Source organism: Dermacoccus barathri (genome assembly GCF_015070805.1).
Taxonomy (GTDB): domain Bacteria; phylum Actinomycetota; class Actinomycetes; order Actinomycetales; family Dermatophilaceae; genus Dermacoccus; species Dermacoccus abyssi.
This window is the reverse complement of the sequence record NZ_JADCTK010000002.1, coordinates 1-115,343: the sequence shown is the minus strand read 5'-3', so window position 1 is coordinate 115,343 and position 115,343 is coordinate 1. Positions and strand designations below refer to the sequence as shown.

At 68.0% G+C, this 115,343-nt stretch carries 104 protein-coding genes, 1 rRNA gene and 1 riboswitch (1 of these 106 running past the window's edge); of the genes, 30 read left to right on the top strand and 75 right to left on the bottom strand.

Annotated elements, in window-relative coordinates:
- The 3 genes in view from IM689_RS03600 to IM689_RS03590 are tightly spaced (each overlapping or abutting the next) and all read left to right on the top strand, a layout consistent with a single transcriptional unit that may run on beyond the window.
- Positions 1 to 2,014: the 3' portion of a glycosyltransferase gene (locus IM689_RS03600; protein WP_193642938.1), read on the top strand. Its footprint begins 95 nt before the window's first position; only the last 2,014 of its 2,109 coding nucleotides appear in the window; the start codon falls outside the window, past its left edge; the stop codon is at positions 2,012 to 2,014.
- Positions 2,011 to 2,934 carry a glycosyltransferase family 2 protein gene (locus tag IM689_RS03595; protein ID WP_193642937.1) on the top strand — a complete coding sequence of 308 codons (924 nt, stop codon included), beginning with the start codon at positions 2,011 to 2,013 and terminating at the stop codon, positions 2,932 to 2,934. The genes IM689_RS03600 and IM689_RS03595 overlap by 4 nt, the downstream gene beginning before the upstream one ends.
- Positions 2,931 to 4,808, top strand: a complete 1,878-nt coding sequence (locus tag IM689_RS03590) for an ABC transporter ATP-binding protein (protein ID WP_193642936.1) — start codon at positions 2,931 to 2,933, stop codon at positions 4,806 to 4,808. The genes IM689_RS03595 and IM689_RS03590 overlap by 4 nt, the downstream gene beginning before the upstream one ends.
- A 2-nt stretch (positions 4,809 to 4,810) precedes the next feature.
- Here IM689_RS03590 and IM689_RS03585 read toward each other — a convergent pair whose 3' ends face one another.
- The 10 genes from IM689_RS03585 to rfbA all read right to left on the bottom strand — a co-directional run bounded on the left by IM689_RS03585 (position 4,811) and on the right by rfbA (position 14,263).
- Entirely contained in the window at positions 4,811 to 6,415 is a 1,605-nt protein-coding gene (locus IM689_RS03585; protein WP_193642935.1) for a glycosyltransferase WbsX family protein, read from the bottom strand.
- A gap of 216 nt (positions 6,416 to 6,631) precedes the next feature.
- Positions 6,632 to 7,639: a CgeB family protein gene (locus IM689_RS03580; RefSeq protein ID WP_193642934.1), complete on the bottom strand. Its 1,008-nt coding sequence runs from the start codon at positions 7,637 to 7,639 to the stop codon at positions 6,632 to 6,634.
- The gene (locus tag IM689_RS03575; protein WP_193642933.1) at positions 7,636 to 8,181 is read right to left on the bottom strand and encodes an acyltransferase; all 546 of its coding nucleotides are present in this window, start codon (positions 8,179 to 8,181) and stop codon (positions 7,636 to 7,638) included. Before IM689_RS03575 ends, IM689_RS03580 begins: the two co-directional genes overlap by 4 nt.
- Positions 8,178 to 9,080 (bottom strand): glycosyltransferase family 2 protein, encoded by a 903-nt coding sequence (locus tag IM689_RS03570; protein WP_193642932.1) that lies wholly within the window; start codon positions 9,078 to 9,080, stop codon positions 8,178 to 8,180. Before IM689_RS03570 ends, IM689_RS03575 begins: the two co-directional genes overlap by 4 nt.
- On the bottom strand, positions 9,077 to 10,363 hold the full coding sequence (locus tag IM689_RS03565; RefSeq protein ID WP_193642931.1) for an O-antigen ligase family protein: 1,287 nt from the start codon (positions 10,361 to 10,363) through the stop codon (positions 9,077 to 9,079). The genes IM689_RS03570 and IM689_RS03565 overlap by 4 nt, the downstream gene beginning before the upstream one ends.
- A 92-nt stretch (positions 10,364 to 10,455) precedes the next feature.
- Positions 10,456 to 10,728, bottom strand: a complete 273-nt coding sequence (locus IM689_RS03560; RefSeq protein ID WP_193642930.1) for a PqqD family protein — start codon at positions 10,726 to 10,728, stop codon at positions 10,456 to 10,458.
- Positions 10,725 to 11,633 (bottom strand): nucleotidyltransferase family protein, encoded by a 909-nt coding sequence (locus tag IM689_RS03555; protein ID WP_193642929.1) that lies wholly within the window; start codon positions 11,631 to 11,633, stop codon positions 10,725 to 10,727. The genes IM689_RS03560 and IM689_RS03555 overlap by 4 nt, the downstream gene beginning before the upstream one ends.
- Before the next feature lie 11 nt (positions 11,634 to 11,644).
- The gene (locus IM689_RS03550) at positions 11,645 to 12,700 is read right to left on the bottom strand and encodes an NAD-dependent epimerase/dehydratase family protein (RefSeq protein ID WP_193642928.1); all 1,056 of its coding nucleotides are present in this window, start codon (positions 12,698 to 12,700) and stop codon (positions 11,645 to 11,647) included.
- A 70-nt stretch (positions 12,701 to 12,770) separates the two neighbouring features.
- Positions 12,771 to 13,373 (bottom strand): dTDP-4-dehydrorhamnose 3,5-epimerase family protein, encoded by a 603-nt coding sequence (locus tag IM689_RS03545; protein ID WP_193642927.1) that lies wholly within the window; start codon positions 13,371 to 13,373, stop codon positions 12,771 to 12,773.
- A gap of 2 nt (positions 13,374 to 13,375) precedes the next feature.
- Positions 13,376 to 14,263 (bottom strand): glucose-1-phosphate thymidylyltransferase RfbA, encoded by an 888-nt coding sequence (gene rfbA, locus IM689_RS03540; RefSeq protein WP_047312156.1) that lies wholly within the window; start codon positions 14,261 to 14,263, stop codon positions 13,376 to 13,378.
- A gap of 76 nt (positions 14,264 to 14,339) precedes the next feature.
- On the opposite strand from rfbA, the gene rfbB reads away from it, so the two are divergent.
- The 3 genes from rfbB to IM689_RS03525 all read left to right on the top strand — a co-directional run bounded on the left by rfbB (position 14,340) and on the right by IM689_RS03525 (position 17,142).
- Complete coding sequence (gene rfbB, locus IM689_RS03535) at positions 14,340 to 15,347, top strand: dTDP-glucose 4,6-dehydratase (protein WP_193642926.1); 1,008 nt, start codon at positions 14,340 to 14,342, stop codon at positions 15,345 to 15,347.
- Complete coding sequence (gene rfbD / locus IM689_RS03530; protein WP_193642925.1) at positions 15,344 to 16,189, top strand: dTDP-4-dehydrorhamnose reductase; 846 nt, start codon at positions 15,344 to 15,346, stop codon at positions 16,187 to 16,189. The genes rfbB and rfbD overlap by 4 nt, the downstream gene beginning before the upstream one ends.
- Before the next feature lie 434 nt (positions 16,190 to 16,623).
- Complete coding sequence (locus IM689_RS03525; protein ID WP_193642924.1) at positions 16,624 to 17,142, top strand: hypothetical protein; 519 nt, start codon at positions 16,624 to 16,626, stop codon at positions 17,140 to 17,142.
- Positions 17,143 to 17,268: 126 nt separating this feature from the next.
- Here the strand turns inward: IM689_RS03525 and IM689_RS03520 are convergent, their stop codons facing one another.
- Positions 17,269 to 18,492: an NADP-dependent isocitrate dehydrogenase gene (locus tag IM689_RS03520; protein ID WP_193642923.1), complete on the bottom strand. Its 1,224-nt coding sequence runs from the start codon at positions 18,490 to 18,492 to the stop codon at positions 17,269 to 17,271.
- Between the two features lie 298 nt (positions 18,493 to 18,790).
- Between IM689_RS03520 and IM689_RS03515 the strand changes: the two genes are divergently transcribed.
- Genes IM689_RS03515 through IM689_RS03500 form a run of 4 tightly spaced genes read left to right on the top strand, consistent with a single transcriptional unit; the run spans position 18,791 to position 23,947 of the window.
- Entirely contained in the window at positions 18,791 to 20,263 is a 1,473-nt protein-coding gene (locus IM689_RS03515; protein WP_193642922.1) for a polysaccharide biosynthesis tyrosine autokinase, read from the top strand.
- A complete protein-coding gene (locus tag IM689_RS03510) occupies positions 20,260 to 22,197 on the top strand; it encodes a nucleoside-diphosphate sugar epimerase/dehydratase (protein ID WP_193642921.1) in 1,938 nt (645 codons plus the stop codon). The genes IM689_RS03515 and IM689_RS03510 overlap by 4 nt, the downstream gene beginning before the upstream one ends.
- Positions 22,194 to 23,330, top strand: a complete 1,137-nt coding sequence (locus IM689_RS03505; protein ID WP_193642920.1) for a DegT/DnrJ/EryC1/StrS family aminotransferase — start codon at positions 22,194 to 22,196, stop codon at positions 23,328 to 23,330. Before IM689_RS03510 ends, IM689_RS03505 begins: the two co-directional genes overlap by 4 nt.
- Positions 23,330 to 23,947: a sugar transferase gene (locus IM689_RS03500; RefSeq protein ID WP_227484455.1), complete on the top strand. Its 618-nt coding sequence runs from the start codon at positions 23,330 to 23,332 to the stop codon at positions 23,945 to 23,947. Before IM689_RS03505 ends, IM689_RS03500 begins: the two co-directional genes overlap by 1 nt.
- Before the next feature lie 1,287 nt (positions 23,948 to 25,234).
- Here IM689_RS03500 and IM689_RS03495 read toward each other — a convergent pair.
- Genes IM689_RS03495 through IM689_RS03485 form a run of 3 tightly spaced genes read right to left on the bottom strand, consistent with a single transcriptional unit; the run spans position 25,235 to position 28,687 of the window.
- Entirely contained in the window at positions 25,235 to 26,425 is a 1,191-nt protein-coding gene (locus tag IM689_RS03495; RefSeq protein ID WP_193642919.1) for a lipopolysaccharide biosynthesis protein, read from the bottom strand.
- Positions 26,426 to 26,456: 31 nt separating this feature from the next.
- Entirely contained in the window at positions 26,457 to 27,500 is a 1,044-nt protein-coding gene (locus tag IM689_RS14970) for a glycosyltransferase (protein WP_193642918.1), read from the bottom strand.
- Positions 27,497 to 28,687, bottom strand: a complete 1,191-nt coding sequence (locus tag IM689_RS03485; protein WP_193642917.1) for a glycosyltransferase family 4 protein — start codon at positions 28,685 to 28,687, stop codon at positions 27,497 to 27,499. The genes IM689_RS14970 and IM689_RS03485 overlap by 4 nt, the downstream gene beginning before the upstream one ends.
- Before the next feature lie 109 nt (positions 28,688 to 28,796).
- On the opposite strand from IM689_RS03485, the gene IM689_RS03480 reads away from it, so the two are divergent.
- A complete protein-coding gene (locus tag IM689_RS03480) occupies positions 28,797 to 29,429 on the top strand; it encodes a NeuD/PglB/VioB family sugar acetyltransferase (protein WP_193642916.1) in 633 nt (210 codons plus the stop codon).
- On the opposite strand, the gene IM689_RS03475 is transcribed toward IM689_RS03480, so the two are convergent.
- The 6 genes from IM689_RS03475 to IM689_RS03450 all read right to left on the bottom strand — a co-directional run bounded on the left by IM689_RS03475 (position 29,417) and on the right by IM689_RS03450 (position 34,563).
- Positions 29,417 to 30,238: an arsenate reductase/protein-tyrosine-phosphatase family protein gene (locus IM689_RS03475; protein WP_193642915.1), complete on the bottom strand. Its 822-nt coding sequence runs from the start codon at positions 30,236 to 30,238 to the stop codon at positions 29,417 to 29,419. The two genes, IM689_RS03480 and IM689_RS03475, sit on opposite strands and share 13 nt — an antisense overlap.
- Positions 30,235 to 31,080 (bottom strand): HAD-IIA family hydrolase, encoded by an 846-nt coding sequence (locus IM689_RS03470; protein WP_193642914.1) that lies wholly within the window; start codon positions 31,078 to 31,080, stop codon positions 30,235 to 30,237. Before IM689_RS03470 ends, IM689_RS03475 begins: the two co-directional genes overlap by 4 nt.
- A 72-nt stretch (positions 31,081 to 31,152) precedes the next feature.
- Positions 31,153 to 31,947, bottom strand: coding sequence for an exodeoxyribonuclease III (locus tag IM689_RS03465; RefSeq protein WP_193642913.1), 795 nt, complete (start codon positions 31,945 to 31,947; stop codon positions 31,153 to 31,155).
- A gap of 85 nt (positions 31,948 to 32,032) precedes the next feature.
- A complete protein-coding gene (locus IM689_RS03460) occupies positions 32,033 to 33,370 on the bottom strand; it encodes a UDP-glucose dehydrogenase family protein (RefSeq protein ID WP_193642912.1) in 1,338 nt (445 codons plus the stop codon).
- A gap of 75 nt (positions 33,371 to 33,445) precedes the next feature.
- Complete coding sequence (locus IM689_RS03455; protein WP_193642911.1) at positions 33,446 to 33,709, bottom strand: DUF3017 domain-containing protein; 264 nt, start codon at positions 33,707 to 33,709, stop codon at positions 33,446 to 33,448.
- The gene (locus tag IM689_RS03450; protein ID WP_193642910.1) at positions 33,706 to 34,563 is read right to left on the bottom strand and encodes a bifunctional methylenetetrahydrofolate dehydrogenase/methenyltetrahydrofolate cyclohydrolase; all 858 of its coding nucleotides are present in this window, start codon (positions 34,561 to 34,563) and stop codon (positions 33,706 to 33,708) included. The genes IM689_RS03455 and IM689_RS03450 overlap by 4 nt, the downstream gene beginning before the upstream one ends.
- Positions 34,564 to 34,664: 101 nt before the next feature.
- Between IM689_RS03450 and IM689_RS03445 the strand changes: the two genes are divergently transcribed.
- Positions 34,665 to 35,366, top strand: a complete 702-nt coding sequence (locus IM689_RS03445; protein ID WP_193642909.1) for an SGNH/GDSL hydrolase family protein — start codon at positions 34,665 to 34,667, stop codon at positions 35,364 to 35,366.
- On the opposite strand, the gene IM689_RS03440 is transcribed toward IM689_RS03445, so the two are convergent.
- From IM689_RS03440 to purN, 3 genes are all read right to left on the bottom strand, one after another.
- A complete protein-coding gene (locus IM689_RS03440) occupies positions 35,344 to 36,315 on the bottom strand; it encodes a DMT family transporter (RefSeq protein WP_193642908.1) in 972 nt (323 codons plus the stop codon). The two genes, IM689_RS03445 and IM689_RS03440, sit on opposite strands and share 23 nt — an antisense overlap.
- 99 nt (positions 36,316 to 36,414) lie before the next feature.
- A complete protein-coding gene (gene purH, locus IM689_RS03435) occupies positions 36,415 to 38,025 on the bottom strand; it encodes a bifunctional phosphoribosylaminoimidazolecarboxamide formyltransferase/IMP cyclohydrolase (protein WP_193642907.1) in 1,611 nt (536 codons plus the stop codon).
- Entirely contained in the window at positions 38,018 to 38,683 is a 666-nt protein-coding gene (gene purN, locus IM689_RS03430; RefSeq protein ID WP_319803788.1) for a phosphoribosylglycinamide formyltransferase, read from the bottom strand. Before purN ends, purH begins: the two co-directional genes overlap by 8 nt.
- A gap of 410 nt (positions 38,684 to 39,093) precedes the next feature.
- Between purN and IM689_RS03425 the strand changes: the two genes are divergently transcribed.
- Entirely contained in the window at positions 39,094 to 39,738 is a 645-nt protein-coding gene (locus IM689_RS03425) for an endonuclease domain-containing protein (RefSeq protein ID WP_193642906.1), read from the top strand.
- Between the two features lie 68 nt (positions 39,739 to 39,806).
- Here IM689_RS03425 and IM689_RS03420 read toward each other — a convergent pair whose 3' ends face one another.
- From IM689_RS03420 to pcrA, 8 genes are all read right to left on the bottom strand, one after another.
- Positions 39,807 to 40,193 carry a hypothetical protein gene (locus IM689_RS03420; RefSeq protein ID WP_129664725.1) on the bottom strand — a complete coding sequence of 129 codons (387 nt, stop codon included), beginning with the start codon at positions 40,191 to 40,193 and terminating at the stop codon, positions 39,807 to 39,809.
- A 52-nt stretch (positions 40,194 to 40,245) separates the two neighbouring features.
- A complete protein-coding gene (locus IM689_RS03415) occupies positions 40,246 to 41,379 on the bottom strand; it encodes a cell division protein PerM (protein ID WP_193642905.1) in 1,134 nt (377 codons plus the stop codon).
- A gap of 404 nt (positions 41,380 to 41,783) precedes the next feature.
- Positions 41,784 to 42,455 (bottom strand): DUF4352 domain-containing protein, encoded by a 672-nt coding sequence (locus tag IM689_RS03410; protein ID WP_187037668.1) that lies wholly within the window; start codon positions 42,453 to 42,455, stop codon positions 41,784 to 41,786.
- 78 nt (positions 42,456 to 42,533) lie between these two features.
- The gene (locus tag IM689_RS03405) at positions 42,534 to 43,223 is read right to left on the bottom strand and encodes a DUF4352 domain-containing protein (RefSeq protein WP_187037666.1); all 690 of its coding nucleotides are present in this window, start codon (positions 43,221 to 43,223) and stop codon (positions 42,534 to 42,536) included.
- A gap of 217 nt (positions 43,224 to 43,440) precedes the next feature.
- On the bottom strand, positions 43,441 to 44,340 hold the full coding sequence (gene sucD / locus IM689_RS03400; RefSeq protein ID WP_047311806.1) for a succinate--CoA ligase subunit alpha: 900 nt from the start codon (positions 44,338 to 44,340) through the stop codon (positions 43,441 to 43,443).
- 16 nt (positions 44,341 to 44,356) lie between these two features.
- Positions 44,357 to 45,541 (bottom strand): ADP-forming succinate--CoA ligase subunit beta, encoded by a 1,185-nt coding sequence (gene sucC, locus IM689_RS03395; protein ID WP_047311805.1) that lies wholly within the window; start codon positions 45,539 to 45,541, stop codon positions 44,357 to 44,359.
- A gap of 101 nt (positions 45,542 to 45,642) precedes the next feature.
- Positions 45,643 to 46,074 (bottom strand): cobalamin B12-binding domain-containing protein, encoded by a 432-nt coding sequence (locus IM689_RS03390; RefSeq protein ID WP_193642904.1) that lies wholly within the window; start codon positions 46,072 to 46,074, stop codon positions 45,643 to 45,645.
- Between the two features lie 134 nt (positions 46,075 to 46,208).
- Positions 46,209 to 48,845: a DNA helicase PcrA gene (gene pcrA, locus IM689_RS03385; RefSeq protein ID WP_193642903.1), complete on the bottom strand. Its 2,637-nt coding sequence runs from the start codon at positions 48,843 to 48,845 to the stop codon at positions 46,209 to 46,211.
- A 147-nt stretch (positions 48,846 to 48,992) separates the two neighbouring features.
- Here pcrA and IM689_RS03380 point away from each other — a divergent pair, with 147 nt between their 5' ends.
- The gene (locus IM689_RS03380) at positions 48,993 to 49,661 is read left to right on the top strand and encodes a DedA family protein (protein ID WP_193642902.1); all 669 of its coding nucleotides are present in this window, start codon (positions 48,993 to 48,995) and stop codon (positions 49,659 to 49,661) included.
- 73 nt (positions 49,662 to 49,734) lie between these two features.
- Positions 49,735 to 50,082 (top strand): hypothetical protein, encoded by a 348-nt coding sequence (locus tag IM689_RS03375; protein ID WP_047311801.1) that lies wholly within the window; start codon positions 49,735 to 49,737, stop codon positions 50,080 to 50,082.
- A gap of 189 nt (positions 50,083 to 50,271) precedes the next feature.
- Here IM689_RS03375 and IM689_RS03370 read toward each other — a convergent pair whose 3' ends face one another.
- Positions 50,272 to 50,958 (bottom strand): LuxR C-terminal-related transcriptional regulator, encoded by a 687-nt coding sequence (locus IM689_RS03370; protein ID WP_193642901.1) that lies wholly within the window; start codon positions 50,956 to 50,958, stop codon positions 50,272 to 50,274.
- The gene (locus IM689_RS03365; RefSeq protein ID WP_193642900.1) at positions 50,955 to 52,178 is read right to left on the bottom strand and encodes an ATP-binding protein; all 1,224 of its coding nucleotides are present in this window, start codon (positions 52,176 to 52,178) and stop codon (positions 50,955 to 50,957) included. The genes IM689_RS03370 and IM689_RS03365 overlap by 4 nt, the downstream gene beginning before the upstream one ends.
- Positions 52,179 to 52,303: 125 nt before the next feature.
- Between IM689_RS03365 and IM689_RS03360 the strand changes: the two genes are divergently transcribed.
- Together IM689_RS03360 and IM689_RS03355 are read left to right on the top strand one after the other, a co-directional pair.
- Positions 52,304 to 53,710 (top strand): PspC domain-containing protein, encoded by a 1,407-nt coding sequence (locus IM689_RS03360; protein WP_193642899.1) that lies wholly within the window; start codon positions 52,304 to 52,306, stop codon positions 53,708 to 53,710.
- Between the two features lie 67 nt (positions 53,711 to 53,777).
- The gene (locus tag IM689_RS03355; protein ID WP_193642898.1) at positions 53,778 to 54,083 is read left to right on the top strand and encodes a hypothetical protein; all 306 of its coding nucleotides are present in this window, start codon (positions 53,778 to 53,780) and stop codon (positions 54,081 to 54,083) included.
- On the opposite strand, the gene IM689_RS03350 is transcribed toward IM689_RS03355, so the two are convergent.
- The 3 genes from IM689_RS03350 to IM689_RS03340 form a co-directional block, all read right to left on the bottom strand.
- Positions 54,065 to 54,235 (bottom strand): hypothetical protein, encoded by a 171-nt coding sequence (locus IM689_RS03350; protein ID WP_193642897.1) that lies wholly within the window; start codon positions 54,233 to 54,235, stop codon positions 54,065 to 54,067. The genes IM689_RS03355 and IM689_RS03350 overlap by 19 nt on opposite strands.
- 204 nt (positions 54,236 to 54,439) lie before the next feature.
- On the bottom strand, positions 54,440 to 54,997 hold the full coding sequence (locus IM689_RS03345) for an NUDIX hydrolase (protein ID WP_193642896.1): 558 nt from the start codon (positions 54,995 to 54,997) through the stop codon (positions 54,440 to 54,442).
- Positions 54,998 to 55,143: 146 nt separating this feature from the next.
- Positions 55,144 to 56,262 carry a glycosyltransferase family 4 protein gene (locus IM689_RS03340; RefSeq protein ID WP_193642895.1) on the bottom strand — a complete coding sequence of 373 codons (1,119 nt, stop codon included), beginning with the start codon at positions 56,260 to 56,262 and terminating at the stop codon, positions 55,144 to 55,146.
- A gap of 35 nt (positions 56,263 to 56,297) precedes the next feature.
- On the opposite strand from IM689_RS03340, the gene IM689_RS03335 reads away from it, so the two are divergent.
- Together IM689_RS03335 and IM689_RS03330 are read left to right on the top strand one after the other, a co-directional pair.
- Positions 56,298 to 57,176, top strand: coding sequence for a PIG-L deacetylase family protein (locus IM689_RS03335; protein ID WP_227484453.1), 879 nt, complete (start codon positions 56,298 to 56,300; stop codon positions 57,174 to 57,176).
- Positions 57,177 to 57,178: 2 nt separating this feature from the next.
- On the top strand, positions 57,179 to 58,297 hold the full coding sequence (locus IM689_RS03330) for a lysylphosphatidylglycerol synthase transmembrane domain-containing protein (RefSeq protein ID WP_319803787.1): 1,119 nt from the start codon (positions 57,179 to 57,181) through the stop codon (positions 58,295 to 58,297).
- An 87-nt stretch (positions 58,298 to 58,384) separates the two neighbouring features.
- Here IM689_RS03330 and IM689_RS03325 read toward each other — a convergent pair whose 3' ends face one another.
- The 13 genes from IM689_RS03325 to shbA all read right to left on the bottom strand — a co-directional run bounded on the left by IM689_RS03325 (position 58,385) and on the right by shbA (position 73,317).
- Positions 58,385 to 59,209: a type 1 glutamine amidotransferase gene (locus IM689_RS03325; protein WP_406565486.1), complete on the bottom strand. Its 825-nt coding sequence runs from the start codon at positions 59,207 to 59,209 to the stop codon at positions 58,385 to 58,387.
- A complete protein-coding gene (locus IM689_RS03320; protein WP_193642893.1) occupies positions 59,206 to 60,525 on the bottom strand; it encodes a MurT ligase domain-containing protein in 1,320 nt (439 codons plus the stop codon). The genes IM689_RS03325 and IM689_RS03320 overlap by 4 nt, the downstream gene beginning before the upstream one ends.
- 9 nt (positions 60,526 to 60,534) lie before the next feature.
- A complete protein-coding gene (locus IM689_RS03315; protein WP_193642892.1) occupies positions 60,535 to 61,386 on the bottom strand; it encodes a hypothetical protein in 852 nt (283 codons plus the stop codon).
- A gap of 8 nt (positions 61,387 to 61,394) precedes the next feature.
- Complete coding sequence (locus IM689_RS03310) at positions 61,395 to 62,300, bottom strand: phosphatase PAP2 family protein (protein WP_193642891.1); 906 nt, start codon at positions 62,298 to 62,300, stop codon at positions 61,395 to 61,397.
- A gap of 10 nt (positions 62,301 to 62,310) precedes the next feature.
- Positions 62,311 to 63,888 carry a glutamine-hydrolyzing GMP synthase gene (gene guaA, locus IM689_RS03305; RefSeq protein WP_193642890.1) on the bottom strand — a complete coding sequence of 526 codons (1,578 nt, stop codon included), beginning with the start codon at positions 63,886 to 63,888 and terminating at the stop codon, positions 62,311 to 62,313.
- Positions 63,889 to 63,937: 49 nt separating this feature from the next.
- Entirely contained in the window at positions 63,938 to 64,294 is a 357-nt protein-coding gene (locus IM689_RS03300) for a DUF3817 domain-containing protein (RefSeq protein WP_193642889.1), read from the bottom strand.
- Positions 64,291 to 65,142, bottom strand: a complete 852-nt coding sequence (locus tag IM689_RS03295; RefSeq protein ID WP_193642888.1) for an SURF1 family protein — start codon at positions 65,140 to 65,142, stop codon at positions 64,291 to 64,293. Before IM689_RS03295 ends, IM689_RS03300 begins: the two co-directional genes overlap by 4 nt.
- Positions 65,143 to 65,172: 30 nt before the next feature.
- Positions 65,173 to 66,894 (bottom strand): GMC family oxidoreductase, encoded by a 1,722-nt coding sequence (locus tag IM689_RS03290; protein ID WP_193642887.1) that lies wholly within the window; start codon positions 66,892 to 66,894, stop codon positions 65,173 to 65,175.
- Positions 66,891 to 68,465, bottom strand: coding sequence for a succinic semialdehyde dehydrogenase (locus tag IM689_RS03285; RefSeq protein WP_193642886.1), 1,575 nt, complete (start codon positions 68,463 to 68,465; stop codon positions 66,891 to 66,893). Before IM689_RS03285 ends, IM689_RS03290 begins: the two co-directional genes overlap by 4 nt.
- Before the next feature lie 138 nt (positions 68,466 to 68,603).
- Entirely contained in the window at positions 68,604 to 69,725 is a 1,122-nt protein-coding gene (locus IM689_RS03280) for a GuaB3 family IMP dehydrogenase-related protein (RefSeq protein ID WP_193642885.1), read from the bottom strand.
- Positions 69,726 to 69,910: 185 nt separating this feature from the next.
- Complete coding sequence (guaB, locus tag IM689_RS03275) at positions 69,911 to 71,434, bottom strand: IMP dehydrogenase (RefSeq protein ID WP_193642884.1); 1,524 nt, start codon at positions 71,432 to 71,434, stop codon at positions 69,911 to 69,913.
- A 66-nt stretch (positions 71,435 to 71,500) separates the two neighbouring features.
- The gene (locus tag IM689_RS03270) at positions 71,501 to 72,736 is read right to left on the bottom strand and encodes a hypothetical protein (RefSeq protein ID WP_193642883.1); all 1,236 of its coding nucleotides are present in this window, start codon (positions 72,734 to 72,736) and stop codon (positions 71,501 to 71,503) included.
- Positions 72,737 to 72,741: 5 nt separating this feature from the next.
- The gene (shbA, locus tag IM689_RS03265) at positions 72,742 to 73,317 is read right to left on the bottom strand and encodes an RNA polymerase sigma factor ShbA (RefSeq protein ID WP_227484452.1); all 576 of its coding nucleotides are present in this window, start codon (positions 73,315 to 73,317) and stop codon (positions 72,742 to 72,744) included.
- Between the two features lie 194 nt (positions 73,318 to 73,511).
- Here shbA and IM689_RS03260 point away from each other — a divergent pair, with 194 nt between their 5' ends.
- On the top strand, positions 73,512 to 73,733 hold the full coding sequence (locus tag IM689_RS03260) for an RNA-binding S4 domain-containing protein (RefSeq protein ID WP_193642881.1): 222 nt from the start codon (positions 73,512 to 73,514) through the stop codon (positions 73,731 to 73,733).
- A gap of 301 nt (positions 73,734 to 74,034) precedes the next feature.
- Here IM689_RS03260 and groL read toward each other — a convergent pair whose 3' ends face one another.
- Together groL and groES are read right to left on the bottom strand one after the other, a co-directional pair.
- Positions 74,035 to 75,645 (bottom strand): chaperonin GroEL, encoded by a 1,611-nt coding sequence (gene groL / locus IM689_RS03255; RefSeq protein ID WP_193642880.1) that lies wholly within the window; start codon positions 75,643 to 75,645, stop codon positions 74,035 to 74,037.
- A gap of 144 nt (positions 75,646 to 75,789) precedes the next feature.
- Complete coding sequence (gene groES, locus IM689_RS03250) at positions 75,790 to 76,083, bottom strand: co-chaperone GroES (protein ID WP_118913311.1); 294 nt, start codon at positions 76,081 to 76,083, stop codon at positions 75,790 to 75,792.
- 287 nt (positions 76,084 to 76,370) lie between these two features.
- Here groES and IM689_RS03245 point away from each other — a divergent pair, with 287 nt between their 5' ends.
- A complete protein-coding gene (locus tag IM689_RS03245) occupies positions 76,371 to 77,648 on the top strand; it encodes a class I SAM-dependent methyltransferase (RefSeq protein WP_193642879.1) in 1,278 nt (425 codons plus the stop codon).
- A 98-nt stretch (positions 77,649 to 77,746) separates the two neighbouring features.
- Here the strand turns inward: IM689_RS03245 and IM689_RS03240 are convergent, their stop codons facing one another.
- From IM689_RS03240 to glmS, 10 genes are all read right to left on the bottom strand, one after another.
- Entirely contained in the window at positions 77,747 to 79,495 is a 1,749-nt protein-coding gene (locus IM689_RS03240) for a glycoside hydrolase family 3 protein (RefSeq protein WP_193642878.1), read from the bottom strand.
- Positions 79,492 to 80,550, bottom strand: a complete 1,059-nt coding sequence (tsaD, locus tag IM689_RS03235; protein WP_193642877.1) for a tRNA (adenosine(37)-N6)-threonylcarbamoyltransferase complex transferase subunit TsaD — start codon at positions 80,548 to 80,550, stop codon at positions 79,492 to 79,494. Before tsaD ends, IM689_RS03240 begins: the two co-directional genes overlap by 4 nt.
- A complete protein-coding gene (rimI, locus tag IM689_RS03230; RefSeq protein ID WP_193642876.1) occupies positions 80,547 to 81,044 on the bottom strand; it encodes a ribosomal protein S18-alanine N-acetyltransferase in 498 nt (165 codons plus the stop codon). Before rimI ends, tsaD begins: the two co-directional genes overlap by 4 nt.
- Positions 81,041 to 81,724 (bottom strand): tRNA (adenosine(37)-N6)-threonylcarbamoyltransferase complex dimerization subunit type 1 TsaB, encoded by a 684-nt coding sequence (gene tsaB / locus IM689_RS03225; protein ID WP_193642875.1) that lies wholly within the window; start codon positions 81,722 to 81,724, stop codon positions 81,041 to 81,043. The genes rimI and tsaB overlap by 4 nt, the downstream gene beginning before the upstream one ends.
- A 77-nt stretch (positions 81,725 to 81,801) precedes the next feature.
- Positions 81,802 to 82,287: a tRNA (adenosine(37)-N6)-threonylcarbamoyltransferase complex ATPase subunit type 1 TsaE gene (gene tsaE / locus IM689_RS03220; protein ID WP_047311780.1), complete on the bottom strand. Its 486-nt coding sequence runs from the start codon at positions 82,285 to 82,287 to the stop codon at positions 81,802 to 81,804.
- The gene (alr, locus tag IM689_RS03215) at positions 82,284 to 83,498 is read right to left on the bottom strand and encodes an alanine racemase (protein WP_193642874.1); all 1,215 of its coding nucleotides are present in this window, start codon (positions 83,496 to 83,498) and stop codon (positions 82,284 to 82,286) included. Before alr ends, tsaE begins: the two co-directional genes overlap by 4 nt.
- 17 nt (positions 83,499 to 83,515) lie before the next feature.
- Entirely contained in the window at positions 83,516 to 85,198 is a 1,683-nt protein-coding gene (locus IM689_RS03210; RefSeq protein WP_227484451.1) for a bifunctional ADP-dependent NAD(P)H-hydrate dehydratase/NAD(P)H-hydrate epimerase, read from the bottom strand.
- 1 nt (position 85,199) lies between these two features.
- Positions 85,200 to 85,550 (bottom strand): holo-ACP synthase, encoded by a 351-nt coding sequence (locus tag IM689_RS03205; protein WP_047311779.1) that lies wholly within the window; start codon positions 85,548 to 85,550, stop codon positions 85,200 to 85,202.
- Positions 85,551 to 85,648: 98 nt separating this feature from the next.
- Positions 85,649 to 87,184: an HNH endonuclease signature motif containing protein gene (locus tag IM689_RS03200; RefSeq protein ID WP_193642873.1), complete on the bottom strand. Its 1,536-nt coding sequence runs from the start codon at positions 87,182 to 87,184 to the stop codon at positions 85,649 to 85,651.
- Between the two features lie 807 nt (positions 87,185 to 87,991).
- Positions 87,992 to 89,845 carry a glutamine--fructose-6-phosphate transaminase (isomerizing) gene (gene glmS / locus IM689_RS03195; protein WP_047311777.1) on the bottom strand — a complete coding sequence of 618 codons (1,854 nt, stop codon included), beginning with the start codon at positions 89,843 to 89,845 and terminating at the stop codon, positions 87,992 to 87,994.
- Positions 89,846 to 89,969: 124 nt separating this feature from the next.
- Between glmS and coaA the strand changes: the two genes are divergently transcribed.
- Positions 89,970 to 90,932, top strand: a complete 963-nt coding sequence (gene coaA / locus IM689_RS03190; RefSeq protein ID WP_319803786.1) for a type I pantothenate kinase — start codon at positions 89,970 to 89,972, stop codon at positions 90,930 to 90,932.
- A gap of 81 nt (positions 90,933 to 91,013) precedes the next feature.
- On the opposite strand, the gene IM689_RS03185 is transcribed toward coaA, so the two are convergent.
- From IM689_RS03185 to mca, 5 genes are all read right to left on the bottom strand, one after another.
- The gene (locus IM689_RS03185) at positions 91,014 to 91,439 is read right to left on the bottom strand and encodes a hypothetical protein (RefSeq protein ID WP_193642871.1); all 426 of its coding nucleotides are present in this window, start codon (positions 91,437 to 91,439) and stop codon (positions 91,014 to 91,016) included.
- Between the two features lie 171 nt (positions 91,440 to 91,610).
- Positions 91,611 to 93,038 carry a PhoH family protein gene (locus IM689_RS03180; RefSeq protein ID WP_227484450.1) on the bottom strand — a complete coding sequence of 476 codons (1,428 nt, stop codon included), beginning with the start codon at positions 93,036 to 93,038 and terminating at the stop codon, positions 91,611 to 91,613.
- Between the two features lie 154 nt (positions 93,039 to 93,192).
- A complete protein-coding gene (locus IM689_RS03175; RefSeq protein ID WP_193642870.1) occupies positions 93,193 to 93,954 on the bottom strand; it encodes an isoprenyl transferase in 762 nt (253 codons plus the stop codon).
- Positions 93,955 to 94,074: 120 nt separating this feature from the next.
- Complete coding sequence (locus IM689_RS03170; protein ID WP_193642869.1) at positions 94,075 to 94,308, bottom strand: hypothetical protein; 234 nt, start codon at positions 94,306 to 94,308, stop codon at positions 94,075 to 94,077.
- Complete coding sequence (gene mca, locus IM689_RS03165) at positions 94,308 to 95,252, bottom strand: mycothiol conjugate amidase Mca (RefSeq protein ID WP_319803785.1); 945 nt, start codon at positions 95,250 to 95,252, stop codon at positions 94,308 to 94,310. Before mca ends, IM689_RS03170 begins: the two co-directional genes overlap by 1 nt.
- Before the next feature lie 98 nt (positions 95,253 to 95,350).
- Here mca and IM689_RS03160 point away from each other — a divergent pair, with 98 nt between their 5' ends.
- A complete protein-coding gene (locus IM689_RS03160) occupies positions 95,351 to 95,740 on the top strand; it encodes a DUF4307 domain-containing protein (protein ID WP_193642868.1) in 390 nt (129 codons plus the stop codon).
- Between the two features lie 180 nt (positions 95,741 to 95,920).
- On the top strand, positions 95,921 to 96,415 hold the full coding sequence (gene greA, locus IM689_RS03155) for a transcription elongation factor GreA (RefSeq protein WP_047311771.1): 495 nt from the start codon (positions 95,921 to 95,923) through the stop codon (positions 96,413 to 96,415).
- 78 nt (positions 96,416 to 96,493) lie between these two features.
- Here the strand turns inward: greA and IM689_RS03150 are convergent, their stop codons facing one another.
- The 4 genes from IM689_RS03150 to IM689_RS03135 form a co-directional block, all read right to left on the bottom strand.
- Positions 96,494 to 97,312, bottom strand: a complete 819-nt coding sequence (locus tag IM689_RS03150) for an ABC transporter permease (RefSeq protein ID WP_047311770.1) — start codon at positions 97,310 to 97,312, stop codon at positions 96,494 to 96,496.
- Positions 97,312 to 98,298 carry an ATP-binding cassette domain-containing protein gene (locus IM689_RS03145; RefSeq protein WP_319803784.1) on the bottom strand — a complete coding sequence of 329 codons (987 nt, stop codon included), beginning with the start codon at positions 98,296 to 98,298 and terminating at the stop codon, positions 97,312 to 97,314. The genes IM689_RS03150 and IM689_RS03145 overlap by 1 nt, the downstream gene beginning before the upstream one ends.
- 109 nt (positions 98,299 to 98,407) lie before the next feature.
- Positions 98,408 to 98,752 carry a hypothetical protein gene (locus tag IM689_RS03140; RefSeq protein ID WP_193642866.1) on the bottom strand — a complete coding sequence of 115 codons (345 nt, stop codon included), beginning with the start codon at positions 98,750 to 98,752 and terminating at the stop codon, positions 98,408 to 98,410.
- Complete coding sequence (locus tag IM689_RS03135; RefSeq protein ID WP_129666899.1) at positions 98,749 to 99,939, bottom strand: cystathionine gamma-synthase; 1,191 nt, start codon at positions 99,937 to 99,939, stop codon at positions 98,749 to 98,751. The genes IM689_RS03140 and IM689_RS03135 overlap by 4 nt, the downstream gene beginning before the upstream one ends.
- Positions 99,940 to 100,033: 94 nt before the next feature.
- On the opposite strand from IM689_RS03135, the gene IM689_RS03130 reads away from it, so the two are divergent.
- Positions 100,034 to 100,921 (top strand): ribokinase, encoded by an 888-nt coding sequence (locus tag IM689_RS03130; protein ID WP_193642865.1) that lies wholly within the window; start codon positions 100,034 to 100,036, stop codon positions 100,919 to 100,921.
- An 83-nt stretch (positions 100,922 to 101,004) separates the two neighbouring features.
- On the opposite strand, the gene IM689_RS03125 is transcribed toward IM689_RS03130, so the two are convergent.
- Positions 101,005 to 104,064 (bottom strand): glycine--tRNA ligase, encoded by a 3,060-nt coding sequence (locus tag IM689_RS03125; RefSeq protein WP_319803783.1) that lies wholly within the window; start codon positions 104,062 to 104,064, stop codon positions 101,005 to 101,007.
- Positions 104,065 to 104,135: 71 nt separating this feature from the next.
- Positions 104,136 to 105,173, bottom strand: coding sequence for a GNAT family N-acetyltransferase (locus tag IM689_RS03120; RefSeq protein ID WP_193642864.1), 1,038 nt, complete (start codon positions 105,171 to 105,173; stop codon positions 104,136 to 104,138).
- A gap of 101 nt (positions 105,174 to 105,274) precedes the next feature.
- On the opposite strand from IM689_RS03120, the gene IM689_RS03115 reads away from it, so the two are divergent.
- The 5 genes from IM689_RS03115 to IM689_RS03095 all read left to right on the top strand — a co-directional run bounded on the left by IM689_RS03115 (position 105,275) and on the right by IM689_RS03095 (position 109,724).
- On the top strand, positions 105,275 to 105,727 hold the full coding sequence (locus tag IM689_RS03115) for an acyl-CoA thioesterase (RefSeq protein WP_193642863.1): 453 nt from the start codon (positions 105,275 to 105,277) through the stop codon (positions 105,725 to 105,727).
- 82 nt (positions 105,728 to 105,809) lie between these two features.
- On the top strand, positions 105,810 to 106,463 hold the full coding sequence (msrA, locus tag IM689_RS03110) for a peptide-methionine (S)-S-oxide reductase MsrA (RefSeq protein ID WP_047311759.1): 654 nt from the start codon (positions 105,810 to 105,812) through the stop codon (positions 106,461 to 106,463).
- 228 nt (positions 106,464 to 106,691) lie between these two features.
- Positions 106,692 to 106,803: riboswitch (SAM riboswitch) on the top strand.
- A 223-nt stretch (positions 106,804 to 107,026) separates the two neighbouring features.
- Entirely contained in the window at positions 107,027 to 107,998 is a 972-nt protein-coding gene (locus IM689_RS03105) for a MetQ/NlpA family ABC transporter substrate-binding protein (RefSeq protein ID WP_193642862.1), read from the top strand.
- Complete coding sequence (locus IM689_RS03100; protein WP_193642861.1) at positions 107,995 to 109,050, top strand: methionine ABC transporter ATP-binding protein; 1,056 nt, start codon at positions 107,995 to 107,997, stop codon at positions 109,048 to 109,050. Before IM689_RS03105 ends, IM689_RS03100 begins: the two co-directional genes overlap by 4 nt.
- Positions 109,047 to 109,724, top strand: coding sequence for a methionine ABC transporter permease (locus IM689_RS03095; protein ID WP_047311755.1), 678 nt, complete (start codon positions 109,047 to 109,049; stop codon positions 109,722 to 109,724). Before IM689_RS03100 ends, IM689_RS03095 begins: the two co-directional genes overlap by 4 nt.
- A gap of 78 nt (positions 109,725 to 109,802) precedes the next feature.
- On the opposite strand, the gene IM689_RS03090 is transcribed toward IM689_RS03095, so the two are convergent.
- The 3 genes from IM689_RS03090 to rrf form a co-directional block, all read right to left on the bottom strand.
- Entirely contained in the window at positions 109,803 to 111,494 is a 1,692-nt protein-coding gene (locus IM689_RS03090) for an alpha/beta fold hydrolase (protein ID WP_193642860.1), read from the bottom strand.
- Positions 111,495 to 111,656: 162 nt separating this feature from the next.
- The gene (lysX, locus tag IM689_RS03085) at positions 111,657 to 115,052 is read right to left on the bottom strand and encodes a bifunctional lysylphosphatidylglycerol synthetase/lysine--tRNA ligase LysX (RefSeq protein WP_319803782.1); all 3,396 of its coding nucleotides are present in this window, start codon (positions 115,050 to 115,052) and stop codon (positions 111,657 to 111,659) included.
- A 199-nt stretch (positions 115,053 to 115,251) separates the two neighbouring features.
- A 5S ribosomal RNA gene (gene rrf / locus IM689_RS03080) occupies positions 115,252 to 115,343 on the bottom strand; the annotation flags it as partial.

Below are 115,343 nucleotides of genomic sequence, written 5' to 3'. Positions count from 1 at the left end.
ATGGCGGCTCGTCGTCGCAGCGCCGCAAGGCCCGCTGCTCGATGAGTTGCGCGCGCTCGGCTGCCCTGTCGTGCCGTACGAGGTCGACCAGCCGGTTAACCGGGCCGTGGCTGACCTGCGCGACATCATCGGCAAGCTTTCGCCGACGATCGTGCACTCGCACCTGGCCAAGGCGGACTTCCTTTCCGCCATGGCGACTGTCGGCATGCCGGTGACTCTCGTGTCGACCGAGCACCACATTCCCGAGGACCCTTCGGCCCTTCACAGTTCGCGAACGAAGGCCGTCACCCGCCAGATGGCGCACCACGCGCGTATCCGACGCTTCACCCACCTTCTCGCGGTGAGCGACTCGACAAAGCGTGACATGCTGCGCTACTGGATGCCGAGCGTGCCCATCACGGTCGTCAAAAACGGCGTCGACCGGCCGGACGCCGTGCTCGAGCGCCGACCCGGCCTGCGGCTGCTGTCGCTCACTCGGCTCGACCGTGAGAAGAACCTCGAGATGACGCTGCGTGTCTTCGCCGACGTCCTCGCGAAGCACCCCGAAGCAACGCTGACGATCGGCGGTACCGGCCCCCTCGAGAACGAGCTTCGCGCTTACGCCCGCAAGCTGGGCGTCGACCATGCCACGACCTTCGCCGGATTCATCGACGCGAACCGTGCGATGGCGGAGCACGACGTTCTCCTCCAACCCTCGCGCGCCGACAATCTCTCCTACACGCTGCTCGACGCGGTGGCCGCAGGCATGGGCGTCGTGGCGAGCAACATCGGCGGCAACCCCGAGATCCTCCCCGGGCACGCGCTCACTTCCCTCGATGACGACGCGGCGATGGTCGATGCCGCCGTCGAGCAGGGTCTCGATCTGTCGCGGCGTCCCTGTCTTCCGGAATCCATCCCGACGGTCCGAGAGATGGCGGATCAGGTTCTGCAGGTCTACGCGGGCCTTCAGAGCAAGAAACTTCCGAGCGATCCCCCTCCCGGCGGGCGCCGCATCGCGCTGCTGTCCAACCAGGGCGAGATCGGCGGTGGCGAAGTCATGCTCCTCGCCATCGCGGAAGCCGCCCGAGAGTTGGGTCACGACGTCACCGTCGCCGCACCCGCGACTCCGTCCAAGGTCGCCGACACGGCCCGCGCGGCCGGCTTCGTGGTCGAGCCCATCAGGGGCGAGGGCGCCCGCTCGTACGCCCAAAATCTTCGTTCGTGGGCGCGTCAGCATGACGCGAACCTCCTCTGGTGCAACGGCCTTCGACCGGCGTTCGCCACGGCCGGCCTCCCCCGCCGTGTGGTCCACCTTCACCAACTGCCCGCAGGGAAGACAGCGTTGGCTGCCCGTGCCGCGCGGCACGGAGCACTCGCGACAATCGTGCCGTCCCACTTCGTGGCCGAACGGCTGCCAGGCTCGAAGGTCCTCGAGAACTGGGTCGCGCCAGTTGAGGTGGTCCGTACAACGCCACCCCGGGTTCCTCGCGTCATCGGCTACCTCGGGCGCCTGTCCGATGACAAGGGCGTGGGCGTGCTCGCCGAAGCGGTCGAAAAGGTGATCGCTGACGGCCATGATGTCCGGCTGCTCGTCGCCGGGGAGGCGCGCTTCGTTGACAGAGCAACGGCAGCACGCATCGAAGCCAGCCTCAACCGACTCGGTGACCGCGTCGAACGACGCGGCTGGATGGATCGGGCAACGTTCTTCGGTGAGGTCGACTTGGCCGTATTCCCCTCGATTTGGGAAGAGACGTTCGGTCTCGTCGCTGCGGAAGCCATGGCCGCGCGGTGCCCGTTCGTCGTCTCCGACGCGGGCGCCCTGCCTGAGGTTGTCGGCGCCGACTACCCGTTCGTCGCCCGCGCCGGGAACCCCGATGCACTGGCGGATGCACTCGTTCGCGCGTTGGGAACAGATGGAACGTCGGTGACCGAAAGCTCTTACGTTCGGTGGTCTGAGCGCTACTCACCCGAAGCCGGGCGAACACGCCTCTCCGTGCTCTTGGACTCCGTTCTCGGGGAGGTGCAGCGCTCATGACCAGCGCCTCCCTCGTCATCCCCACACGCGGTGGCGCCCAGCGGCTACCCATCCTCTTCGACGCCCTTCGCCACCAGACCCACACCGATTGGGAGGCCCTCGTCGTCATCGACGGCGACATCGACGACTCGGCGGCCGTCGTCGAGCGTTACGGCGACCTGCCGCTGCGTGCCGTCGTGCTTCCGGAGAACCGGGGACGCGTTTCCGCGCTCAACGCCGGCTTCGAGGCAGCCGAAGGTGATGTGCTCATCCGGTGTGACGACGATTTCGAGCCGGCCCCCGGCCATGTCGCCGCCCACGTGGCTGCCCACGACGAACGGCTGTGCGGCGCCGTGGGCCTGCCCATCAACATCGCGCCAGAGAATGCGTACATGCGTGTCTACGGACGTGACGCCGACGAGCGCAGCCGACGCGACGCCTACGCCACCGAGCCGGACGAGCGCTGGAAACTGTGGGGCGGTAACACATCGGTGCGGCGCGAGACCTTTGTCGAACTCGGCGGCTTCGACACGCGCTACCGCGGATATGGCTGGGAGGATGTCGACTTCGGTTACCGGCTCCACCGTCTCGGGCTTCCGATCGAACTGGTGCCCGATGCAAAGGTGCGTCACCACATGGCCTCGGTGAACACCGTCGCTCGCGCGAACCGTGCTCTGATGTCGGGCAAGGCCCGCCACACCTTCGACCGTCTACACGGGCAAGGTTCGTCGGGCTCGTCCCTGCGAGCACTCTCCTCGCCTTGGAACGCGGCCGTCGTCGCTGCATCGCGAACGATGACACCCACCACCACGCCCGTCATCGCCGAGGCTGTCGACCGCCTCATCGGCCCGCTGCCGAACAGCATCGGCCGCAAGCTGGTCGCCCTGACGGTCGAGGCTGCCGGGGCGTCCGGCTACCGCTCGGGTCAGGACCGAACATGACCTCGGCAACAGGCCCGGCAACCCCGGCAAAGCGCTCGATGATCCAGGACGTTCGCTACCTCCTCGGCACGTTCACCCCTGCCGATCGACGACGCTTCGTCCTCACCGGCCTCGTACAGTTCGTGCTCGCAGCGATGGACCTCCTCGGCGTCGCGGCGATCCTCCCACTCATGCAGATCATGATGGGAGCGCCCCTCGACGAAGGAACCCTCGGCGCCCTGCATTCGCTGCTCGGCAAGCCTTCCCAGCACACCTTCGTGCTCCTCCTGGCCGGCGGGATGATCGCGACCTTCGTCCTGAAGGCCGTGCTGGCCCTCTGGCTCACGTGGTGGAGCGCGCGGTACGTGGCCCGGCTGCAGACACACACTGCTCGTCGGCTTCTCGGTGCCTACATGTCGGAAAGCTTCCTCACGCACCGTCGCCGCAACACGGGTGAGCTCATCCGGAACGTCGGGACCGCCGTCACCGACGCTCACGCGCGTGTTCTCGGCGGGTTCCTGTCCGCCCTTAGCTCGTTGCTGTCCATCGTCCTCATCGTGGTGCTCTTGCTCGTGGTCTCCCCTGTGCCGACGCTGGTCGCCGTGCTCTACTTCGGTACCGCGGTTCTCCTCCTTCAGCGTCTTCTCGGACCCGCTAACCGCAGAGCGGGCAAGGAAGCCCAGCACACCTCCTGGGTGAGCAGCCACGCTCTCGTCGATGCGATGCACGGCTTCCGCGAGGCTGTTCTCCACAACGCCCGCGGGTACTTCGTCGACAAGTTCGACGTCGCGAACCGCCGAACCGCAGAGGCATCGATGCGGGCCAACTACTACTCGACGCTGCCGAAGTACGTCCTCGAACTCGTGACGATGGTGGGACTCACAACCTTCATCGTGGTTGCGATCCTCACCGGTTCTGCGGATCAGGCGATGCCGACGATGAGTCTCTTCGTCGCGGCGACGGTCAAGATGTTGCCGCTCATGGTCGCTCTGACCGCGACTGTCGGCTTCATCCGTGTGGGCAGAGAGGGTCTCGCCATCACCGTCGACTCTCTGCGGAGCCTCGACGACGGCGTCGCGCGCGCTCCTCGACGTCAAGGCTCTGCCCCGGCCATGCCCCGGGGAGGTGGAGCCATCGCGGTGCATGAGGTGAGCTTCCGCTACCCCGACGGTGACGCCGATGTCCTTTCCCACATCTCGTTGCGAGTGCCTTCCGGCTCGTCCCTCGCCCTGTGCGGTATCAGTGGTTCGGGCAAGACGACTCTCGTCGACATCATCCTCGGCCTCATCACCCCCACCTCCGGGACGGTGACGTTCAACGACGTGCCGACCGACACGGCAGGTGACGCGTGGCACGACATCGTCGCTTATGTCCCTCAGGACGTCTACATCACCGATTCGACGTTGGCGGGCAACGTGGCCTTCGGCCTAACCGCGGAGGAACGTGACGAGGCGAAGGTGCGCGAGTGTCTCGAGCGTGCGGCCCTCGGTGGCCTGCTCGACAGCTTGCCCGAGGGCTTGGAGACGCTCGTCGGCGAACGCGGTACGCGCCTCTCGGGCGGTCAGCGCCAGCGCATCGGCATCGCCCGTGCCTTGTACCGTGACCCGCAGGTCCTCGTGCTCGACGAAGCCACCTCCGCACTCGACAACGAAACGGAACACCAGATCACGGCCACGCTTTCCGCTCTGCACGGACACATCACGACGATCCTCGTGGCGCACCGCCTGTCGACGGTGCGCGATGTCGATGCCCTGGCCTTCCTCAGCGAGGGGCGGGTCGCCGCGCTCGGAACCTTCCGGGAGGTCGTGGAGGCCTCGCCCGAGTTCGCGCGACTCGTCGCTCTGGGCAATCTCGACGGTAACGGCGCGCGCGACGACAGCGCCTCCACCTCGTAGGACTACGCCGAGGCCACGTCGCGAGTCGCCTGTAGGTACGCGTGCCCGAACTCGTTCGACGGCTCGAGCACTGCGCCCTCGGCCCACTCGTTCCACGCGTTGATGAAGACAATGCGCTCGTGGACGGTCCGCTCTGACACCGCCTCGGCCGCAGCGAGGAGCCACCGTCGGTAGAGGTAGGGGTTCGCGCCGACCCACAGGTGTGCCGACTCCTGGCGGCGAGGTGTGTTGTCCCACGCCGTCATGACCCCGGGGAAATGGCGATCCGCAATGTCCGGAAGCCGCCGGATGTCGTGTCTCACCATGCCCCAGTACGACAGGAGTTGCCCGGTGAATCGTCGGGAGACCTTCGCGCTGACGCCGCGGGCGCCCACGTATTCCTTCGAGTGCGGTGGGAACGACATGGTGCCGTCCAGGCATTCACGCGTCGGCCCTTCGAGCGCACCGTACTCGACCCCGACGACGAAGAGCTCCAGCCCGTGCTCACGCACCGTCTCACGCCACTGCTCGAGCACTGACACGAAGTTCGGGATCGAATCGGGTCTGTACACGCTTACGAGCTTCTTACCGTGGACCGTCATGTAGTCGTTGTGCAAGAGATACGGCAGAGCATCCTCGATGAAGCGTTCAGCGGGCACGTTCGCGTAGTCCTGTTCCAGGAGAACAGACCGGGTGTCCCCGTCCCACGATCGTGTCCAGTTCTCGTTAGCCCACATGATGCTGAACGGCTGCTCGAGCTCACCCGCCTTGATGTGTTGGTCCAGCGGGAGATCGAGAACGCGACGCCCCGAGAACCAGTAGTGGTAGTACATGAATGCTTCGACGCCCGCTTCCTTGGCCAAGCGCGACTGAGCGGATCGCGTGCCGTCGAGGCGGAGATCGTAGAAGCCGAGGTCCTCCGGCAGCTTGGGCTGAAAATGCCCCGGATAATTGGGAACCGCAGATGCGACGTTCGTCCACTCGGTGAAGCCCGGACCCCACCACTCGTCGTTCTCGGGAGTGATGTGGAACTGCGGCAGGTAGAAAGCGACCAACCGAGGGTGAAGTCGTTTCTGGGGTGCGGATCGGACCTCGCGCGACTCGACGATCGGAGCGTCACCCGCTTGCGCCAAAGTGGCCAGCAAGGTGAGGAAATGGAATTCGTCCGGGACGAGCTCCGGCGACATGCCCAGCCCGCGCAACCCCTGGAGCAGGAAAGCTCGACTCGTTAGGTTCAACGACTCAGGCCGACGCTCCGCGATGCCCGACGTTTCCCACTGGCGATCGCGAAGCACGCTCCGCACCCAACGCCGGTGGGCGGACGACGAACTGACGAGGGCACGAGTGACGCCTCCGACGTGCGGATCGGCGCACGCCTCCAGAGCGTGGGCAGCCTCGCCCTTGGCGGCGTCGAGAACGACTGTGGCTGTCTCGTATCCGTTCAACAGCCCCGAGTTGGCTGCGGCCAGCAGGATCTGGGTAGGCGACCAGCCGTCGGGCGTGAAGCGTGCCCAAGGTGAGGACGAGGTCACGAGGTCCACCACGTCCACATCGCCACGCTCGGCTGGCGCCGGCATGCCGCGGTCGAGCCAGATGATGACGTGGGCGTGCCGAGGCGTCCGCTTCACCGTCCGCCATCCAGCAGGAGCCAAGGACGAGCTCCGCCGCTGAGGAACAAACATCAGACGGCTCGCCGAGCGCCCCCGGAGGGCCAATAGCTTCGCCCTGCGCGCGGCCGCGTTCCGGGTTGCGCGCTCGTTCCGCGGGTTTACAGCGTCACGAATAAGCCCAAGGCTCTCGCGTACACTACCCATGGGTTCTCCGTCCCCTCCAGGAGTTGTCAGTCACCACAAACTCTTCAGCTGCTTCGCACGGTGGGTGAGTGTGTGCTCGGCGAGGGTGCGACGACGTGCCGCTTCCCTCAATGCAACGAAGCCTTCCGGTCTTGCCTCCACTCGGCGGGCGATCTCAACGAGTTCCTCGGCGTTCTCGAACACCAACACTTCCTCACCAGTAACGTAAACCTCGCTGACGTCGGCTCGGTCCACGAGCTGCACGCCGCCGCTGCCGGCAGCCTCGAACGTGCGCATCGTGAATCCGTCCTGGTCGCCGTGAATGTTGAGCGTGGCAATCGAGTTCCGCATGATCGCGTGTGCGACGGGTCCCGGCGTGTCACGACCGTTCGGCAAACCACTGGAGGAAAGGCGCCACGTACGAGCACGATCGAAGGGATGGTCCGACCACCCGCGTCCCCACGCACGCACCGGGATTCCTGCCTCGTGCAGGGCAAGAAGCGCGCCGTGACGCTTGGGAGATGGCGCGCCGAGAAAGCTCACGACACCGATTCCCTCGGTGCTCGCATTGGGCTCGGCCGTGTCGTCATAGCCGAGCGGAACGTGGAGTGCCTCGATCCCCTCGGCCACCAAAGCCTGCACGTCGAGTGGGCTGTAGCTCGCGATGCGCGCGTACTTCGAAACGAGCGAAGCGTCGAACGCCGTCCTCCGCATCTCGTCGTACATCCACACGACCACGGGTCGCCCACCTGCGGACGCGACCTGCCAGAACTCCTCCCTGAGCGTGTCGCCGCGAACGACGAGGACGACGTCCGGCGCCACGTCGCGGACGCGCTCGGCCGCCCGCCGTGAAGAGGTGTCCGCGGATTGGTGCGCGTCGCCCCCGACGAGCTTGGTCGGCAGCTCGTAGCGCAGCTTGTTCCAGACCTTCTCGGCCGTCGAGTCAACCGCGTCGTAGCAGTACGTCACGGCGTCGTAACCGAGCTTCTCGAACGCTCGCGCGATCGCTGCGTGGTAGCCGTGGAAGCTCGGCGACACGATGAGCATTCGCCGCGTCATGCGGTCACTCCCAATTCACGCGCGGGCACTCCCCCGACAACAGCGCCCGCAGCAACGTCACTATTCACCACGGCACCAGCGGCGACCGTGGCCCCGTCCCCGATCGAGACACCGCCCAGCACGACGACGTTCTGGCCCAGGAACACGTCGTCACCAATGGTGATCGGTCCCGTCCCGTGAACCCGATGCCGATCCCGACGGTCGTGGTCGCTCGTCGACACCATGACGTTGTCGGCCAGCACACAGCCGCGGCCGATCGTCACAGGATCGATGGAGTGAAGGTGCGCACGGTGACCGACGTAGGTGTCGTCACCCACCGTCAGCGACGAGCCGTCTCTCTCGGCGGCCAGCCACGCCCCGTCCCGCACCATGACGCCCGAGCCGAGACGGATCCGTTCGACTCCCTGCAGGTACAACGGCGCGACGATGACACTCCCCTGCCCGATGTCCCGGAACGCACGGCGTAGCAACGGCATCCGCAGTTGCGCACGCCGATAGCGCAACCCGGCGCTCTTCTCCACGATCAAACGAGCCACTGTCATCGGCGATTCCTCCACGCGTGACGGATGAGGGACATCTGGCGCTTGTAGGCACCCTGGGCGTCCAGGTCTCGGCCGGCGAACCGCCGGAGGCTGTTCCACGCCAGGTTGACGTGGGCCGCTCCCACGAGCCCGAGAGCCAAGCCAGGGCCCCCCGACCACTTCTCGTGATAGCGCATGCGGGAATCCATGAGCCACTGCGAACGCCGAGTCGAATCGGACGACCCGCCGCCGACGTGCTTGATGATCGGGCTCGGCAGAACAACGCTCGGTACGCCCCGACGGTGAAGCCGGCGCTGCAGGTCGACCTCTTCGCAGTTCATGAAGAAGCCCTCGTCGAACCCGCCGACAGCCCTGAATTCTTCAGCCGACATGAGCAAGCAGATGCCGGTGGCCCATTCGGTCGGCCTGGCCGCGGGGACATCCCACGAAGCGACGTCGTTGCCGAGTTGCTTCTCGAACCACGCTCGGCCGTGGAAGCGTGCGAAGGGTTCGAGGTTCTCGAGGACGACGTGGCGTGGGCGCGGCCAGAGCCGTCCGACGCAGCGCGAACCGAACGGCTCCTCCACTCGGGTGGCGACGACGGCCGGCATCCATGGCTCCGCGCCGTCGACCAGCTCGGCGAGGAACCTCTCCTCGATCGTGATGTCGCTGTTGAGCACGAGCAGGAGATCGTGCTCGGCAACCGCGACACCGGAGTTGACCGCCGAGCCGAAACCCCCGTTGCGGTCGCGACGAACGACGTCGCACCCATCGGCTGTGAAGGGCTCAGGGGAGGCGTCATCACTGACGATCACCTGAACGGCTCCTTCGTAACGCTGTGCGGCGAGCTGCGCGAGGAGATCACGCGTCGGTTCCGGGTCGCCGTAGTGCGGCACGACGATGCTGAGCGCCGGTCTCACAGTGTGGCTCCTCGGCGCGGTGACGGCTGGTGCTTCTTGGGTGAGGTCTGCTCCGGATCGACGAACTCGAGATGCTGCCAGGCCCACACGTCGTCACGCTCGATCGGTGTGCCGAGGCGGTACGCGACGGCGATGCCGAGGATGAGGAAGGCAGCAGGCGTCATGAGGGTCTCACCGAGCTTCCACGCGCAGACCATCATGGCGATCGTCGCGCCCTCGGCGACGAGCAACTCGCGACTGATGTGCAGGCGACGATCGAGGAGCCCGACGCCGAGCAGGAGGAACGCCCCTGTGACGGTCCACAGGTTCGGATAGCCACCCTCGACGAACGCCTGCACGTACGAATCGTGGAACCACTGCGGTCGTGTTCCGATGACGACCTGGCCCTCGTTGAGCCCGAGTCCGTACCAGGGAGTGATGTCAGCCTTTGCCTGCATCGCCAGTTCGACCTGTTCGCGATACCAGTCACTTCCCGTGCGATCACCGAACACCTCCGACTCGGCCAGGTTGTTCACCGCCCACGTCAGAGTGGCGAGGCCGAGGGCCGCGTAGATGAGCCGATAACTGACGCCCACCCGATTGCGGAACGCCAACCAGGCAAGTGCTCCCAGGTAGGCAGCGATGGACGTGCGTGATCCCGTGGCGAACAGAAGCCCGAAGGAGACGACGACCCATGCGAGGCTCGTGAAGCGACCTCTCAGAGCCAGGAGCCCGAGAATGCCCCAGACGACGTAGTACAGGCCCGCGACGTTCTTGTCGCCGTAGAAGCCGGTGAGATACGGGGGGTAGTTGTTCGGTGTGAGACCGGCGTAGAACAGCGGAACGTTGACCACGGCACCCAGGCACCCGCCGATGACGAGCGAGCGCACGTTGATGCGCCCCGTGGCCAACACCGAGCACAGGAGCAGAAGCAGAGCGAACTTGCCGATGCGCTGCGTCCAGGGCTGGCCGTTGAGCATCGACACGGCCACGAGGAACACGAGCAGCGCCATACCGAGGAGAAAGAGCAGGCTGCCCCATTTCACCTTCAGCGTCGAGGGCCGAAAGACACCCACGGCGATGACCGCCACCGCCGCGGCCACACCGCCCGGCAGCGTCGCGGTGATCGGGTAGCCCGCCCACATGAAGAGGAACCCGAGAAGGCAGTCGAGCAGCACGATGGGGCCGGCGAAGGTGCGCACGCTGTGCCCGACGGCCAGGAGACGCCGCTCGAGGGCACCGGATGGGGCGTCGTGGACGGACCTGTGCTCCTCCATCGCGCCCGGCTCTGCTGGGTCGCGCACGCCTGGGCTATCACCCCTGACGCCGCCGCGGACGTTCGCACCGCCTCGGTCTGAGAGAAGGCGACCCCACGCAGACTCCTGCTCGAAACGGGTCACGCCGTCACCTCGTCGAGAAGGCGGACATCGAGCAGATGCGGCACGAAGGCCTCGACATCGCACCGGACAGCGGTGACATCGACATCGTGTTCTCCTGCGATGCGGTCCGCGACCTGCTCCGTCGAGGCCGCCCCATCGGCTGCCTGCCAGATGACGTAGCCGTGGACGGACAGGCCGTGCGGCTCGCGGCTTCCGACGCGAAGGGCCCAGAAGCGCTCGTGGGTTTCGTCGTAGGTGACGGCGACGTCACCCGGGATTCGCCAGGTCATCGTTGCCCCTGCTTGCGTCGTCGTCGCGCGGAGCTGACGAGGTCGCCGACGGCTGTGCGCAGACGGAGGCGGTAGGCGTGGGCGTACTCACGCGTCGTCGGTTCGCGCCCCAGATCGAAGCGCAGCAGGTCTGCGTTGACGGAGACGAGACCCCGAAGAACGAGCATCTTGGCACGCACTCCTGTGGCTGCTTCGTAGCGGCCCCACCACTCCTCCCAGCGGCTCTGCTCGCCACGGACGAAGTAGCGCCACAGTGCGTACCCTTGTCGGCTGCGGAAGTTCTCGAGCTGGCCCAGGGCAGCGGCGAGCGCGAGCTCGGCGTCGAATTGCTTCGCGAGGTCACGGATACGACGACGGGTGGCCTCGTCGGAGTCGGCCCAACCCGCCTCGAGGTCACGTGTCGAACCAGACCCGCTGCGTGCGTGGTGAAGAAGAAGAATGAGTCGTTGATCGTCCAAGGAGGGCACCGGACACGGGACCTCGGCGATCGACATCTCCTCGTGCCGACTCCAGAGGGTTTCGAAGGCTTCGACAGGCGACACCTCGAAACCAGGCCAATGCCGGTGCAGGTCGATGAGCCCCAGTTCGTGGCGCATGTTGGTGGCGTGCCCGAACGCCGAGCCCTCCTCGAAACCGGTCAGCCTCTCCCACCCCAGGGTTGAAAGGGCATCGAGGAACGGAGCTACGTCGTCCGGATGAACGAGGACGTCGACGTCGAAGCTCGTTCCGTGCCCACGCCGAAGACCCTCGTGCACCGCTGCGCCCTTGAGGTGCAGCACGCGGACACCGCACTCCTGCGCCACGAGTTGGACGTAGCCGTGCAGCAGCTCGAGGCGCACCCGATCAGGCACGTCGACTGCTGCGCCCGAGGCCTCTGCGACCTTGCCGTGACCTATCTGAACCATGCCGGTCCAGCTCAAGAGGTGAGGCCGCGGCGGCCGAGCTCGTCGAGAGCAGAATCCCAGGCGCTCGAGTCTGCCCCCGGCACCTCCCACGAACGAGTGATGAAGTCGGTGACAGCGTCCTCACTCGAGAGGGAGGGTAAGGGCGCACCCGAGGAACGCAGCGCCGTGAGGTCAGCGACAGCGTGGTCGATGTCTCCTGCGCGGTGGACGTCCACATGTTCCCGAGGCGGACTCTCCAGAGGCGCTGCACGCCGTGCCGTCTCTGCCAGGTGGGTGAGGGTCATCCGTTCTCCCGTGCCGGAGTTCAGCACGCGCGGCGTGCCAGGCGCGGTCGGATGTTCGACCAGCCAGGCGATGAGCGCTGCGACGTCGCTCACGTGCACGAAGTCACGTGTCGCCGTTCCGTCGCCGTACACCGAGAGGGGCCGCCCCTCTCGCAGCCGGGCGAGAAAGGCCGCGAGCACCCCCGTGTAGGGGTTGTGCAGCGCCTGGCCGAAGCCCACGACGTTCTGCGGGCGAACGACGTCCACAGGAATCTCGCGGGCGTACTCGCCGAGAAGCTGCTCGCCGAGCGACTTCGTCTCGCCGTAGACGGAGACGGGGCGGTGCGGGTCGCTTTCACGCGACGCGGCCGGCACCGCCTTCGCACAACACGGCTCGGCATAGGAGTCGTCGTGTTCCGGGCAGGAGAAGCGTCCGTTGCCGTAGACAGCTCGCGAGGACATCGCAACGAGGGGCACGCCCCAGGCGCGCGCGGCCTCCGCTGCGCGTCGGGTGCCTTCGACGTTGACGAGCCGGTAACGATCCTGCTCGTACATCGACTGGCCGGTACCGGTCTCAGCGGCGAGATGCACGACCGCCTCGGGGCGATCGAGCCGGCCCCAGGCATCCGGGTCACTCACGTCAGCGCGAATCACTTCGCCGGGAAAGCGCGACGCGGCCGCGTCAGGGTCCGCGTGAACCTGTGCACTGAGCAGATCGAGCGCAACCACGTCGTGCTCAGGCGTTAGCGCCCGAGCGAGGTACTGCCCGATGAAACCGGTGCCTCCGGTGATGAGAATCGCCATGGTGCCTTCCGGTCTGACGTACGGGAGAGTCCAGTTTAGGCGCCGTCGAACCACTCCGAAACCAACGGTCTCAAGCGCGGCGCAGGCTTTCCGCGAGCGCGAGGCAATCGTCATAGTTCGGGAGCAGGCCCTGAGCAGCAGCTTCCTCGAGATTCGGCGCCGCGGCGTCCTTGGCCGAGACAACCGGCTCCAGGTCGGCTGGGAGGTCGAGGCCCACGCGGGGATCGAGCGGGTTGATGCCGTGTTCCCCCGTCGGGTTGTACGGCTGCGAGCACAGGTACACGGCCGTCGAGTTGTCTTCAAGGGCGACGAGGCAGTGCCCGAGGCCCTCGCTCAGGTACACCGCCACACGGGAGTCCGTGTCGAGTCTCACGCTCTCCCATTCACCGAACGTCGGTGAGCCGACGCGGATGTCCACGACGAAGTCCAGGAAAGAGCCACTCACCGCAGTGACGTACTTGGCCTGTGACGGGGGAACGTCGGCGAAGTGGATTCCACGCACGGCCCCGCGGGAGGAGACGGAGATGTTCGTCTGCACGATGCGCATTTCGTGGCCGAGGTGCTCGGCGAGCTTGTCCCCGCGGAAACCTTCCATGAAGAGACCGCGGTCGTCAGGGAACTGACGGGGAGTAATGCGAAAGGCACCTGCGATCGGAAGAGGCGTGATGTCCACGTTCAGTACACCTTCGGCATGGGCCGGGGGTCGGACGCGATTCGGGTGAGGTACGTGCCGTACCCGCTCTTCTCCAACGGCGCGGCGAGATCGAGCAGCTGCTCGGTGGTGATCCACCCGTTGCGCCATGCGACCTCCTCGATGCAACCGATCTTGAGGCCCTGTTGCTGCTCCACGACGGAGACGAACTGCGAGGCGGTCATGAGGCCCTCGAACGTGCCCGTGTCGAACCACGCCGTACCGCGCGGCAGCACCTCGACGGTGAGCGTTCCTTCGTCGAGGTAGGCCTCGTTGAGCGACGTGATCTCGAGCTCTCCTCGTGGGCTGGGCTCCAGCGCCTTCGCGCGCTCGACGACTGTGTTGTCGTAAAAGTAGAGGCCCGGGACGGCGAAGTCCGACTTGGGCTCCTTCGGCTTTTCCTCGAGAGAGATCGCTGTACCGCTCTCGTCAAATTCGACAACGCCATAGGCGGTCGGGTTGGTCACGTGGTAGGCGAAGATGAGGCCCCCCTCGGAGGGGATACGGCGCTGGAGCGCCGTCCCCATTCCCGCACCGTGGAAAATGTTGTCGCCGAGCACGAGGCCGGCACTGTCACCGTCGAGAAATTCCTCGCCGAGGATGAATGCCTGCGCAAGCCCGTCCGGCGAAGGCTGCACCGTGTACTGGATGTTCATTCCCCAGGTGGTTCCGTCACCCAGGAGCCGCTGGAACTGCTCCGCGTCATGCGGCGTCGTGATGACGAGGATGTCGCGGATGCCCGCCATCATGAGCGTCGAGAGCGGGTAGTAGATCATCGGCTTGTCGTAGACCGGCATGAGCTGCTTGCTGATGCCGCGGGTGATGGGGTGCAGACGTGTGCCCGAGCCCCCGGCCAGAATGATGCCCTTCATGCGGATAAGCATACTGGCCGGGCTATGCCGAAGTCCTCGAAGATCGGGATGGCGCCCGCCCCGTATACTTGCCGCCATGCGAGTTCTCGTCACCGGTGGAGCCGGATTCATCGGCAGCAACTTCGTCCACCTCACCCGCACGGAGCGACCCGACGCGCAGATCACGGTGCTCGACAAGCTCACGTACGCGGGTACGACGCGCTCACTCGACGGTGTGGAGGACGGCATCACCTTCGTCGAGGGCGATGTGGCCGACCGCGAACTCGTCGACCGCCTCGTAGCTGACTCCGACGTCGTTGTGCACTTCGCGGCGGAGAGCCACAACGACAACTCGCTCGCCGACCCGTGGCCGTTCGTCGACACGAACGTGCTCGGCACGGTCTCGCTTCTCGAAGCGGTGCGCAAGCACGACGTGCGCTATCACCACATCTCCACCGACGAGGTCTACGGCGACCTCGAACTCGACGACCCGGCGCGCTTCACCGAGGCCACGCCCTACAACCCGTCGAGCCCCTACTCCTCGACGAAGGGCGCGAGCGACCTCCTCGTGCGCGCCTGGGTGCGGTCTTTCGGGGTCAAGGCCACCATCTCGAACTGCTCGAACAACTACGGCCCTCGCCAGCACGTCGAGAAGTTCATTCCCCGCCAGATCACGAACGTCATCGACGACGTGCGCCCGAAGCTCTACGGCGACGGTCTCAACGTGCGCGACTGGATTCACGTGGACGACCACAACTCGGCCGTGTGGGCCATCATCGAGCGCGGTCGTATCGGCGAGACGTACCTCATCGGCGCCGACGGCGAGGAGAACAACAAGACCGTCGTCGAGTCGATCCTGACGACGATGGGCAAGGACGCCGGCGACTACGAACACGTCACCGACCGTCCTGGTCACGACCGGCGCTACGCGATCGACCCGACGAAGCTGCGTGACGAATTGGGTTGGGTGCCGAAGTACACGACGTTCAGCGATGGACTGTCCGCCACCATCGACTGGTACCGCGAGAACGAATCCTGGTGGCGTCCGATGAAGGACGAAACCGAGGCGAAGTACGCGAAGACGCAGAAGATCGAGAAGCGTTGAGCCGCTGGGTCATCACCGGCGGAACGGGGATGTTCGGCACCGACCTCGCCGCGGTGGTTCGCGAGAGCGGGCACGAGGTCACGGCTTTGGGCTCGGCTGACTGCGACATCCGTGACCTCGAGGCCGCGCGAGCAGCCGCGGCCGGCGCTGACATCGTCGTCAATGCGGCCGCCTACACCGCCGTCGACGCCGCTGAGTCCGACGAAGCCGCGGCCTTCGGCCTGAACGCCGTCGGTGCGCGCAACGTCGCCCGTGCCGCCCGCGGGGCGGGGGCACGTCTCGTGCACATCTCGACCGACTACGTCTTCGACGGCGGGGACAGCGAGCCCTACGCCGAGGACGCCCCCCAGGCCCCGCGCTCGGCCTACGGAAGGACCAAGGCGGCCGGCGAGTGGGCTGTGCGAGCCGAACATCCCGACGCCCTGATCGTGCGTACCGCATGGCTCTACGGCGAGCACGGCCCCAACTTCGTGGCGACGATGCTCCGCCTTGCGCAGGCGCACGAGACGCTGAACGTTGTCGATGATCAGCATGGTCAACCGACGTGGACCCGCGACCTCGCGCGCTACGTCCTCGACCTGATCGAGGCGAAGGCCCCGGGCGGGTACTTCCACGGCACGAGCAAGGGCTCGACGACGTGGTACGAGTTCACGCGCGAGATCTTCCGCCTGAGCGGCCTCGACCCCGAGCGCGTCAACCCCACGACGAGCGAGGCATTCCCCCGGCCCGCGCATCGACCTGCGAACAGCGTGCTGGCGCATTCAGGCGGTCCGCCTCGTCCGGAGTGGCACGTTTCCCTCGCGGCCTACCTACGGTCGACCTACCGAGTCGGCGCACGCTAGGCCAGGGTCGCCATCGACCCTCCCACCGGCCGGATGTGACAAGAAACATATCGTTGTCGGAACCGTTCCAGGAGAGACCACTTGAGTCGGGCGCTCCCCTCCCCTCCCCCGTCTGGCCGGACGTCATGCTTAACGCGCCCTATAATGAGGACGCAGCTACGACTATCGCGGGGAGAGAAATGAACGCGTCACACCACAGCATCACACGCAGGAGGGTGGTACGAGGCAGCGCCTGGGCTGCGCCGGCCATCGTGGTGGGCGCGGCCGCGCCACGAGCGGCTGCATCCCCGTGCCCGCCGGTCAGCTACACGATCGACTGGTCGAACTCGAGCTTCGTGCGAACGTCGAGCACAAGGGCGAGCCTCCGTGCCACGAGCCAGAATGCGTCCGCGCCACCAATCACGTTGACGGTCACGGCTTCGTACACAGGCGCGATGAAATCCGGTACCGAGACTTCCGGTGACACCAGCCTCACCACAGTTGGTCAGGTCGGCGGCTCATTCACCAGCGGCCTGCGGATCCAGCAGACCGTCACCACAAAGGATTATTCCACGCCTAAGCGCGCGGCCCGCGGTACGTACACCTTCGCGTTCACTGGAGCCGACGGCAGGCCGGTCAGCGTGTCCAACCTGGCGTTCACCGTGACGGACATCGATAGCACGGTGGGCGATTTCTGGGACGTCGTCGAACTGTCAGGCACCTTCTCATCCACTGCCGCCTCTGGCGTCACTGGCACGGGCACTACCGACTCCCCAGCCACGGCCGCCTTGAGCAACACCGCCTTCGCGGACACGACGTCGAGCGCCGGTAACCTCAACGTCACATACCAGGCACCCACGAGCAGTGTGATCCTCACCTACTGGAACAACGCGCAAAGGTTCTCGGGCGTCGACCGCAGCCAGGGCATATACATCGCGGGCATGAAGTTCTCCGCCATCGCGAACAACTGCTGACGCCCCTCGGGGATCGGGTGCCTCACTCCGGTGCTCGGCTGCATAGCCGCCCCGCAATGCGAACGAGAAGGCGGCCCACCACCCTGCACGGGTAGTGGGCCGCCTTCTCGTATGGCGCATCCTGCGTCAGGCCTGCTGCATGGCCTTCGTCAGGTTCTCGTCGATGGCGGCGAGGAAGTCCTGCGTGTTGAGGTAGGGCTGGTCCTTGCCGATGAGCAGGGCCAGGTCCTTCGTCATCTTGCCGCTCTCGACGGTCTCGATGCACACACGCTCGAGCGTCTCGGCGAACTTCGTCACCTCGGGCGTCTCGTCGAGCTCACCGCGCTTGGCGAGGCCACGCGTCCAGGCGAAGATCGACGCGATCGGGTTGGTCGACGTCTCCTTACCCTGCTGGTGCTGACGGTAGTGACGCGTTACCGTGCCGTGCGCAGCCTCGGCCTCGACGGTCTTGCCGTCCGGCGTCATGAGGACCGACGTCATGAGGCCGAGCGAGCCGAAGCCCTGCGCGACGATGTCGGACTGCACGTCACCGTCGTAGTTCTTGCAGGCCCAGACGTAGCCGCCCTCCCACTTGAGCGCCGCAGCGACCATGTCGTCGATGAGGCGGTGCTCGTAGGTGAGGCCGCGCTTGTCGAACTCGTCCTTGAACTCGCGCTCGAACACGTCCTGGAAGATGTCCTTGAACGCGCCGTCGTACGCCTTGAGGATGGTGTTCTTCGTGGACAGGTAGACCGGGACGTTCCGCTCGAGGCCGTAGTTGAACGACGCGCGGGCGAAGTCCTCGATCGACTTGTTGTAGTTGTACATGCCCATCGCGACGCCGCCCTCTGCGGGGAACTCGGCGACCTCGTAGACGACCTTCTCGCCGCCGTCGGCAGGCGTGTAGGAGATCTCGACCTTGCCGGCGCCGGGAACCTTGAAGTTCTGCGACTTGTACTGGTCGGCGTGGGCGTGGCGACCGATAATGATCGGCTTCGTCCAGCCCGGCACGAGGCGCGGCACGTTGCTCATGATGATCGGCTCACGGAAGATGACACCGCCGAGGATGTTGCGGATCGTGCCGTTCGGGCTCTTCCACATCTCCTTGAGGCCGAACTCCTCGACGCGCGCCTCGTCGGGCGTGATCGTGGCGCACTTGACGCCGACGCCGTACTCCTTGATGGCGTTGGCCGCGTCAACGGTGACCTGGTCGTCCGTGGCGTCGCGGTTCTCGATGCCGAGGTCGTAGTACTTGAGGTTGACGTCGAGGTACGGGTGGATCAGGCGGTCCTTGATGAACTGCCAGATGATGCGCGTCATCTCGTCACCGTCGAGTTCGACGACGGGGTTCTTGACCTTGATCTTCTCCATGCCTGTTTGGCTCCTGACTCTGCGACGTGGATGGTGATACCTCGCTCAGGCTATCCCTTCGCCCGCCGAGCCAGGAAGACGAGGCGGCGTCGGCAGGCGAGGAGCACGCAGAGGCGTGGTCACAAACGGGCCGACGCTACCCCCGAGCACGAGAGTCGCACGTCTGACCTAAAGAGCCCGCGCCGATTTGTTCGTCGACACTTTGCTGACGGATCGGTTCTTTCCGTATCCTCTGATGCGACTGTCAGCCCGCTTGGACGTCTCGACGCGGGAGGGAACGACTGCGAAGGAATCCTCGGTGGAGCTTCAGAGTTACCTGCGCGCGCTGCGCAAGCGGTGGCGCATCATTGTCGGCTGCACGCTCATCGCCTTGTCATTGGCCGCTCTTCTGACGCTCCTGACGCCGAAGACCTACAGCTCGAACATCCGGTTCTTCGTCTCCACAGCCGATGCGTCGGACAACTCCCAGCTCGCGCAGGGCGGCACGTTCACCCAGGCGCGCGTCAAGAGCTACACCCAGCTCATGACGACGCCGCAGGTGCTCGGCCCGGTGGCCAAGGAGGTGGGCATCAAGGACGGCGCATCCAGCATCGAGCCGAAGGTCGCCGCGAAGGCCGCGCCCGACACCGTCATCATCGACACGACGGTGACGGACACGAACGCCAAGCGCGCCACCGCCATCGCGACGTCTCTCGGCAAGCAGTTCCCGAAGTCGGTCGACGAACTCGAGCGCGTCTCCGCGTCCAAGCCCAGCCCGGTCAAGGTCTCCCTCGTGCAGACACCCACCAAGGGGGTGAAGGTGGGCCCGAGCTGGCCCATGAACCTTCTCCTCGGTGCGCTGCTCGGCCTCCTGGGCGGCACGGCGCTGGCTCTCCTGCGTGACCGCCTCGACACGAAGATCCGCAACAAGGACGACGTCGAGGCGGCAGCCGAGGACATCACGGTGCTCGGCGCGATCCCCTTCGACAGCGACGCCCCGAAGCACCCGCTCATCCTCGAAGCCGACCCGCACTCCTCGCGCGCCGAAGCCTTCCGGTCGCTGCGCACGAACCTGCAGTTCGTCGACGCGACCGACCACCCTCAGGTGCTCACCGTCACCTCCTCACTGGCCGGTGAGGGCAAGACGACGACGACGGCCAACCTGGCGTTCGCGCTGGCAAACTCCGGCTCGAGCGTCTGCCTCATCGAAGGCGACCTGCGCCGTCCGCGCCTTCTCAGCTACCTCGGTCTCGAAGGCGGTGTCGGCCTCACCGACGTCCTCATCGGCCGAGTGGCCCTCAAGGACGTGGCCCAGCGCTTCGGTGAACACCGCCTCATGGTGATCGGTTCCGGCGCCACTCCCCCGAACCCCAGCGAACTGCTGGGCTCCGAACCGATGAAGGCCGTTCTCGACGATCTGCGGGGCCGCTTCGACTACGTCGTCATCGACGCTCCGCCGTTGCTTCCGGTGACGGACGCCGCCGTCCTCTCGCGCCGCACGGACGGCACTGTGCTCGTGGCCGGCGCCGGCATCGTCAATCGCGACCAGATGCTAGAGGCTCTCGACACTCTCGCCGCAGTCAACGCGAACGTTCTCGGCATCGTCCTCAACCGCGTGCAACGCGGCAGCCGCGGCAACTACTACGACTACCGCTACGAGTCGTTCGAGAACGAGGAAGCTCCCCAGGCCGACCCGGGGGCCAAGGCCGTTGTCGAGGCGACCAGGAGCGGCGCAGGACGCACCGGCGGTGAGCCCGCGCCGCTACGCCGTCGGGAGCGCCTGGGCCGATGAGCCGGAGCACCGACGCGAAGACATCAGCGCGCGCTCACGGCCGCACCCACCGCGAGCGCGATCGTGCTGTGCGGTACGGCTGGTTCGCGGTCGACCTTCTCGTCGTGCTCATTTCCGCCTTCATGGCCGCGTGGGTGCGCTACGACCTCGACGCCACCGCGTCGACGACCCAAGAGATCGCTCTCTTCGGTCTCCTGGCGGTCGTGGTGTATGCGGCCGTCGGCATGGTGATAGGTCCGTACCGTATCGGCCACATGCGAGGTTCGTTCGAGGAGACGTCCGATCTCATCCGCGCGATCCTCGTCACCGCCCTAGTTCTGGCCGTGGTGCGCCTCGTGTTCGGCGCACCCGATGTGCCACGCAGCCTTCCTTTCACCACACCGGTGTTCGCACTGCTTGGCATGTTCACGCTGCGCTTCCTCGTGCGTTCGTGGCGTTGGGGGCGCCAGACCGTGCGCGAGCAGGACGTGCGGGCCATCGTCTTCGGTGCGGGCCACATGGGGCGTCAACTCGTGCGCAATCTCCATCGCGACACGAGCGAGGGAGACAGGTACATTCCTGTCGCTCTGCTCGACGACGACCCCGGCAAGCGTCGCCTCAGCATCGACGGTCTTCGCGTCAGCGGCACGCGGGACGACATCACCGATGTAGCCGAGCGCACCCAGGCGAAGGCCCTCATCATCGCGGCGACGACAATGCCCGGTGAAGACCTGCGTGAGATCAGTGACCTCGGCCGCCTGGCCGGCCTAGACGTTCTCATCCTCCCCCCGGTCAATGAACTCTTCCACGCGCCGCGAGGGGCTGACCTGCGCCACCTCAACCTCGAGGATCTCCTGGGTCGTCAACGCATCGAGCTCGATCAGACGGCCATCCGCAACTCCATCGCCGGAAAGCGCGTCCTCGTGACGGGCGCAGGTGGCTCCATCGGTTCCGAGCTGTGCCGCCAGATCGACCGGTACGGACCCGCGAAGCTCGTCCTTCTCGATCGCGACGAGTCGGCCATGCACGCGGCCCAGATGTCGATGACGGGCCGGGCACTGCTCGACGACGGCACGCTGGCGCTGTGCGACATCCGCGACCCCGACGCCCTGCGCGTCATCTTCGAGCGGGAGAAGCCGCAGGTCGTCTTTCACGCGGCCGCACTCAAACACCTCACGCTCCTCGAGCAGTTCCCAGCCGAGGCCTGGAAGACGAACGTTCTGGGCACGCTCAACGTGCTCGAGGCGGCCCGCGCCGTCGGTGTCGAGACCTTCGTCAACGTCTCCACCGACAAGGCGGCCTGGCCCTCGTCCGTGCTCGGTTACTCCAAGCGCCTGGCGGAGCGCCTGACCGCATCGTTCGCCTCTGCCGGGGACGAGGAGACGTACGTGAGCGTGCGCTTCGGCAACGTGCTCGGCTCGCGCGGTTCGGTCATCACCGCCTTCACCGCCCAGATCGAGCGTGGCGGCCCGGTGACCGTGACCCACCCCGACGTCGAGCGGTTCTTCATGCTCATCCCCGAGGCGTGCCAGCTCGTGCTGCAGGCCTCGGCGATCGGCACCGACGGCGAGGTCATGGTGCTCGCCATGGGCAAGCCGGTGAAGATCGTCGAGGTGGCCCGCACTCTCATCGAAATGTCGGGCAAGCAGGACGTGGAGATCCAGTACACGGGGCTGCGCCCGGGCGAGAAGCTCTCGGAGCAGTTGTTCACGCCGGGCGAGCAGATCCAGACCTCCGAGCACCCGCTCGTCTCGCACGTCGAGGTGCCTGCGATCGACGCAGGTGACGTGCGCGGCCAGCGCTTCGACACACCGGCCCAGGCGCTCAACTGGATGGTCGAGCAGTCGGGCGGCCACCGCGATCACGACCCGAGTGCGGACATCGACATCACCGCTGAGGGGCCCAATCTTGGCCCCGACACCGCGACGAACGAGCACGAGGAGAACATCCGATGAACGAGCGCATCCACCTGTCGAAGGCCACCGTCACGGCGCGTGAAGAAGAACTGGTGGTCGAGGCCCTGCGCTCGGGGTGGGTTGCCCCACTCGGGCCGATGGTCGACCGTTTCGAGGCCGAGATCGCCGAGTACACCGGCGTCGCGGGCGCACTGGCGCTCTCGTCGGGCACCGCCGCACTCCACCTGGCGCTGCTCCACCACGGCGTCGCCCCCGGCACGGTTGTTGTCGTCCCGACCATGACGTTCGCCGCTACCACGAACGCCATCAAGTACACCGGCGCAGAGCCCGTCTTCGTCGACGCCCAGGCGAGCGACGCCAACGTCGACGTGGCTCGCCTGATCGAAGCTGTCGATACCCTCCGGGCCGAGGGTGAGAACGTTTCGGCCGTCGTCACGGTGGACCTGTACGGCCGTTCGGTCGACTACACGGCGCTCTCCCCCGCCCTCGCCGAACGAGGCATTCCGCTCGTGGAGGACGCCGCCGAGGCGCTCGGCGCTTCGCTCGTCGACACCTCGTGCGGCGCCTTCGGCTCGTGCGCGGCCGTCTCGTTCAACGGCAACAAGATCATGACGACCTCCGGCGGCGGAATGTTGCTGAGCAACGACACCGACCTTCTCGCCCGGGCCCGCTATCTCTCGACCCAGGCACGTCAGCCTGCGCCCTGGTACGAGCACACCGAGGTGGGCTACAACTACCGGATGTCGAACCTGCTCGCTGCGTTGGGCATCGGCCAGCTCGAGCGGCTCGACGCGATGATCGCGCGCCGCCGCGAGATCCGTGACCTCTACTCGGAGGGCTTCTCCGACCTCGACAACGTGCGTCTCCTCGGCCGCGGCGAGGGTCTCGACGACAGCCACGACAACTGCTGGCTGACCGGCGCCGTAGTCGAGGGCCGCGAGCCGGGTTTCATCGACGGCATCGTCGAGGGGTTCAACGCTCGCAACATCGAGGCTCGCCACCTGTGGAAGCCGATGCACCTGCAGCCCATGTACGCGGACGCTCGCGCCTTCGGTGGCCAGGTGAGCGAAGGCCTGTTCCGCTCGGGGCTGAACCTGCCGTCCGGTGTCGACCTCTCCGACGACGACGTCGCCCGCGTCATCGCCACCTTCCGGGAACTGGTGACCGGCTGATGCGCCGTCAGCCCCTCCTCAAGCGCGCCACGGACCTGGCCTTGACCGTGCCGGTATTCGCTGCGTCGTTGCCGGTCCAGGCGGGTATCGCGCTCGCAGTGCGCGCGAAGCTCGGCTCCCCGGTGCTCTTTCGTCAGGAACGCCCGGGCCGCGACGGCAAGCCCTTCACGATGATCAAGTTCCGCACGATGCTGCCGGTCGACCCGGCACGTGGGTGGGTCACGGACGACGACCGAATGACATCGTTCGGCGCCTTCCTCCGTTCGACCAGCCTCGACGAACTCCCGACGTTGTGGAACATCGTCAAGGGCGACATGTCTCTCGTCGGCCCCCGCCCGCTGCTCATGGCCTATTTGGAGCGCTACTCCCCCGAGCAGGCGCGCCGCCACGAGGTGCGCCCGGGCCTCACGGGCCTCGCCCAGGTCAATGGCCGCAACGCGATCTCGTGGGAAGAGAAGTTCGCCTACGACGTGCGATACGTCGACGACCACGACTGGCGCATGGATCTCGACATCCTGCTCAAGACCCTCAAGGGCGTCATCCGACGTGAGGGCATCTCCGCCGACGGCGTCGTGACGATGCACGAGTTCTTGGGCCCGACGGTCCCCGCATCATGAGCGCTATGCCGGCGATTGATGGGCGCCGCCGAGGGCAGGTCAGGGGTACCCAGAGGGCGGACGCGCTCGGCCCCCCGGAATGGCTCATTCTTGTCGGTTGGGTCTTTTGCTTGTGGGCGCCCGTGGGGCACGGAGCTCTCACTTATTTGTTCCTTGCGCTGATGACCCTGGCCAGTCTTGCGAGTTGGCATAGCAAGCGAACGACACCCCCGCTCTGGTTCATGGCTGCCTGGATGATCTTGCTGCTCACAGTCGTGGCCGCGTCTCTCGTCGGAAACCTTCGCCACAACCCTGGGGTTGACCAGCAGACCGTTCAGTGGTTTGGCTCCGTGGTGATCTGGGGAACGGTAGCAGCGTCATTCACTCCGAGGTTTGCGCGCGCCGCCGTCCGTGTCACACTTTGGGCGACCATCTTCTGCTCCTTTCTGATGTTCATCTACTCCGCAAGTCGTCTCGGGCTTCCGCAAGTCATACCTTCCGCGATCCTCGACTTTCAGGACGCTGGCATCAGTGACGAGCCAGGCTCGACAGCCATCCGATGGTACGGGCTGTCAACGCTGGCCGCCGGGGCTCCTTTCGCCTTCGCAGCGTTCATGTACGGTGCGGACCAATATCTGCCCTCCAGGAAGATCACTGGACCTGCCGCGCTGTTATGCGGCGCCACAGCGCTGCTAGCGGGTCGACGTGCCATCTTGCTCGTCGTCGTGCTGACCCCGGTGCTGTTCTGGATCCTGCAGAGCGTGGCTCGTCGTCGGCTTCCCCAGAACGCCGGGAGAAACCGCAGCATCCCCTTGAGTGTGGCTCTCGGAGCGCTCGCGCTCCCGCTGGTGGGCATCGCTGTCGCGCGCACGAGTGCCGGAGACATCATGAAGAGCGCAGCAAACGCTGCAATGACGACCTACCTCGGGGTAGGAGACACCTCAGCGCTGGCTCTTGACGATGCGGTTCGAGTCACGCAGACACAGGCCATGCTAGAGGCGTGGACGCAGGCTCCTTTGATCGGCCATGGCCTCGGAGCAAGCATCCCGGGCTTCAGCCGCAGCGAAACCAGACCATGGCTGTTTGAACTGCAGTACCACCAACTGCTGTTCAATTTGGGCCTACTAGGTGTGGTGGCCGCCCTCGTCGCTGCGCTCTTGTTCCTCAGCGCCTTCGTTCGCGCGTACCGCAGCGCCCCGGCCCTGCGGGGCACGCTTCTCGCGTCGACCACGGCCGGGGTTGCTCTCCTGATCGCTAACGCCTCCAACCCCTACTTGCAGGCGGTCGGGCACGGCTGGGGTGTAGCTCTCATGGTCGGATCAGTTTGTGCTGCAGAGAAGGTAGGGCAGCGAAGCTCCCCACCGCCAGCACCGAATAGCTCATCACGCTCGCCCAAGCGGCTCCATTCGCCCCCACCAAAGGGATCAAGACGAAGCACGCGACGGTGAGCGTCAGGGCGCCTGCGCCAGCCAGACGAGCCGCGCGCCCCAGATTGCCCGCTCCGTTGATCACTGCCACGTTCAGCTGATATACGGCGAACGGAATCGCTCCGATGGCAAGGATCCGTAATGGCCCCACTGCACTGTGGTATTCCTCCCCAAGTGTGATGTCGATCAAAGTTGGCCCGGTAATCCAGAGTGTGGCCGCACCTAGGGCTGTCGCGCACCCCACTACCGCATGGCACTTGAGGAGATGGCCCAACGTGAGGCCCCGTGCAGCCTGCCGGAACAAGATTTGGGACGCGCCAGCCGCTAGAAGCGTGAGTGTCTCGGCCAAGGATGCAGCAGAGCCGTAGACACCCGCGCTCGCGCTGCCGATCGCTACTCCCAGAAACAGCCGGTCAGCGCGCAAGGTGTATTCCTGGCCCACGGTCGTGGCCAGTGCAGGAACGCTGAAACCCACAAGGCTCCTGAGGTCACCGCGTTCGTGTTCTGCGGCGTCCAGTTCACCGGGGAACAGGTACGGGGTCTGGTACGCCACCTGAGCCAGAATGCCCACTGCCATCGCCGCGACAGCGACATATACGTTCAGATGCCCCGCCAGGTGGGCTGCTGCCACGAGGCCGAGCTGGATGATGACTGAGCAAACCTCGCCACGTACGGCTTCCTGGTGACGCCCCAACCCGTGTAGCAATTCCCTGCGGAGGTAGGCCCACAGCATTGAACACGCATAGACCGCGAACAGAGCGCAGACACCCCAGTCCACGTGCCCGTCCACCAACCACAGCGTCAGGCTCCCTGCCACGGTGGCGGTTCCAACGTGGGCGAGAAGCAAGGGTCTGGTGGAACGCAGAACACGTCGGGGAGTCAGGCGCGTTCCGTCCTCGCGGCCGACGAGAACACGCGCGCCCGTAGCGGTGCCCAGACTTCCTACCAGCATCAAGATGCTGCCCAGGAAGGTGATGATGACGACGATGCCCCGATCAGCTGGCCCCAACCACCTGGCGCTGAGGAGGGCGAGGAGCATCGCTGTTCCCGACTGGAGGATCATCGTAAGCACGACACGCGTCTCGGGCCGCCCGGCGAGACCCCTAAGCATCAGGCATCACGCAGGCTTTCCATGTGTGCGCCCAGGCTCGGAAACTGTAGTGCTCCTCAACTGCCTTTCGCGCCCTTGCGCTCCGGGCAGCCCGACGGGCGTCGGACCCATCGAGCACCTCAGTCAATGCCTCGTACCAGCTGTCTGCCGGTCCTACGGCGACCCCGTCGAGACGCTGGAGCGCGAGCTCGTTGGCACCCACCGGTGATCCGACAGCCGGGACGCCCGCGGCACCATACTGCAGGAGCTTGTACGCACATTTGCCCCGAGCGAAGAGCGTGTCGTGCAAAGGTGCGAGAGCCACGTCTGCTTGCGCCAACTCATCGACGGCCGTCGAGAACTGCCACGGAACCCGGTCCATCATGTTCTGCAGCGGTTCGAGGGCAGGATTGTGCTGAGCCGAGCTGACGAGGCGTAGCCGGGCACCTCGTCGTTCATGGAGTCGGAGCAGATCGTCGATGAGCGGCACGAGATAAGCCTCCGTAGAAGCCGATCCCACCCAGATCATTCGTTCCGGTCCGTCACCTGCGGTACCCCTGGAGACTCGATAGTCACGGGGTTCCACGCATGACGGGATGAGCTCCACCCTCCGCGCGTGAGCCGCCGCCCACTCCGCGATGTACTGGCTACCGGCCACGAAGATGTCCGAGGCCGCAGCGGCGCGCTCGAACTTGGCGGCGCCCCCGAGGAGTCTCCGGTGTGGTGATGAGTCGTGAAACAGTGCGTCATCCATGTCGAGTACGCCGTGCGTCGCCTCGCGGAGGAGTCGCTCTTCGATCTGCCCCCGGCTCAGCGGTGAGGCTTCTCGTGAGATGAGCACGCAGTCGCGGCTGGAAGCGCGCTCGCGCAGCGACCGTTCGGCCCGGGCCACGGCGATGGGCCTGGAGGCCACGTCCCTGACGCCAGCCGTCGGCAAGCCCAGATATTGATGTGCGTTGGCATCCAGGCCCAGGTGTTTCAACCAGTCGTAGATTCGCACGCGCGTACTGCCGGCCTGAGGCGCGTACGTGGAGTAGACGCTCAGTCTTCGTGTCACGGCAGACACCTCACGTCAGTGCTCGGTCGGCCTCGATAGATGCTGTCCAGACCGTCCCAGATCCGATCGGATCGAAAACGGGAGCGGACGCGGTGCATGCCAGCGGTGGCAAGGCGCTGCCGGAGAGCGTGGCTGTTCACAAGTTGCTCGATTCTGTCCGCCAGCGCATCGGCGTCGCCGTAGTCCACCATGAGACCGTCGACGGTGTCCTCCACCGCATCGACGGCACCGGTCGCGCGGGTGGTGATCACGGGCACTCCGGCCGCATTCGCTTCGAGCACCACCAGCGGGTAACCCTCACGCTTCGTCGGAAGGACGAGGACATCCATGAGGGGCATGTACGTCATGGGCTCGTCCACCCACCCGGTGAGAGTGGCTGACACGCCAGAGGCGCGCAGGATCTCTTCAGCACCCTCGGCCTCGGCGTCACCGATTGCCAACAATTGCACCCGGACGTCCCTGCCCTCCAGGGTATTGAGCGCTCCGGCCAGTTGATCGAGACCCTTGTCGTGCGTGAGTCGCCCCACGAAACCGACGACGAATGCGTCACGTTGGATGCCAAACGCGGCTCGGCTTGCTCCCACGTCGACAGCGTCACAGATAGCACGAGCCGACTCACTGTCCATCCCATTGCAGGATCCTTCGCCGATCAGGTAGAGCGGTCGCTTGACGCCCGCGCCGCGCAGGCCCCGGCCCACGGAAGGACTCACCACGACGACATGCGTCGCACACGCGATGGCGAGCTTCTCCATCGCCAGGAGAAGGCGGCGCTGCCGTCCTACTGCCCCCTCGAACCGAAGCCCATGAACCACATATATTCTGCGTGGCACTCGCGTGGTCTTGGCAGCGAGGCCCCCCAACAGGCCCGCTTTTGGCGTACCGAGGTTGATGACCGCCGGACGCCATCGACCAAGCCGAACCACCCATTGACCTAGGGCCGTCAGATCTCGCAGAAGCGAGATCTCTCGAGACATCCCAATCGACCCGTGGCCCACGCCCTCGCGAGCAGCCACCGCTTCAAGGTACTCATCGTCGTCTGACACGGCCATGACGTTCCAGCCGCGCTCGCGCATCCCTTTGAGTTGCCCTGGGTAGAACGCCCATAAACTGAGTCCAGACGTGGTTCCGTACACGAGTCGGCGGCCACGCCTTTCCACACGCCCCGCACGGCGGTCAGAAAAGCTCACTCATACTCCTTGATTCCTCACACAACACCGGAGCGCAATCGGTCACGAGCGGCACTGTAGGTTTACTTCACGCGTCCCGGTACGAGACTAGCGGCAGGGGAAGACCACCATGAAGGCCGTGCACTGCCCACGAATCGGCATCATCGGTGCTGGCGGCCACGGGCGCGAAGTCGCGCAGACGGTCGCTCGCGTGAACGGTGCGGACGATCGTTCCCCACGACGTGAACTCGCCGGTTTCTTCGACGACAACTGTGACGACGCGCGCGTCAAGCGCCTAGGGTTCGAGATCCTCGGGCCCTGTGCGTCGGCGGACCTCCCGTGCCTCGTCGGAATCGGCTCCGGAGCAATCCGGCGCACCTTCGACGAGGTCGTCGAGACAGCTCCTCCTACGATCGACATGAGCGCTCTGGTGGGTGACGACGTCACGATCGGGCCAGGCGCCGTGGTGTTCGCGAATGCAATGATCACGACGAACATCAGCCTCGGTCGCCACGTGCACATCGGCCGGGGCGCTTCGATCGGCCACGACAGTGTCGTGAGGGACTATGCATCGGTCATGCCCCTCGGCTCGATCTCTGGCGGCGTCACGATCGGCGAGGCAGCATTCATCGGCACCGGCGCGCTCATCCGACAAGGCCTGACGATCGGGGCCGGGGCCACTGTCGGGATGGGGGCTGTCGTGCTTCAGGATGTCGCGCCCGGCGCGACCGTGGTCGGTAACCCCGCACGTCAGATCGGCTGACTCACGGCCCGCAATCGGTCGACGACAGCGTCGAGGGACGGCGTGATCTCGCGCTCCATCTGGGCGAACACCTCGGGCCCCATCTTGAACGGGTCGACGATGTCTGCGTCGTCGTCCTCGGGTCGTGCGTGCACGAGGTGGCGGCGCGCCCCGGCCGCGGCGACGAGCTTGCCCACGCCCGAGCGCCCGCGAGCTGCCTCGACCTCCTGAGGCTGAACATCGACGACGAGGTCGGCGAAGTCGGTGAGCGCGAACGTCTTGCGCAACCCCAATGGCGCCTCCTGCACCACCGCGCGGCGGTGCGCTCGCGTCGCGGTGAGCACGAGGTCGGCGTCCTCGACCATGTCCACGGTGAGCTGCCGCGCCCGGAACGCCGTCGAGTCGATGCCTGCTGCGTCGAGCAGCGCCACGGAACCTGGGTCAACCGGCCACCCCGCCAGGGCTCCGGTTCCGGCACTCGTTACCTCGATGCCCAAGCCGTCCAGCTCGGCGGCGAGGCGCAGGTGAATGTACGGCGAGCGACACACGTTGCCGGTGCAGACGACGAGGATGCGCCCGCCCGGCGCCGGGGAGGGCTCGCTCCCCTGCCCCGCTCCGAGATCCAAGGTCAACCACGCGTCGTCGTCATGCCACATCCCACCGAGACCGGGGGCGTCGGTCGGGAGCTCCAGACCGTGACGACGCAGCGAAGCCCGGGTCGGCAGATCCGCCCACGGGTCGAACGAATGCGGTGTCTGCTCCTGCTCGTTCTCCCGCCGGGACGGACGCGAACGCGGCTCGTCGGCGAACGGGTCGAAGTCGTCGCTCACGCGTCGGCCTCCCGAGGCTCGACGCCCTCACTCTGAGCCGCCATGCGCTCTGGGGAGAACTCGTGCACGAGCGGCACGACATCGGCGATCGAATCGCACACCCGCGTCGGCACGAACGGGTAGCGATCCACCTGATCCGGCTTCGTCGAGCCGGTGAGCACGAGGATGCTGCGCAATCCGGCCTCGAGACCGCTGCGCACGTCCGTGTCGAGACGGTCACCGATCATCACCGTCGACTCCGAGTGTGCGTCGATACGGTTCAGCGCACTGCGCATCATGAGGGGGTTCGGCTTGCCGACGTAGTACGGCTTGACGCCGGTGGCCGCCGTGATCATGGCGGCGATCGCGCCCGTCGCCGGCAGCGGCCCCTCGGCGCTTGGACCCGTGACGTCCGGGTTCGTCGCGATGAAGCGCGCACCACCCTCGATGAGGCGGATGGCCCGCGTGATCGCGGTAAAGGAGTACGTGCGGGTCTCCCCCAGCACGACGTAGTCAGGGTTGCGCTCGCTCATCGTGTACCCGACGTTGTAGAGCGCCGTCGTCAAGCCGGCTTCCCCGACGACGTACGCCGAGCCGCCCTCACGCTGATCGTGGAGGAACTGCGCCGTCGCGAGCGCCGACGTCCAGATGGCCTCTTCGGGGATGTCGATACCGCTGCCCTGCAGGCGGGCACGCAGATCGCGCGGGGTGTAGATCGAGTTGTTCGTCAGGACGAGGAAGCGCCGGCCGGTCTCCTGCAACGCCTGGAGGAACTCCGCCGCCCCCGGAATGGCGTGCTCCTCATGAACGAGCACGCCGTCCATGTCGGTCAGCCAGCACTCCACAGGACTCTTGTTCGTCATGGTGTCATCCTGTCACGCGCAGGCGACGTGAAACCGTCGCTGCGACGACCAGGAGGCGTGGTGCCCAGCACGTCACAGCGTTGTCAGGTCGTAGTCGACGATGACGGCCGCGTGGTCGCTCCACCGCTGGTCGTAGGCATCGGCCCGCCCCACCCGCGGATCGCTCGCGACGGCCGCGAGCGCCGGGCTGGCGAACTGGTAGTCGATGCGCCATCCCGCGTCGTTGTCGAACGCCTTGCCGCGCCACGACCACCACGTGTACGGCCCCGCGACGTCGCCGTGATGCTCGCGCATGACGTCGACCCACCCACTCTCGGTGAACCGCGTGAGGTAGGCCTGCTCCTCGGGCAGGAAGCCCGCCTTGCCGCGGTTGCCCTTCCAGTTCTTGAGGTCGTTCGGGCCGTGCGCCACGTTGAAGTCACCCATGACGAGGGCCGGGCGGTCGACGAGCTGCGCCATGCGCGCCTCGACGGCGTCGAGGAAGCGGTACTTGGCCATCTGCTTGTCGGTGCCGACCTCCCCGCTGTGCGCGTAGACGCTCACGATCGTCACGGTGTGCCCGTCGATCGTCACCTCGGCCTCGACCCAGCGGCCGACCTCGTCGAACCCCTCGATGACGGTGACGGGCTCCGCCATCGCGTGGCGCGTCAGGATGGCGACACCCTCACGCCCGACCGTCGCCGACTCGGCGTGGGCCAGCGCGTACTTTTCGAGGGCCGAACCACTCAGAGCTGTGGCGAACTGCTTGGGCGTCGCCCGCACCTCCTGCATCGCGACGACGTCAGCCTCCTGAGCGGCGAGCCACTCGAGGCCACCTCGACGCTGCGCGGCTCGGATTCCGTTGACGTTGGCGGTGACGACTCGCATGCCGTCATCGTTTCAGGTGCGCGCGAGGGGTGTCGAACGCGCGAAGGCCCCACCGAAACCGGTGGGGCTTTCCTCGGGGGTCTGCTCAGCGCGCCTCGACGACGGGCCGTCCGAGCGAGTGAACGGTGAAACCCGCATCGGCCCACTTCGCACCGTCGAGGGCGTTGCGGCCGTCGATGACGAGCTTGTTCGCCACCTTCGTCGCGACCTCGGCAGGGTCGAGCTCGCGGTACTGCTTCCACTCCGTGAGGTGCAGGACGATCTGCGCACCCTCGAGCGCCTCGTCGATGCTGTCGACGTAGTTCGGGCCCGGCCGGTTGGCGCGCGCCACCGCCACCGCTTCGGGGTCGTGGACGCGCACGTCGGCCCCGAGTTCGACGAGTCGTTCGGCGACGTCGAGCGCCGGGCTGTCCCGGATGTCGTCGGAGTTCGGCTTGAACGCGGCACCGAGCACCGCGATCGGCTTGCCTGTTACGTCGCCGAGGGCACCCTCGACGAGCGAGACGACGCGTTCGCGGCGCCGCAGGTTGGTGGCGTCGACGCCGCGCAGGAAGGCGACCGAGTCGGGCAGGCCCAACTCCTCGCCGCGGGCAAGGAAAGCGCGAATGTCCTTGGGCAGGCAACCCCCGCCGAAGCCGACCCCCGCACCGAGGAACTTGCGGCCGATGCGCTCGTCGTGACCGATCGCGTCGGCGAGGGCGAGCACGTCGCCGCCGGTGGCCTCACAGATTTCGGCCATGGCGTTGATGAAACTGATCTTCGTCGCGAGGAACGCGTTCGCGCTGACCTTGACGAGTTCCGCCGTCGCGTAGTTCGTCACGAGGCGCGGGGTGCCCGTTGCGAGGGCCTTGGCGTAGACCTCGTCGAGCTTTGCGACGTCGGCGTCGGCGAACTCGCCCTCCACGCCGTAGACGAACCGGTCGGGGGTGAGCGTGTCCTTGACCGCGAAGCCTTCACGCAGGAACTCGGGGTTCCACACGAGGCGCGCCTCCACGCCGTCAGCCACGTGCTCGCGCATCGCCTCGAGCACGCGCGGCACCGTGCCCACCGGCACCGTCGACTTGCCCACGGCGATCGAACCCGGCTTCATGTGCGGGGCAAGCGTCTGGAACGCGGCGAAGACATAGTCCGTGTTGGCGGCGTACTCACCCGCGCGCTGCGGGGTGCCGACACACACGAAGTGGACGTCGGCGTCAGCGGCAGCACTGATGTCCGTGCTCCACGTCAGGCGTCCTGACTCGCTTGTGCTCGTGAGCAACTCGGGAAGGCCCGGCTCGTAGATCGGGCTGCGCCCTGCGGCCAGGGCTTCGATCTTCGAAGCGTCCGTGTCGATGCCGACGACGGTGTGACCGAGTTCAGCCATACAGGCCGCGTGCACGGCACCGAGATACCCGGTGCCGATGACGGAGATCTTCAAAGACATGTGCGCCATCCTAGGTTCTGCGTCGGCGCCTGACCGTGGAATGCCACGGGTCCGAGAACGATGGCGACCGAGTGTTCACCCCAACTTCACGACACCGAACGCCACGAGAGTGACGACGGCAAGGAGCGCATAACCCGCGATATCGACCGTGCGCGAACGCACCTTGATGTCGAGTACGTAGCGCTCGGGAAGAACGGCACGCATCACGGCGCCCGCGAAGAGACCGAGCGACATCACGACCCCGCCCGGACGAACCTGGCCGGCCATGACGGTGATCAGGCCCGCCACGACGAGACCGACGACGACGAGCCAGGGAATCCCGAGGCGGAAACGGGTCACAGGCCTCGCGCGTCGGCGTCGCGCTCCGCTGCCTCGACGACGTTCATGAGCAGCAGCGCACGCGTCATCGGGCCCACGCCGCCCGGGTTCGGGGAGACGAAACCGGCAACCTCCGCGACGTCCTTCGCGACGTCCCCGGCCACCTTGCCGTCGACGCGCGAGACACCGACATCGAGCACCGCGGCGCCCGGCTTGACCATGTCCTTGGTGATGAGCCCCGGCACACCCGCGGCGGCAACGACGACGTCCGCGTTCTTCGTGTGCTCGGCCAGGTCACGCGTACCGGTGTGGCACAGCGTCGCCGTCGCGTTCTCGCTGCGGCGCGTGAGGATGAGCCCGAGCGGCCGCCCGACCGTCAGGCCACGGCCGACGACGACGACTTCCGCGCCCTTGAGCGGGACGTCGTAACGGCGCAGCAACTCGATGACGCCCATCGGCGTACACGGCAGCGGTCCCTCTTCGCCGAGCACGAGCTTGCCGAGGTTGACCGGGTGCAGACCGTCGACGTCCTTCTCGGGCTTGACGCGCGACAAGAGCGCCACCTCGTCGAGGCCCGTCGGTTGCTGGATGAGGAAGCCCGTGCACTCCGCGCTGTCGTTGAGTTCGTCGATGACGGCCTCGACCTCCTCCTGCGTCGCGCTGGCGGGCAGGTCCTTGCGGATCGAGACGATGCCGATCTCCGCACAGTCCTTGTGCTTCGCCCCGACGTACCAGTGCGAACCCGGGTCGTCACCGACGAGCACCGTGCCGAGGCCCGGCGTCACGCCGCGCTCCTTGAGACGCGCCACGCGCTCACGCAGCTCGTCCTTGATCGTCGCGAGGGTGGCCTTGCCGTCCAGCGTCGTCGCAGTCATGGCCCCAATCCTGCCAGACGCCCCGGGCGCGCGGTCGGCGCTCACACCGGGGTGTGACGGGACGCTCGTGATCGACCTGGGCTCACGCGTACGGTCGTCCTATGACACGAGCGAACGAGCGTGCCGAGCGGCGAGTGGCGTGGCGCGTTCACGCGCTCGTGGCACTCGTCGTCGGGGTGCTCGTCGTGGCGTTGTTCCTCGTCGTCGATCGCCGTTCGTCCGCCCCGGTCGCCGACGCGCCCTCACCCAGCCTGAGCGGACGCCCCGTGGTGGCCTTCGTCGGCGACAGCTACTCCGCCGGCTCGGAGGCGAGCTCACCGGACAAGCGATGGACCACCGTCCTGAGCGCCGAGCGCGGGTGGAACGAGATCAACGTCGCCGTGCCGGGCATGGGCTACGACGTGGGGCGTCCGACACAGCACTACGCTTCCCAGGTCGCACGGGCCGCAGCGTCCAAGCCGGGCACGGTCATCATCTCCGGCGGATGGAACGACGTCGCCCACGGCGTGCCGACCGCGACCATCGTCGAGGGCCTGCGCGAGACGCTCGCGGCGGTGAAGAAGCACGCCCCCGAGGCGCGTGTCGTCGTCATCGCACCGATCGGACCGGCGAGTTCTCCCCCACCCGAGCTCGTACGGCTGCGCGATGCCGCCGCACCCGTGGTGCGCAGTTCGGGTGCGACGTGGCTGGAACTCGACTTCCCGCTCACCGGTCACCCTGAGTGGATCAGCCCTGACGGCCTGCACCCCAACGACGCGGGCTACAAGCGTCTCGCCGAGCTCACGAACGCGCGTCTGAAGTAGCCCGTCGGCCACCGGAGCGTGCCGCCATGGCTGCCGCCGCAGCGGTGACGACCATGCCGACGACGGTGCGCACACCGACACCTTCGCGCGCCACCGGGTCGAGCAGGTCGATGACGAGCGCCGCGACGAGCTGCCCCATGATGCCCATGAGCCCGAGCACGAGCACGCTGATGTGCTCCGTCGCCCACGCCGACAACCCGATGAACGCGATACCCAGCGGCGCACCGAGCCACGCCCACCAGGGAGCGTCGTGCGGCCACTGCCACTGCGTGAAGCCGAGGAGCACGCGCGCACCGGCGAACACCACGAGAGCGATCACGCCGACGAGGAAGTTCTGCAACGTCGTCGCGTACGAACTACCTGCCCGCGCACTGACGCGCCCGTTGAGACCCTGCTGGAACTGCGTCATGACGCCCGCGATGATGACGGCGAGGGCCGGCAGGATCGCGATGCCACCCGGTACGTGCTGCCCGCTCACCGTGATGGCGACCCCCACGACGGCGACCGCTCCCGCGATCGCTCGCACGGGGGTGATCGGCGTGCGTCCCTTGGGCCCGGCGCCGACGTGGTCGGCGAGCAACCCGCCGAGCGCACGACCGCCGACGCTCGCCACGATGAAGACGGCAACACCGAGAAGCCCGACCGCGCTCGTCTGCACCGCGACGAACGCGCCACCCAGGACGCCGCCGAGGCACTCCCACCAGCGCAGACGTCCGGCCCGGATCAACAGGACGAGTCGCGTGGCGCCTTGGCGCAAACTCGGCACCGCGAGCGCCAGCACGAGCAGTGCGAGACCCGAGCCGAAGCTCCACACCGCCGCGACGAGCGGCTCGGACAACGGCTCACCGAGCGTCCCGTTGAAGCGCGCCTGCAACGACAGGCACGCCCCACCGAAGAACGCCGCGGCGAGCGCGAGCGCCTCCGAGGACGCACGTCGTTCACGCGTCATCGCGTCACCCCTATGGACATGGCGTGTTTGGCTGGAGATGGCGCCGACGTCGCGATGATCCCCCACCAAACACGCCATCCGGCACTCGCCGGGCCGCGATCAGTGGGCGAAATGACGCGTACCGGTGAAGTACAGGGTGACGCCGGCCTTCTGCGCAGCCTCGATGACCTCGGCGTCACGGATCGAACCACCGGGCGCGACGACGGCCTTGACGCCGGCGTCGAGCAGGATCTGCAGGCCGTCGGCGAAGGGGAAGAACGCGTCCGACGACGCCACCGAACCACGGGCCCGCTCGGCGCCCGCACGCGTCACGGCGAGGTTGCACGAGTCGACGCGGTTGACCTGGCCCATGCCGATACCGACCGACGCACCGTCCTTGGCGAGCAGAATCGCGTTCGACTTCACGGCGCGCACCGCACGCCACGCGAACGCGAGGTCACGCATCGTGGCCTCGTCCGCGGCCCCGCCGGCGACGAGCTGCCAGCGCTCGGGGTCGTCACCCGTGGTGCGACCGTCCTTGTCCTCGCCCTCTGCGTCGATCATGTCGCGCTCCTGCACGAGCAGACCGCCGCTGATCGGACGCATGTCGAAACCACCCGCAGTGGGCGCGGGCACGGTGACGAGGCGCAGGTTCTTCTTCGCCGTGAGCACCTCGAGAGCGTCGTCGTCGAACGCCGGCGCGACGACGACCTCGGTGAAGATGTCCTTCACCGTGTCCGCCATCGCCTTCGTCACGGGACGGTTCGTGGCGATGATGCCGCCGAACGCGCTCGTCGAGTCGCACTCGTGGGCGCGCTGGTGCACGGCGGCGATGTCCTCGCCCGGAGCGCCGACGGCGATGCCGCACGGGTTGGCGTGCTTGATGATGGCGACCGTCGGCACGTCACCGTGGTCGTACGCGGCGCGGTAGGCGGCGTCGGCGTCGACGTAGTTGTTGTACGACATCTCCTTGCCGTGCAGCTGCTCGCCCTGGGCGAGGCCGCTCGCGTCGGCCGACGTGTAGAGGGCCGCCGCCTGGTGCGGGTTCTCGCCGTAGCGCAGACTCGCGGCCTTGGTGTACGTCGAACCCGTCCAGTCGGGGAAGGTGTCGCCGGTGGTGGCGTCGTTCGAGCCGACGAGGTTCGCCCCCATCCAGGTGGCGACTGCGACGTCGTAGGACGCGGTGTGGACGAAGGCGTCACGCGCCAGCGCGGTGCGCTGCTGCAGTGTGAAGCCGCCGCCGCGCACGGCGTCGATCACGTCGGCGTACGACGTCGGGTCGGTGACGATGGCCACCGTCGGGTGATTCTTCGCGGCCGCGCGCACCATCGTCGGGCCGCCGATGTCGATCTGCTCGACGCACTCGTCGATGCTCGCGCCCGAGGCGACCGTCTCACTGAACGGGTAGAGGTTCACGACGACGAGGTCGAACTGCTCGACACCGAGGTCCTCGAGCTGCTTCATGTGATCGCTCTTGCGCGAGTCGGCAAGGATGCCGGCGTGCACCTTCGGGTGCAGCGTCTTGACGCGACCCTCGAGGCACTCGGGGAAGCCCGTGAGCTCTTCGACCGCCGTGACGGGGATGCCGAGACCCGCGATGAGCTTGCTCGAACCGCCCGTCGAGACGATCTCCACCCCGGCCTCGTGCAGGCCGCGGGCGAGCTCCTCGAGCCCCTGCTTGTCGTACACCGAGACGAGAGCCCGCCGAATAGGGCGCATGCCGTCACTCATTGATCGAAACCGTCCTGCCGTTGATGGACCAACCTCGTGCCAACCCGCGGACCACGTCCACGAGCATGGTGCGCTCCTCGACCTTGATGCGTTCGTGGAGCGATTCCTCGTCATCGTCGGCGCGTACGTCGACGACGCGCTGATCGATGATGGGGCCTGTGTCGACACCGGCGTCGACGACGTGGCACGTCGTACCGGTGACCTTGACGCCGTGCGCGAGCGCGTCCCGGACGCCGTGCGCTCCGGGGAAACTCGGCAGCAGCGCCGGGTGGGTGTTGATGACGGTGTGGCGCGAGAGAGTCTGCGCGCCGAGGATCTTCATGAACCCGGCCGAGACGACGAGCTGACGAGCCGCGACGTCACCGCCGGTGAGCGCGGCGAGGTCGAGGTCGTCGTCGGCATCGCTGAACGCGCGCTCGATGGCGTCGGCGAGCGCCGCGTCCCACTGGCTGCGCTCGGGGAAGTGCCGCGTCTCGACGGTGAAGGTGGGGATGCCGGCGAGGGTGGCGCGCTCGAGGCCGGTGCACTCCCGATCGGCGCCGACCGCGACGATCTCGTACACGGTGCCGTGGGCGTCGTCGTCGATGAGAGCCTGCAGCAGCGAGCCGCTTCCGGAGACGAGAACGACGACCTGCAGGGGCTTCGACTGCTCGCTCACGCCCCCACCCTATCCCCCGATGTTGAGCGGTCGCAGCGGCATCTGTACCCGGATACCTAGGCAACATCGGTGAGGTTTTCCACAGGCCCACATTCATCGGGAGCATCCTCACCCCCGGCACGCAGGCTGGAAGCATGACTCCCCGTTGGAAGCAGACCCATGAGCGAGCCGTGGCGCTGGCAGAGTCGAGCTACGGCGTTGTGAACCGCGCGCGTCTTAGGCAAATCGGCGTGACACGGGAGGACGTACGCACACATGTCCGCGCCGGACGTTGGATGCAGTTGGGCAACAACACCTTTCGCCCGCCGACAAACGCTTGGTGCCCTGAACGCTCTCTCATCGCTGTCGCCGTCTTCGAAACTCAGGGGCCGGCCTGGGCCGAGGCCTCGAGTGCCCTGATTCTCCACGGTTTGCGAGGCTGGAGCGCGCAGCAGATCGTCGTGGCGCTGCCTCACTACGGTCAGCGCACGTCCTTCCCGCCCGGCACGCGCGGGATGTTCCTGTTCCGGCCACCCCGGCTGTCGCAGACACCGATTCCCCACTCTCATCCCGCATGGGCGTCGTTGCGCGCCGCCGCCATCGCGCGAACGGATCGGGAGGCTGCGACGGTGCTCGCCATGACGGTGCAGCAGCGACTCGCCCGAGCAGACGACTACTGGCAGGCCCTCGAACGCCTCCCCAAACTGCACCGCCGCAAACTGATTCGCGAACTTCTCGGGGACATCACCACCGGGTCCGAGTCGATTGGTGAGATCGATTTCGTTCAGCTGTGCCGCAGACGCGGTCTACCGGTGCCGGATCGTCAGGTTCGACGACGTCACCCGAACGGCTCGTACTACCTCGACGTGCGCTGGGAGGCTGCGAAGCTCACCGTCGAGATTGACGGCATGCACCACTTCATGGGCGACAACCCGACTCAGGACGCCCTGCGTCAGAACTACCTCACCCTGGGCGGTGACGCCGTGCTGCGCATTCCCGTGGTGGCGCTGCGCACCGATCCGGATCCGTTCTTCGCGCAGATCGAACATCGGCTGCGCCTCGCGGGGCTCCTGTGACGCCGATGTTTCCTGGGTATCGCGGGACCGGTGCCGCGGCGCCCGCTCAACATCGGGGGTGGGGGTGGTCAGTCGAGGAAGAAGCGCTGGACGGTGCCCGGGTGCTGGTCGTGCTGGTTCTCGCAAGCCTCGCGCGCCTGGTTGGTGTTCGCACCCCAGAGGCACTTCTGATAATCCATCGTGCGCTCGTACTGAACGAGCGGGGCAACGACCATGGCGATGAGCAGGGCCGTGAGACCGAGCCCGATCATGTTGGGCGCAACGGCCTTGTTCTGGCCGGACTTCTTGAGGTCCTGGATGAAGCGCACCCCGTAGTAGAACGACGCGACGAGCGGGATCACCGCAAGCGCCATGCCGGGCATGGGCAGCCACGACAGGGCGAAGCCGAGGATGAGGTAGCGCAGCGACAGCATGCTGTTGCGCGCACCGACGGGCGCCTTCGGAGTGTCGTTCACGTCTCTCCCAACGAGCGAGGGCCTGGGATTACTCCCGACCTCAGCGGGTTTTTCAGTGGGTGTGGTTCAGCATCCAGTGCCGCACGCCGGCCACCGCGACGGCCGACGGCACGAAAAGGACGGGCAGCAGCACCCATGCGTTCCACCCGGGGCCGACGTAGTCGAGGAGCCCGGTCGAGACACGGGCCGTTGCGAACCACCACACGAGCCACATGACGAGCGTGGCGAGCGCAGCGGCGCACAGAGCCACCGTGCATTTCGCGCGAAGGCTCGACAGCCGTGTCAGCGCGCCGACGGCGTCCCAGCCGATCCAGCCGCCCACTGCGATCGGAACGAGGAGGAAGATCCACGTCCAGGGCCCGACCCCGTCCGGCAGCGCGCCGAGCACCGGAATCATCGGCAGAGTGCCGGGCGTCATCGCGCCGTGCCCGATCGAGACAGCACCGACGTGCACCGACGAGCCGGTGAACCATCCGGCGCCGAGGGCCATGACGTTGGGCAGAGCCAGAAGCTGCGCCGCGACGAGGAGGATGCCTCCGACGAGACCGGGGTTCAGCTGTTGGTGGACGGTCCAGACGCGTCCGCCGTGCCAGGCGACGAGCGCGACGACGAGAACGAGCGAGGCGAGGGCAAGCCAGCGCAGGCCGCGTAGCCCGGACCGGATCGAACGCTGCAGCAACAGCGGTGTGGCGTCGAGGACGAGATCGTCGAGAGCCTTCAGCTCAGGTGAGTGCTCCCGCTCGTGCCAGGCCGTCCATGCCACGCCGGCAGCCGCGACGACGAACGGTCCGAGCAGGAGGGACCACCAGCTGATGTGGCTCGCACCCAACGAGGCAACGACGGCGAGCACCTGAGCCGCAGCGACGTAACCGCCGATGAACGCGAGCAGGATGAGGCGCAGGTCGCGCGCGTGCAGGCGCTCGTCGGGGAACGCCGCGCGAGCGCCGAAGCGAGCTGCCAGAACGCAGAGAAAGGTGAGGACAAGGGGGCTGAAGACGACGCTCGTGCCGTCGACGTTGACGTGTCCGCGGTGCGCGAGGGCCCACAGGTCGATCGTCACGCCGAGCGTGTCGTTCCACGACGAGCTCGACTGCGAGTCGATCGTCCACGCTGCGAAGACCGGCACCATGAGCGCGATGACGACACCGACGGCCGACAGCGCTCCGTAGCCGAACGCGAGGGGCACGTGCGGGCGTCCCTCGGGCCGGGCGCCCTTGCCGCTCGTCGGCCGTCCGGGGCCGGGCCGCTGGGAAACGCGAGGGTTCTGCGCGTCACGAGGGGGTTTCGCACCGCGGTTCGACGCGTTGCGTCCTCGGTCGAGTTCCGGACGCGGCGCTCCCCTGCCGGCCTGGCTGCTCTGCGCTGCACGCTGCGGACGCGCACCGGACCCACCTCGGCCGTCACTCGGACGCGGGGGTCGCGGACGGTTCGAGGAGGGACGTTCGGCGGGATCGGGGCGTCGTGAAGTCATCTCGCCCGTCATCCTCTCAGGCCCGCCTGGGAGCCTCACGCTGCCACGCCGTGGACACACGCGAGCGGGCCGGCGAGACACTCTCACCGGCCCGCTCGGGGCAAGACACCGCTCGGGCGTCAGTTGGCCTGGATACGCACCGGACGGTCGTCGCCGTAGCTGCAGTCGACGTCGATCGTCTTGATCTTCTGGCCGGGCGAGACTTCGTACACGAGGTCACCGGTCGTGGTGTCACCCTTGTAGAGCGAGCCGTAGCCGAGACGCGAACCGTAGTCGACGTACTTGTCGCTCGGGCTCGTGTTGTCGCTCAGGCGCACCTTTACGCAGCTGCTGCTGAAGCGCAGCTCGTCGTCGTCGAGGTTGGTTGCCGAGATGTTGATGGCCACCCAGCGCTTGCCCGCCGCGGGCTTCTGGTAGTCGCTGGAGGACTTCACGTCGTCCGTGACCTTGCTGACCTTGATCGACATCTTGTCGGTCTTGACCTCCTGGCCGACCTTGCCGACCTTGGGGCCCGACGAGTCGTCGCCGCCGGAGTCGTCGTTCGACTCCGAGGAGCTCGGGCTCGACGACGAGCTGCTGGGCTCCTCACTCGGGGACGAGGACTCCGACGATTCGGGCGATTCCGAGCTGCTCGGGCTGTCCTCGCTCGGGGCCGCCTCGCTCGAGGAGCTGGACGAGGAACTCGAGCTGGTACCACTGGAACCTTCGACCTGCGTGCAGGCGCTCATGCCGAGAGCCATCGTGCCTGCGATTGCGGCGACGCTCAGCTTGCGCGTCATCAACTTGGTCATGTGCTCTTCTCCCTGTTCTGAGTGAATTTCGGACTCGCGCCCGAACGGTGCTGTCGAAAAATTGAGGATGGTGTGCGCTTACTTGCTCACATCGATGCGGATGGCGCGCTGGTCGCCTTGCAGCGAACTGAGCGAGCACTTGACGTCGACCTGCTTGAGCTTCTGACCGGTCGGCACCTCGAACGTGATGTCACCGACGGCGGTGTCGCCCTTCTGCAGAGCACTCGAGTTGAACTTGGTGCCGTAGTCGGAGAAGAGCGAGTCGTCAGCCGTCTGGTTCTGATCGGTCTTCGCGTCGACGCAGAACAAGGTCGAGAAGTTGAGCGGCTTCGACGACGTGTTCGTCACGCTCATGTTGACGGCCACCCAGCGCTTGCCCGCGTCGGGCTTCATGAAGCTGTCGGAGGAGACGGGAACCGGGTCGACGACCTTGCTGATCTTGACCGTCATGTCGCCCGTCTTGGCTTCCTCGCCGACCTTCGCCCGCACGAGGCCCGACTGCCCCTCGGAACCCGAACCGGGGTCTTCGGAACTCGACTCGCTCGACGAGCTGGACTCGCTCGGCTCGCTCTGCGAACTCGATTCGGGAGCGGACGAGCTCGCCTGTGCCTGCTCGCTCGAGGATTCACTCGACTGCGGCGCTGCCTCGCTCGAGGACGATGACGAGTTGGACGATGCGCCCGACCCGCCTTCGACGCTGGTGCAAGCCGAAGCGGACAGCACCACCGCGGCAGCGGCCGCGAGCATTGCGGAACGTGAGACCTTCATGACTTCTCCTCCCCCGCCCGGGCGCCATCGCTCGGGATCTCAGGACAAAACTAACTGCACCTGAGACGCGAAGAAGGCTCGTTCGGTTCCGCCGGTGATCAATGTTCTCAATTCGTGTCCGAGCAGCCGGAATGTGGACGTTTTTCGCGCTAGGACACGACAACGCCCGGCCGCCGTCCCCTGCGGGACGACGGCCGGGCGTCGGTGATTCAGTGCGTCACTTGGAGAGGTTGTTCATGATCTCCGTCATGAGAGCAGCCGTCTCGGACGGCGTCTTGCCGACCTTGACGCCGGCGGCCTCGAGGGCCTCCTTCTTGGCGGACGCGGTACCCGACGAGCCGGACACGATGGCACCGGCGTGGCCCATCGTCTTGCCCTCGGGGGCCGTGAAGCCCGCGACGTAACCGACGACCGGCTTCGTCACGTTCTCCTTGATGTAGGCCGCGGCACGCTCCTCGGCGTCGCCACCGATCTCACCGATCATGACGATGGCGTCGGTGTCGGGGTCGTTCTGGAACGCCTCGAGCGCGTCGATGTGCGTGGTGCCGATGACCGGGTCACCGCCGATGCCGATGGCCGTCGAGAAGCCGAAGTCACGCAGTTCGTACATCATCTGGTACGTCAGCGTGCCCGACTTCGAGACGAGGCCGATGCGGCCCGGGCCGGCGATGTTCGCCGGGATGATGCCGGCGTTCGACTGTCCGGGGCTGATGATGCCGGGGCAGTTCGGGCCGAGCAGGCGCGTCTTCGTGCCCTTGCTCAGGTTGTAGAACTCGGCCGAGTCCTTCACCGGGATGCCCTCGGTGATGACGACGGCGAGCGGCATCTCGGCCTCGATGGCCTCGACCGCGGCGCTCTTGGCGAACGCCGGCGGAACGAAGATCACGGAGACGTTGGCGCCGGTCTCGGCCATGGCGTCCTTGACGGAGCCGAAGACGGGCACGGACTTCGACTCACCGTTCACGTCGAAGTCGACCGTCTGGCCGGCCTTCTTCGGGTTGACACCGCCGACGATGTTGGTGCCGGAGGCGAGCATGCGCGTGGTGTGCTTCATGCCCTCCGAGCCGGTCATGCCCTGGACGATGACCTTGGAGTCAGCGTTGAGAAAAATCGACATGGGAGTCTGATCCCTTTCAGTTGGCCGCGGCCAGCTCGGCAGCCTTGCGGGCTGCGCCGTCCATGGTGTCCACGACCGTCACGAGCGGGTGGTTGAAGTCGGCGAGGATCTTGCGGCCCTCTTCGACGTTGTTTCCGTCGAGACGCACGACGAGCGGCTTCGTGGCCGAGTCGCCGAGCTTCTTGAGGGCGCCCACGATGCCGTCGGCGACAGCGTCACACGCGGTGATGCCGCCGAAGACGTTGACGAAGACGCTCTTGACCTGGTCGTCACCGAGGATGACGTCGAGACCGTTGGCCATGACCTCGGCCGAGGCACCGCCACCGATGTCGAGGAAGTTGGCCGGCTTCGCCTTGCCACCGGTGAAGTCCTCACCGGCGTATGCGACGACGTCGAGCGTGCTCATGACGAGGCCCGCGCCGTTACCGATGATGCCGACGTTGCCGTCGAGCTTGACGTAGTTGAGGTCGAGTGCCTTGGCCTTGGCCTCCAGCGGGTCGGCCGCGGCCTTGTCCTCGAGCTCCTCGTGACCGGGCTGACGGAAGTCGGCGTTCGCGTCGAGCGACACCTTGCCGTCGAGGGCGACGATGTCGCCGTCCTCGGTCTTCACGAGCGGGTTGACCTCGACGAGGGTTGCGTCCTCGTCGCGGTAGACCTCCCACAGCTTCTGCAGCACGGGGACGATCTTGGCGCCGGTCTCGGCGTCGAACTTCGCGGCCTCGACGATCTCCTTGGCCTTGGCCTCGTCGATGCCGACGTTGGGGTCGACCTCGATGCGTGCCAGAGCCTCGGGACGCTCCACGGCGAGCTGCTCGATCTCCATGCCGCCCTCCTTGGAGCACATGGCGAGGTAGCTGCGGTTGGCTCGGTCGAGCAGGATCGAGAAGTAGTACTCCTCGGCGATCTTGGCGCCCTGGGCGATCATCACGGTGCCGACCGTGTGGCCCTTGATGTCCATGCCGAGAATCGCACTGGCGTGCTGCTCGGCCTCGTCAGCGCTCTTGGCGACCTTGACGCCGCCGGCCTTGCCTCGGCCACCGGTCTTGACCTGGGCCTTGACGACGGTGACGCCGCCCGACTTCGCACCGATCTGCTCGGCGGCTGCCTTGGCTTCTTCCGGGGTGGTGGCCGTCTGGCCTGCCAGCACCGGAACGCCGTGCGCCTCGAACATGTCGCGCGCCTGGTACTCGAAGAGATCCACGCGAATCCATCCTCATCGTTGAACTGGAGTGTTCCGTCTGTGACTTTAACGCGCTTTCGAAGCGGGCAGTAACCGGGGGCTTCCCAGCGTCGCGACGCAGGTCAGGCTGTGGCTGCGGGCTGACCGACGTTGGCCCGCACCCAGTCGACGACCGTGGTCGTCGGGGCACCCGGAGTGAAGATCTGCGCGACACCCATCTCCTTGAGCGGCGGGATGTCCTCCTCCGGGATGATGCCGCCACCGAAGACAACGATGTCGTCCACGCCCTGCTCCTTGAGCAACTCGGTGACCTTGCGGAACTGCGTCATGTGAGCGCCGGAGAGAACGGACATGCCGATGGCGTCGGCGTCCTCCTGCACGGCGGCGGTGACGATCTGCTCGGGCGTCTGGTGCAGGCCCGTGTAGATGACCTCCATGCCCGCGTCACGCAGGGCACGGGCAATGACCTTGGCGCCACGGTCGTGGCCGTCGAGGCCCGGCTTGGCGACGACGATGCGCAACCGCTCGGTGACACCTTGCGTGTTCTCGGACATGGTGGGCTCCCTTCGCTCGTTACCCGAACTGTAACGCGCACCACACGGCAAAATTCAGTTAAGCGTCGTTAACCGAGATTTCGATCGTGTTGCGCTCGCCATCTGTTCGGGCCCGCACGGGGGCTCCGGCCGGCTCAGAGCTTCGTCACCGGCGCGTAGCGCAGCAGGAGGCGCTTGGGCGGGCCATCGCCGAAGTCGATGTGGGCCATGGCGCGATCACCCTGGCCCTCGACACGGATGACCGTGCCGAGGCCGAAGCTGTCGTGCGTCACCTTGTCGCCGGCATCGAGGTTCGGGATGGCGCGGTTGCCACGGCCCACGGCCGAGTTCTTGTTCGCCGAGAACGAGCCCGCGCGACCGCCACTCGACAGGCGCGCGACGGGAGCGGTGCCGCGGCCGATGACGGGGCCGTCATCGTCGTCACGCCGAGAGAACCCGCCCGAGCGTGAGCCCCCGCCGTAGCCGCGCGGACCCGTGGCGAACGTCGTGCCCTCGCGCTCCCAGTGCAGCAGGTCGTCGGGGATCTCGCCGAGGAAGCGCGACGGGGGGTTGTACTGCGGCGCACCCCAGGCCGAACGCACCGCAGCACGCGAAAGGTAGAGCCGCTGCCGAGCGCGCGTCAGACCGACGTAGGCGAGGCGCCGCTCCTCCTCGAGCTCCTTGGTGTCGCCCAGCGCGCGCATGTGCGGGAACGTGCCGTCCTCCATGCCGGTGAGGAAGACGACGGGGAACTCGAGGCCCTTGGCGGTGTGCAGCGTCATGAGCGTGACGACGCCCTGGTCCTCACCGTCCTCCGGAATCTCGTCGGTGTCGGCGACGAGCGAGACCTGCTCGAGGAAGTCCTCGAGCGTGGCCCCCGGGTAGTTGTCGTCGAACTCGTTCGCGACGGCGACGAGTTCGGCGAGGTTCTCGATGCGCGTCTCGTCCTGCGGATCGCGGCTCTCGCGCAGCTCTTTGAGGTAGCCGGTGCGTTCGAGGATCGCCTCGATGAGCGGGCCGACCCCGCTGCCGCTCTCGCGCACGACCCGCAGGCCCTCGAGCAACTCGGTGAACCCGCGGATCGCGCTCACGCTTCGCGTGGCGATGCCCGGCGCGTCGTCCGGGCGGGCGAGCGCCTGGATGTACGTGATGCGCTCCCTTTCGGCGAGCGCCCCGATGCTCGCCTGCGCGCGGTCACCGATGCCGCGCTTGGGGGTGTTGACGATGCGACGCAGGTTGACCGTGTCGGCCGGGTTGGAGATGACGCGCAGGTAGGCGAGCGCGTCCTTGATCTCCTTGCGCTCGTAGAAGCGCGTGCCGCCGACGACCTTGTACGGCAGTCCCACGCGCACGAACACCTCTTCGAGCGCGCGTGACTGAGCGTTCGTGCGGTAGAAGACGGCCACGTCCTTGGGCTTGACGCCGCGGCTGTCCCCCAACGAGTCGATGGTGCGCGCGACGAAGGCCGCCTCGTCGTGCTCGCTGTCGGCGACGTAGCCGACAACCTTCTCCCCCGCGCCCTGATCGGACCACAGGTTCTTCTTGCGACGCTCCGGGTTGCGCTCGATGACGGCGTTCGCCGCACCGAGGATGTTCTGCGTCGAGCGGTAGTTCTGCTCAAGCAGGATCGTCGTGGCGTTCGGGTAGTCCTCCTCGAACTCGACGATGTTGCGGATCGTCGCGCCGCGGAACGCATAGATCGACTGGTCGGCGTCGCCGACGACGCACAGGTCGGCCATCGGCACGCCCTCAGCCGCGCGCGAGTCGCCCTCGGCGTCGACGGATTCGATGCCGCCCGACGCCTTCTCACCACCGGCGAGTTCACGCACGAGCACGTACTGCGCGTGGTTCGTGTCCTGGTACTCGTCGACGAGGATGTGGCGGAAGCGGCGCCGGTAGTACTCGGCCACCTGCGGGAACGCCTGCAGGATCGTCACCGTCGTCATGATGATGTCGTCGAAGTCGAGCGCGTTCGCGGCCGTGAGGCGCTGCTGGTAGAGCCGGTAGGCGTCGGCGACCTTGCGTTCCTGGTCGGTCTCGGCGCGACGCGCGGCCTCCTCGGCGTCGATGAGCTCGTTCTTGAGGTTGCTCACCTGGAAGCTGAAGGACTTGGGCGGGTAACGCTTCGGGTCGAGGTCGAGATCGCGGGTGACCATCGCCATGAGGCGCTGGCTGTCGGCGGCGTCGTAGATGGAGAACGTCGACTTGAGGCCCACGTGCTTGGCCTCGCGGCGCAGGATGCGCACGCACGCCGAGTGGAACGTGCTCACCCACATGGCGTTCGCGGCGCGCCCGACGAGCTGCTCGACGCGTTCACGCATCTCGGCCGCGGCCTTGTTCGTGAAGGTGATGGCGAGGATCTGCCCGGGCTGGGCTCCTCGTTCGGCCATGAGGTAGGCGATGCGGTGGGTGAGCACCCGCGTCTTGCCCGAACCGGCACCGGCCACGATGAGCAGCGGCGAACCGAAGTGCTTGACGGCCTGCGCCTGCTGCGGGTTCATGCCCTCGAGCAGGCTCGCGGGGTTCGCGCGGAAATCGGGCCCGGCTGAGGTGTCGGGGCGCCCCCAGTGCGAACCGCGCCCGAGCATCGGTGCGTCGGACTCGTCCGGAGGAACGTCGCCGTCGCCGTCGGCCGGGGGCTCTTCGAGGGCCCACAGCGGCACTCCTGAATCGTCGACCACAGAGGTCTGCGCGCCCTTCGGCGTGCGTTCCGCGCGGTTCGCTCGGCGCGCGTCGCCGTTGCTTCCGGCGTCGAAACCGGGCAGGGGAAGGTCGTCGAAAAGCCCACTCATGATGGTGCCCAGTCTAGGAGTGAGCACCGACAACGTCGGCCCTCCCCGCAAGAGGCCGTGCGGGGGCTGCACGCAAGGTGGGCGACGACACGTCTCATCGGCGTCATGACGGTCAAAACTGCCGAAAAAGGCGCCTACCCTGGAGGGGTGGATTTCAATGCCCTCCTCGATGCGGTACCGGCTCAGGCCGTCTATGCCCTGACCGGCCTCATCATTCTCGTGGAGAGCATCGGCATCCCCCTGCCCGGCGAGATCATGCTCGTCACTGCGTCCCTTCTCGCGTCGGGGCCGGAGCCGCGCATCAGCATTCACGGCGTGGCCGCCGCCGCCATCGTCGGCGCTGCGGTGGGTGACTCGATCGGCTACTTCGTGGGCCGCCACTTCGGCGATCGCCTGTTCGGCTGGCTCGGCGAACGCTTCCCGCACCACGTCAACGACGAGACGATCGGCTACGCCAAGCACGCGTTCCACCGCCACGGCGTGTGGGCCGTGTTCTTCGGCCGCTTCGTGGCACTGCTCCGCATCTTCGCGGGCCCGCTCGCGGGGTCCCTGCGCATGAGCTACCCGCGCTTCCTCCTGGCCAACGTCACGGGCGCTTTCGCGTGGGCCGGCGGTCTGGCCTACGGGGTTCACTTCCTCGGCAAGGTCGCGGAGAAATGGATGCACAACTTCTCGTTCGTCGGCCTCATCGTGGCCCTCGCGTTCGGCGTCTTCGTCTCCACCGTGATGCGCAAGCGCATCAGCGCCAACGTCACCGCCTACGCCGAGGCCAAGCGGGCCGCCGGCGAAGAGATCAACCCGACGACCGTCGCCTGACGCTCGGATAGCGAGCGCACGGCGAACAGCCCCGCCGCACAAGCGATGTGCAGCGAGCACCTACCCTGGAGTCATGACGACTCTGCAGAACGTGCTCCTGTTCGCCCACCTGCTCGGCATGGCCGCGATCATCGGTGGGTACGCCGCCGTCGCCAAGGCACCGCGTGCCGTGCCCGCGATGGTGTGGGGCGCCCGCGCGCAGCTGCTCATCGGCCTCGCGATGGTGGGTGTGGCCTCATCGCAGAGCTGGGAGCTCAACCACGTCTGGGTGGCGGTCAAGCTCCTCATCGCCTTCGTCGTCGTGGGCCTGCTCGAGGTGGCCCAGTCGAAGGAGAAGAAGAACGAAGTGGCTGCTCCGCTCGTCACCGGTGCCGCGGTGCTGGCCGTCGTCAACGTTGCCGTGGCCGTCTTCTGGCACTGATCGACTCGCTCGCACGAGAGGTGCTCCCCGGTTCGCCGGGGAGCACCTCTCGTCGTCGGGGGCCCGGACGCGATCAGTGACTCGTGTGGTGCGTTCAGGCCCTCGCGCCACTTCGCGTTCCGAACCCGCCCCGTTGAGGTGCCGACGTGCCCTCACGCCACCTTCGGCCCCGACGGCAGAGGCTTTTTTTCAGAGCAGGCGGCGCGCCATCGCCCACGACGTGAGCTCGTGCCGGTTTGACAACTGGAGCTTGCGCAGGACGTTGCTCACATGGGTCTCGACGGTCTTGACGGAGATGAACAGCTCCTTCGCGACCTCCTTGTACTGATACCCCCGCGCGATGAGGCGCATCACTTCGCGCTCACGGGCCGAGAGCTTGTCGAGCTCCTCGTCGACCTCGGCCACCTCCCCTGCTGCGGCGCCGAACGCGTCGAGGACGAATCCGGCCAGCCGCGGCGAGAACACGGCGTCACCCGCGGCGACACGCTCCAGGGCGCGCAGCAGGTCGTCGGGTGAGATCGTCTTCGTCACGTAACCGCGAGCGCCCGCGCGGATGACGGCGACGACGTCCTCCGCCGCGTCCGAGACCGACAGCGCGAGCATCCGCACCGGCTCCCCCGCGATCGACTCGACGCCCGCACACGCGCGGGCCACGTCGGCTCCGCCACGTCCGTCACCGCCGGGCAGGTGCACGTCGAGCAGGACGACGTCGGGGCGCTCGCGGGTGATGACCTCGACCGCCTCCTCGACGCTGCCCGCTTCACCGACGAACTCCACGGGCGTGCCCGCCGACGCGGCGTCGAGCAGTTCGGCGCGCACGCCGGCGCGAAACATCCGGTGGTCGTCGACGAGGACGACGCGCAACGCTGCAGTCATGACCTTTCCTCCAGGGGCATCGCGAGTGAGACTTCGAGACCGTCGTCGAGACGACGGATGCGGGCGCTGCCGCCGTGACGTTCCATGCGCCCGACGATCGACTCCCGCACGCCGGCGCGGTCCTCCGCGACGGCGTCGGGATCGAAGCCCTCGCCGTGGTCGCGGACGAACACCTCGGCCACGTCGGCGTTGAACTCGGCGTAGACGGAGACGGGCGGCGCACCGTGCTTGGCCGCGTTCGTCGTCGCCTCCCGTACCGCGCTCACGAGTGCTTCGATCCGCGGGGTCACGGGTGCCTGCCCGGTGACGATGACGTCGACCGGCACGGCGAAGCCGTCCTCGACCGCGTGGACGACGCCGCGCAGCAGTTCCGGCGCGTCGGCCACCTCGGGGGCGTTCTCGTCGTCGGCGAAGAGCCACGAGCGCAGGTCGCGCTCCTGGGTGCGGGCGAGCTGGGCGATCTCCGGTTCGTTCGTGCGGCGCTGGATGAGCGCGAGCGTCTGCAGGACGGAGTCGTGCAGGTGCGAGGCGACGTCGGCTCGGGCGTCAGCCATGGCCTTCTCGGCCTGGTCGCGACGCATGTCGTCCCACAGGCGCAGCCCGAACGGCGCGAGCACAGCGGCCAGCCCGCCGAGCAGAACGACGAGGGCGATACCCACGTCACGCAGACCGGCGAAGCCACGACCCGTCGCGGCCGCCGTGACGAGACCGACGAGCACAAGAAACGCACCGAAACTCAGGCGCAGCAATGACTCTCGTCGACCGAAGTCACTGCTCACCCAGGCTCGTCGGTCGCGGTCGGCCAGGCGTGACCACGCAATGACGAGGCCCGCCGACGACACGAGCAACGGAATGCCGAGCTGAACGCTGACGCCCGAGGTGTCGGCCAGCAGTGCGCCGACGAGCGTGACGATGAGGAATCCGGACGCGAGCAGCAGGCGCGGACGCGGCGTCCGACCGGCCTGCTCGTCGCGCGGCATCGAGAACCACAGGAAGAGGTAGACCGGCAGCCCCACCCACACGAGCGACGTGACAATGACGACGCCCCGCACGGCCCACGCCGAGACGCCGAGGTGGCGTGCGATACCGGCGCAGACACCGCCAAGCCAGCCTGCTCGCGGCAGGCGCTCGAGCGGAGGCCGTTGGTTGACGTCCGGCCAGTGCGCAGGCAGCACGCGTTCGGCCCCCGAGGGGGCCGAGGTGCTCTGCTGCGTCGTCATGACTCCATGGTGTCGCACGCGCGAGCGTGAGCGCCCCTTTCCCGGGGTCGCCTCGGGGAAGTTCAGGGTCGCGTCAGGGTTGCTCCCCCTGCCGGTGGACCGCGAGTACGCGGCAGGCTGGGAGCATGAACGAGACGGCCACCCCGAATCCGCGGGAAGACGAGCGCACCGGGAGCAGTGCGCGCGGCGCGACAAGCGCCACGACGGGAGCGGGCTTCGACCGCTTCATCGAGACGTTGCGCGACATCGACCTGCGTCGCGACACCGACGGCGGGTGGCTCGGCGGTGTCTGCGCCGGCGTCGGGCTGCGACTCGGCGTCGCGCCGTTGCTCGTGCGCGCGGTGGCCATCCTGCTCGTGCTGTCAGGTGTCGGCCTGGTGGTCTACCTCCTGGCGTGGAGTCTCGTGCCCGACCTCGCCGACCGCGTCGTGCTCGACGAGGCCCGCCGCGGCGACAGCGGTATGCCGATGGTCGTCCTCGTGATCACCGCGCTGGCGCTCATCGTCACGATGCCGTGGGGCTTCGGTTTCGAGTTCCTCGGCAACACCGGCCCCGTGATCTCCCTCGTTGCACTCGGGGCCCTGGCGTTCGTCGTCGTTCGTCGCGGCCGCAAGGACGAACCTCTCCCCCATGACGCGACTTACTCGCCGACGCCCGCACCCGGCGGGAGCAACACCGTGGCAGAACCACCCGTGACGGGCTACGGATTCGACGACGCCACCTCGAGCTCGGTGCCGTTCATCGACGAGCGCCGAAGCGCCCGGGAGCAGTTCCGGGCGGCTCGGGCTCACCACCAGCAGAACAACCTCGCCGCCCAGGAGGCCCGCCGCGCGCGCAACGCCGAACGCCGCGCCCGCGGGCGCCGCACCCGGTTGCCGTTCGCCGCTTTCCTCCTGCTCGCCGGCCTTGCCGTCGTCCCGCCGGCACTCGGCCTCGTCGGCGGCGTGACGACCGGCGGCGAAACGGCATTGCCCTGGTTGGTGTTCGGGAGCCTTGCCGTCGTCAGCCTGGGGGCCCTCTTCTTCGCGCTGCGCGGCTACCGCGTCGGTGTGTTGAGCCTGCTCGTCGTGCCGCTCATCGCCGTCAGCATCACCTTCGCGTCGTTGCACGCGGCCGGCTACTCGAGCCGCACGAGCTCCCTGTCCGCCCAGCCGACGACGTTGGCCGCCACGCAGTCGTACGACGCCGGAATGGGCACGAGCACGATCGATCTCACCCGCGTCGATGTCGCGACAATGCCCGAGGTCGTCGACGTCAACGCCCGCCTCACCGCCGGGCGCCTGCGCGTCGAGGTGCCGCGCGGCGTCAAGGTCGAACTCACCTCTGTGACGCGCCTCGGGTACATCAGCGCCACCGACGGCGCCGGCCAGGTGTTCTACGAGGCAGGCGGTTCGAGCGGCACGGAGCCGACCCGTACGACTCTCGGGTCGGGCAACAAGACGATCCGTCTGAAGACCGACGTCGGAATCGGCGACGTGTTCGTCCATGTGCGCAGCCAGGCACCGTCGAAGACCCCCGGGTCGAGCTCGTGAACGGCGAATCGACCCCCGACGCGGCACCGATGACCAACCCCACCTCACGAGAGCAGGCGAACGAGCGATGACGAGTTACGACGACTTCAGCTACAGCGCGAGCGCCCCTACGCAGGCCTGGTCGTACGAGCAGGGGGCCACACCCGCACCGGCGAGCGCACAGGAGCGACGCGACGACGAACGTCGTGAAGCCACCATCGTCGGGGCCGTCCTCGCCACGATCGGACTCGTCACAGCCGTGCTCTGCGCGCTCGCGTACGGTGACGTCATCAGCCTGGACTCGGGCTACACGGTGCCCGGCATCCTGCTCGGCATCGGCGCCACGGCCGTCGTGGCCGGTGCGCTGGGGCTCGTCTACGGGCGCCGACGCTGATTCGTGTCCTGGATACGACGCTGGTTCCATCGACGCACACGATGCCGGACGAACAGCACCATGAGCACCGCCACGGCTGCGGCCATGGCGTCCGCCAGCCAGAACCATCGCGTGTCCACGAGGTTCGCCACCCGATATTCGGGGTCCGCCACCGTGGCAGCGTTCGGCGCCCCAGGGACGTAACGCACTTCGAGAGGCGGATAGGCGCGGGTACCCAGCATCGGAGGTTGCAGGCCACCCCGTGTGTACCAATGGCGGGTGGAATCAGGCCGGAACCCAGAGCAGGCAGATCGTCAGGAGCACGAAGGCGAGCCACCCGTAGACGGTGCGAGCCCTCACCCGGCCGCCAGTCGCACTCATGGCATATCCGCGAAGGCCCGCACCGCATCGAGGGCCCACGAGGCCATGCCGCCCTCGGGGTAACCGGGCGCTTCGGGGTCGACGGCGTCGGCGATCGAGAACCACGCCGCGCTCTCGGTCGAACCACCGACGTCGTGGACAACGGGTTCGGACGGCTGCGAACAGGACGCGGTGAACAGCAGGCGCACCGCGTGGAAGTCCTCCACGACGTCACCGCGCCCGATACCCACCCGATGCGAGGACGAGACGTCGACGAGCTCACCGAGCTCCACGTCCTGCCCGGCTTCCTCCCAGACCTCCCTCACGACGGCTTCCGCCGGGTGCTCCCCCGCGTCGACACCGCCACCCGGCAGGATCCACAGACCCGGTCGTCCGGTGGTCTGGGACAGGCGGGTGAGCAGCACGCCACGTTCGCTCGTGACGACCGCGTAGGCGGCGAGGCGCTGCCGCACGAGGTCCGCCTTCTCCGTGGCATGCACACAGGGTGTGCGGGACGAGGCCGGCAGCGACGTCACCTCGTACGCGAGGACGGCGTCGTCGGCGTCGCTCGTCACGTGGGGCAGCCTGGAGGCCCGGAATCCAGCCTCGCGCAACTGGCGCCGGGGCGCGACGCCCTGGCGCAGCCTTTCCCGGAACACCTCCCGAGTGCCACCCGCGTCATCCGAGGTGAGTCCGACGACGGTGATGCCCGCCCCGACGTTCATCGTCGCCTCTGCAGGTCGGCGGCCCGCGCGTACTCGTCCTCGGCGAGGCGTACGACCTCGGGCCACGCCTGCTTCGGGCGCACGGTGCGGTTCGTGTGGGCCATCGACTCGCGCAGGTCCCGATCGAGTGCGAGCCGGGTGAGGCCCGCGACCAGCCCCTCGTCACCGTCGACGAGCAGGCCGTTCACCTCGTTCTCGACGAACTCGCACACGCCGCTGCTCGTGGGCGCGAGCACCGGCAGACCCGCCGAGCGCGCTTCGAGAGCCGCGATGCCGAACGCCTCGAGGCGCGCAGGCGCAACGTAGAGGTCGGAATCGAGGTAGCGCTCGTGCAGTTGCGCACGCGTCATGCGCCCCGGCAGCGACACCCACTCGTGCGCGTCGGCGAGGTCGACAGCGCGTACGAGCTTCGCGCGCAGCTCCCCCTCGCCGGCGATCTCGAGACGCACGTTCGGCGCTTCGCGGTGCACGGCCTTCATCACCTTGAAGAACTCGAGAGGGCGCTTGCGCCGCGCCAGACGCATCGCCGAGATGACACGCACCTCGTCACCGATCCGCGGGCCACCGGGGGTCCAGACGTCCGTGTCGATGCCGTTGGGCAGGACGACGACCTCGTGACCGGCGCCGGCCATCGACGCCACCGGCCGCGCGGCCACCCGCGACACCGCCGAGAGCGCCGCGCCGTCGGCGGCCCACCGCTTGATGAAGCCCAGCGGACGCAGCAACGGTCCCGCCCAGCTCATGACCGAGTGCCACGTGACCGCGGTCGGGATGCCCATGCCGAGCGTCATCCGGACCGCGTCCATCGAGAAGGGGCTGATGACGCCGATGTGGGCGTGGACGACGTCGAATCCGCCGTTCGTGATGGCGACGCGCAACTGCGAGATGGCCATCGGGTTGAGCGCGACGTCGTACGGCAGACCGAGCGCGAAACGGTGGACGTGGATGCCGTCGATGATCTCCAGGCCGCTGTACTGCTCCGCGTGCGCCGGCGTCACCGTGTAGGCGACGACCTCGTGGCCCTGGGCGACGAGGCGCTGCGCGAGATCGTGCACCTGCACCTCGATACCGCCCAAGCGAGGCAGGTAACAGTCCGACACCAGCGCGATCTTCACGGATGGAAGTCTGTCATGCGCGAGGATGGCACACGATGACCACGCCAGATGCCATGTCCCCCGATGCCATGCCGCGCACGCTTGTCGCCTTCCACGCTCACCCCGACGACGAGGCGCTGCTCACCTCGGGCACGATGGCGAAGGCTGCCGCAGAGGGACACCGCGTCGTCCTCGTCGTCGCCACCGACGGCGCCCTCGGCCTCGCCGACTCCGGCTACGGCGGCCCCGACGAACTCGCCGCCCAACGCTGGAACGAACTCCTCGAGAGCGCCCGCGCACTGGGCGTCGCGCGCGTCGAGACGCTCGGCCACGCCGACTCCGGCATGGGTCCCGAAACCTTCCCCGACCCGCCCGGTAAGCGCCGTTTCATCACGGTCGACGTCGACGAAGCGGCCGAGGCGCTCGCCGAGATTCTGCGCGAGGAGGACGCCGACGTCCTGCTCTCCTACGACGAGAACGGCGGCTACGGCCACCGGGATCACGTGCGTGTGCACGAGGTAGGTGCCCGCGCCGCCGAGCTCGCCGGAACGCCACGCGTCCTCGAAGCCACCGTTCCGCGCGACCTGCTCGTCCGGGCTCTGCACCTCGTCGCGCGCTTCTATCGTTTCCCCGACGACTTCGACATGGCCTCGTTCGAGCGCGCCTACAGCGCCCGGCGTGACATCACCCACCGCATCTCGGTGGGACGCTTCGCCGCGCAGAAGCGTGCCTCGATGCGCGCCCACGCTTCGCAGGCCAGCGCCGACGGCGACGCCGACCGAACTCTGGCGGCATTCCTGAGAATTCCCCGACCGCTCTACGACGTAGTCTTCTGTCGGGAATGGTTCCGCGACCCGCTCCACAAGGGCCCGGTCGCGCGTGACATCTTCGGGGACTTGCCACCGCGCGCCGCCCGAACGGACACGAAGGAGTGAGTGTGGGGCGTCAACCTGCCGCGACCGACGCCGAAGGGCGCGCAACGCAGGAAGCCGACCCCAGGGCGTTTCCGAAGGCCACCGGCAAGCAGCTGCTGCAGGCCGTGTTCGGCCTCGCGCTCGCCGCGGCGATCCTCGTCTTCGGTCTGCCGTGGTTCGGTCAGACGACGTGGACCGAGATCGGCACTCACCTCGATCGACTCGGGTGGGTCAACGGCCTCGAACTCTTCGGTCTCGTCGTCCTGGGCCTGTGGCTCTACACCTTCACCCTGACGGGTTCGCTGCCCGGCTTGGGCCACGTCAAGGCGCTCATCGTCAACGTCTCCGGCTCTGCAGCGGGCAACCTGCTGCCGGGCGGCGGCGCCGCCGGGGTGGCCGCGACCTACCTCATGCTGCGTTCGTGGGGCTTCGCACGCGCTGCGATCTCGACATCGGTCATCGTCTCGGGCGTCTGGAACGTCGTCGCCCGCATGGCGATGCCGCTGCTCGGCGTGGCCCTGCTCTCCTCCACGGACGCACTGCCCAAGGGCGTGCGCCGCGGGGCGTTCACGGGAGGCATCGTCGGGCTCGTCATCATCGCCGTGTTCGTGGCCATTCTCATCTCGCCGCACAAGACCGAGCGCTTCGGCGCGTGGGTGCACCGCCGCTTCGGCGGACGCGTCAGCGCCTGGCGAGAACAGCGCGGCAAGTCGCGCGTCGACCTGCGTCACGTGCTCGTCGACCAGCGGCGCCGCCTCGCCACGGTGACGGCCACCGGGTGGTTCCCCATGACGGTCGGCGTCGTCGGGTTCCTCGGCGTCTACTTCCTTCTCTTCTGGCGAACGATGGAGGTCGTCGGCGTCGACCTCTCGCTCGGCAAGCTCTTCGCCGCCTACGCCGTCGGACGCCTCCTCACCGCGGTGGGCGTGACGCCGGGTGGACTCGGTATCACCGAAGCCGGCACGCTCGCCGTCATGGTGGCCTGGGGCGCCGACAAGCCCGCCGCCGCTGCCGGCGTGCTCGTCTTCGCAATTTTCACGCACCTGCTCGAGGTACCGCTCGGCGCCATGGGTTGGCTCGCCTGGTTCGTCATGCCCAAGGTGCCCCTGACGCCCGACGGCGCGCCCGGCGCCCGCGCGTAGTCACCACACGCCGTCAGAACGCGACGAAGCCCCGTCACCGCACGTGTGCGGCGACGGGGCTTCGTCCCTGAGATCAGCGAGTGCCGGTCAGCTCTTCGTAAGGCGGCGAACCTGACGCTCGCGGGCCTGGTCGGCGAACCGGTCGTCGATCTCACCCGGTTCGAACGGCTGGGCGAGCGCCTTCTCGACGGCGCGGGCAATGAGCCAGTCCGCGAGGTGCGGGTTGGCCGGCAGGATCGGGCCGTGCAGGTAGGAGCCGACGACGTTGTTCGTGCGGGCGCCCTCGTGGCCGTCCTCGCCGTTGTTGCCGAAGCCGGAGCGTACGGAGCCGAACGCCGCCTGCCCCTCCCCCAGCACCGTCGAACCGGAGTGGTTCTCGTAGCCGACGACGTCGCCGAACTCGGTGGAGAGCACGACGGGGCCGATCATGCGCTTCTCGTTGCCGCGCGTCGTGACGTCGAGGATGCCGAGGCCCGGCAGCGTCTTGCCGTCGACCGTGATGAAGGCCTTGCCGAAGAGCTGGTACATGCCGCAGATCATGAGCATCGGCACGCCGTCCTCGGCGAGCTCCTTGAGCTTCGGGCCGATCTTCTCGAGGTCGGCCTCGACACGCACCTGCCCGGAATCCTGGCCACCGCCGCCGACGACGAGGTGCGCGTCGTCGGGGAACTCGTCGCCCGGGTTGTGGCTGATGACGTTCGGCTCGTACCCGTGCCAGCGCAGGCGCGCCTCGAGGCATCGCGTGTTGCCCAGGTCGCCGTAGATCGACATCTCACGCGGGTACAGGTGAACGACGGTGACGCGTCCCTTGCTCGGCCCGGTCGGGTCGCCGAGCGTCGTCGGGACGACGTCCATGGCGGCGAGGTCGTCGTTGACGACGGGCTCGACGTTCTCGGGAGTGGGCTGGCTCATTCGGGGGCGTCCTCTCCGATGTCGGGCAGGTCGTAGCGCTCGGCGAGCGTGCGGCGTAGCGCCATCATCGCCGTGTAGGTGCAGAAGATGCGCTTCGGCTCGTTCGGGTGCTCGGCGAGGAACGTGTCGAGCGCGGACGTGAGTTCGGGCTCGACGTGACGCACCTCGACGCCGTCGTAGGCGAGGCGCAACGCCATGTCGTAGGCGCGGACGCCGGAGGTGAGCTCGACGCCGCGCTCACGCAGGGAGGCGAAGTTGACGTCGTACAGCCACGACACATCGCGGCCGTCGGCGTAGTTGTCGTTGATGGCCACCATGCTCGCCACCGGGCGTCCGCCGTACGTCGAGAGGGCCACGGTGAATCCGGCCGGGTTCTTCACGAGCACGAGCTCGAGTTCCTGACCGTCGACGTCGATGACCTCGCCGCGACCGAACGGCGGCTGCACCGCTTCGAGGGCGCTGACGGCGGTGGCCGGCAGGAAGTCGTCGCCGAGCAGCCGACGCGCCATCGACGTGGCCGCCGTGGCGTTGATCATGGCCGCGAGACCGTGCTGACGCATCTGCATCGGCCCGACGTTGGCGCTGCCGTCGGCGCGGTCGGCGAACGTGACGAGGAACTTGCGATCGTCGATCGGCAGAAGGAGTCCGTCACCGGAGCTCACGAGCGGCTGGACGAAGTCGTCGTCGCTGCGCACGTCCTGTTCCATGAGCTCACCGAGGCGCTCCGCGATCGTCTCGTCGACCCCGAAGTAGGAGACTTCGACGTTCGGCTTCAGCGCGCTCTCGATGCGCGCGACGAACGAGTCGTCACGGTTGAGCACGACGCCCTCGGTGGTCTGCTCGGCAAGCTGACGTAGGAGCTTCGCGGTGTAGTCGATCTCGGCGAAACGGTCGAGCTGGTCTCGTGCCACGTTGAGCAGCAGCGCGTGCGTCGGCTTGACCACCTTGGCGAAGTGCAGGGCGTGCGCCTCGTCGAGTTCGAGCACGGCGATGTCGGCGTCGATGGTGCCGCGCAGCGACACCTCACCGAGCACCGAGGAGATGACGCCGCGCGTGAAGTTCGAGCCCGTGGGGTTGGTGAAGACCTTGAGACCGTGCGCGCGAAGGAGCGCGACGAGCATCTTCGTCGTCGTGGTCTTGCCGTTCGTGCCGGTGACGACGACGACACCCTTCGGGAGGTTCGCGAGAGCCGTGGCGAGGAACTTCGGGTCGACCTTCTCAACGACGAGACCGGGCAGGGCGCTACCGCCACCGCGCAGTCTCGTTGCGACGCGAGCCGACTTCCCGGCGAGCACAGCTGCTGTAGTTCGAAGCACCCGCCCAGCCTAGTGGAGGCGACTGACAGGGCTTTCGTCGACGCGCGCGGCGAACCACACGAGCAGCCCCGCCGCGAGGGCGAAGCCCCATCGCACGGCCAAGCCGCCGACAAGGGCAGCGACGTTCTCGCCGACGAGCGCCGAACCCCACCCCTGGTAGAGCACGACGCAGCCGGCTGCGCCGCACAGCACGGCCCCGAGAGCATCGGTCGACGGGCTGTAGCCGAAGCCACCCCGAAACGCGTGCGCCCGGTTGCCCTCGGCCTCGCTGACGGCCGGTGCGATCGCGCCCGTCCTGGCGAAAGGACGAGCGACCGCCGTCACGGCCGTGACGAGGGCGAGGGACGCGAGCACGTCGCCCGGGCGGTGCCACTGCGCGACGACGATGCCGAGCGACCCGGCCGTCGCAACGGCACCGGCTCCACACAGGACCGCGAGGCGATGCCGGGCGGGTGCGATCCAGATCCAGGCCACACAGGCGCCGAGCACGAGGGCCGCATGCCCGCTGGGGAGCGTCGCGGACTCCTGTCCGAGCACGGGCACGAGGAGACGCCCCAGCACCTGCGCCCCCACGCCGCTGACAACGAGGACGAACGCCCCTGCGAGTGCTCGGCGCCGCAGCGAGTGGCGCATCAGTGCGACCGCGAGCGCCACGAGCGTCAGCGCAACGAACGGCAGATAGGCACGCGTCACGAGGCCGGAGGCGGGCCAGATCAGACCGCCGTCAGGGCGATCGGCTTCACCGAGCCAGTGCGTGGTGGCCGCAGCCAGGCGCTTGCCGGCCGCCGTGGCGCGCAGCGCGATGAGGGCCACGAGAACGAGCAGGCTCCCCGCCAGGACGAGTGGCTCGATTCGCTTCACCGGGTCCCTCATCCGAGGTTGTCGTCCGCCGCAGCGCTCACCCATGCGACGACGAACGCCGCGAGCAACCCGGTGACTCCGAGGGCGACGATCGCCTCGGCCAGCTTGAGGTCGGCGTCGAGCGGCCGCACTCCGAGCCCGACGAAGATGAGCCCCGCCGTCATGCTCCCGACGACGCCTGAGGCAGGGCGCAGCGCGTACTTCGCGTCGCGGGTGTGGCGCCGCAACTGGAGTTTGAGCACGAGACCGATCGCTCCGGCCGACCACAGGAGGCATACGAGGAAGGCCGCCCACACGTCGGCCGGGCGGTGCCAGTGCCCGACGATCGTTCCGGCGCCGACGAACGTGGCTCCGAAGGCGGCGAAGGGCACGAGCCACCGTCTGGCCCCGGACGGCGCGACGAGGATCGCCGCGAGGCTGAGGCTCATCGCAACGGTCGAGTGTCCGCTCGGTAGGGAGTTATCCCACAGGTGCGGGCTCGTGGGCCAGTACGCCTTGAACAGTTGCGTCGTGACGTTCGCTCCCCCGACCACGAGGATCGCGGCCAGCGCGAGACCCGCTCGTTGCCGCGCGAGCGCGATGACGACGAAGCCGGCGAGCAGCGTCGCGACCGAGCCGATCGTGATGTAGGTGAGCGGATCGACGATGTGAACCCACGCCCGCGCGCTCGCACCTGTGCTCATCCGCCCACGCTCGTCCCACACCTGGGCGCGCGCGGTACGGGTGAAGACCCACAGGACGAGGACGAACGACGCCAGTGAGGCGAACGTCATCGTCCGCACGGAGCAGACGAAGCGGCGGACGGGTTCGGTGAGGTCGCTGGGTTCACCGACCGGGGTCGCCCCGTGGCACGCCGACGGCGCGACCACGTGGGCCGCGCCGTCGGCGTCGGGAGCGGGCTGCTGCTCGCTCATCGGTGGGCGCTCACTCCCACTCGATGGTGCCCGGGGGCTTGCTCGTCACGTCGAGCACGACGCGGTTGACGTCGGAGACCTCGTTCGTGATGCGGTTCGAGATCGTGGCCAGGACGTCGTAGGGCAGGCGCGTCCAGTCGGCCGTCATGGCGTCCTCGCTGGAGACGGGGCGCAGCACGATGGGGTGACCGTAGGTGCGGCCGTCACCCTGCACACCGACCGAGCGCACGTCGGCCAGAAGGACGACGGGGCACTGCCAGATGTCGCGGTCGAGGCCCGCGGCCGTGAGCTCCTCGCGGGTAATCTTGTCGGCCGCGCGCAGGATCTCGAGACGCTCGGCCGTCACCTCGCCGATGATGCGGATGCCGAGGCCGGGGCCGGGGAACGGCTGGCGCCAGACGATGGAATCGGGCACACCGAGTTCGAGGCCGACCTGGCGCACCTCGTCCTTGAAGAGGGCGCGCAGCGGTTCGACGAGCTTGAACTGCAGGTCGTCGGGCAGACCGCCGACGTTGTGGTGGCTCTTGATGTTGGCCGCGCCGGTGCCGCCGCCGGATTCGACGACGTCGGGGTAGAGCGTGCCCTGAACGAGGAACTCGACGGGGTGTTCGCTGTCCGATTCGGCACCGACGATGTCGCGCGCCGCCTGCTCGAAGACGCGGATGAACTCGCGGCCGATGATCTTGCGCTTCGTCTCGGGATCGGACTGGCCGGCCAGCGCCTCGAGGAACCGCTCGGAGGCGTCGACGACGACGAGGTCGACACCGGTAGCGGCGACGAAGTCCTCCTTGACCTGCTCGGCCTCACCGGCGCGCAGCAGGCCGTGGTCAACGAAGACACACGTGAGCCGGTCGCCGATGGCCTTCTGCACCATGGCCGCGGCGACGGACGAGTCGACACCACCGGAGAGACCACAGATGGCGCGGCCCTCACCGATCTGCTCGCGCACCTGGGCGACGAGTTCCTCGGCCATGTTGGCGGGCGTCCACTCGGCCTTGAGGCCGGCGCCGTTGAGCAGGAAGTTGCGCAGCACTTCCTGGCCGTGCGTGGAGTGGAGCACCTCCGGGTGCCACTGCACGCCGAAGAGCCTGCGCTCGGCGTCCTCGAACGCGGCGACGGGGGCGCCGGGCGTGCGAGCGCACACCGTCATGCCCGTGGGGGCCTCGCTCACGCCGTCACCGTGCGACATCCACACAGCCTGCTCGGCGGGCTGACCGTCGAAGAGGATCGAGTCGGTGTGGGTGATCGTGGCCATCGTGTGACCGTACTCGCGGCCACCGGTGTGGGCGACGGTTCCGCCGAGGGCGTGCGCCATGGCCTGGAAGCCATAGCAGATACCGAAGACCGGCACGCCCGCTTCGAGCAGCGCCACGTCGAGCGACGGAGCACCGTCGGCGTAGACGGACGAGGGCCCGCCCGACAGCACGATGGCGGCGGGGTTCTTTGCCAGCATCTCCTTCGCGCTCATCGTGTGCGGCACGACCTCGGAATAGAGGGCGCACTCGCGCACGCGGCGCGCGATGAGTTGGGCGTACTGGGCGCCGAAATCGACGACGAGTACGGGGTGATCCTGCAGGTTGTCGCTCACGCGTTCATCCTATCCGTCGCCACCGACAGGCCTTCCGGCCGTCGGCCCGTCAGCGGCCCGCGAGGTCGGCCTCGACCTCGCGGCTCATCTTGCGCTCGACCCAGAACGACAGGAACGGCACGCACCCGGCGAGGATGACGAGGACCATCTTGCCGAGACCCCAGCGCATCTTGAACCCGAGGTTCGCCGTCGCCGCGACGTAGACGAGGAAGAGCAGGCCGTGCGGCTGCGGCCACCACGCGAGCGCGTCGTTGTGGAACCGGTAGTACAGCACCATCTCGAGCACGAGCACGAGCAGGCCGATGCCGACGATGAACGCGGCGATCTTGAAGAACTTCAGGGCCGAGCGGGCCTGGTTCACGTCGATCGTGGGCTTACCTGCAGCAGCGGGCTTCTGGTCGGTCATCGGTCGTCCTCTCGCTCGCCCGTAGGGGGCGTCGTCACGTCGGAAGGGGAGTCGTCTTCGCTGGGAGTTGTGTGATGCTGCTCGTTGTTCTCGTCAACACGGCTCTCGTCGGCGGCGATCTCGAGGTGGTGCTCGTCGCGCACGAGCTTGACCCACATGAAGACCGCGAAGACGGCGAACACCCACCACTGGATGGCATAGGCTGCGTTGCGCCACTCGATGTGCGTCGTGCGCGGCACGGGCGGCGGGATGTGCTCTGGGGTGGTTTCCCCCGCCTTCACCCGCGTCGCGGGCTGTTGGTCCGTGGAGAAGATGAAGGCGTTGTAGACGCGACCGTCCCACTTGTTGAGCAGCAGACCCATGTCGATCGTGCCGATCTGGCCGGGCGGAAGAGCGTCCATCGTCGACACCGACTCACCGGGCGCCAGCGCGCCCTCGACGGTCACGGTGCCCGACGGCGGTTTCGGGATGTTCGTCGTCTTGTCGACGAAGCCGCGCACGATGGGCAGCCGTGCTCCGGTGCTGTCGACGACGAGGGGTGTCATGACCCACCAGCCGTGCTTGCCCTCGAGCACACGGCCCGCGACGAGCTCGGTCTTGCTCGCGTCGTAACGGCCCGTGACGGTGATGGGCTGCAACGACGTCGAGTTGTCGAACGGCGTCTGCGGCTTGATCACCGCGTCGAGCGGCTCACGCGTGCGCTGCGAAGCCTCTTCGAGCACCTTCTGGTTGGCCTCGTTGTTGGCCGTCCCCCACTGCCACTTGCCGAGCCAGATGAACGCGGCAACGAGCACGAGCATGAGCGAGAACAGCCGCACGAAACGGGGTTTCATCGCGGTCTGGAGCACCCCACCAGGGTACGCGCCGACGCGCGGTGCCTACGTCGCGGGTGTCCGTGCCACCGTCGGCATGCCGAGGACTACGGGCTGGCCGGGCACCCGGTTCGGCTCGCGTTCGAGCCGGACGTACGCCTCGCCCTGAGCCGGACGCTCGTCGCGCTCGCCCTTGGCCGGCCACAGCGAAAAGGCACGCTCGGCCTGAGCCGTGATGGTGAGCGACGGGTTGACGCCGAGGTTCGCGGAGACGGCCGTACCGTCGACGATCGACATCGTGGGGTAGCCGTGCACGCGCTGGTAGGCGTCGATGACGCCGGTCTCCGGGCCGTCGCTGATCGGGGCGCCGCCGAGGAAGTGCGCCGTCATGGGCACGTCGAACAGTTCGTTCCACGTGCCACCCGCGATGGCCTCCTTGCCGCTGACCCGCTCGAGACGGTCCGCCATGCCGCGGACGGCCTTGTGGCCGCCAGGGATCCACGTCGGGTTCGGCTCACCGTGGCCCTGACGGGAGGTGAGCTTCCACCCGCGGCGCGTCTTCTTCGGGGAGACGATGAGCGAGTTGTCGACCGTCTGCATGACGAGCGCGATGATGGTGCGCTCGCTCCAGCCCTTGGGGACGACGGCCTTCGTGAGCATGACCGGGCGGCGCGCGAACTGCTTGACGAACTCGACGACGCGGTTGCCCACGTCACCGGGAATGAGCAGCGTGGAGAACAGGCCCATGGCGTTCGAGCCGCGCCCGTAGCGCACGTTCTCGACGTGGGTGGTTTCGTCGACGTGGAAGCTCGACGTGATGGCCACGCCGTGTGTGAGGTCGACGCCCTCGGGCAGCTGCGTGGCGGCGGCACCGCCGAGCTCCTCGGAGTTGGTGCGGGTGAGGTGACCAAGCGTGCGCGACAGGCGCGGAAGCTTGCCGTCGGCCTGCAGCGAGTGCAGGAGGCTCTGCGTGCCCCACGTGCCGGCTGCCATGACGACGTGCTGCGCCGTCACCGTGCGACGGTTCTTGCGCACCCAGGCGCCGGTGGCCTCCGTCGTGATGCGCCAGCCCTCATCACCGTTCGGGCCGAGCGGCTCGAGGTCGACGACGGTACGCATCGGCTCGATGCGCGCACCGGAACGTTCGGCGAGGGGCAGGTAGTTCTTCGCGAGGGTGTTCTTTGCACCGACGCGGCAGCCGACCATGCAGTTGCCGCACTCGGTGCAGCCGGTGCGCTCCGGGCCCTCTCCCCCGAAGTACGGGTCGGCGACACGCTTTCCGGACTCCCCGAAGAACACGCCGACGGGCGTCTTGCGGAACGTCTCGCTCACGCCGAGGTCTGCGGCGACATCGCGCATGAGCTGCTCGACCGGCCCCTCGCACGGGTTGGACTCGACGACGCCGAGCATCTTCTTCGCCGTCTCGTAGTGCGGCATGAGTTCTGCGGACCAGTCGGTAATGTGCGACCACTGCTTGTCGGCGAAGAACGGCTGCGGCGGCACGTAGAGCGTGTTGGCGTAGTTGAGGCTCCCGCCGCCCACACCGGCCCCGGCGAGGATGACGGCGTCAGGGATCTTGTGGATGCGCTGCACGCCGTAGCACTTGAGCGCTGGCGCCCACAGGTAGTTGCGCACGTCCCAGCTCGAGGTGGCGAAGTCCTCGTCCTCACGGCGCGGGCCGGCCTCGTAGACGAGGACGTCGTAGTTCTTCTCGGCCAACCGCAGGGCGGCGACGGAGCCGCCGAACCCCGAGCCGATGACGACGACGTCGTGATCGAAGCCGCTCATGCGACACCTCCTCGCTTCATGAGGCGCATGCCCACCGTCATCACCTTGGCAAACTGCTTCTGCGACATGCCCTTCGGCACCCCGAAGCCCTGGACGTGCTGCACCGTGACGTTCTGGATGTCGGTGTACTTGCGGATGCCCTCGGCCCCGTGACGGCGGCCGACGCCGGAGGACTTCATGCCGCCCATCGGTGCCCCGTTGCTCGCGTACGCGGAGGCGTAGCCCTCGTTGACGTTGACGGTGCCGGACTGGATACGGGCGGCGATGGCGCGGCCACGCTTGACGTCCTTGGTCCAGACGGACGCGTTGAGGCCGTACTCGCTGTCGTTGGCGAAGGCGACGGCCTCGTCGTCGTTCGCGACCCGGTAGACCGACACGAGCGGGCCGAAGGTCTCGTCGCGTCGGCAGCTCATGCCTTCGGCAACGCCGTCGAGCACGGTGGGTTCGTAGACGAAGGGCCCGACGTCGGGGCGCGCCTTGCCGCCCGCGAGCACCGTGGCGCCCTTGGAGACAGCATCCGCGACGTGCTCCTCGACGCGCTCCAACTGCTGCGCGGAGATGAGGCTGCCCATGTCGGCTCCCCAGCCCACCTCGGTGCTGAGCTTCATCGCCTTGACGCGGGCGAGGAACAGGCGCAGGAACTCGTCAGCGATGGCCTCGTGGAGCACGAGGCGCTCGATCGAGATGCACAGCTGGCCCGCGCTGGAGAACACCGCGCGCTGGGCGCCCTCGGCGGCGCGCTTGAGGTCGGCGTCCTCGGCGACGTACATCGCGTTCTTCCCGCCGAGCTCGAGCGACGCCCCGACGAGGCGTTCACCGGCGTCGCGTGCGACCTGACGCCCGACGTTCGTCGAGCCCGTGTACATGACGTAGTCCGCGCGCTCGAGGACCGCGCCGCCGACGGTGGGGCCGTCGCCCAGAACGATCTGGAGGAGCCCCTCGGGCAGACCGGCCTCGTCGATGAGCTCGACGATCTTGAGGCAGGTGAGAGACGCCTTCTCGTCAGGACGAAGGACGACGGCGTTGCCGGCAGCAAGGGCGGGCAGGGCGTCGGTGATCGTCATCGACAGCGGGTAGTTCCACGGCGCGACGACGCCGACGACGCCCTTGGGGCGGTAGCCCGTGCGGGCCTGCGTCAGCACCGGCATGGCGCCCGCACCCTTGCGCTCGGCGAGATAGCTCGGTGCCTTCTTCGCGTAGTGGCGGCACACACCGGCGGTGTCGAGAATCTCCTCGAACGCCTGGATGCGGGCCTTGCCCGAGTCGAGCTGGATGAGGTCGAGCATCTCGCTCTGGTGCTCGAGCACGAGGTCGTGCAGGCGTTCCAGGAACTCCACGCGCTCCTTGACGGGCGTGGCGGCCCACGCGGTCTGAGCCGCACGCGCCGCCTCGTAGGCGCGCTCGACGTCGGCGACGCTCGACTCGGGCAGCGACGCGACAACCTCACCGGTGAGAGGCGTCGTGCGCTCACGCTGGGGCGCGTCGGCGGCAGCAGTGACGCGGTGGCTCATGCGCTTCGCCACGTCCTGCGCAACGCGGACGGCGGGCGAAGAGGCGGTCTGAGAAGTCATGGATCCACCCTAGGACGGGCCACCGACAACGTCCTTACTTTGAAGTAAGTAAGTGGCAGTCGTCCCAGGATGCGAGGAACCGCGAGCATGACGGAGGGGCTCGACCTGCCGGTCCAGCCCCTCCGTCGTGAGTGTGCCTCAGGAACGCTGGTACGGCGCGACGACGACCTCGACGCGCTGGAACTCCTTGAGGTCGGAGTAGCCGGTGGTGGCCATGGCGCGCTTGAGGGCACCGACGATGTTGGTGGTGCCGTCGGCGCCGCGGCCGGGGCCGTTGAGGATCTCCTCGAGGCTCGCCACTGTGCCCACCTCGACGCGCTCACCGCGCGGCAGCTGGCTGTGGTGCGCCTCGGGGCCCCAGTGGAATCCGCGACCGGGCGCCTCGGTGGCGCGAGCCAGCGCGGCGCCGAGCATGACGGCGTCCGCACCGCAGGCGACGGCCTTGACGATGTCACCGGAGGTGCCGACACCGCCGTCGGCGATGACGTGGACGTAGCGGCCACCGGACTCGTCGAGGTAGTCGCGACGGGCTGCGGCGACGTCGGAGAGGGCCGTGGCCATGGGCGCGTGGATGCCGAGCGTGCGACGCGTCGTGTGGGCAGCGCCGCCACCGAAGCCGACGAGCACGCCGGCCGCACCGGTGCGCATGAGATGCAGCGCTGCGGTGTACGTGCCCGCGCCACCGACGATGACGGGAACGTCGAGTTCGTAGATGAAGCGCTTGAGGTTGAGCGGCTCGGCGTCGCCGGAGACGTGCTCGGCGGAGACCGTGGTACCGCGGATGACGAAGACGTCGACTCCGGCTTCGACGACGGTGCGCCAGTGCTCCTGGGTGCGCTGCGGCGTGAGCGCGCCGGCGACAGTGACGCCAGCGTCACGGATCTGCTTGAGGCGGTCGCGAATGAGCTCGGGCTTGATCGGCTCGTCGTAGATCTCGCGCATGCGGGCGACTGCTTCGGCCGGGTCGACCGTGGCGATGGAGGCGAGTTGCGTCTCCGGGTCCTCGTAGCGCGTCCACAGGCCCTCGAGGTCGAGCACGGGCAGACCGCCGAGGCGGCCGAACTCGATGGCGGTGGCGGGCGACATCACGGAGTCCATCGGCGCTGCCATGACGGGCAGGTCGAAGTGGTAGGCGTCGATCTGCCACGACGTCGACACCTCGCGGGGGTCACGCGTGCGGCGCGACGGCACGACGGCGATGTCGTCGAGTGAATACGCGCGGCGGCCGCGCTTGCCCTTGCCGATCTCGATCTCAGTCACCCACCCAGCCTACCTGCGGGCGCCCGCTTCCCCACAAGCGCGGAATGTCGCGCAAGTGGGGAGCAACCGCGCGCCTGTCTCCACATTCGTGCGACATCTCGCGCATGTGGGAAAACCCGCCTCAACACACGAGCGCCTCACCTTCGTCGTGAAGGTGAGGCGCTCGAAAGCGGGACGAGACGTCGTCAGCGGATCGAGTAGTTCGGCGCTTCGACGATGCCCTGGACGTCGTGGGGGTGCGACTCCTTGAGGCCGGCCGCGGTGATGCGGACGAACTGGCCGCGCTCCTGCAGCTCCGGGATCGTGGCACCGCCGACGTAGAACATCGACTGGTGAAGGCCGCCGACGAGCTGACGCACCGCGTTGCTCACCGGGCCCTTGTACGACACGCGACCCTCGATGCCCTCGGGCACGAGCTGGTCGTCGCTGATGACGTCGGCCTGGAAGTAGCGGTCCTTGGAGTACGACTTCTTGCCGCGCGAGCTCATCGCACCGAGCGAACCCATGCCGCGGTAGGCCTTGAACTGCTTGCCGTTGATGAGCACGACCTCGCCCGGCGACTCCTCCGTACCGGCGAGCAGCGAGCCGACCATGACGCAGGACGCACCGGCGACGAGGGCCTTGGCGATGTCACCGGAGTACTGCAGGCCGCCGTCACCGATGACCGGCACACCGGCGGGGCCGCAGGCCTGGGCGGCCTCGTGGATCGCGGTGACCTGCGGAACACCGACACCCGCGACGATGCGCGTCGTGCAGATCGAGCCCGGCCCGACGCCCACTTTGACGGCGTCGACACCGGCGTCGACGAGCGCCTGGGCACCCGCGCGGGTGGCAACGTTGCCGCCGATGATCTGGACGTTCTTCGTGGCCGGGTCGGCCTTGAGCTTGCGGATCATGTCGAGCAGGAGGCGCGCGTGGCCGTGCGCCGTGTCGACGACGAGCACGTCGACGCCGGCGTCGATGAGCGTCGTCGCGCGCTCCCACGCCTCACCGAAGTACCCGACGGCGGCACCGACCATGAGGCGACCGTCGGCGTCCTTCGAGGCGTTCGGGAACTGCTCGGACTTCACGAAGTCCTTGACCGTGATGAGCGCGGCGAGGCGACCGTCGCGATCGACGAGCGGCAGACGCTCACGCTTGTGCTGACGCAGCAGCGCCGTGGCGTCCTCGTTCGAGATGTCGACGGGCGCGGTGATGAGCTGCGTCGTCATGACGTCGCGCACCTTCGTGCCGGCCCACTCGGCGACGGGCGTGAAGCGCAGGTCGCGGTTGGTGATGATGCCGATGAGCTTGTTGTCGCCCTCGACGACCGGCAGACCGGAGACGCGGTACTCGCCGCAGATGGCGTCGAGCTCTTCGAGCGTGGCGTCGGGGCCGATCGTCACGGGGTTGGTGATACGGCCCGTCTGAGTGCGCTTGACGAGGTCGACCTGGTAGGCCTGATCCTCGATCGACAGGTTGCGGTGCAGCACGCCCATGCCGCCCTCGCGGGCCATGGCGATGGCCATGCGCGCTTCGGTGACGGTGTCCATCGCTGCAGAGACGAGAGGGATGTTGAGCTTGATCTCGCGCGTCAACTGCGCGGTGGTGTCGACCTCCGAGGGGATGACATCGGTCTCCCCGGGAAGGAGAAGGACGTCGTCGTAGGTGAGGCCGAGCGTCGCGAATTTCGGGGGGATCTCAGTGCCGTTGTCAGAGCCGAAAGCCATTCACCGATTCTAGGTCACGCGCACGCGTGCCCAGCGCCGCGCGCTCAGCGTTGTGCGCATTCTCACCTAGCGCGTCGGCGTGGCGGTTTCGTTCGGCACCGGCTCCGCCGTAGCGCTCGGCTCGAGAGGCGTTGAGGACGCCTCGATCGACGGCCTCGGCATGAGGTACCTGAACCGGTTGCGCGTCTTCTTCTCCGCCTTCGTCAGCGCACCGCTTCCGGAGGAGGCCTTGTGTGAGCCGCGTGTCGACCTCGGGGAAACGCTCGAGGTGGGGCGAGGGGTCGGCTTCGTCGTGGAGGGCGAGCCCGAGGAACTCGAGGAGCCCGACGTGCCTGTCGAACCCGAGGGACCGGTGCTCGGCGACGTCGTCGACGAACCTGGGGTGGACGGCGTGCTCGGCTTCGTGGTCGTCGGCGGCTGCGTGGACGACGGCGAGGGCGGCGTCGTCGGACGCGGCGGACGCGTCGTGCTCGGCGCCTGCGTCGGTCGGGCGCCCGTGTTGGGCCGGTACGTCGGTACCGCCGGGCGCTGACGGTCGATTCGGGGCGCGGCGACGACCGAGCGGTCGAGACCGGTACGGCGCTCCTCGACCCGAGGCCAGGAGTCGCTCGGTGCCGTTTCCTTCGGAGCGGCGGACGTGCGGGGCCGCGCAGCGCCCTCGGCGTGGCCGTCCGTGCGATCTGGCAGCGCCTCGACACGCTTCTTCGCCGGCTTCTGCGGCGCTGCTGGTGCGTCGGTCGCCGTGGCGCGAGGCACCTCATCGGCCAGCACGGAGGGGTTGTGAGCCTTCGTCGAACTGAGCGTGAAGGAGTCGAGGGACGGTAGGCGTCCCCCACCGACAGCGGCGGCGACGCCGGACAGGGAGAGCATGAGACCCGCTGCAGCGGCCGTAGCGCCGGTTCGCACGCGGGCAGCCGGGGCCAGGCCCCACCATCCGCGGCCGAGAGCAGCGGCCACTCGGCCGTCGCCCGAGGCGCTGTACGTGCCGCCGCGAGGGCGCGGCGCGGCCGTGACAGGTCCGGGTTCGACGGACTCGGCCTCATTGGACACCGCGTAGGCGGCGCGAGCTGCCCGCGTGACGCGTCGGGGCTCGACCGTGAACGTGGCCTCGGCCTCGTCGTCGATGTCCTGCGCCCAGGCGGCGAGCATGTGAGCGACATCGTCCGACTCGTAGGTGCCGGTGTCGATGTTCGTGTCGGCGTTGGACTCGTCCGCGTCCAAAAGGCGTGCGCCGAGGACGTCGAGGAGTTCGTCGTCGCGGGCGATCTCGAAGAGGTTCGTGTCGCGGGATGCGTCGTTCACGTGGCTCACCTCAACTCCTGGCCGGAGGCGTCGTGCAGCTTGCGCAGCTTCGCGAGCGCGCGGTGCTGGGCGACGCGCACGGCGCCGGCCGTCATGCCGAGGCTGCGGGCGGTCTCCTCGGCGGAGAGGCCGACGGCGACGCGGAGCGTCAGGATTTCGCGGTGCTGTTCGGACAGGCCGCCCATGAGTATCGAGAGGCGCTTGGCGGTGTCGCCGCTGACGGCCATCTCCTCGGGGCCGGTCGACAGGTCGACGCCCTCGGGGATCTCGTCGGTGGGCACAGCCGCGCGGAAGGCGCCTCGCTGCACGTCGGCCACCTTGCGCGAGCAGATGGAGTAGACGAAGGCCTCGAAGGGGACGCCGCGCTCGACGTAGCGCGGAAGCGCCTGCAGGACAGCCACGCACACCTCCTGAGCGGCGTCGGCGGCGAGTTCACGCGAGGCGCTGAAAGCGCCGAGACGGGCTGACGCGTAGCGCAACGCCATCCGGTGAACGTCGTCGAGGAGTTGGTGTCGTGCTGCCGGATCGTTGTCCTGAGCGGCAGCCACGAGGTCGCGCATCGGCGCTTCCTCGGATGACATCGGGGTCGACGGTAGGTTCGTTACACGCGCTCGGGCATGGGACACCTGGGGCCAGGAGGCCCCTCCCATGTATCCACCTTCGAGCGCCATGGCCTACTCCCGTCACGGATGTGCGCGGTTCACGGTCAGCGGTTGCGGCCCCCACGGTAACCACACCACGGGGTGCACGGCGAGTTCGGTGCGAGAATGTGGCCATGAGCTCACCCGTAGACGTTCCGATTCGCGACGACGCCATCAAGCTCGGTCAGCTGCTCAAGTTGGCCAACCTCGTGGAGGACGGCGCCGAGGCGCGCATTGTCATCATTGAGGGCCTCGTGACGGTCGACGGCGAGGTCGACACGCGCCGCAGCGCCCAGATTCCGGTCGGCGCCGTGGTGTGCCTCGAGGACGAGTGCGTGCGCGTGACCCGGCGCTGACAGCCGAACACAGGCGCCTCCGCATCGCCATGTAACCAGGGCCACTCGCAAAGCCGCGACCCTCTCCCCCAACGAAACCGGGCCACGCGCAAAGCCGCAACCCTTTCGCTCAACGCACCCACGTTGGAAGCAGACCGCGCAGAAAGACGCCCCTCCCGCGAGCTTGCTCGTGGGAGGGGCGTCTTTCAAGCCCCGAAGCGCTGTCGCACCGAGCGCGTGGCCGTCTTCTGCGAGCTTGCGAGCAGGAGACGGCCACGCGCCGGAAGACGGCGCGAGGGAGAACTTCGCGGCGCGAGGGAGATCAGTGGCTGTGGCCGTGACCTGCCGCGGGTGCCTCTTCGTCTTCCTTCTTCTCGACGACGAGGGTGTCGGTCGTGAGAACCATGGAGGCGATGGAGGCGGCGTTGGTCAGTGCGGAGCGCGTGACCTTGACCGGGTCGATGATGCCGGCTTCGACGAGGTCGATGTAGTCGCCGGTGGCGGCGTCGAGGCCCTGGCCGACGGGCAGTTCGCGCACCTTGGAGACGGCGACGTAGCCCTCGAGACCGGCGTTCTCGGCGATCCAGCGCAGCGGCTCGGCGATGGCCTTGCCGACGAGCGTGGCGCCGGTGGCCTCGTCACCTTCGAGCTGGAGGGAGTCGAGCGCGGAGGCGGCGTGGATGACGGCGGATCCACCACCGGCGACGATGCCTTCCTCGATGGCCGCGCGCGTGGCCGCGATGGCGTCCTCGATGCGGTGCTTCTTCTCCTTCATCTCGACCTCGGTGTGTGCACCGACGCCGATGACACAGACGCCGCCGGCGAGCTTCGCAAGACGCTCCTGGAGCTTCTCGCGGTCCCAGTCGGAGTCCGTGCGCTCGATCTCGGCCTTGAGCTCCTTGACGCGGCCCTCGACTGCGTCGCCCTGGCCGGCGCCGTCGATGATCGTCGTGGAGTCCTTCGTCACCTGGATGCGGCGGGCCTGGCCGAGGACGTCGAGGTCGGCGGCCTCGAGCTTGAGGCCGACCTCCTCGGCGATGACCTGGCCGCCGGTGAGGATTGCGATGTCCTGCAGCATGGCCTTGCGGCGGTCACCGAAGCCGGGGGCCTTGACGGCGACGACGTTGAACGTGCCGCGGATCTTGTTCACGACGAGCGTCGAGAGGGCTTCGCCCTCGATGTCCTCGGCGATGATGAGCAGCGGCTTGCCGGACTGGACGACCTTCTCGAGGACGGGCAGGAGGTCCTGCACGTTCGAGATCTTGCCCTGGTTGATGAGGATGTAGGCGTCCTCGAGGACGGCCTCCATGCGCTCGGGGTCGGTCACGAAGTACGGCGAGAGGTAGCCCTTGTCGAACTGCATGCCCTCGGTGTACTCGAGCTTCGTCTCGGCGGTGGAGGACTCCTCAACCGTGATGACGCCGTCCTTGCCGACCTTGTCGAACGCCTCACCGATGAGGCCACCGATGGTGGCGTCCTGGGCGGAGAGCGAAGCGACCTTGGCGTAGTCGTCCTTGCCGTCGACCGGGCGCGCGTTGGCGAGCAGCTGGTCGTTGATGGCGGTGACGGCCTTGTCGATACCGCGCTTCAGGCCGGCCGGGGCCGCGCCGGCGGCAACGTTGCGCAGGCCTTCCTTGACGAGGGCCTGGGCGAGAACCGTGGCGGTCGTCGTGCCGTCACCGGCGACGTCGTTCGTCTTGGTGGCGACCTCCTTGGCGAGCTGCGCGCCGAGGTTCTCGTACGGGTCTTCGAGCTCGACCTCACGGGCGATGGTGACACCATCGTTCGTGATGGTGGGGGCGCCCCAGGACTTGTCGATGACGACGTTGCGGCCCTTCGGGCCGAGGGTCACCTTGACGGCGTTGGCGAGCGCGTCGACACCGCGCTCGAGCGACTTGCGCGCGTCGTCGTTGAATTCGAGGGTCTTGGCCATGATTCAACCTCTCTGGTTGATGCCGCGCGAGGCGGCGTGGAACGGGAGCCTGCTGCGTGAGTTCACGTACGGCTGGAGGGAACGCAATGCCCCGGCGGGCCGACGTGGGCCACGGCCGGGGCATGCGCGCACGGAGTGGGATCGTCAGGCGACGACGGCGAGCACGTCGCGAGCGGAGAGGATGAGGAACTCCTCGCCACCGAACTTGACCTCGGTGCCGCCGTACTTCGAGTAGATGACCTTGTCGCCCACGGCGACGTCGACCGGAACGCGGTTGCCGTTGTCGTCCACGCGACCCGGGCCCACGGCGATGACCTCGCCCTCCTGGGGCTTCTCCTTGGCGGTGTCCGGGATGACGAGGCCGGACGCGGTGGTCTTCTCGGCCTCGACGGACTTGACGACGATGCGGTCTTCCAGCGGCTTGATGTTCACCGACACGGTGGCACCTTCCTTGTTGCGACGGTCCGCTCGCGCGGACGTGACGGATGCTTGTCCACCCCTGCCCACGCCACGTGGCGTGGCATGACAGCGCGCAGTGCCGCCTCGCCGTCGCGGGGGTCGAGGTGACGTGCTCGCTGGCACTTACCCAGGGGTGAGTGCTAACTCCGAATTTATTGCTCGGTTAGCACTCGGTCAAGCCGAGTGCCAGGTGGAGGGTCGGCGTTCGCTCACGGCGCACAGGCGGGGCGGGTCTTGGTTGGAAGTTCGCCTGAAAGAATGAGCCCATGGATGCCGCCGCCGCGCACGCTCTCATGTCCGACGAGGGTCGTGAACTGCTCGCATCGCTGCCGCCGTACGACGAGAAGAACGCCGTCGCGCTCACCTCCCGATTGCGGGATCGGGGCTACTCCCCCGAACTCGTCGCCGCCGCGCTGACGCAGAGCCGATTGCGGGCGAAGGCCGTCACGAAGTTCGGCGCGAATGCCGAGCGGATGTTCTTCACCCCGGACGCCCTCGAGCAGGCCACTCGCTCGCCGGTGGCGGCTCTGCACGCCCAGCGTCTGCGGTCGTCCGGCGCCTCACGCGTGGTCGACGGCGGGTGTGGCATCGGCGCGGACGCCGTCGGTTTTGCTCGCGCCGGCCTCGACGTCATTGCCGTGGAAGCCGACGCGACGACGGCCGAACTCGCTCGTCACAACCTGACGCCCTACCCCGCCTCACGCGTGGAGACGGGGTTGCTCGAAGACCTCGCACCCGAACTCCGCCGGGAAGCCCCGGACGCCGCGTGGTGGTTCGACCCTGCCCGGCGCATCCCGGGCGTTGCCGACATCCAGGGCCGAACCAAGCGAACCTTCTCCCTGGCCGCGCTCTCGCCCGACTGGGAACTCGTCCAGCAACTCGCCGCTGATGCCCCGGCTGCCGGCGCCAAACTCTCCCCCGGCCTCGCGCACGGCGACATCCCGCCCGACTGCGAGGCGGAGTTCGTCTCATACGCCGGCGACCTCGTCGAAGCGACGCTTTGGTGGGGCCAGGCCGTTCGCGACGAAGGCACGACGGCGACGATCGTGCGGCCGACCGACAAGCGCGCCGACGGTTCCGCCAACGCAGACAGCAGCGGCGACAGCGTCGAGCTTCGCCACGTCACGAGGCCCGACGCTGCCGACGCCTCGGGGGCCCTCGCGCGTCGCGCCGACCTCGGCGCCTTCTTCTACGAGGCCGACAAGGCGTTGACGCGTAGCGGTCTCGTCGGCGCGTTGCTCAACGCCGTCGACGGGCGCGAGTTCACGGCCGGGTACGGGTACGTCACCGCCGACGCGCTCACCGACATCGGTCTTCTCGGGCGCGCATACCGGGTGCTCGACGCCGTTCCGCTGCACGTCAAAACACTCCGCTCCTACCTGCGCACGCACGACGTCGGACGCCTCACGATCAAGAAGCGCGACGTCGACCTCGACGCCGACGCCCTGCGTCGCCAACTGAAGCTCAAGGGCTCCCGGGCCATGACAGTCGTGCTCGTCAACCTCGACGGCGAGCGTGCTGCCCTCGTCGTGGAGCCTGCCTGACCTGACGTGCCACAGGTCGCACCTGGACGACCGCCGCTGCCCCCGAACTGAACCCGCCCCCTGACTCAAGGGGCTGGAGCTTCAAACAGCGCGCGAAGTCACGAACAGGCCGAGTCGCCCACCTTGTTGTCACCGACGGCAACCGGCAGCGTGCCGCCCGCCTTGGCCTTGCCCGCAAGGATGTCCGCGAGCGCCGCAAACGTCGACGGCGTGTTGCCGTACGTCGCGAGACCGACGGCTCCGGCCGGTCGCGAGGCGAGGACGTACGGGGTGTCGAGCGCGACCTGAACGCCGGCCTTCGTCGAGGAACCGGCACCCGAACCACCAGCGGAATCGGCTTCCGAGCCGCCGTCGGCCGACGCCTTACCTGCGTTGTACGACCCACCGGCGATGAGCGAGACGCGTGTGCCGGACGAGCCGACCGTGATGCCGCGGGCCGTGAGGGCCTTCGTCAGTTCCGCGCGGTCGGAGGTCGATCCGCCGTCGAGGCGGACGCTCTTGCCGACGAGCGGCTTGTCGCATGAGCCACCGAGCTGGGTGATCGACTCTCGCGCGAACTGCTCGGCGTCCTTGCCGTGCGCGCCGACGACGTTGGTCGCCGGAGCCTTGACCTGCTGGTGGCGCGTCGTCGCGACGATACGGGCAGCCGATTCCACGAGCCGTTCGCGCGTCAGCTCACCCGAGGCCACGGCCTTCTCGATGGCGGCGACCGACGCGGTGGCGTTGGCCGGCATGAGCACGACGTCGGCGCCCGCCTTGAGCGCGGAAACGGCTGCGGCACCGCCCTTGTCGAACTTCTTCACGATGGCGCCCATGTTCATGCCGTCGGTGACGACGAGGCCCTTGAAACCGAGCTTGTCGCGCAGTTCGCCCGTGAGCACCTTGTGCGACAGGGTCGAGGGCACGTTCGGGTCGACGTCCTTGAGCACGATGTGCGCGGTCATGACGGCGGGTGCCCCCGCCTTCACGGCGTTGGCGAACGGCACCCAGTCGCGCTTGGTGAGCGCCGAGACCGGATGCGACTGCACCGCGTAGTCGACGTGGGTGTCCGTCGTCACCGAGCCGTGGCCCGGGAAGTGCTTGATGACCGGCACGAGACCGGCCTCCTGGAAGCCCTTGACCTGCCCGTTCACCGCGCGCGAGACGCGCTGCGGGTCCCCGCCCGGCGAGCGGACGGCGATCGTCGGATCCTGCGGGCCGACCGTGACGTCCGCGTCGGGGGCGAACACCATCGTCACGCCGAGGGCTCGCAACTCCTGGCCCTGGCCCTTGGAGATCTTCGCGGCGAGTTCGGCGTCATCCGCGGCACCGTACGCCATACCGCCGGGCAGCTGCGTGACGGGCGCCTTGATGCGCGCGACGGGGCCACCCTCCTGGTCGATGCCGATGACGGCGGGCCACGAGCGTCCCGTGTCTTTCATCGCCTGCTGCGCGGCGGAGGTGATGGCAGGCAGGCCCGCCGTGACATCCTGCGGCACGTTGTCGCCCATGATGATGACGCCGCCGAGGCCGTCCTTGCGGATCGCCGCGGCAGCCGCCTCGCTCTGCGAACCCGGGTAGTACCCGACGATGACCTGCCCCGCGAGTTGCTTCGTCGTGAGCTTCCCGACGTCCTTCTTCGCCTGGGCGAGTTCGGCCTCCGTCGGCAGTCCGGCGTCGGCGCTCGTCCGGTTTTGGCCCTGGGAGGAGCTGCCGGACCCGCTCTTCGAGGAGCTCGAAGCGCCGGTCGAGGGCTTGTCTCCGTCGGGCGAGCCACCGCTGCAGCCGGCGAGAGCGAGCGCGCCGGTGGCGGCGAGCGCCGTCAAGCGCACCCGAAGCGTGGTCGTGGCAGACATCGTGGTCGTCATCCCATCACCTGTCCGATCAGCATCGAGGAGTCAGCGGGCACATCGAGCGCGGACGGTTCGATGCCCTTCGCGACGAGGTGTGCCCCGAGCGTGGCCACCATGGCGCCGTTGTCGGTGCACAGGCTGAGTTTCGGCACGCGGATGGCGATGCCGGCCTTGCCGCAGCGTTCTTCGAGCAGCGCACGCAGGCGGGAGTTGGCCGAGACGCCGCCGCCGACCATGAGGTTGTTGCACTCGTAGTCGCGGCAGGCCATGACGGCCTTCTTCGTGATGATGTCGACGACGGCTTCCTGGAAGGACGCGGCGACGTCGGCGATGGGCACCGGTTCACCGGCGGCTTCGCGGGTGGCGACCCAGCGCGTCACGGACGTCTTGAGGCCGGAGAAGCTGTAGTCGTAACGGTGCTTCTCGAGGTCCTTCTTCGTCGAGAGCCCGCGTGGGAACGCGATGGCCTTCGGGTCTCCGCCCTGGGCCGCCTTGTCGATGTTCGGGCCGCCCGGGTAGGGCAGGCCGAGCACGCGGGCGACCTTGTCGAACGCTTCGCCGCACGCGTCGTCGATCGTGTTGCCGAGGCTGCGCACGTCGGTGGCGATGTCCGGCACGTAGAGCAGGTTCGTGTGCCCGCCGGAGACGAGCAGACCCATGGTCGGCTCGGGCAGCGGGCCGTGGTCGAGGATGTCCACGGCCACGTGCGCGGCGAGGTGGTTGACGCCGTACAGCGGCTTGTCGAGGGCCACGGAGAGGGCCTTCGCGGCGGCGACACCGACCATGAGCGCGCCTGCGAGGCCGGGCCCGACGGTGACGGCGATGGCGTCGACGTCGGTGAGCTTCACTCCGGCGGTGTCGCACGCGCGACGCAGTGAGGGCAGCATCGCCTCAAGGTGGGCGCGGCTCGCGATCTCGGGCACGACGCCGCCGAAGCGGACGTGCAGATCCATGCTGCTCGCCACCTCGTTGGCGAGCAGGGTGGTGCCGCGCACGATGCCGATGCCCGTCTCGTCGCACGAGCTCTCGATGCCGAGAACCAGCGGCTCCCGAGTCGTGGTGATGCTCATGAGGTCTCCAGGAGTTTGCGCATGATGACGGCGTCGACGTCACCGGGTTGGTAGTAGCGGCGGCGCAGAGTGAGGCGCTCGAAGCCGGATCGTTCGTAGAGGCCGAGGGCGGGCTCGTTGTCGGCGCGCACCTCGAGCAGGAGAGCCTCGGCGCCGGCCGCCGCCGCGGCGTCGACAAGGTGGGTGAGCAAGCGTTTTCCGACGCCTGTGCCGCGGGCCGCATGGGTGACGGCGATCGTCATGACGTCGGCCGCGCTGCCGCCCGCGTCGAGGCCGGCGTAGCCCATCACGGTCTCGTTCGCGTCCTCGTTACCTGCGACGGCGACGACGTACTGGCGACGCGGGCGCTCGGCGAACTCGGCCCACCACGTCGGTTCGCTCCACGCGTCGTGATCGAAGAGTTCGGCGTCGAGACGCGCGAGGGTCTCGATGTCCCGCCAGGTCGCGTCGCGCAGGCGGACGCTCGCCGGGGCGTCGGTGGTCGTGGCGTTCACTTGCCGAGGACCCGGGCGTTGGGCGCGGTCGCGGCGGGTACGGCGTCCGGGCGACGTAGGTAGAGCGGCTCGGTGGTCAGTAGGCGCTCCCCCGCCATGACGCGTTCGATGGCGAGCGCGGCGATGTCGGCGGCGTCGACGTCGAGGAGCTCCTCGTAGCCGCCGGTGGCGTCGCGCAGGTGGTCGCTGTACAGCTGGGCTCCGCGACCGATCGCGGGGATGTCTCCGACGTGCTCGGCGACGACGGCAGCCTTGTCGACGGCCGGTTCACCCGGCGCGATGCGCTCGGCGTCGAGGTCGTAGCGGGCCCAGTAGACCTCCTTGCGGCGCGCGTCCGTGGCGACGAGCAGCGGGCCCGTCATGCCGGAACGCCGGGCGCCGTACGCGAGGGCGTCGAGGGAGCACAGACCGCCGACCGGAAGGTCGAGGGCGTACGCGAACGTCATGGCCGTCATGATGCCGACGCGCAGACCGGTGAACGGGCCGGGGCCGACACCGACGGCGACGCGGGAGAGGTCGGCAGGCGTCACACCGGCGTCGCGCATCATGGCGTCGATGGCCGGAGCGAGGATCTCGGTGTGCCGACGCGCGTCGATCGTCGAGGTGCGCGCCACGACCTTTTCGGCGTCGTGGAGCGCGGCCGTGACGGCCGAGGTGGAGGTGTCGATCGCGAGAAGCACCGACCCAGCTTATCGAGGCCCGGCAACTGCGCCGATCACGCGCGGCTCAACGGCGGTGCCGTGCGGCCTTGCGTGCGTCAGTCGAGTCCCAGTTCGGAGGCGAGGTCGATGTCTGCCCAGCGTTCGCCGGCCGTCTCGATCGTCGCGGTGCGGTCGTCGAGGCCCGTCAACGTGAGGTGAAGGCGATCGTCGGAGAGCGCCTCGGCCATGCCGGCGCCCCATTCGATGACGGTGACGGCGTCGTCGAGCGAGGTGTCGAGGTCGAGGTCGTCGAGTTCGCCGAAGCCGCCGAGGCGGTAGGCGTCGACGTGGACGAGTGCCGGGCCGTCACCGAGCGAGGGGTGTTCGCGGGCGATGACGAACGTCGGGCTCGTGACGTCACCGCGCACACCGAGCGCTTCGCCGAGAGCGCGCGTGGTCGTCGTCTTCCCGGCCCCGAGGTCGCCCGTCATGACGATGACGTCTCCGCGGCGCACGATACGGGCGAGTGCCCGTCCGAGGTCGGCGGTGGCTTCGGCGTCGGGCAAGTAGCGGGTGCCGCGCAGGCGTAGGTCGTCGCTCATCGGGTGAGTTCCTCGCTCAGGTCACCGCAGTAGATGCGTGGCAGGCGGGTGCTCATGCGCGTGACGATCTCGTAGCTGATGGTGTCGGCGGCGTCGGCCCATTCCTGCGCGGTGGGCCCGGGTGTCCCGTCGGCTGCACGTCCGAAGAGAACGGCTTCGTCGCCGGGTTGGACTGCGGCGTCACCCATGTCGACGACGAACTGGTCCATGCACACGCGGCCGGCGATGTGGCCGATCGTGCCGTTCACCATGACCGGAGCCTTGTTCGACGCGTGGCGCGGCACGCCGTCGGCGTACCCCGCGGGAATGTCGGCAAGGGTCGTTTCCGCATCTGTGACGTAGGTGTGGCCGTAACTAACGCCCTGGCCTGCGGGGACGCGTTTCGTCACGGCGACGTGGGCCGTCACCGACATTGCGGGGTCAAGACCGAGATCCTGGGGCGCGGCGAGGTCCGGCGCGGGCGAGAGGCCGTAGAGCGCGAGGCCGACGCGCACGAGGTCGAAGCGCGACTCGGGCACGAAAATCGCGCCGGCGGAGTTCGCCATGTGCCGCACCTCAAGGTGAAATCCGGCGTCGTCACAGTCCTTTTCGGCGGCGCGGAAGCGGTCGATCTGGGCGGCGACCTCGGGGTGGCGCGGTTCGTCGGAGCGGACGAAGTGGGTGAACAGACCGACCACCTCGACGAGGCCCCTCCCCCGCGCCTCGCGGGCGGCGGCCACGAGCTCGGGCCACTGGTCGCCGTACGCGCCGTTGCGGGCCATGCCGGTATCGACCTTGAGGTGGACGCGGGCCGCGCGCCCGGCGGCCTCGGCGGCTATCGCGACGTCGCGCACCATGGCTGCCGACGAGACCCCGAGGTCGATGTCGCGGCGGATCGCCGTTTCGAAGTCGGAGCCGGGCGCGAGCAGCCAGCACAGCACGCGGGCGTCGATTGCGGCGTCGCGTAGCGCGGTGGCTTCGTGGAGTTGCGCCACTCCCAGCCAGGTCGCTCCCCCACGCAGCGCGGCGCGGGCAGTCGGCACGAGCCCGTGGCCGTAGGCATCACCCTTGACGACAGCCATGAGCTGGGCGTCACCCACTCGCGCCTTGAGCGTGGTGGCGTTGCGCACGATGGCGTCGAGGTCGACGACGACGCGGGCCTGCGCACCTTCGAAGGCGAGCCAAGCGGGGTGGTCGGACGGCGTCGGGGCGTCGGCGGCGGGCACGTTCATAGCGACTCAGTCTTTCACTAGCGCGGGAAGCGTCCCGCACGGCGTTCCTCGTGCACCCGCCGCTGTTCGGCGACCAGTTCTGAGGCGACGCGTCCCAGCGACGTGGCGACATCGAGGGCGCGGACGGGGCCGTCGGGGTTGGCGAGGTGCGCCGCGCGTCCGTGGGTGTACGCGGCGAGTGCGGCGGCGCTCCTGGGCTCGAGACCGGCCGCGAGCAGGACGCCGAGGAGCGCGGCGAGCACGTCGCCCGTTCCGGCGGTGGCGAGCCAGTGCGGGGCGCGGTTCTCGATGGTGACCGGGCCTTCGCCGGGCGAGGCGATGACGGTGACGCCGCCCTTGAGCAGGACGGTCGCGCCCGTCTCGTTGGCGGCACGGCGAGCCCACGTGACGGGGTCGGCTTCGACTGTCGAGCGTTCGACGTCGATGTCGCGCGACTGCAGGAGCGTCGCGAGCTCGCCGGCGTGGGGGGTGATGACGGTCTGGGCCCCTTCCGGGCGGACACCGGGCTCGAACCAGGTGAGCGCTCCCGCGTCGATGACGACGGGTTCCTCGGAGCGCAGCGCGGCCATGGCGGAGTCGTAGCGGTCGCTCTCGTGCTCGCGTTCACTCGGCCCGTCGATTCCGGAGCCCACGACCCACGCCTGCACGCGACCACTGCCGTGCACGACCTCCGGCGCCGCTGCCGTGACGGCGTCCTCTGCGCGACGCGGGCCGACGTAGCGCACCATGCCTGCTCCGGCCGTTACCGCCGCGACGGCACCGAGCACCGCGGCTCCCGGGAACGCGTCACTGCCCGTCGCGAGACCTACCACTCCGCGCGTGTATTTGTGATCGCGCGGGCCGGGTACGGGCCACAAGTGCGCCAGGTGCGTACCGGACAGTCGCATGGCTTCCTGTTCGCCAAGAGGGAGGTGGACGCCGATGTCGACCACCTCAATTCGTCCGTTCGCGGCGGGTGCCAGCATGAGCGAGGTCTTGGGCCCGCCGAAGGTGACGGTGATGTCGGCACGGAATCCTGGGGTGGGGCAGTCGACGGCCACCACGAATGCCTGGATCGGAATGAGGTCGGCGAGTTCCTGCCAGGTCGAAGCGCGCCCGGGATCGGCGCCGATTCCGAGGATGCCGTCGACGACGAGGTCGGCGTGCGCGATCGCATGGGCGTTCTCACGGCCGCCGCCCTCGGGCTCCGCGCCGCTGTGGGAGGCGGATTCGTACCGGGCCACGTCGACGCCCGCTGCACGCGCTGCGGCGACGCCCTCGACGTGTGCCTTGTCGGCGACAAGGAGAGCCAGACACTCGAAACCGTCAACTGCGAGATCGCGGGCGGCGTACAACGCGTCGCCACCGTTGTTTCCGGGCCCAACCAGGACCACGACCCTCGGCGACGTCACGCCCCGCCGCTTGAGTTCAGCGACCTCGCGTCTCACGATGTCGGCGAGCCCCCTTGCGGCGCGCTGCATCAGAGCACCGTCGGTGAAGTCGTCACCCGTGGCTTCTTCAGCAGCGCGTACGGCGTCAACCGACCACGCTGCTCGAATGCCGCCGTCGGAGTTGTCCCGCCAGGCAGCAGCACCACCATCCGCGTCCTGAACCTCCCCCGCGCTGGCGTCACGCCGACCGCCACCGTTCGGGCTCAGCCGTCCCGATCCGTCTGGCGTAGACGCGGGGGTGTTCTCGTGGCGAAGGTCGTCATCCGCCATGTCAGCCCTCCGCGATGCAGACGGCGGAGGCGATGCCACCGTCGTGGGTGAGCGAGAGGTGAAGCGCGTCGACGTCGAGCGCGCTCATGCGAGCTTGCACGGTGCCGCCGGTGCGGAAGTAGGGCTGGCCGTCGCTGTTCTTGTCGACCTCGGCGTCCTGCCAGCTCATTCCGGGCGGTGCGCCGAGCGCCTTGCTCAGCGCTTCCTTCGCTGCGAAGCGGGCGGCCAATGAGCGGATCGGCAGGTCGCGCTCGCTCGGCGTGAACAGCCGGTCACGCATCTGCGGGGTGTCTGCGAGTTTCTGCGCGAACCGGTCAATTTCGACGACGTCGATTCCCACTCCAACGATCATGTGGCCAGTCAACCACGCGTCGTTTCTTCCTGTTCAGCTGCGGGTCACCGGCCTGCGGCCAAGGAGCCGAATCCCAGCCACGGGCGCGCTTGTCTGAGTCAGGCGGCTGGGGCTGTGAAGACTGCCGGCTGCGGCAGCGTCGGGCCGCTGGGGAGAGTCAGCCAACGGTGGCCGGTGGGCGACTCCCAGAGGCACTCGCCGTCCGCCTGCATGACGACCGCGAAGCCGCCGAACGTCTTGGCGCGGTGGTGGTGACGGCACAGGCACTGGAGGTTGGCCGGGCTCGTCGCGCCACCTTCGGCGAAGGGAATCACGTGGTCGACGTCCGTGACGTCGGCCGGGCGGGTGCAGTACGGGAAGCGGCAGTGCCCGTCACGCGTCTTCACCGTGCGCTCGACCAGCGTCGTCGGTCGGTACGAATCGGTCACCGTCGCCAGCGTTGTGACGCGCTCGCCGTCGACGGCCACGAATTCAGAGACGAACTTCGTGCCGACTGCCCCGGCCAGCGCACGAACCGTGGCCGCATCGACGATTCCGACTCCGGGCACCTCCACGTCGCCGAAGGGCATGCGAACGTCGTCGCCGAACCACGCTGCCGCGTTCTTGCGGGCAGAGCTCTCCCCGGAGCATCCGGTAGAGCCGTGCGCGCGAGCGAGAACAGACCGCGACGACAGAGGTTCAGCGGGCGATGACGTCGATGGGCGCACGAGGACGCGCAGGTGCAATGTCGTGGTGACGGTGGCCTGACCGAGGAGGAGGTCGACGAAGGCGTCGGCGCGGGATGGACCGGCGAAGAGCCCGTGGCCGGCTCCGTCACCACTTCTCGGCGCGTTGTCGCGCAGGAACTGCGCCCTCGCGTCGATGGCGGCTCGCACCGTTGCGGCATCGACCGAGTCGAGCACGACACACATTTCGGTGAGTTGGTCGAACTCGAGGTGCGGGGAGAACCACACGCCCATCTCGCGGCGCTGTTCAACGGGATCAACGGGCCGCGCCAGACCGAGTGACCGCAGGAGGCGCTTCGTCTGCCGGCGGGCGCCTTCGACCGTCATCGTCGGGATACTGCCGGCCGCAAGAAGGCGGTTCACTTCGTCGAGATCGGGAGCCTCGACATGTTCGAGCTCGGACGCGATCGCGGCAACCGTGGCGAAGCGAACCTCACCGCGAAGGGCCGATCGAAGCAGTTCGGGGTGCCTGCAACGCAGCTGCGCGGCGTCATCGGCCATGGCGCCTGCTGCACCGGAACTCATGCCGAGGGCCGGTCCGAAGCTGTCGCCAGCGAATTCCCCCGGAGCGAGCGGGTACGACACGTCTCGCAGGTGCTCGAACTCCAGCGCCTCGACCTGCCGCACTGCTTCGGCGTGCTCGGCGGCCATGACGCGCACGAGTGCATCAGCGGAACGAGAAATCGTGAGCACCGCAGCGGCCGCACCTTCGAGCTGCCGAGCCGTCTCCACCGACTCGGCGATGCGCTCGTCCAGCGACGCGCCGATCTCGGGCGGATCGAGCAGCGGCGAAACGCTCACGAGGGCTTGCTCGACCACAGCTTCGGTGAGCACCGTCCATGCAGCGAGCAACCGCTCGCGAGGCATACGAGACACCGCGTCGGCGGTCATCTCGAGGTGCTGTTCCATGAACTCATTTTAGTACACCTGTTCGAACAGATGTAGAGGACGCTCCCCCAATTTCGCGGTCCGCCCAGACATTCCGCGACGCGCACCGTCAGCTCCGTGGGCACCAGGCTCAGCGTCCGGATCACGGAGCCGGCGTCGACCCGGGGCGCGCGGACGCGCAGGAGCAACACACGCAAAATGACTCCCAAATGCGCGAGACATCGCACAAGTGGGGAAGCCCGAGCCGAATACGTCCCGACTTGCGCGACCAACCGCCCAAGTAGGAACCAAGCAAACGGGGGCCAGTGCGCGTCCATAACAAGCACACGAACGGTGACCAAAAGACAGGCGACCCAAGCACCAGCGCCGTGCCCCAAGAAGACGAGTGGACACGTCTCCCGGCACCCCAGCCGACCACATCCACGCCCGAAGAAGTCCGCTGACGATAGCCCGGCCGCGCCGCCCCCGACAGTGGCTGTTCCCCACAAGCGCGAAACATCGCGCAAGTGGGTACCCCCGAGCCGAATACGTCCCCACTTGCGCGACCAATCGCCCGAGTAGGAACCAGGCCAACGAAGACGACGCGCGCACCAAGCACCCACGGCCGGCGACCAAAAGACAGGCAACCCAATCACCGGCGACGTGCCCCAAGAAGGCGAGCGGACACGTCTCCAGGCACCCAAGCCAGCACCATCCATCCCGCCAACTTCGCCGCCCCGCCCATGGGCATCGCAGGCGATCACGCCGCCCATCCCCCACACCCAAACCCCACAAAACGAAAACCGCGCCGCCCCACAGGGACGACGCGGTTTCCAGCGAAACAGAGGGTCACTCCACGGTGACGGACTTCGCGAGGTTACGCGGCTGGTCGACATCGAGGCCCTTGGCCGTGGAGAGCTCCAGCGAGAACACCTGCAGCGGCACGATGGCGAGCAGCGGTGCGAGCAGCGGAGCCGACTTCGGGATGCGGATGACCTCGTCGGCGAACGGCACGACAGCCTCGTCGCCCTCTTCGGCGATGACGAGGGTGCGAGCGCCGCGAGCGCGGATCTCCTGGATGTTGGAGACAACCTTGCCGTGCAGACCGTGCGGGGTATCAGGGCCGGGCACGACGATGAACACGGGCTGGCCGGCGTCGATCAGCGCGATCGGGCCGTGCTTGAGCTCACCGGCGGCGAAGCCTTCGGCGTGGATGTAGGCGAGCTCCTTGAGCTTGAGCGCGCCCTCCATGGCGATCGGGTAGCCGACGTTGCGGCCGAGGAAGAGCACCGAGCGCGTGTCGGCCATGAAGCGGGCGATTTCGCGCACGCGGTCGAGGTGGCCGAGAAGCTCGTCGATCTTGGCCGGCATCTCCTGCAGTTCGGCCATGACCTTCTTCGCGTCGTCGGCGTACGTGCCGCCGCGCAGCTGCGCGAGGTACAGGCCGAGCACGTAGCAGGCGGTGATCTGCGCGAGGAAGGCCTTCGTCGACGCGACGGCGATCTCCGGGCCGGCGTGCGTGTAGAGCACGGCGTCGGACTCTCGCGGAATGGTCGCACCGTGCGTGTTGCAGATGCTCAGCGTGTTCGCGCCCAGGTCACGGGCGTGCTTGACGGCCATGAGCGTGTCCATCGTCTCGCCCGACTGCGAGATCGAGACGACGAGCGTGCGCTCGGAAACGATCGGGTCGCAGTAGCGGAACTCGTGCGCGAGCGCGACCTCGACGGGGATGCGCGTCCAGTGCTCGAGGGCGTACTTGGCGACCATGCCGGCGTAGGCGGCGGTGCCGCAGGCGACGATGGTGATGCGATCGATGTTCTTGAGCTCGTCCTCGGAGATGCGGATCTCGTCGAGGGCGAGGCGACCTTCGGAGTCGGTGCGTCCGAGCAGCGTGTCGCGCACGGCGTCGGGCTGGTCGAAGATCTCCTTCTCCATGAAGGTGTCGAAGCCGCCCTTCTCGGCGGACGCGGCGTCCCAGTCGACGTGGAAGGTGTTGCCCTGAGCTGCGGAACCGTCGAAGTTCACGACCTCGACGTTCTGCGGCGTGATGACGACGACCTGGTCCTGGTCGACCTCCATGGCCTCCTTCGTGTAGCCGATGAAGGCGGCGACGTCGGAGCCGAGGAAGTTCTCGCCCTCACCGAGGCCGATGACGAGCGGCGAGTTGCGGCGCGCGGCGACGACCTGGTCGGCGTTGTCGGCGTGCACGGCCAGGAGCGTGAAGGCGCCCTCGAGGCGGTTGACGACCTCGAGCATCGCGGCCTTCAGGTCACCCTTGTACGCCTTCGCGAGCAGGTGCGCGACGACCTCGGTGTCCGTCTCGGACGTGAACTCGACGCCGTCGGCGAGCAGCTCGTTACGCAGGGGGTGGAAGTTCTCGATGATGCCGTTGTGGATGAGGGCGAGCTTGCCGTCCGCGCCACCGCGGTGGGGGTGGGCGTTCGCGTCGGTGGGGCCACCGTGCGTGGCCCAGCGCGTGTGCCCGATACCGGTCGACGACTCGGGCAGCGGGTTCGCCTCGAGTTCGGCCTGCAGGTTGGCCAGCTTGCCGGCCTTCTTCGCCGTCGAGACGTGGTCACCGGTCACGAGCGCGATGCCGGCCGAGTCGTATCCGCGGTACTCCAGGCGCGCGAGACCCTCCATGACGACGGTCTGGGCGCGCTCGTCGACGCGCGGGCCGACGTATCCAACGATTCCACACATGGGCGACAGCCTACTCGGGGCGTCGGCCCCGGCACGAATACGCGGGAACGCGCGGCGCGGCCCGCCGGGCTGCGTTGTGCCGCACCGGCTCCCCGACACGCCCCGGCTGCGGCACAATGACGGGGTGAGTCGCCCGCACCTGCCTCCTCTTCCGAGCCCGTACGTCGAACTGACCCGTGAGGACTGGGCCCGACTGCACGACTCGCGTCCCATCGACCTGACGTCCGACGACGTGCGTCGCCTCTCGGGCCTCGGCGAGCGCATCGACCTCGCGGAGGTCGAGGACGTCTACCTGCCCCTGTCGCGCCTCGTGAACTTTTACGCAGGCGCGACGAAGAGCCTGCACCGCATCACGAGCGACTTCCTCGACGAGCGCCCCGCGAAGACGCCGTTCATCATCGGTGTGGCCGGTTCGGTGGCCGTGGGCAAGTCGACGACGGCGCGCGTTCTGCGCGAACTCCTCGCCCGCTGGCCCGACACCCCGCGCGTCGAACTCCTCACGACAGACGGTTTCCTCTTCCCCAACGCCGAGCTGGAACGCCGCGGCATCATGGATCGCAAGGGCTTCCCCGAGAGCTACGACCGCCGCGCGCTCGTGCGCTTCGTCGCCGAGGTGAAGGGCGGCAAGGCCGAGGTCGAGGCTCCGGTCTACAGCCACCTCGTCTACGACATCGTGCCGGACGAGAAGGTCGTCGTCCGTCAGCCCGACATCCTCATCGTCGAGGGCCTCAACGTGCTCCAGCCACCGATCCCGACGCCCGGACAACCGTCGCGTTCGACGCTCACGGTCTCCGACTTCTTCGACTTCAGCGTCTTCGTCGACGCCCGCGAGAGCGACATCCGTCAGTGGTACGTCGACCGCTTCCTGCGTCTGCGCAGCACGGCCTTCGCCGACCCGGACTCCTACTTCCACCGCTACGCCGAGCTGAGCGACGAAGAGGCCGTCGACCGTGCCACCGCGATCTGGGAGAGCATCAACCTGCCCAACCTCGTCGCCAACGTCCAGCCGTCGAAGCACCGCGCCACCGCCATTCTGCGCAAGGGCGCCGACCATCACGTCGAGAACGTCAAACTGCGCAAGCTCTGACACAACCTGGCTCCGGAGCGCCGGCGCCAGGCAACGACGAAGGCCCCGACTCGCGCGAGTCGGGGCCTTCGTCGGGGGATGTCAGCGGCGAACGGCGGAGCGTCCGTCACCGTCGAGGTCGTGTTCGTCGACGAAGTTGCGGTCTCCCTCGGCGAACTCGTCGTCAGATTGGTCTTGCGCGTCGCGCTCGGCCTCGTCGAAGTCGTCATCGAGGTCGTCGAGCGTGTCGTAGTCGTCGCGGTCGTCGAACTCGGGGTTCGCGCGCCGGTCGAGGGCCCACAGGCCGATCCAGACCCCGGCGAAGATCGCGGCGACCAAGAGGCCACCGAGCACCGCGCCCCCGAGGCCGAAGAGAATCTGCGAGCCGACGCTCGTACCCGATCCGTCGCTGAACTCGGGCGCAGCACCGGCGCCCGAGCGAGCACCGGCGATGATGGCGAGCACGGTGGCCAGGAACGCGACCACCCAATAGACGACCGCGAATCCCTTGCGGTGGATCAAACGCACAGTGAGCCTTCCTCAACATCGAGTCGGCGGCGCGTCGTCCCCGTCACGCACCGTCCGGCCACACACCCCCAGGGCGCGCGACGCAGTTCACGGTACAGATTCCATCCCGTCGGATGCTATTTGCCACACCGCCGACTTCGAGCGGCTCACAGGACGTGCATCATCCGGCCGTCAGGAGGCGAGGACGTCCGTGACGAGCGCGGCGATCGGGCTGCGCTCCGAACGTGTCAGCGTCACGTGCGCGAACAGCGAGTGCCCCTTGAGCTTCTCGACGACGGCCGCAACCCCGTCGTGACGGCCAACGCGCAGGTTGTCGCGCTGCGCGACGTCGTGCGTCAGGACGACGCGCGAGTTCTGCCCCATGCGCGACAGGACCGTGAGCAAGACGTTCCGCTCGAGCGATTGAGCCTCGTCGACGATGACGAACGCGTCGTGCAACGAGCGCCCACGAATGTGGGTGAGCGGCAGCACCTCGAGGAGGTCGCGGGCGATGACCTCGTCGAGAACCTCCTTGCTCACGACGGCGCCGAGAGTGTCGAACACGGCCTGCGCCCACGGGCCCATCTTCTCGTTCTCGCTGCCGGGCAGGTAGCCGAGCTCCTGGCCGCCGACGGCGAACAGCGGGCGGAACACGATGATCTTGCGGTGCGCGCGACGCTCCATGACGGCCTCCAGCGCGGCGCACAGCGCGAGCGCGCTCTTACCCGTGCCGGCCTTGCCGCCGAGGCTGACGATGCCGACGTCGAGGTCGCCCAGAACGTCGATGGCGATGCGCTGCTCGGCCGAGCGGCCGTGCAGGCCGAACAGGTCTCGGTCACCGCGCACGAGCTTGAGCACACCGCCGGGCATGACGCGGCCGAGCGCGGACGATGACCCGCCGGCGCTCGTCAGCACGACACCGGTGTTGAGCGGCAGGTCCTCGATGTCCTCGAGCGCGAGGCGACCGGATTCGAAGAGGCGATCCACGTCGTCGGCACTCACGGTGCGCTCGACGATGCCCGTCCAGCCGGAGTCGGGCACGCCGTCGGCGCGGTACTCGTCGGCGTCGAGCCCCACGGCAGAGGCCTTGATGCGCATCGGCAGGTCCTTGCTCACGACCGTCACATCGTGGCCTTCGGCCGCGAAGTTCGCCGCCACCGCGAGGATGCGCGAGTCGTTGTCGCCGAGGCGGAAGCCGGCAGGCAGCGCCGACGGGTCGGTGTGGTTGAGCTCGACGCGCAGCGTGCCACCGTTGCCGACGGGCACCGGGTGGTCGAGGCGCCCGTGCGTCACGCGCATGTCGTCGAGCAACCGCAGGCACTCGCGGGCGTAGTAGCCGAGTTCGGGGTGGTGGCGCTTGGCCTCCAATTCGGTGATGACGACGACCGGCAGCACGACGTCATGTTCCTCGAAGCGCAGCACGGCCCGCGGGTCGGAGAGCAACACCGAGGTGTCGAGCACGTACGTCTTCGTCGCCGTATCGGCTCGTCCGTCGCCGTCACGCGGAGCCGTTTCGGCGTCCTTCGTCGTGATGTCGCGCTCGAGAAGGTGGCCATCGAGAAGTTGGCCATTGAGGACGCCGGTGGCGCCCCCGTTCATGCTGGAGTACGCCAGAGTCATCGTCGATCCTCGGGTCCCTCGTCGGTGCGCCCCGCCGTCGGTAGGGCTGCAAGAGGCGTTCTCGCCCCTCCCTCGCGACGCTAACGACACCGGTGTCGTTCCGGGTGTTCCTCACCCGTCGCAGGGGTGAACCTTGGATGAACCGGCCCGCCGGTCAGCCGCCGAAGCGACGCTCGCGCTCGGCGTAGGCGCGCAGCGCGCGCAGGAAGTCGACGCGGCGAAAATCGGGCCAGAAGGCCTCGCAGAAGTAGAACTCCGAATGGGCGCTCTGCCACAGGAGGAACCCGCCGAGGCGCTGCTCGCCGGACGTGCGGATGACGAGGTCAGGGTCGGGCTGGCCCTTCGTGTAGAGGTAGTCGCCGACGTTCTCGATCGTGAGGCGATCGGCGAGCGACTCGAGCGACTCCCCGCGCTCGGCGGCGTCGAGGAGCATCGCGCGGAACGCGTCGACGATCTCCTGTCGTCCGCCGTAGCCGACGGCGATGTTGACGACAAGACCTTCGGCGTCGGTCGTCTTCTCGACGGCGGCCTGAAGCCGGGCACGCGTTGCGTCGGGCAGCAGCCCGAGCGCACCGACGAGGTTGAGGCGCCGACCGGACGCAGCGAGACCGTCGACGACGTCCTCGATGATCTCGAGCAGCGGCCCCAGTTCGACCTCGCTGCGCTTGAGGTTGTCGGTCGACAGGAGCCAGAGCGTCACGACCTCGATGCCGAGTTCGTCGCACCACGTGAGCAACGGCTCGATGTTGTCCGCACCGGCGCGATGGCCGTGCTCGGTGTTCTCGCCACGCAGTTTCGCCCACCGACGGTTGCCGTCGAGCATGAGTCCGACGTGACGCGGGAGGCGCTCACCGGGGAGCCCCTTGACGAGCTGACGTTCGTAGGCGGTGTAGAGCACGTCACCGGGACCGCGCACCGGGCTCACCTCCGTTGACTCGTCATGGCTGCAATCGGGTCGAACATACCAACGTTTGACGGGTGTTCCCCGCGCGTCGGTTCCATGCGGGCGGGGAAACCCACGCGACGAACGCAGGCTTCAGTGACGCGCGCTACCGATGGGGTCGTCGTCCTCGGGCGTCACGGGGCTCTCCTCGGAACGCGCCCCCGCCGTCCGCGTGTTCTCGGGCACCTGCTCGCGCTGTTGGAACGTCATCTTCCGCAGGTGCGCATTCATGCTGCGGAAGAGGAACCAGCAGGCCAGGGCCAGGCCGAACAGGACGAGGAAGCCCCAGATCCCTGCGGTGACCTCGACGCTCTCGTTGCCGCCCATCAGCTTTCCTTCCGCTCTACGACATCGTCCACGACCATCTTCGCAGGTGGGGTTGCGGTGGCCATCGCGTCGGCCTCCTCAGGGGTGCCGAGCCCGGCGAACAGGTCGTTCTCGTCCTCGGCCACCGGCACGGCCGACAGGGCGATGTCCCAGTCCTCCATCGGCCAGGCCGTTGCCTGCTCGTCCGAGCTGAGCGCGAAGAACTGACCGTCGGGGTCGATCTGCGTGGCGTGCGCGAGCAGTGCCTTGGTGCGCACGTCGAACCACTTCGAGGCGTCGACGCGCGTCGTGATGCGGCCCTCGGGGCGGTCGGCGCGGCGCTCCAACCACGCGGGGTACGGCGACTCGCGCCCCGCCGTGACGAGCACGTCGTGGTAGGCCTCGAGCTTGGCGCGGGAGAACGTTCGGTCGTAGTAGACCTTGAGCGGCTGCCACGGCTCTCCCGCGTGCGGGTACGCCTCCGGGTCACCGGCGGCACGCACGGCCGAGATCGTGACGAGGTGGGTCATGATGTGGTCGGGGTGCGGGTAGCCGCCGTTCTCGTCGTACGTCGTGACGACGTGCGGGCGGAACTCGCGGATGACGCGCACGAGCGCCTCGGTCGTGACGTCGAGCGGCTCGAGCGCGAAGCAGCCCGGCGGAAGCGGCGGCAGCGGGTCGCCCTCGGGCAGACCGGAGTCGACGAAGCCGAGCCACGTGTGCTCGTACCCGACGACGTCGCGTGAGGCCGCCATCTCCTGGCGACGCAGGTCGACGAGGTCGCTCTTGACCCGCGGGTCGTCGGCTAGGCGCGGGTTGAGCACGTCGCCGCGCTCTCCCCCGGTGCAGGTGACGACGTGGACGCGGTTTCCCTCAGCCAGGTAGCGCGCCATCGTCGCCGAGCCCTTGCTCGCCTCGTCGTCCGGGTGAGCGTGCACCGCCATGAGGCGGAATCCGCTGGTCACGTCGTACCTCGTATCGTGTGGGTGACATCTGAGCTCGCCTGCCCCGGCCAACCTGCCGGGACGGAGCGTGCGTCGCCTATTGTTGCAAAGGAGCAGCGGTGTCCCCTGCACGCCCACGGGCCGAACAACGCAAGTGGTGGATCATCGGCATCGTCGGTGTGATCCTCATGTCCGCTCTCGCGGCCTGGTTCGGCATCAGTGCCTCGTCGAACACGGTGAGGGCCAACCAGGCCGGGTTCAAGGTCATCTCCGACGACCGCATCGAGGTGCGTTGGGACGTCATCCCGAGCGAACGCAACCGTGCCATCACGTGCACGATCATTGCGCTCAACGACAAGCGCGACGTGCTGGGTACCAAGCAGGTGGAGCTCAAGCCCAGCCCCTACCGCTCGACGCGGTACTCGGACGTGCTGCGCACCACGTCGCGCGCCGTCTCGGGAACGGTCAAGGAGTGCCACTACACGGGGGAACGCCCGCCGGCGCAGTGACGTTCGCGCCGCCGCCACGCGGATGCGCCATCTCGTGCCACGCGGCGGGCGGTGTTAAAATGGTGGTTTGATCCCGGGCCGAGACGCGCGCCGCAGTACGCGGTAGCCGCCGTCTCGGCCTTCATTTCACGCCCGCGCCGAGCGCGCGTAGAACCTGATGCACACAGCAAGGAGAACACCGTGAGCGAGACCACCACGTCGTCGAGCTTCCTCACGCAGGACGCGTTCGATCGTCTGTCGGCCGAGCTCGAGCACCTTTCGGGCCCGGGCCGCTCCGAGATCGCCAAGCGCATCGAGGCTGCCCGCGAAGAGGGCGACCTCAAGGAGAACGGCGGCTACCACGCGGCGAAGGAGGAGCAGGGCAAGATGGAGGCCCGCATCCGCCAGCTCGAGTCGCTGCTGCGCAACGCCACCGTGGGTGAGGCTCCCGCCGACGACGGCATCGTCGAGCCGGGCATGGTCGTCACGGTCGAGATGTTCGGTGACAAGGAGACGTTCCTCCTCGGCAGCCGCGAGATCGCCGGCGACGCCGCCGACATCGACGTCTACAGCGAGCAGTCGCCCATGGGCGCTGCGATCAACGGCAAGAAGAAGGGTGACGAGGTCACCTACGACGCGCCGAACGGCAAGTCGATCGCCGTCAAGATCATCGACGCGAAGCCGTACGCCGGCTGACACTGCGTCACCGCAACGAAGGAGGCGAGCACCCGTTCGGGGTGCTCGCCTCCTTCGTCGTCTTGGCGGTACTGCTGCCTACTTCGCCACGGCCCGCGCGTAGATGCGGGTAGCGAGTGGCACGAAGATCGCGAGAACCACGAGTACCCAGGCCAGCGTGTAGATCTCTGCGTGCTGCAGCGCCCACGTGTACTCGATCTTCTCGCGCATGGCCGCCGAGTCACCGCCCATGGCGCCGAGGTTGCCGAAGCGTTCGCGGGCGGCGTGCGTGATGGTGGAGACCGGGTTCCAGCCAGCGAACCACTTGAGTGCGCTCGGCATGTTCTCGGCCGGCACGAACGTGTTGGCGATGAAGGTGAGCGGGAAGATCACCATGAACGCGGCGTTGTTGACGATCTCCGGTGCCTTCACCTTGAGGCCGATGCACGCCATGATCCACGAGATCGCGTAGCTGAACAGGAGCATGAGCGCGTAGGCGATGAGCGCGTCGAGCACGCTTCCGCGGATGCGCCACCCGATGACGAGGCCCGTCAGGGACATGACGACGAGCACGATGACGTTGTTGACCACGTCGCTCAGGGTGCGCCCCACGAGCACCGACGACGGGTGCATCGGCAGCGTCCGGAAGCGGTCGATGACGCCCTTCTGCATGTCGTCGGCGAGGCCGGCACCTGTGATCGTGGCGCCGAAGACGATGGTCTGGGCGAAGATGCCGGCCATCATGAACTCGCGGTAGCCGTCGGCGTTCGGTCCGGCGAGCGAACCGAAGACGTAACCGAAGAGCAACACGAACATGATCGGCTGCATCGTCGAGAACACGAGCAGGTCGGGAACCCGCTTGATCTTGATGAGGTTGCGACGCATGACGGTGAGTGCGTCGGACACGAGGTGACCCATCAGTGCTCACCCCCTTCGCTCGCGGCGCCGGCTTCGTCCTCGGACTGCGCGACCGAGTGGCCGGTGAGCGAGAGGAAGGCGTCGTCGAGGGTGGGGCGACGCACGGCGATGTCCGCCACCTCGATGCCGGCCTCGTCGAGGTCCCGCACGAGTGCGACGAGGGCGCGAGTGCCGGATTCGACCGGGACGACGAGCTCGCGGCCGCCTTCCGGAGCGGCCACCTCGCCGGAGCCGTGACGCGCCATGAACTCGCGGGTGCGGGCGACGTCGCCCTTCTCGCGAAGGTGCACTTCGAGGCGCTCTCCCCCGACCTCGTTCTTGAGGTCGTCGGCCGTTCCGCGCGCGATGACGTGCCCGCCGTCGACGACGACGATCGAGTCCGCGAGACGGTCGGCTTCCTCGAGGTACTGGGTCGTCAGGAGCAGGCTCGTGCCGCCGGAGACGAGTTCCTCGATGACCTCCCACATCTCGCCGCGACTGCGCGGGTCGAGGCCGGTCGTCGGCTCGTCGAGGAAGATGACCGGCGGGCGGGCGACGAGTGCTCCGGCGAGGTCGAGGCGGCGGCGCATGCCGCCCGAGTACGTCTTGGCCGGGCGGTTGGCCGCGTCCTCCAGACGGAATTGGGCGAGCAATTCCTTGGCCCGCGCCTTCGACACCTTCCCACCGAGGTGGTAGAGGCGCCCGATCATGTCGAGGTTTTCGAAGCCGGTGAGGTATTCGTCGACGGCCGCGTACTGGCCGGAGACGCCGATGCGGCGACGCACTTCGTCGGCTTGCTTCACGACGTCGCCTCCGGCAACACGCGCATGGCCGCCGTCGGGGCGGATGAGCGTCGTGAGCATGCGCACGGTTGTCGTCTTACCGGCACCGTTCGGGCCGAGGACACCGAGCACGGTGCCCTCGGGAACCGTGAGGCTGACATCGGCCACCGCTACGGACTGGCCGAACTTCTTGACGAGGCCCTCGGCCTCCACCGCGTGAGGCACGGGTGTCTCCGTTCGTCGAGGCGCCCGGGATACGAGCGCCTGCCCCATGGTCTCAGGGCATCGAGCCTTCTGGCCAACCCTTTTGGGTGAACGGGCATCCAGTTCGACGTCAGACGCTGCCCGAACTCACCTGTGCGACAACACTGACGGCGAGGAACGCCGCGATGACCACACAGATCCAGCCCCAGACCCATGCGGCCTGGTCGGGCTTGGGGCCACGAAGCTCCGAGCGAGGCCCGTTCGGGCCGAGGTACGGCGCGATGTCGCCTGGCACCTCGCGTCGTTCCTGGTCGAACGGGCCGCCGTGCGTGCGCGCCCACCACTCCTCCGCGCGGGTGAGCGCAGCGTCGCGCACGGCCCACTCGCGCCGTGCGACCGCTGAACGGTGCAGCAGTCGCACGGCGAGAAAGAGGGCCATCGCCAGGAGGACGAGGCGGATGACGACGCCGGTCATCGCGTGCTGTCGAGCGCCTGACGCAGGTCGGCGACGAGGTCGTCCGCGTCTTCGATGCCGACGGACAGGCGGATGAGGGCCGGAGGCACCTCGAGCGCGGTGCCCGCAACGCTCGCGTGCGTCATCTTGCCCGGGTGCTCGATGAGCGACTCGACACCGCCGAGGCTTTCGCCGAGGGTGAAGATCTTCGTCGCGTCGCACACCTCGAGCGCACGCTCCATGCCGCCGGCGACCTCGAAGCTCACCATGCCGCCGAAACGCTTCATCTGCTTCGCGGCGACCTCGTGGCCGGGGTGCTCGGCCAGGCCCGGGTAATAGATCTTCGTGACGTCGTCGCGTGCCGAGAGGAACTCGACGACCTTCTCCGCGTTGTCGCAGTGGCGCTCCATGCGCACGGAGAGAGTCTTGAGGCCACGCAGCGTGAGCCAGGCGTCGAACGGGCCGGCGATGGCGCCGAGCGCGTTCTGGTTGAACCGGATCATGGCCGCCACCTCGGCGTACTCCTCGACCGCGACGTTGTCACCGACGACGACGGCGCCGCCGACAACGTCGGAGTGGCCACCGGCGTACTTCGTCGTCGAGTGGACGACGATGTCGGCGCCGAGGGCGAGCGGCTGCTGGAGGTAGCTCGAGGCGAAGGTGTTGTCGACGACGAGCAGCGCTCCGCGCTCGTGCGCGACGGCGGCGATGGCCGTGATGTCGGCGATGCCGAGGAGCGGGTTGGTGGGCGTCTCGACCCAGACGAGCTTCGTCTTGTCCGTCATCGCGGCGGCGACGGCCTGAGGGTCGGCGATGGGAGCGGTGGAGTAGTCGACGCCCCAGTGCTGCGTCACCTTGTCGACGAGGCGGAACGTGCCGCCGTAGGCGTCGGTGGGGATGACCATGTGGTCGCCGGGGCGCAGAACAGCGCGCAGCACGGCGTCGGAGCCGGCGAGGCCCGAGGCGAACGCGTAGCCGTGCGTACCGCCTTCGAGAGCCGCGATGCATTCCTCGAGCGCGGTGCGGGTGGGGTTGGCCGACCGGCTGTACTCGTAGCCCTCACGCAGACCTCCGACCCCGTCCTGCTTGTACGTCGAGGTCTGGTAGATCGCGGGGACGACGGCCCCGGTGCGCGGATCGGGCTCCTGCCCTGCGTGGATGGCGCGGGTGGTAAACCCCAGGGACTCAAGCTCGTTCTCGTGCGTCATGATCGCAAGCCTAGTGGCGTCCTCTGACAACCCGCGAAAGGCACTCCGCGCATAAGCTGTCAGCCCCCGATTCGCTTCCCTGAGAGGCTCGACCATGGCCCGCGTCCTCGTCATCGGATCGACGAACGTCGACCTCGCCGTGCGCGTCGAGCGTCACCCGTCACCGGGCGAAACACTCAGCGCGCGGGAGCTGCACACTTCCCCCGGCGGCAAGAGCGCGAACCAGGCCCTGGCTGCCGCCCTGAGCGGTGCCGAGGTGACCTTCGCGGCGAAGGTGGGGCGTGACGCCCACGCCGACGAGGCCCTGCGCCTGCTGCGCACATCAGGGGTGGACCTCTCCCGCGTCGAGGTTGTCGACGAGCCGACCGGAATGGCGTTCATCACGATCGACGACAGCGGTGAGAACAGCATCGTCATCGTCCCCGGAGCCAACGGTGCCTGGCGGCCGGAGGACGTGCGCACGCTCGCGTCAGCGATTGCCGACGCTGAGGCCGTTGTCTGCCAGGGCGAGATCCCCGCGGAGGTGGTCGACGCCGTGGCCGTGGCTTGCCGGGCTGCCTCGACGCGGTTCGTCCTCAACCTCGCGCCGGTCATCGACGTGGCGCGCGAGACGCTGACCGCCGGGGACCCGCTCGTCGTCAACCAGCACGAGGCGCGACTCGCTGCCGACACACTGGGCATCGCACCCGCCGACGACGACAGCGAAATGATCCGCACCGTGGTGGCCGCCGGCGTTCCGTCGCTCGTCCTGACCCGCGGGGCCGACTCGACGCTCCTTGTCTCCGCCGACCGCGTCGACGAGATCGTCTCCTGCCCTGTCGACGTCGTCGACACCACCGGGGCGGGCGACGCGTTCGTCGGGGCATTCGTCGCGAAGCTCGCAGACGGTGCCGACACGCGTGACGCTGCCCGCTACGCAGCCGCCTTCGCGGCCGACACCGTCACACGCGCCGGAGCGCAGGAGTCCTACCGACGAGGCTGAGCGCCATCGCCGGGAACGACTACGGTGGCCGCCCCGAGGAGGGACGGCCACCGTCGAACGCTCCGGCGTTCAGGAGGAAGTGATCAGGCGTCGAGCGCCCTGTCGAGCTCCTTGTAGTCGATGCCGGCAGGTGCCTTGGCGACGACCGTCTGCAGCATGCCGAGTCGTGCAGCCTTGAGCTTCTCGTCGTCAGCCATGACGAGCACCTCGTCGAAGAACGTGTTCAGCTTGTCGGTGAGACCGCTTGCCGCAGCGAACCATTCGGTAAGTGATCCGTGCGAGTTGTCGGCCAGGTCGGCCACGAGCGGAGCGACAACCCTCTCTGCGTCGTCGGTGAGAACCGACGCGTCGAAGGAGGCGTCGGTGCCCGCGGGAACGATGCGCGTGATGCGCTGCGTCACCTGCACGAGGGCCGCGAACGCCTCGTCTCCCGAGAGCGTCTGGATGTCGGCGAGGTAGGCCTCCGCCGCACCCGGCGTGCCGGCCGACGGAGCCACCGCTGCAACGAGCGGCGCGGAGACTCCCTCGTCACGCAGCTGCTGGCCGAAGCGGCCCTCGACGAACTCGGCTGCCGATGCGAGCGCTTCGTCGGAGACCTCGACGCCCTGCTCGCGCAGGCGCGCCGCTGCGGCCTCGAGCCCGGAAGCCACGCTCACGGTGGCCACCGTCGGCACGCCGCGCAGGATCGAGACGACACCGAGCGCGGCGCGACGTAGCGCGAAGGGGTCGGACGAACCGGTCGGCTTCGCGCCGATGGCGAACATCGCAGTGAGCAGGTCGAAGCGGTCGGCGAGGGCGAGCAGTGCACCCGGCGTCGAGACCGGCAGCGAGTCACCGGCCGAACGGGGCTTCTCCATCTCGAAGAGTGCCTCCGCGACGGCCGGGGTCTCCCCTGCCTTGAGCGCGTACTCGCGCGCCATCGTGCCCGCGAGCGACGAGAGTTCGACGACCATCTGCGTCGACAGGTCGAACTTGGCGAGTTCGCCTGCGCGCGTCAGCGTCGTCTTGTCGTCGCCCGACAGCTCCACATGGCCGGCGAGCGCCTGAGCCACGTCGCGGATGCGGTCCGCGCGCTGCGCGAAGGAGCCGAGACGGTTCTCGAACGTCAGTGAGTCGATGTTCCGACGGAAGTCGTCGAGGCCCACCTTGAGGTCGGCGTCCCAGAAGAAGGCCGCGTCCTCGTAGCGGGCGCGCAGCACCGACTCGTTGCCGGCACGCACGACGTCGTCGTCGATCGCCCCGTTGGCCATCGTGACGAAGTACGGCATGAGCTTGCCCGACTCGTCGCGCACCGGCAGGTACCGCTGGTGCTTGCGCATGACGGTGGTGAGGATCTGCTCGGGCAGGTCGAGGTAACGCTCCTCGAAGGTGCCGAGCACGCCGCGCGGCTCCTCGACGAGGTTCGTGATCTCGTCGACGAGACCGGCTTCGCCCTCGATGTCGATCGTGCCGCCCACGGAGCGAGCGAGTTCCAGCGCGCCGTCGACGACGGCCTGGCGCCGCGCGTCGATATCGAGGAGGAAGCCGGCGCCCTCGAGCGTGCTGACGAGATCGTCGGCCGAGGCGATGTCGACGTGCGGCTGCGCAGCGGTGCGCTGCAGGTACGTGGTGCGACCCGCCGTGAGAAGACCGGCCGTCGCGGGGACGACAGCAGTGCCCCACAGCGCCACGAGCCAACGGATCGGGCGGCTGAAGGTGAGCTCCGGGTCGTTCCACTTCATGTTCTTGTCGCTGCGCAGGCCCGCGACGACGTCAGTGACGATCGCGCCGAGCACCTCGAGCACACCGCGACCGGTCTGCGTCTGCTTGACGGCGACGTGCTCCGTACCGTCGAACTCAGCGGTGACGACGTCATCGACGGAGACGCCCTTGCCGCGCGCGAAGCCCTCGAGCGCCTTCGTGGGCTTGCCGTCGGCGTCGTAGGCGGCCGCGACCTTGGGGCCCTTGGCGAGCGTCTCTGCGTCCGGCTCGTGCGCGCTGACACCGGGCACCGTGACAACGATGCGGCGCGGCGTGCCGACGACGCTCACGTCACCGTGCTCGAGGCGGGTGGCCGCGAGCGCCGTCGTGACGGCGTCCTTGACCGCGGGGAGGGTGGCGTCGACGACGTGCGGCGGCATCTCCTCGACGCCGATCTCGAACGCGAACGCCTGAGCGGCGTCGCCGAGGTCCGCCGCCGACTCGGCCTTCTGGACCGGCTGCGTCACGTTCGGCGCAGTCTCCGCTGCAGCAGCGATCTCGTTGACACGCGACGTGGCGACGCCCTCCTTGAGCAGCGGGAAGCCGAGCTCCTCGCGGCGTTCGGTCCACAGCGCGCCGGCCTCGCGGGCGAGGCGGCGCATGAGCGAGAACGAGCGGGCGCGCTCGGTGGTCGACACTGCTCCACGCGAGTCGAGGATGTTGAACGCGTGCGAGCTCTTGAGCACGTACGTCCACGCCGGCACGGGCAGGCGGGCGTCGATCATGCGCTGCGCTTCGTCCGTGTAGTTCTTGAAGAAGGTGTGCGCGGTCTCGACGTCGGCGTCGTCGAGGTAGTAGCGCGACATCTCGTACTCGTTCTGCGCAAAGACCTCGCCGTAGGAGATGCCCTCGGCGTACGCCATGTCCTTGAAGTGCGTGACGCCCTGGAGCGCCATGAGGATGCGCTCCATGCCGTAGGTGAGTTCGACGGAGATCGGCTCGAGGTTCTGGCCCACGACTTGCTGGAAGTAGGTGAACTGCGTGACCTCCATGCCGTCGAGCCAGACCTCCCACCCGAGGCCCCACGCGCCGATGGCGGGCTGCTGCCAGTTGTCCTCGACGAAGCGCACGTCGTGCGCGTCGAGGTCGATGCCGAGCGCCTGCAGGGAGCCGAGGTAGAGCTCCTGCGGGTTGCCCGGGTCGGGCTTGAGGATGACCTGGAACTGCGTGTGCGTCTGCAGACGGTTGGGGTTCTCGCCGTAGCGGCTGTCGTCGGGGCGCACGGAGGGTTCGACGTACGCGACGTGCCACGGCTCGGGCCCGAGGACGCGCATGACCGTGGCGGGGTTCATCGTTCCCGCCCCGACCTCGGTGTTGTAGGGCTGGACCACCATGCAACCGCGGTCGGTCCAGTACTTCTGCAACGTCAACAGGGCATCTTGCATCGTCAGTACATCGGTCACACGCCCAAGGTTACCGAGTGCCGCGTGTCACCCGCGCCACCGTTCGTCCACGGGGGCCGGTGCCTTGTCATTCAGGCGTCGTGTGCAGCGTCACCCGGAGCCGAATCGAGCACCTTCTGCCACTCGACCAACGTCCCCTCTCGCTCGTAGCCGAGTTCACGGTTGATGCGCAGCATGTGCTCGTTGGTCTCGTCGTTCCAGGTGCGTTGCACGGTGACGCCGGGCGCGGCCTGGGGCAGAGCCAAGGACACGGCAGCCTTCACGCGGTAGCCGAGCCGATGGCCCCGGTGGGCTTTCGCGACGAGGGTGTCGTCCTGGTAGGCGATCCACGGTGTTTCCGCGGGCACCGAAACGTGCGTGAACGCGGCCATCTCACCGGATTCCTCGTGCCAGGCCACGGCCTCTACGACGACGCGCCCGCGACGTTCGTCCTCGTCGAACATCGCGGTGACGCGCTCGGGGGTCCAGTTCTCCGGCTCGATGGCGAGGGCGCCGAGAGGTGTGTCGGTCGACATCATTCCGGCGAGGCGCGCCCGTTCCGGCAGCCAGTCTTCGGGAAGCCGACCGACGACGGTCTCGATGCGGTAGCCGTCGTTCATCTCGATGACGCGGCGCATCTCGGCCCCGATGTCGGCGCTGACGGGGAGCCGCTGCCCGTTACGCACGCACGTCTGCGCTTCCGCATAGCCCGCTGCTTCTAAGAAGGCGGCCTCGTCGTTGGCGGCACCGACCGGCGTCTGCGTTTCGATCATGAGCGTGGTGCGCCCGGCCTCTCGGCAGACACGTTCGACCTCGTCGACGAGACGTTGCTTGAGCGCCGTAGCCCGCTCGTCGAGGCAGGCGACGTCGAACCCGGCGAGATGTGGGTTGTCCTGCGTCGGCATCCCGATGGCTGCGGACCCGACGACGTCGCCGTCGTCGATCGCGGCGAGCCAGACCTTCGCGTGGGCCAGGGACTCCCACATCTGTGCGAGTTCGTTCGGCGGGTAGGCAGTCGTGTCGCGCCCCCACTGGCGGCGCCCGGCCGTGACGAAGACGGTCGCCCACTCCTCGAACTGCGGGTGTTCAGGGGTGATCCGTTCGATGCGCACCGTGTTCATGCCAGTCATGGAACGCCAGCAACCGCGCGCCCGACAAGTGAATTTCCGGCGGTACCGGCCCTACGATCGACGGCAGGCCCGGAACCCGACGCCACATCACCCTGCGTTTCATGGCCGCACCGATGGATGCCAACGTGCGCGGGCGCGTCGGTGCCGGCCGGATGCTCGAGTGGATCGACAAGTCCCCGTACGCCTGTGCCGCGGCGTGGAGCGGGCACTACTGCGTGACGGCCTACGTCGGCAATGTGCGCTTCCACCAGCCGTTGCACGTCGGCGACCTCGTCGAGGTGCAGGCGCGGCTCATCCACACGGGCACGTCGAGCATGCACGTGTCGGCGCGAGTGCGCTCGGGCAACCCGCGCACGGGCGAACTGAACCTCACAACCGAGTGCACGATGGTGCTTGTCGGCCTTGACAACGACGGCCACAAGCGGGCCGTGCCGCCTCGGATGCCAACGCTTTCCGAGGACGTCGCGCTCGACACGCACGCGCAGACGATGGTCGAGATCCGCGCGAGGCTACTGCGCCCCATCCCACTCGAAGTGCCGCCGCTCGTCGACTGAAGTGCACCCCGGCGACACCCGCTCGGAATCCTCTCGGACGCGCCTGCGTTGAACACAGCGACCCCAGTGAAAGGAACGCCCCATGTGGTTCACCCGTCAGGATTCCGCCCCGGTCGACGTCGCTGCCGTGCACGACGTTCTCGGCACGCCACTGCTCGGCGGGTGGCCGGACAAGACCGAGACGCTGTACGTCGCGATGGGATGTTTCTGGGGTGCGGAGCGCATCTTCTGGCAGATCCCGGGGGTCGTCTCGACGGCCGTCGGCTACATGGGTGGCGACCGTGAGAACCCCTCATACGAGGACGTCTGCACGGGCACGACGGGCCACACCGAGGCCGTCCAGATCGCGTACGACCCGGAGAAGGTCTCCCCGGCCCAGCTGCTCAAGGCGTTCTGGGAGAACCATGACCCGACGACGGCCAACCGTCAGGGCAATGACATCGGCACGCAGTACCGCTCTGCGGTCTACTGGACGACGCCCGAGCAGGAGACCGCTACGCGTCGCACCGCAGAAGCGTTCCAGGGTGCGCTGACCGACGCGGGCCGCGGCGCCATCACGACGGAGATGAAGCCCGCCGACGAAGCCGGAAAGTTCTGGCCGGCCGAGGGCTACCACCAGCAGTACCTCGCGAAAAATCCAGGCGGGTACTGCAATCACGGCTACAAGGGCGTGACGTGCCCGGTCGGCGTGGCCGACCTCCCCGCGCAGACCGACGTGCTTCCGCCGAGCAAATAAGCGCGAGCTCGGGGGTACCTCGACCCCGTGGAGTCCACGCTCCGCCCCTAGTGACTCCAGCCCACGGGGAGAGCACGGCGTCAGCGCATCTCTCCACTGGGCAGACTTTCCTGCCGTTGGGTCGAGGCGGCGACTACCCAACCGCAGGAAACTCGGTCCAGCGGTGACGCAGAGTGGCCCAGATCACTTGATTTGACGGGCTTCTCGCGGCGTCTCTAATGTAATGCCGGTCAAGAGATCCGATGCAAAGCCCTGGCTGGTCGGACGGCAACCCTCACGAACGTGGCGGGGTGCTCCAGGTGATGACCCGGCCGCGTCAACCGCGCGGCAAGCACGTTCCGCACCCGGAACACATCCCTTTCGAGGGCTTCGTACCGGTGCGCCCGATCCCGGGAGATCACATGCAGCACACGCATCGCCCCACCCAGGCCCCCACCGCGCGACCGCACACGCACGACGCCGCGTTCGCGCGCCCCAAGCACTGACCGCACCCATCGTCGGGCGGTCGCCGGCACCGCCCACCCCACCGGCGCAACCCACGCGCCTTTGAGGAAGGCACCACCATGTCCGAAAACGAAAAGTCGACGCCCACCACCAGCACCGACACCCCCGCCATCCCGGCCCTTCCGGAGAAGCCGAAGAGCAACGGCGGCAAGTACGCGGCGTTCGGCGCAGGCGCCCTCGTCGTCGCCCTCGCTGCAGGCTTCGGCATCAAGGCCTTCACGGGTAGCGACGACGAGAAGCTGACGAAGATCACCGTCGGTACCACCGAAGCGTCCGACCCGTACTGGAACGAACTCATCAAGGTCGGCAAGGAGAAGTACGGCCTCGAGATCGAGCCGGTCAACTTCACCGACTACACGCAGGCCAATCCGGCCCTCTCCCAGGGCCAGGTCGACCTCAACCAGTTCCAGCACCTTCAGTTCCTCGCCGACTACAACGCCGCGAAGAACGACACCCTGACGCCGGTGGGCTCCACGTACATCGTGCCGCTGTCGCTCTACTCGAAGAAGCACTCGAAGATCAACGAGTTCGCGAAGGGTGGCAAGGTCGCCATCCCGAACGACGCGACGAACCAGGCACGCGCTCTCCTGCTCCTGCAGAGCGCCGGCCTGCTGACGCTCAAGGGCGGCGGCAACTCCCTCTCGACACCCGCCGACATCGACGCAGGCAAGTCGAAGGTCAAGGTCGCCCCGGTGGAAGCCGCACAGACGGCGGCCGCCCTGCCGTCCGTCGAAGGTGCGGTCGTCAACAACAACTTCGCCGCCGACGCGAACCTCGACCCCAGCAAGGCGCTGTTCAAGGACGACCCGAAGGCCAAGTCCTCCGAGCCGTACATCAACGTCATCGCCGCTCGGAAGAAGGACGCCGACAACCCGGCGTACGCCAAGTTCGTGCAGGCCTACCACGAGAAGTCGGTGCAGGACCTCATCGCGAAGCGCACCAAGGGAACCCAGTTCGAGGTGAAGCGCTCCGTCACGGACGTGCGCGGAATCCTCGCCCGTCTCGAGTCGCAGATCAAGGCCGCCAAGTGACCCCTACTCCCCCGAACGACACCACACCCGCAGTCCGTCTGCGTGGCGTGAGCAAGACCTTCGTGCGCGGCTCGAAGGAGGTCAGCGCCCTCCAGGATGTCGACCTAGACGTCGCCACTGGTCGCGTGCTCGCCGTCATCGGCTTCTCGGGCGCCGGCAAGAGCACCCTGGTGCGCCTCATCAATGCGCTCGAGACACCGACGACGGGCACCGTCGAGGTGGACGGCATCGACCTCACGAGCCTCAACGCGAAAAAGATCCGCGCCCTGCGCGCTCGGATCGGCATGGTCTTCCAGCAGTTCAACCTCATCCGGTCCCGCACGGTGTACGCCAATGTGGCCTACCCGCTCGAGGTCGCGGGGTGGGACAAGGCGAAGATCGAGGCACGCATCACCGAGCTCCTTCACTTCGTCGGCCTCACGGAGAAGGCGTGGGCCTACCCCGACGAACTCTCCGGCGGGCAGAAGCAGCGCGTCGGCATCGCCCGCGCTCTCGCGACCAACCCGGAGATCCTGCTCGCCGACGAGTCGACGTCGGCGCTCGACCCCGACACGACGAAGGACGTTCTCGCCCTGCTGCGCCGCGTCAACGACGAACTCGGCGTGACGATCGTCGTCATCACGCACGAGATGGACGTCGTGCGTGAACTGGCCGACGACGTCGTGGTCCTCGAACACGGCCGCCTCGTCGAATCCGGGCCGACCGAGCAGGTGCTCGGCTCCCCCGCCTCGCCCGCCACGCGGCGTCTCGTCGACGCAACGCTGCGCAACGTGCCGGACGCCCGTGAGATCGATCTGCTGCGCCGGCGCGTGAGCGGTCGCCTCGTCACCGCGACCGTCCACGACTCCGCCGGCTTCGGGCGGGTGCTCGCCTCCACCGGTGCGCGCAATGTCGAACCGGAGATCGTCCACGGCGGGCTGACGCCCCTCAAGGAAGCGAACCTCACGACGTTGACCCTGGCCCTGCGCGGTGACGACGACACCGTCACGCAGATGCTGACCGACCTCGCCCAGGTGGCCACCGTCCACGAACTCGAGGAGGCCACGGCATGAAGGTCATCACTGCGGACACGGACTGGAGCGCACTGCGCCCCGTGCTGTGGGAGTCGGTCGGGCAGACCCTCCTCATGGTCAGCGCCACCATCGTCCTCGGCGGTCTGTTCGGGCTCGTGCTCGGCGTGCTGCTCAACACGACGCGCCGCGGCGGCATCATGGCCAACCCGACGGTTCACACGATCCTCAACGTGCTCGTCAACATCATCCGGCCGATCCCGTTCATCATCTTCGCGGCCGCGCTCGGTCCGCTGACGCTGAAGGTCACCGGCTCGACGATCGGTACCGCGTCGATGATCTTCCCGCTGACGCTCGCCGCAACCTTCGGCATCAGTCGCATCGTCGAACAGAACCTCGTGAGTGTCGACCCGGGCGTCATCGAGGCGGCTCAGGCGATGGGCGCGAGCCCGTGGCGGATCATCCGCACCGTTCTCATCCCCGAGGCGCTCGCGCCGCTCATCCTCGGGTACACCTTCGCGCTCGTCGCCGTCATCGACATGACCGCGGTCGTCGGCGCGATGGGCGGCGGCGGTCTCGGCAACTTCGCGCTGGCGTACGGCTACCAGCGCTACCAGTGGGCAGTGACGTGGGCAGCCGTCGTCATCATCATCGTGTTCGTGCAGATCGCGCAGTTCATCGGTAACGCACTGGCCCGCAAGGCTCTGCGTCACTGATCGACGCGCACGGCGAAACGCCCGAGCGGCCGGCAACCTTGGGGGTGCCGGCCGCTCGGGCGTTCAAGGGTCAGTCCGTCAGCGGGTCGACGAAGCGGCCTGCTGCAACTGGGCGCGCAGATCCTGCGGCATGCCGTGACGCTTCTTGCCGTGGCCCTTGCCGTGACCGTGGCCGCGCCTCGAGTCGGACGCCGACTCCGTCAGCGCGTTCGCCGGGCCCGGCGCCGGCTGCGGCACCGGCTCGCACTTCACGTCCGAGTGCCCCTGCCCGCGAGTGCGCTGCGGCGTCTTGCCGGACAGCAGGTAGGTGGCGATCCTGTCGTCCGTGCACGCGATACCGCTCAGCGAACCCGAGTGCGTCGTGCCGCCGACGCCCTCGATGAGCGAGCTCTTCGGGAAGCGCTTACGCACCTCGAGCGCACCGCCGTACGGCGTCGCGCCGTCCTTCGTCTCCGAGATGAGCAGGATGGGCCCGACCTTCGAACCGTCGACACGGGGCGCCTGGCGGTTGCTCGCCTTCACCGGCCAGCTCGTGCACGGAAGGTTGAACATCGCATTGGCCCACGTCTCGAACGGCGCCTTCTTGGCGACGCGCGTGTTGTCGGCCTTCCACTTGTTCCACGACGTGGGCCAGGCAACATCCGAGCACTGCGTGCCGAGGTAGACCGCATACCCGTTGTCCGAACCCGGGCCGGAGCCGTTCGCCTCGTCGTAGAGGTCGGTGACCGGGCCGAAGTCGCCCTTGAACGCCGCGACGAGTGCCTCGGCGTCACCTTCCCAGCCGAACACGTAGTAACCGGCGTTGAGGAAGGCATCCGTCCACTCGTTCGGTCCGATCTTGCCGTCGGCCGGCGTTTTCGCGAGCTTGTCGAGCATCGCGTACCAGCGCTTCTTGATCGCCTTGCCGCTCTTACCCAGGTGGTAGGTGGCGTCGTTCTTGGCGACCCAGTCGAAGAAGGTGTCCATGTTCGCGTCGAACGCGACGTCCTGGTTGAGGTTCGCGTCGTACCAGACGTCCTTGGGGTTGACGACGCCGTCGAGCACCATGCGGCGCGTTTGCTTGGGATACATCGTCGCGTAGACCTGGCCGAGGTAGGAGCCGTAGCTGAAACCGTAGAAGTTGATCTGCTTCTCACCGAGGGCCTTGCGGATCGAGTCCATGTCACGCACGTTGTCGACGGTCTTCATGTGCGGCAACAGACGTGCGCCGTCCGCCTTCGAGCAGGCCTTCGAGTAGCCCGCGGTCTTGTGTAGCCACTGACGTTCCGTGCCGGCCTTCGTCACGCGGTAGTCGGGGCGGTTGTAGCCGAAGTAGTTACCGTCGCACGCGAGGCTCGGGAGGCTGTCGCCGACGCCTCGCGGGTCGAATCCGATCCAGTCGTACGGGTCGCCGCCTCCGTTCGGCACCCACTGACCCAGGCGTGCCAACGTCAGGCCGGAACCGCCGGGGCCACCCGGGTTGACGAGCATGATGCCCTGCTTCTTCGCGTCGGGCGTCTTGTGCTTGATACGGGAGACGGCGAGCTTGATCTTCGCGCCCTTCGGCTTCGCGTAGTCGAGGGGCACCGTGACGTAGCCGCACTGGGCACCCGCCTTGACGAGACTCGGCGCCTTGCAGGCTCCCCACGACACCGGCGGTGGCGTGTAGCTCGACGACGCGCCGGACGTCGGGGTCTTGGACGAGGCCTGCCCGGCGCTCGCGCCTGCGGGTGCAAGGCCGATGCTGACAAGACCGAAGGCTGCGGCTACTGCGCTGAGCGACTTCTTCATGGTTCCCCTTGAATCCCTTTGCGCGACGCGTTCGTTCGCGCACTCACCTACTGATCTTGCCGCTCATAGGTCATCAATGGGTGAAAAGGACCCAAGGAAATGTGATGCAACTCATTGCTCATGTGGAGACGAGAGCCGGGTTCTTCGCCGTGGCTGGTCCCCTCAGCCCTGCGGACGGACGAACGGGAACGCGAGCGTGGCGCGGATCGGAGCCCCAAGCAGCATCATGATCGTGCGGTCGACGCCGATGCCGAGGCCACCCGTGGGCGGCATCGCGTACTCGAGCGCGCCGAGGAACGACTCGTCGAGCGACATCGCCTCGACGTCACCGGCCGCCGCCTTGAGCGACTGCTCGGTGAGGCGACGACGCTGCTCGACCGGATCGACGAGCTCGGTGTACGCCGTACCGATCTCGGCGCCGAAGGCCACGAGGTCCCAGCGTTCCGAGAGGCGCGGATCGTCACGGTGCTCGCGCGTGAGCGGCGACGTCTCGACGGGAAAGTCGGTGTAGAACGTCGGGAAGGTCGTTCGTGCCTCGACGAGGTCGTCGTACAGCTCGACGACGAGTTCGCCGGCGCTCTTCTCCCGCGGAGCATCGATGCCGTGGGCTTCGCACACCGCAGCGACGTCCTCACGTGTCGACGCGGACGTGAGCGTCACGCCGCAGGCCCTCGACACCGCCTCGTGGACGGGCACGGCGGGCCACGGTCCAGAAAGATCGACACGCTCCACGCTGCCGTCCGACATCGGTCGCAGCGCGATCTCCTCCCCATGCACGGCGCGTGCCACTGCGAGCAGGACCTCGCGCGTCAGGTGACGCATCGTTGTGTAATCGCCGTACGCGTCGTAGGCCTCGAGCGAGGTGAACTCGGGGTTGTGCGTCGCGTCGGCACCCTCGTTGCGGAAGTTGCGGTTCAGTTCGAAGACCTTCTGCATGCCACCGACCGCGAGGCGCTTGAGATAGAGCTCCGGCGCGATGCGCAGGAACAGATCCATGCCGTAGGCGTTGATGTGTGTCTTGAACGGCCGCGCGGACGCTCCGCCGTGCACGGCCTGGAGCATCGGGGTTTCCACCTCGGTGTAGCCCAGGTCGTCGAACGCGTCACGGAAAGCGCGCACCCCACGCGAGCGTGCTTGCAGCATCTCCATGGAGTCGGCGTTGACGATGAGGTCGAGCGAGCGCTGACGCACGCGGGCGTCAGGGTCGCGGAAGCCGGAGTGCAGATCGGGTACCGGGCTGAGGCATTTGGCCGCCATCTGCCACGAGTCCACGAGAACCGACAACTCGCCGCGCTTCGAGGTCACCACCTCGCCGCTGACGCTGATGATGTCGCCGAGATCGATCCAGTGGCCCCAACGGCCGAAGGCAGGCTCCGGGGTGCCGCCCCGTGTGGCCATCGCCTGAAGGCGAACGCCGTTCTCCTCGAGCACGACGAAGCTCACCCCACCGAGGTCGCGCAGAGCGCGCACTCGGCCCGTGACGGAGACTCGCTCCCCCGTTGCGGCGTCGGGCTCCAGATCGGGATGGCGCGCCACGACGTCGGCAACGGTCGTCGTCCGCGGAACGCGGGGCGGGTAGGCCTCCACGCCGGCTTCGGCCATCTGCGTCAGCTTCGCGCGCCGGACGCGCTGCTGCTCACTGCGCCGCGGCTCGGGAACGCGCGGGGTGAGGCTCTCGGCCTCGAGCGCCTGAACCCGCTCGACGAAGTCCGCCTCCGGGCGGGGCGGCTGGTGGTCGGCCGGCTTCGGACCCACGAGCAGGCGCGGACCGAGAAGGGGCACGAAGCCCTCCGCCACGCCCATGGCCAGGGCGGCGCGCGGCACCGTCAGCTCGGGGTCGTAACAGAGATAACGCGGCACCCACTCGGGTCGGTACTTGTCGTTCGAGCGGTAGAGCGTCTCGAGCTGCCAGAAGCGAGAAGCGAACGACAGCGCCTTGTCGCTCAGGCGCGTCACGGGGCCGGCGCCGACCTCATCGGCATCGGCGAAGACGTTGCGGAAAACCGCGAAGTTGAGCGAGATGCGCCGGACGCCCAGCGCCGGCGCCGCCTCGACGAGGTGAGCGACCATGTACTCGTTGAGCCCGTTCTCTGCGGCCCGGTCACGGCGCATGACGTCGAGGGACAGTCCACGCGCACCCCACGGCACGAAGGACAGGAACCCGCGAACGGCCCCGCTCTCGTCGTGAGCCGTGATGACGACGCAGCGTCCGTCAGCGCGATCGCCGAGACGGTTGAGCGCCATGGAGAACCCACGCTCGGTCTCGTTGCCGCGCCAGGCGTCCGCCAGCCGCGAGATCTCGTCGAGTTCCTGGCCGGACAGCTCTTCGTGCCGGCGCACGTGTGTCGAGTAACCGGCGCGTTCGACGCGGGTGACCGCCTGGCGCACGGGACGCATCGTGCGCCCCTGAAGAGTGAATGCGTCGACGTCGATGATTGCCTCGTCGCCCAAGGACCACGCCTTGAGGCCGGCGTCGACGTACGCCTGCGCGCCGTCAGCGCTCGCCGACAGCACCGCCGGGTAGAGCCCGTGCTCAGCGCACTGCTCCAGCCAGCCTTCGATCGCGCCGTTCCAGGATTCGCGTCGCCCCACGGGGTCGGCCGATGCGACGCTGACGCTTCCCTCGTTGCGGAACGTCAGCGCGGCTCGCCCGTCTGGTGCGAAGAGCGCGGACTTGTCACGACGCGTCGCGAAGTAACCGAGCGAGTCGTCCTCGCCGTGTTCGAGAAGCAGAGCACGCAGACGCAATTCGTCGTCCGCGTCCGTCAGGCCACGTACACGCCCGGAGCGCCACAGCACGAGGACGGCGAACAACAACGCGAGTGTGGACAGGACGCTGCCGATACCGAAGACCCACTGATGACCGTGGTGGCCGGCGAATCCCGGAGTGTCAGGAGGAGTCCGGACACCGAAAGCGCTCCGGATTCCCCACACGACCCGTTGCCCCACGGTGTCGAGGCTGCGAGGGAAGAACAGCGTGAGTGCCACGGTCACGAGAACGGAGAAGGCCCACCCACTGAGCAGGGCGACGAGGGAGGCCCGCTTCGCGCCTTCGCTGAGACGAGTCTTGAACGCACGTCGAGAAGCTAAGACGAGGGCGAAGCTCGCAACCGAGATGCCCAGCGTGACGCTGGAGACGATCGGCGATACCTGGAAGCGTGCCCAATCTCGATAGGCCCCGTGAACGTGGAGCCGATCGAGCATGAGAAGCGACTCTGTGCGGAAGAAGATCCGCATGACGGAGTCGAAGACGGCGAGGCCCATGATGAACACGAGCGCCGTGTGAGCTGCTCGGAAGCGACGTCGTATTCCACCGGAGAGCACGAGTGTCATGCAGACCACGAAGAGTGACGGCTCACTGGGGATGTCGAACCAGCCGAGGACGTCCATGACGACGTTGAGGAATGTGTTGCGACGAACGGGGATCGCCACGAGGGACACGAGCGCAGCAACGAGAAGCAGCCGGCCGGCCCAGGTCGCAACCTCGTCCCGCCAACCCTCGTCGCGCCAACCGCGTCGGGATCTGACGCCGCTCCTATTCCCCTGCTTCACAGCCACACGTGTGAGGGTAGCCGCCGCACAATGCAAGAAACCTGAGACGGTCCCAGACGCGTTGAAGGAAAGACTTTTGGGTATGCGAAAAAGGGGGTTCTCGAACCTGAACTGTTGTCGGTGTGGGCCGAGCCGTTGGGCTGCGAGGCCGTCACACGTGTGACACGTTCAGATCGTTCGAGAACCCCCTTTTCCATTGGAAGGAGTCCGGCGGTGTCCTACTCTCCCACACCCTGGCGAGTGCAGTACCATCGGCGCTGAAGGGCTTAGCTTCCGGGTTCGGAATGTGACCGGGCG

Bases quoted from the DNA above. Each gene is read 5' to 3' on its own strand.
- IM689_RS03595 (WP_193642937.1), top strand. From the start codon at position 2,011: ATGACCAGCGCCTCCCTCGTCATCCCCACACGCGGTGGCGCCCAGCGG.
- IM689_RS03590 (WP_193642936.1), top strand. From the start codon at position 2,931: ATGACCTCGGCAACAGGCCCGGCAACCCCGGCAAAGCGCTCGATGATC.
- IM689_RS03580 (WP_193642934.1), bottom strand. From the start codon at position 7,639: ATGACGCGGCGAATGCTCATCGTGTCGCCGAGCTTCCACGGCTACCAC.
- IM689_RS03575 (WP_193642933.1), bottom strand. From the start codon at position 8,181: ATGACAGTGGCTCGTTTGATCGTGGAGAAGAGCGCCGGGTTGCGCTAT.
- IM689_RS03560 (WP_193642930.1), bottom strand. From the start codon at position 10,728: ATGACCTGGCGAATCCCGGGTGACGTCGCCGTCACCTACGACGAAACC.
- IM689_RS03555 (WP_193642929.1), bottom strand. From the start codon at position 11,633: ATGGTTCAGATAGGTCACGGCAAGGTCGCAGAGGCCTCGGGCGCAGCA.
- IM689_RS03550 (WP_193642928.1), bottom strand. From the start codon at position 12,700: ATGGCGATTCTCATCACCGGAGGCACCGGTTTCATCGGGCAGTACCTC.
- rfbA (WP_047312156.1), bottom strand. From the start codon at position 14,263: ATGAAGGGCATCATTCTGGCCGGGGGCTCGGGCACACGTCTGCACCCC.
- rfbB (WP_193642926.1), top strand. From the start codon at position 14,340: ATGCGAGTTCTCGTCACCGGTGGAGCCGGATTCATCGGCAGCAACTTC.
- IM689_RS03525 (WP_193642924.1), top strand. From the start codon at position 16,624: ATGAAATCCGGTACCGAGACTTCCGGTGACACCAGCCTCACCACAGTT.
- IM689_RS03520 (WP_193642923.1), bottom strand. From the start codon at position 18,492: ATGGAGAAGATCAAGGTCAAGAACCCCGTCGTCGAACTCGACGGTGAC.
- IM689_RS03510 (WP_193642921.1), top strand. From the start codon at position 20,260: ATGAGCCGGAGCACCGACGCGAAGACATCAGCGCGCGCTCACGGCCGC.
- IM689_RS03505 (WP_193642920.1), top strand. From the start codon at position 22,194: ATGAACGAGCGCATCCACCTGTCGAAGGCCACCGTCACGGCGCGTGAA.
- IM689_RS03500 (WP_227484455.1), top strand. From the start codon at position 23,330: ATGCGCCGTCAGCCCCTCCTCAAGCGCGCCACGGACCTGGCCTTGACC.
- IM689_RS03480 (WP_193642916.1), top strand. From the start codon at position 28,797: ATGAAGGCCGTGCACTGCCCACGAATCGGCATCATCGGTGCTGGCGGC.
- IM689_RS03470 (WP_193642914.1), bottom strand. From the start codon at position 31,080: ATGACGAACAAGAGTCCTGTGGAGTGCTGGCTGACCGACATGGACGGC.
- IM689_RS03465 (WP_193642913.1), bottom strand. From the start codon at position 31,947: ATGCGAGTCGTCACCGCCAACGTCAACGGAATCCGAGCCGCGCAGCGT.
- IM689_RS03460 (WP_193642912.1), bottom strand. From the start codon at position 33,370: ATGTCTTTGAAGATCTCCGTCATCGGCACCGGGTATCTCGGTGCCGTG.
- IM689_RS03450 (WP_193642910.1), bottom strand. From the start codon at position 34,563: ATGACTGCGACGACGCTGGACGGCAAGGCCACCCTCGCGACGATCAAG.
- IM689_RS03445 (WP_193642909.1), top strand. From the start codon at position 34,665: ATGACACGAGCGAACGAGCGTGCCGAGCGGCGAGTGGCGTGGCGCGTT.
- IM689_RS03440 (WP_193642908.1), bottom strand. From the start codon at position 36,315: ATGACGCGTGAACGACGTGCGTCCTCGGAGGCGCTCGCGCTCGCCGCG.
- purH (WP_193642907.1), bottom strand. From the start codon at position 38,025: ATGAGTGACGGCATGCGCCCTATTCGGCGGGCTCTCGTCTCGGTGTAC.
- IM689_RS03410 (WP_187037668.1), bottom strand. From the start codon at position 42,455: ATGACCAAGTTGATGACGCGCAAGCTGAGCGTCGCCGCAATCGCAGGC.
- IM689_RS03405 (WP_187037666.1), bottom strand. From the start codon at position 43,223: ATGAAGGTCTCACGTTCCGCAATGCTCGCGGCCGCTGCCGCGGTGGTG.
- sucD (WP_047311806.1), bottom strand. From the start codon at position 44,340: ATGTCGATTTTTCTCAACGCTGACTCCAAGGTCATCGTCCAGGGCATG.
- IM689_RS03390 (WP_193642904.1), bottom strand. From the start codon at position 46,074: ATGTCCGAGAACACGCAAGGTGTCACCGAGCGGTTGCGCATCGTCGTC.
- pcrA (WP_193642903.1), bottom strand. From the start codon at position 48,845: ATGAGTGGGCTTTTCGACGACCTTCCCCTGCCCGGTTTCGACGCCGGA.
- IM689_RS03375 (WP_047311801.1), top strand. From the start codon at position 49,735: ATGACGACTCTGCAGAACGTGCTCCTGTTCGCCCACCTGCTCGGCATG.
- IM689_RS03370 (WP_193642901.1), bottom strand. From the start codon at position 50,958: ATGACTGCAGCGTTGCGCGTCGTCCTCGTCGACGACCACCGGATGTTT.
- IM689_RS03365 (WP_193642900.1), bottom strand. From the start codon at position 52,178: ATGACGACGCAGCAGAGCACCTCGGCCCCCTCGGGGGCCGAACGCGTG.
- IM689_RS03360 (WP_193642899.1), top strand. From the start codon at position 52,304: ATGAACGAGACGGCCACCCCGAATCCGCGGGAAGACGAGCGCACCGGG.
- IM689_RS03355 (WP_193642898.1), top strand. From the start codon at position 53,778: ATGACGAGTTACGACGACTTCAGCTACAGCGCGAGCGCCCCTACGCAG.
- IM689_RS03335 (WP_227484453.1), top strand. From the start codon at position 56,298: ATGACCACGCCAGATGCCATGTCCCCCGATGCCATGCCGCGCACGCTT.
- IM689_RS03325 (WP_406565486.1), bottom strand. From the start codon at position 59,209: ATGAGCCAGCCCACTCCCGAGAACGTCGAGCCCGTCGTCAACGACGAC.
- IM689_RS03310 (WP_193642891.1), bottom strand. From the start codon at position 62,300: ATGAGCGAGCAGCAGCCCGCTCCCGACGCCGACGGCGCGGCCCACGTG.
- IM689_RS03300 (WP_193642889.1), bottom strand. From the start codon at position 64,294: ATGACCGACCAGAAGCCCGCTGCTGCAGGTAAGCCCACGATCGACGTG.
- IM689_RS03290 (WP_193642887.1), bottom strand. From the start codon at position 66,894: ATGAGCGGCTTCGATCACGACGTCGTCGTCATCGGCTCGGGGTTCGGC.
- IM689_RS03285 (WP_193642886.1), bottom strand. From the start codon at position 68,465: ATGACTTCTCAGACCGCCTCTTCGCCCGCCGTCCGCGTTGCGCAGGAC.
- guaB (WP_193642884.1), bottom strand. From the start codon at position 71,434: ATGGCTTTCGGCTCTGACAACGGCACTGAGATCCCCCCGAAATTCGCG.
- shbA (WP_227484452.1), bottom strand. From the start codon at position 73,317: ATGTCATCCGAGGAAGCGCCGATGCGCGACCTCGTGGCTGCCGCTCAG.
- IM689_RS03260 (WP_193642881.1), top strand. From the start codon at position 73,512: ATGAGCTCACCCGTAGACGTTCCGATTCGCGACGACGCCATCAAGCTC.
- groL (WP_193642880.1), bottom strand. From the start codon at position 75,645: ATGGCCAAGACCCTCGAATTCAACGACGACGCGCGCAAGTCGCTCGAG.
- IM689_RS03245 (WP_193642879.1), top strand. From the start codon at position 76,371: ATGGATGCCGCCGCCGCGCACGCTCTCATGTCCGACGAGGGTCGTGAA.
- IM689_RS03240 (WP_193642878.1), bottom strand. From the start codon at position 79,495: ATGACGACCACGATGTCTGCCACGACCACGCTTCGGGTGCGCTTGACG.
- tsaD (WP_193642877.1), bottom strand. From the start codon at position 80,550: ATGAGCATCACCACGACTCGGGAGCCGCTGGTTCTCGGCATCGAGAGC.
- tsaE (WP_047311780.1), bottom strand. From the start codon at position 82,287: ATGAGCGACGACCTACGCCTGCGCGGCACCCGCTACTTGCCCGACGCC.
- alr (WP_193642874.1), bottom strand. From the start codon at position 83,498: ATGAACGTGCCCGCCGCCGACGCCCCGACGCCGTCCGACCACCCCGCT.
- IM689_RS03210 (WP_227484451.1), bottom strand. From the start codon at position 85,198: ATGGCGGATGACGACCTTCGCCACGAGAACACCCCCGCGTCTACGCCA.
- IM689_RS03205 (WP_047311779.1), bottom strand. From the start codon at position 85,550: ATGATCGTTGGAGTGGGAATCGACGTCGTCGAAATTGACCGGTTCGCG.
- IM689_RS03200 (WP_193642873.1), bottom strand. From the start codon at position 87,184: ATGGAACAGCACCTCGAGATGACCGCCGACGCGGTGTCTCGTATGCCT.
- glmS (WP_047311777.1), bottom strand. From the start codon at position 89,845: ATGTGTGGAATCGTTGGATACGTCGGCCCGCGCGTCGACGAGCGCGCC.
- IM689_RS03180 (WP_227484450.1), bottom strand. From the start codon at position 93,038: ATGACTCTGGCGTACTCCAGCATGAACGGGGGCGCCACCGGCGTCCTC.
- IM689_RS03170 (WP_193642869.1), bottom strand. From the start codon at position 94,308: ATGGGCGGCAACGAGAGCGTCGAGGTCACCGCAGGGATCTGGGGCTTC.
- IM689_RS03150 (WP_047311770.1), bottom strand. From the start codon at position 97,312: ATGGGTCACCTCGTGTCCGACGCACTCACCGTCATGCGTCGCAACCTC.
- IM689_RS03140 (WP_193642866.1), bottom strand. From the start codon at position 98,752: ATGACCGGCGTCGTCATCCGCCTCGTCCTCCTGGCGATGGCCCTCTTT.
- IM689_RS03135 (WP_129666899.1), bottom strand. From the start codon at position 99,939: ATGACGCACGAGAACGAGCTTGAGTCCCTGGGGTTTACCACCCGCGCC.
- IM689_RS03130 (WP_193642865.1), top strand. From the start codon at position 100,034: ATGGCCCGCGTCCTCGTCATCGGATCGACGAACGTCGACCTCGCCGTG.
- IM689_RS03120 (WP_193642864.1), bottom strand. From the start codon at position 105,173: ATGACTGGCATGAACACGGTGCGCATCGAACGGATCACCCCTGAACAC.
- IM689_RS03115 (WP_193642863.1), top strand. From the start codon at position 105,275: ATGGCCGCACCGATGGATGCCAACGTGCGCGGGCGCGTCGGTGCCGGC.
- msrA (WP_047311759.1), top strand. From the start codon at position 105,810: ATGTGGTTCACCCGTCAGGATTCCGCCCCGGTCGACGTCGCTGCCGTG.
- IM689_RS03105 (WP_193642862.1), top strand. From the start codon at position 107,027: ATGTCCGAAAACGAAAAGTCGACGCCCACCACCAGCACCGACACCCCC.
- IM689_RS03095 (WP_047311755.1), top strand. From the start codon at position 109,047: ATGAAGGTCATCACTGCGGACACGGACTGGAGCGCACTGCGCCCCGTG.
- IM689_RS03090 (WP_193642860.1), bottom strand. From the start codon at position 111,494: ATGAAGAAGTCGCTCAGCGCAGTAGCCGCAGCCTTCGGTCTTGTCAGC.